Raw genomic sequence first — 89,522 nt, forward strand, 5'->3', positions numbered from 1 at the left:
CGGGAGCCCGCCGCCAGCTGTACCGGCTGCCGCCCCGGGTCGTCGTCGCGGTCGTCGAGTTCGTGACGGTGACCCTGGTCGAGAACCCGCTCCGGTTGACGAAGCCGCTCGTGGGGGAGCTCGACGGACTGCGGAGCGCTCGGCGCGGTGACTACCGCATCCTGGTCAGGGTGGACGAGGACGCGCACGTGGTGCTGGTGGTGCGGGTGGCGCACCGGTCCGAGGCGTACCGGCCCCCGGCGCCCTGAACGGGCGCCCGCCGAGCGCCAGCGAAACCCGACCCCGACGAGGTCAAGCGTCCGGGTCGTCGGTGGCCTCGCGGTAGTCGGTGGGGACGTCGAGCACCCGGGTCGAGGGGGTGTACCGCGGGTCCTGGCGCACGAGGTCCCACTCGTTGATCCAGGCCCGCACGTGCTGGCGCATCCGGGTGGTGCCCAGCCGCTCCAGCCCGGCCACGTCCGGCGGTGACCAGTCGTGGGCGAGGCCGTGCAGCTGCCGCAGGGTCGCGTAGGCGCGGTCCAGCTCGGCATCGTCCGGGGCGACGAGGCGCACCGCGCTGCGCTCGATGTGCCGCATGCCTGCCTCGGCCAGCGTGGCGAGCTCGTCGTGCTCGGGGGTCTGCTTGTCCCGCAGCTTCGTGGGCACGAGCTCGCGGTCGTGCTTGCCCGCGAGGACCGCGGCCTCGTAGTCGTCGGTGATCGCGGCCACGACGACCACCGGCTCGTCGGAGCCTGCGGTGTCGCCGTCGAGCCAGCGGGCCAGCTCGGCGTAGGAGCGGGCGCGCTGCAGCACGGAGTACCGCCCGATCAGCTCCACCTCGTCGAGCAGCACCACCCACCCGCTCCACCCGGCCGCGCGGAGCAGCCGGGGCAGGAACACCAGGCGCTGCCGGGCCAGCTCGCGGGCCTTGACGGGGGTGAAGGCGTACCGCTTGGCCGCGCCCACCGCCCGCAGTGCCCGCCGCAGCTCCGGCATGGGCAGGGGGTCACCGGCCCAGAACCGGACGAGGGTGTCGCCCAGCTCCTCGTCGACTCCGGCTGCGCCCTGGCGCAGCCGTTCCAGCAGGTACAGCGAGGCCGCGAACCGCTCGTCGAGCTCGTTGCTCGGGGCGTGCAGCCACCGGAGCAGCTCGGCGTAGGCGCTGCTGTCCGGGTCCAGGGCCGTGGCGGCCTCACCGAGAACCTCGTGGACCCCACCCGGCGCGACGGCGGACTCCACCGCGGCGCGCAGCACCTTGGCGGGGTCGTGCAACGGGGTCTCCTTGCTGACCACCACGGTGCTGACGACGAACCCCGCCTGCCCGGCGAGCTGGGCCAGGTGGGTCAGCAGGTGGCTCTTGCCCTCCCCGAACCCACCGCTGACCAGTATCGATCCACGCTGCCCGGACTCCGCCGCGTTCAGGAGGTCGGTGAAGGTGTCCTCCGCCGCGGACTGCCCGGAGCCCAGCGCGAGCACCGCGTCGGCGTTGGGCACCCCCGACCGCAGCGCCTCGACCGCGCGACGGTGCCGCAGCCGCTGCGCCGACCAGGCCGGACCCGACGCGCTCACAGTGCCTCCAGCCGGGTCTCGAGGCGCACCATCGCAGCGAACGGGTTGGGGCGGCGCCGGTCGCGCACCTCGTCGGCCACCCGCAGCTGCAGGGCGCTGTAGGCGGGTAGTCCCCGCACCTCGTCGGTGACCAGCTCGCCGGGCACCACGGCCACCACCAGCACCCCGGCGAGCTCGTCGGTGGCGTCGATCAGCTGGCGCACCAGCTCGTAGGCGTCGATCACCGCGGCCTTGCTGTAGTAGATGCCGCTGCGCTGCTCCAGCGGGGGTCGCCGGCCCTCCGCCAGGCGCTGCAGGTCCAGGTGCAGCACCAGCCCGCCGCGCCCGGTGCGCAGCAGCAGCCGGCCCAGCGAGCAGAGCATGGCCCGGGCGTTGTGCCGCGCGATGCGCCCGAAGATCAGCGCCTCCCTGAGCTCCCGCACCGGCACCTTCTCCCCGCGCAGCCAGCCGAGCACCGCCCGGGCCTGCGCCGGGCTGACGTCGCCGCCGGACATCTCCGCCTGCGCCAGGCGCAGCACCGCCCGGCGCATCTCCCGGGCCAGGGTGGAGTCGTCCAGGACGGCGCGCTCGAGCTCGCGGCGCACGCTCCGGTACAGCTCGCGCGCGTCGAGGTCGTGGTGCGCGGCCACCTCGGCCACGGTCAGGCGCCCGGGCTCGGCGGGCATCCCCGCGGAGTCGTAGGCCGCGGTCAGCACCCCGCGGGCGATCTCGCTCCAGCTGACCTGGGCGGAGGCGGCGAAGAACACCTGGTCGACCATGTGCACCCGGGCGTCCTGGGCGCGGACGTGGACGTGCACCACGTCGGCCTGCTCCGCGGTCGCGGCCATCGCGAGGTGGAAGCGCCGGGCCACGTCCTCGTCGCCGACCACGGTGATCTTGACCGAGCCGCCACCGGCGGGGAGGTAGCCGTCCAGGTACTCCGCGCGGAGGAACTCCGCGTAGTCCTGCACGTGCAGCGGCCCGCCGCCGAGCACCGAGGCGCCGGAGACGGCCGGCGCGCTCATGCGCCCTCGGTGAAGGAGATGCCCCAGTACAGCTTCTGGCGGCCGTCGCGGGCGACGGTGGTCAGCACCCCGGCGCCCTTGGTGCCGGTGCTCGCGTGGAACCGCAGCGTCGCGCCCGAGCGCGTGGTGGTGGTGGCACTCTGGTCGAGCAGGTACAGGTCGCGGGCGAGCTCGGGGCGGGTGTACTCCCGGGCCTGGCCCGGCAGCAGCGTGAGCACCGACCACAGGTCCACCAGCCGAAGGACCGTCCCCGGTGCCCGGTCGTCCTGGGCGAGCAGCAGCCGGTAGCCGGCGGCGAGGCTCTCCAGGAACGGCTCCGGGCGGAACCGCGGCGGGCGGGACTGCGCGGCAGCCAACCGGTCGATCAGCAGGCTGGGGCGCAGCCGCCTCTCGCGCGTGCGGTCGATCTCCACCGCGGCATCCCCGGCGACGACGCGGATCAGCGAGGGGTAGCAGAGCAGCCGGTCGTCGGACTCGACCATCACCACGTCACGGTCGGCGGCCAGGGCCAGCAGCTCGGCGGCGAACGCGCCGGAGGCGAGGTGGGCGGCCTCGTCCAGGGTGAACGACGTCGTCGCCGCGGCGGTGGCGACCGCGGACTGGTCGGCGAGGACGTCGGTGGCGGCCAGGGAGCGACGCAGGTCGCGCAGCGAGCCGGTAGTGGCGGCCGCGCGGGCCTTCTTCAGCTCCCGGGTGAGTGTCGCGGCTGCGCGCAGGGCGGCATCGAGCTGCTGCCCGGTCTCGACCAGGGCTGACTCGAGCGAGGGTGGCTCGAGTGCTCGGGGGTCGCTCACAGGTGGCCCTCTCCTCGGGTGCGGGTTGCCCGGGGGACGCTACCGGGGCGCACCGACAGCTCGGGTCGCGCGAGCAGATCTCGCGCGCCCCCAGGCACGCGACTCAGTCGACGAGCAGGGCGGCCCGGCCCAGCGAGGCGGCCCCGACCACCCCGGCGTCGTCACCGAGCGCGGAGACCACGATGCGCAGCTCCGGCGACGGCCGCAGCATCCACGGCCGGGCCGCCTCCCCGATGCGGTCGGCCAGGTCCTGGCCCAGCTTCTCGGCGAGCCCACCGCCCACGACCACCACGTCGAGGTCGAGCAGGTTGATCGTGGAGCCGACGGCGATGCCGAGGTGCTCGATGGCCCCGTCGAACAGCGTGGTGGCGAGCTCATCCCCGTCGTCGAGGGCCTGCGCCCACACCTTGGACGTGGGGGTCGGCTTGTCCTCGGCCTCCATGATGTCGAACAGCGCGGTCGTGCGGCCTGCCTCGACCATGGAGCCGGCCGTCCCCGCCATCGAGCGTCGCCCGGCGTAGGCCTCCGCGCAGCCGCGGCGCCCGCAGGAGCACAGCGCGCCCCCGGCCAGCACCACCACGTGGCCGATCTCGCCGGCCGCCCCGCGAGCGCCGGTGTAGGGCCGCCCGTCCAGGATCAGCCCGCCGCCGACCCCGGTGCCCATCCACAGCCCCAGCACGTGCCGCGAGCCCTTCGCCGCACCGTCGAGCCACTCACCGAGCAGCCCGACGTTGGCGTCGTTGCCCAGCGCGACGGGCAGGCCGTCCAGGCGGGAGCCGAGCCCGCCGACCAGGTCGACCTGCTCGTGCCAGCCGCCCAGGTTCGGCACGGTGAGCACCTCGCCCTCGTGCACCACCCCGGGGATGCCCACCCCGACGGCCACGGGGTCCTCGCCCAGGGAGCCGATGAGCTCGGCGATGGTGTCCAGCACCGCGTCCGGTCCTTCGCTGGGGGTGGGCGCCTTGGCGCGGCCGTGCACCTTGTGCTGGTCGTCGACCAGGCCGACCTCGATGTTGGTGCCGCCCACGTCGACCCCGGCCACCAGGAGCTGCTTGTTCTTCGCCATGGCCCACTCAAGCACGGGTGGCGGGAAGGGGCGGTGCGGACGGTTCGTGAGGGCAACGGTCCGTCGGGGGTAGGTGACGTGCTGGACGCTCTGGGATCGGGGCGCCCTGCGCATGCTGGGCGTGCAGAGTGCTCCCCGATCAACCGTTCTGATCCGCGAGGCGCTGCGGCAGGCCCAATCGCATGCCTCGACGTCCCAGGGCTCGAGTGCGTCAGCCGGAAAGTCCTTGATGTGGCTGATCGAGTCGGTGAGTGTTTCGTAGCCGACGACGAGACAGTCGCGCACCGCCGCGACCATCAGCTCCCGTGTCCGACGCACCTGCAGCCCGGTGATGTCGGGACGCGTGCGCCGTACGGCCCGGAACGTGTCGTCGAGGATCGACTCGGTCCACCTCGCTGGTGCTGGGGTAGAGCACGCAGGCGTCGTAGACCACCACGAACGCCATCAGGTCAGGCCCAGCTCCTGGGTCAAGGCCGTGAGCTCGTCAGCGTGACGCCGCCGCTGGGCGTCATCGACCGCCCGATAGCGGAGCAGCGACTCGGCGAGCACACGGCGGTGCGTTCCGACCATGCGGTGCTCGATCTCCCCGGCCGTGAGCAGCCCGATCAGGAACGGGCGCGAGACGTTGAGCAGGTCGGCCGCCTCCTGGGTTGTCAGCTCGGCGTTGGTGGGCACCACCGTGACGGACTGCCCGACGGCCATGTGCGCGAGCACCCGTGTCAGCAGGTCGGCGGCGGCACGGGGAAGGGTCAGACGCTCGCCGGAGTCCTCGACGGTGACGACCCACCGGGCCGGACGAGGTGGGGCGCACCGCCAGTGACGAGCGGACGTGGTCGAGGGCGTCCTGGGCGGCGGCGATGTCCGCCAGTGTGGGTGGGGTGCGTACGCGGATCGGGTCAGGTGTCCTCCTCTCCCACGTATCCGCAACAAACGCAGCATTCGAACGGGTGGTGCGCTGCGCTCCGGCGGTAACGGTCAGGTCTGGTGAGCCACGCCGAGCTCGGCAGCGGCGGCGCTGAGCCCCTTGTCGGCGCTCCACAGCACGGCGTCAGGGTCCAGGACGGTGGAGGCGAGGAGCTGGGCATCGACGTACCCGACTCCGCGCCCGTGCAGCGCCTGGGTCTGGATGAACCCCACGAGCTCCGAGTCTGAGACCAGGGGTGCTCGCGGCAGCGCCCCGAGCAGTGTCGACACCTCCGCGTTCCGGATGACCCCACCCAGTGCGAGCTCACCAAGCACCCAGGGGTGGATGAGGACCCGGGACTGCTCGAGCAGGGCCGCCAGGCGCGGGTTGCCGGTCCGGAGGTGGTCCACCCACACCGAGGTGTCGACGAGCACGCTCACGGGGCGGTGCGTCGACGGGGTGCGATCTGCAGCTCCGGCATGGTCCCCCCCAGACGGGCGAGCCGATGCGCACTCTCCCGCTCGATGAGGGCGGTCAGGGCCTCGCGCACGAGCGCCGCCTTCTCGGTGGTGCCGGTGAGTCGCTGAGCCTCCGCCACGAGATCGTCGTCCAGGGCGATTGTGGTGCGCATCGGAGTCCTCCAAGCACGACGAGAAGCATCAGGTGATGCTTGCAAGTATGCCCCTCGGCGCGGGACCTGATTGACGAGCAATCTCAGCTGGCGACGACGGCCGCGCTCTGTAGGACCTCCACCGGCATCGGCCGCTGCAGCTTCCACGTGATGGCGATCGGCTTCTCGCCCCGGTGCTCGACGTGGCCGGCGGCGCCGAGGCAGAGGAAGGGGGCAGCGCCCATTTCGTCGGTCGGGCGGTCACGGACGAAGAGCACCGTGTTCGCAGAGCCGTCGATGTAGCGCGCGCCCTGCGGAGTAGTTGTGGACGTCGCGTTCTGCGACTCCCAGTGGAACAGGTCCCGGGAGATGGGGTAGTCCCGGTACATCGTGGTCGGGCTGAACCCGGCGTCGTCCTTGTGCAGATTGATCATCAGGGCGTCCACCCGCTCGTCGTCCGACCATGCCACCCCGGTGATGTTGCCGCGGGCACTGCGCTCCCAGGTCGCCCAGTTGATCCCGGCCAGCAGCTCCTCGCGCCGGTAGGTGGCGTGGGACAGCACGGGCAGGTGAGCGAGCAGCGGGCTGAGCGCCTGCGGCACGTGGTGGATGCGGTCCAGGGCGACATCCATCAGCTGGCTCACCTCGTCCCCGATCGCGGGGTGCTCCCGCAGCGTGGCGAGCCCGGCATCGAAGGACGCGTGCCCGCCCCTGTTCGGCCAGAGGGTGAAGAACAGCATCCGGGCCAGGTGCTGCCAGCGCGGGTGGAGGCTCTCGTACGACGGCGCCCCCGGGCCGGTGAGCAGCCGGTACACCTCGGCCCGCTCGGGGTCGTCCACGTGGGCCAGGGCAGACATCCGCTTCAGCAGCGCGGTCTCCAACGGTCCCGGCGGCGTCGACACCAGCGAGGCGGCCCGGCGGAGGCCGGTCCAGCTGCCGTCCTTGCGGTAGACGTCGGCGAGCTCGTGCCCGGAGGCCCGCAGGTACTCGGCCAGGGTCGTCTCGCCGTGGGCGCGGACGTCGGAGACCATCTCCTTGCGCTGGTTCAGCGACAGGGCGGCGCGGACGTTGCCCAGCACGGTCTGCTGGGCCACCTGGTCGAGCACGATCCGGCAGCCGCTGGGCAGGAACGGGAAGCCCGCCTGGATGTCGCGCTCGAGCTCGCTGCGGGTGCCGCCGGTGAGCGCGCGGAAGCGGACGTCGAACCGGAATTCGCGGCGCTGCTGGCCGATGAAGTCCAGGACGGTGAGCAAGGCCTTGTCGTGGGTGCGGCGCAGCCCCCGACCGAGTTGTTGCAGGAACACCGTGGCGCTCTGGGTCGGGCGCAGCAGCAGCAGCGTGTCGACGTCAGGCAGGTCGAGGCCCTCGTTGAACAGGTCGACGGCGAACAGGCAGCGCACCTCGCCGGCCCGCAGCGCGGCGAACGCAGCGTCGCGGTCGTCGCGGGAGGTGGTGCCGGAGACCGCGAGCGCGGGCAGGCCGGCCTCGGTGAAGACCCGGGCCATGTACTCGGCGTGGGCGACGGAGACGCAGAACCCCAGGGCGCGGATCGACCCGGGGTCGTTGACGGTGTCCCGCAGGGCACTGATGACGAAACGGGCTCTGGCGTCGTTGCCGGTGTAGATCTTGGACAGGCCCGTCACGTCGTAGGCCCCGCGCGTCCACTCCACGTCCCGGAGGTCGGTGCCGTCGGCGATGCCGTAGTAGTGGAAGGGGCAGAGCAGGTCCTGCTCCAACGCGTCCCACAGACGCAGCTCGTGGGCCGTCCGGCCGTCGAAGAAGGACCGGACGTCGACGCCGTCAGTGCGTTCCGGGGTCGCGGTGAGGCCGAGCAGCTCCTGGGGTCGCAGGGTGTCCAGCAGTCGGCGGTAGGTGGGTGCTTCGGCGTGGTGGAACTCGTCGATGACCACGACAGCGAACTGGGTGGGATCCAGGTCGAGGCTGGCGAGGCCCTGGATGCTGGCGAACACGTGGCGCCACTGCGTGGGCCGGGCCCCGTCGACGAACTCTTCCCCGAACGAGGCGTCCCCGAGCACGTCGCGGTAGGTGCGCAGGCTCTGCTGCAGGATCTCCCGCCGGTGCGCCACGAACAGCAAGGTCGGACGCGTGCCGGTGCGCTCGCACAGGCGCAGGTAGTCCAGGGCGGCGACCACGGTCTTGCCGGTCCCGGTGGCGGCCACCAGCAGGTTGCGGTGACGGTCGTGGATGGTGCGCTCCACGTCCAGGGCCTCGAGCATCTGCTCCTGGTGCGGGTAGGGCCGCACCTGGGGCCCGCTCGGGGTGGGCACCACCGTGAGCCGCGGGACGAGGGCCAGGCCGGCGGGCGGCGCCTCGGCGGGGTCGTCCTGGGGGACCAGGGGGTAGGCGATGTCCACCGGCCGGCGCACTCCGGGCCCGTGCGCCTCGTCGAGCGCGGCCGCGAGACGGTCACCGTCGAGGTCGGGGTCGTAGGGGACGAACGCATCGTCGTTCCAGTAGGTGTCGAAGGCGGCGGAGAACTGCCGCACCAGGGTCGGGGTGGCGACGCCGGAGATGCGCACGTTCCACTCCAGCCCGTCGACCATCGCGGCGTGGCTGAGGTTGGAGCTGCCGACGAAGCCGGTGTCGAACCCGCTGCTGCGGTGAAACAGCCACGCCTTGGCGTGCAGCCGGGTGGAGCGGGCGTTGTAGCTGATCCGCACGTCGGCGCCGAGGTCGCGCACGAGCTGGTCGATGGCGCGGCGCTCGGTGGCCCCCATGTAGGTGGTGGTGAGCACGCGGAAGGGCACGGCGCGGTCGCGGAGCTGCCGGAGCTGGTCGCGGATGATGCGGATTCCGCTGTAGCGGATGAAGGCGCACAGCAGGTCCACCCGGTCGGCGCTGCCTAGCTCCGAGCCCAGCGCGGCCCCCAGGTTGGGCTGGTCCTTGGCGTTGGTGAGCAGGGCGACGTCGGAGAGCTTGATGGTCGGCTCGGGGATGAGCCGGTGGACCCCGGAGGACACCTGCTCGGTGAGCGTGACGAGCTGCTCCAGGGCGACGACCGGGTCCGGGGTGGCAGTGAGGCGCGTCAGCAGCTCGTTCACCGTCGCGATCTGCGCGGCGGGGTCGGCCATGCTGGACAGCGCCCTGGTCAGCGTCTCGGCGACGTGCCGGGCGAGGACCTCGGGCGCGGAGGCCCCGCTGACCGCGGCGTAGCGCGGCGTGAACGGGCTCGCCGAGAGTGCTGCTTCCAGTGCGGTCGTGTGCAGCGACTCGTACGCGCCGGCCTGCAAGTCATCCCCCATGGTGTGAGCTCACCACGCGGCGCCCGATTCGTGCAGGAAGGCGCGGACGTAGGCCAGTTGGAGATGGTGCAGAGCTCGCTTCATGTGGCGGGACTGTGATCCGGGCACCCGCAGCAGTCGAGGCAGAACCCCGTGACGTTGAAGCAGGCAATGACGTCCATCTCGGGCGTTGCACAATCGCGGCAGGGGACGAAGGTGAACGCCACGTCCGCCCAGCTGAAGGGTTTGGCGGTGTCTGACGTCCGAATTCTTGCGACGGAAACGCTGGTTGGATCACGATTCACTTGTCCGGCACCTCCTCGATCCTCATGGTGCTCTACCCCGCCCCGTTCGTCATTGAGCTCGAGTTCCCAGACGCCGCGCAACCAGACGCGCGGCTGCCCCGGATTGCGTGCGGAAGCCCGTCGGGCCGTGCTCGGTGGTTCGTGGTGCCGGATGGTCAGCGGGGGACCAGCTCGTGCAGTGCCTCCTGCGTCTCGAGGTCGGTCGAGAACAGGACGGTGCCGACCATCCCGCGGGTCAGCAGCACCTTGTAGACGTGGCGGACCAGGCGGTCGAACTGCGGCTCGGGCACCTTGGTCCGGCTGCGCATGTCCGGGTCGCGGTTGGCCTCGCGGATGGTGGTGAACGCGCCGTCCCGCCACACCAGGTCCGGCCCGAGGATGACCCCGCTCCAGTCGTACTCGAAGCCCTGCGCGGTGTAGACGCAGCCCACCTGGTCGAAGCCGCCGTCGTCGGTCGCCCACAGCGCCGAGGGGGGCGCGTTGCCGATCCGCCGGTCGCCCTTGAGGTTCCACGGCCGGGCCCAGCCACCCACCTGCACGTCCGGCACCAGGGTCCCGTCGGGCTGGGGGTCGCTCCACGGCCAGCAGTAGCCGGCGGACATCCGCGCCGAGCAGCCCGCGTCGAGCTGGGTGCGCAGCAGGTGCTCCAGCTCCTCGGGGCCGTCGGCCACGGTCACCGCGAACTGCGGGTCCGGGGCCCAGGCACTGGGCGCGTCGTCGGTGAGCCCGAGCAGGCGCTGCACCCACAGCAGGTACTCCTCGCTGCCGCCGCAGCGGAACTGCTCGCCCAGGTGCACGTGCTCGACGTCGATGCCGACGTGCTGGGCGTAGCGGGTGATCTGCTCCAGCGAGCCCATCTCGCCCGGGCGCACCACCTGGTGCTCGTCGAGCAGGAACACCGGCACCCGCGCGGCGGCGATGAGCTCGTCGACCTGCAGGCGGTCGGTGCGCAGCGCGGCCTTGGTGTAGCGGTCGACGGAGGTCTGCCGGATGCGGTGGGCCTCGTCGAGGATGAGCACGTCGAGGTCGTTCTCCTCGGCCGTCATGAACTGGTTGAAGTACTTGAACATGGCCTTGACCCGCGGGTTGCGGTGCCCGGCGACCTTGCGCAGCGTCTGGGTGAACGAGCGTGACCCGGTGGCGTGCAGGACGGTGCGACCCTTGCGAGCCAGGTCGCCCAGCAGGGACAGCGCCACCACGCTCTTGCCGCTGCCCGGCCCACCCGTCACGACGATGGCGCGCTTGGTGTTCGACCGACGGGACTGCTCGACGGCGTGCCGCACGAGGTCCACGGCCAGCTGCTGGTTGCCCACCAGGCGGAACTGCTCGCGCTCGCGCACCTCGTCCGCGGCCACCTTGAGCAGCTGCTTCGACGGGGCGACGGCCGAGCCGAGCAGCTGGTCGGCGGCATCGCGGCCGGGGCCGGGGGCCAGGCGGGTCTGCAGGAAGCTCACCAGCGCGCCCCGGTCGGCGCCGGTGAACAGCCGGCCGGTGGTGGAGACGGGGTAGCGGCGCAGGTCCGCGGTGGCGGCCGGATCGGTCGCGTTGTGCAGGTAGGCGAGGCCGGCCAGCGCGTCCGGCTGGTGCTCCAGCGTGCGGAGGAAGTCGGCCAGGTAGGCGCAGTAGCCCTCGACCTGGCGCACCGGGTGCTGCTTGGGGCCGCCCGGCATGCCCGGCACGTCCACCAGCTCGACCGAGCCCTCGAAGCTGCGCGCCGCCGACCACTGCTTCAGCTCGACCACGACGTAGGACACCGCACCGGTGCGCGGGTGGGTGCCGCACAGGACGACGTCGGCGCGCTGGGAGGTCAGCGGCAGCTGGTACTCCAGGAGCATCTCGACCTGACCCAGGCCGGCGTCGGCCAGGTCGGCGGCGAGCACGGGCAGGCTGCGGCCCCAGGAGGTCTGCTCGGCCGGGCTCACCCCGCGCAGCATCCCGGCCAGCAGTCGCTCGATGATCGAGTCGCTGGTCATGCCGAGCAGGATCGTCGGCGTGGTGCGCAGCAGTGTCACCAGTAGTTCCCCCGGGCAGCACGAACAGAGTCGTGCGGGTGGGGGCGTGTCCGGTGCTCACGTGCTCAGCGGGGGAAGCCAGTCGGGCCGCGGAGGTGAGGGTAGCGGGCGGGGTGTCTCGCGATACCTGGCGCGGTCCGGCAAGTGGGACACGCACTCTGCAGCGGCGTGCAGCGAAACCCTGGCTTCCACTCACTGCCCGGTGGGCTGGTCGAGCCTGTGAAGATGTCATCGACGCATGGCCTGGGCGCAACCTCGGGCATCGAACGAGTCTGACATAGCTAGTGTCGACGTGACGTCTGTGAAAGAGCTAGCCCAGGGGGTTTGTAGTGCGAACGCTCGTCTATCTGCACGGCATCGGCAAGGCAAATTCGGACTGGCTGAGCAGCTTGAATCGCAGTCTGGTGCAGCAGGGGATACCCGCCATCGAGCAGCCGGCGGTCGCGGCTCCGACGTACGCCGACATTCTGGGGGACAACGGCCATGAGGCTGACGTCCCGGCCATGACGTACCGCGTGGACGACGACGATGGCGCACGCCGTGATTTTGAGCGTCGCCAGGCGGCGTTGTACCGGCGGCTCAGTGCACAACCGGGAGTGCGGGGCTTCGGATTCAGACATCTCGCGGACGGCATGGTTGGCGCGGGAGCAGATGTCGCCCTCGGGGTCGACCTGGGTGTGCTCCGGCAAGTGAACAACTACGTCTGCAGCGAGGGCGTGCGAGGTGCGGTGCTGCGGCGGATCCTCTCGCACATTCCTACCAGGGGGGAGATTGTCCTGGTGGCGCACAGCCTGGGCTCGGTCATCGCGATCGACCTGCTGGATCACCTACCGCCCTCAATTCATGTCAGCCGTTTCATCACGATCGGCAGCCCCGCGAACGTCGACTCCCTGCACAAGAGCAGCGAGCGGCTGCTCAAGAAGTTCCCCTACGCCCGGGTGGACGACTGGACCAACTTCTTCGGGCCTCGCGACATTGTCCCTGCTGGGCGTGGGCTGGCGAGGCACTTTCCCGGTGCGCAGGACTTCGAGGTGGACATCGGCGTAGCCCACGGCGCCGCGAAGTACCTGGAGCAGCCAGTGATCGCCGAGCTCGTGGGCGAGATGTTCACTGAACGCCAAACGCTCGCCGCCGGCACGCCGTCCACGGAGCTGGCTCTCCCGGTCAGCTCGGATGACGAGAACGTTCTGCTCGGCCTTGCCCTGGGTCACGCGATCGCCGCACACACCGGGAACGCTGCGGCAGCGGAGCGTTACCGCTCAGCCCTCGGCCTCGTCCAGGACAACCTGCTGGCCCTGGCGACCGAGGTTGCGGCCTCGGCGCGCCGCGGCGTGCCCAGCGAGGTCCTGGCGTTGGCCTCTGGCCTGCCGCCGCAGGTCCCGCAGAACGTGGGGCAGAAAGATGCTGTTCTGCGGCTGACCACCCTGGCCGAGACCAACATCATCACCCCGTACGAGATCGACACCGGCAAGGCCATGGATGCCGCGCTGCTGGACATCGCGGGCCAGCTCGGTTTCGGTGCGAACCTCGGCAAGATGGTCGGTGAGGCGCTGGCGGAGGTGCGCGAGCACACCGGTCGCAAGGGTGTGCCGTGGGGGCGCGTGTTGAGTGGTGCCGCGGGGCTCGCGCTGATCGCGGCAGGCCCGGTGGGGCTAGCGGTAGCCATGCCCGCGGGGGTGTTCGGGGGTGCGGCCATCGCAGGAGGACTCGCCGCGTTTGGTCCGGGCGGGATGCTCGGTGGCGTGGCGATGTTCGGCGGACTCGCCGGCGCTGGTGCGGCTGCAGCTGCCGCCGCGGCCGTCAGCGGACACGGCGCCGTGTCGGCCGCGCAGCGGGCCGAGACCCTCCTAGTGCGGGTCGCCGCCCAGCGCGCGCTCCAGCTGCTCCAACTGCCCCGTGACCCCGACGTGTGGTTCGCCGTGACCAATCTCGAGACGGCGCTCTCGTCGGAGCTCGCGCGCCTGCGGCCATTCAGTGACTCCAAGGCAGCGGGCCTCGCCGAGCGGGAGCGCGCGCTGGCCCTCGTGACGTCGCTGCTCGGCTTCCTGACGTTGCACAAGTTGGGACCTGAAGCGCTGGAGCAGCCCGAACAAGGTGCCATCCCCGAAGGCCGACCGGCGCGAGCGGCGGTGGTCAGCCTGGTGCGGCGTCAAATCGGTCGACGGTGAGCCCCGACCGTCACGCCGACGAAGATCACCGCCTGGCTGGACTGCGCCCACTTCCTGACGCTGGCCCACCAGGTCGACGACGGCACGCGCGAGGCGCCGGGCGGGGGCATGGGGGCCTTCGCCCGGCTGCTGGTCGACAAGGGCCTGCAGCACGAGGCGGCGTGACTGGCCGAGTACGAGGCGCAGGGCCTGCGGGTGCTTCGGGTGCCGGACCGGGAGCGTCGGGAGTCGTTCCAAGCCTGGGCGACTCGGGTCAGGGGAACCTTCAGCGGTGACGACGACGTGAACTACCAGACGCCCCTGGTGCACACCGGGATCAGCGGCATCGCCAACTTCCTGGTCGGATGGTGCTCCAGCGTGCGGAGGAAGTCGGCCAGGTAGGCGCAGTAGCCCTCGACCTGGCGCACCGGGTGCTGCTTGGGCCCGCCCGGCGTGCCCGGCACGTCCACCAGCTCGACCGAGCACTCGAAGCTGCGCGCCGCCGACCACTGCTTGAGCTCGACCACGAGGTAGGACACCGCGCCGGTGCGCGGGTGGGTGCCGCACAGGACGACGTCGGCGCGCTGGGAGGTCAGGGGCAGCTGGTACTCGAGCAGCATCTCCACCTGGCCGAGGCCGGCGTCGGCCAGGTCGGCGGCGAGCACGGGCAGGCTGCGGCCCCAGGAGGTCTGCTCAGATGGGCTCACCCCGCGCAGCATCCCGGCCAGCAGTCGCTCGATGATCGAGTCGCTGGTCATGCCGAGCAGGATCGTCGGCGTGGTGCGCAGCAGTGTCACCACTGTGTCCCCCGGGCAGCACGAACAGAGTCGTGCGGGCGGGGGCTGATCTGCGCGGAGCGCGCCGACTCTTCAGCTCTAAACCCAACTTCGCCACTTCACCCCGTCAGGTGAAGAGCTCAGCGGTGAAGTAGTGGGCATGGACGGCAACGGACCTCGTCGAGCTCCTCGATCTCCTCGTCGTGAACTGGAAACTCATCGCGGGGCAGCACCGCCTTGGGGGCTTGATGACGGGAAAAACGGGCAATCGGTGACCGGATGGTCAGATGCCGGAAAAAACAGTCGCAGGGTGGCGGTGGGCGGCTGGCCACGACGGGGTAGAGGCGGTCGGCGGGGTACGTCCTACCTGGTTGATCGGGACGTCAGCCGCGGTGTCACTGGCCCTGTGCCGTCCGCCAGGCCTGGGTGATCTCCGGACGCAACCGCCCCCGGTCGGACACTGCGAGCCCTTGCTCGCGCGCCCAGGCCCGCACCTCGGACGTGCTGGGCAGCTCGACCGCCGCAGGGCCGATCCGCGCCACCGCGGCCTGCTCCTCCGACGCCCAGGCGTGCGCAGCGGCGAGCCAGCGGTAGGTCCACTCCTCGGCGGTCTTGCGGTTGTCGCAGAACACGATCGGGATGGTCGGCCAGCGCACCTGCAGCTCCGCCAACCCGTCGGCCACCGTCGCCGGCTGTGCCCACTCCTGCTTGAAGATCGCCGGGTAGCGGTCCTCCACGACTACCGCGGCCCGGCCGAGGGTGGCCAGCTCGGTGAGGGCGAAGCGCAACCGCCCGCTGGTGAGGCTGGAGACCAGGTCGGTCAACGACTTCCGCTCCACGGCGGCCACCACCTTCCCGTCGAGCTCCACGGCGTAGTCCCCGCAGGCGAGCGCGCGCTTCGTGGTGCGCACCTGCTGGCCGGGGAAGGAGTACGCGTAGCGCTCGTGGGCATCGACGACGACGTCCAGCTCCACGATGCCGGCGGCCCGCGCGGTGGGCAGCCGCACGTTCGGGCGCGCCTGCTTGCGGGTGCGGGGGGACTGCCAGAACACCATCTCCCGCCCGCGCGCCACGGTGAACACGACCTGGGAGCGGTGCTCGCGGGCCCGGTCGGCGACGACGTCGATCGCCGCACCCCGTCGGGCGCACGCGCGCAGCGGCACCCGCTCCACCACGTCCGGCTCCGCGGGCCACTCGTCGAGGGTGACCGGGTGGCAGTACAGCGCCGACGTCCGCGGCCAGGTCCCCTTGGTGCGGAACACCAACCCGTCGCCCAGCGGCAGGAGCAGGAGGTACGGCAGCGAGCTGTCCGGGTCCGGGTTGCGCGCGATCACCAGCTCCACGAGGGCATCCTGCCGCAGGGGGGTGCACCGGCCGGTGCACGTCATGACCCACGAGCACAGCTCGACGGGGATGGATCGCGCACAGGCGGGATGTCGAACGTGGGTGTTGACATCCCTCGCGGGGCGGACGGAGACTGAGCCATGGCCACCTCCCGAGACGCGCTGCCGCTGCGGTTCAAGAACCCGCGGACCAAGGAGGCGCTCCGGGAGCTGTCCGCGCAGACCGGCGCGTCGATGACCGACATCGCGGAGAAGGCTGTCGAGCACGAGCTCGCCCTGCTCGGCGCCGATCTCGAGCGGCGGCTCGTCGCGGCGTTGGACGTCGTGCAGTCCTACACGCCGGAGGTCGACCTCGAGGCGTACCTGGCCGAGGTGGCCGTGGGTGAGCGCTCGGGTCTGGAGCCCGTGCGGTCGGTGCGCGCGAGGCACCTGGACGACCGGTTCGGGGTGCTCGCGGCGTTCCGGCAGGGCTGACCGTGCCGGGTCCGCCCTGGGGCGAGGACAGCTCGGCCGACGAGATCCTGGTGGCGGCGCACGTGGTGACGCTGCTGCGCGAGCTCGTGGGGCGTGCGCCCGAACGCCTCGGGCCTACCGTGGGCATGGCCCACACCTGGCACCGGGCGATCTACCGCGGAGTGGGCTCCGTCCCGCTCGAGTCGTACCTGGGCGCGCCGCGCGGCAGCACGCCCGAGCTCGACGGGTACGAGGTGGGCCTGCTCGACCACCGCGGTCGCCTGACGGCCCAGGCAGTGCCGGCGGCCGATGTGCGTTCCGCCCTGAGTGGCTTCCAGCGTTCGGTCACCGCGGCCGTGGCGGTGCTCGACGACGTGATCCCCGTCGGGGCGCGACCCCGGGGTGGTGATGAGCTGATGGCGGTGCTGAGGCTCGCCGCGGAGGTGCACGGTGAGTGGGTGCGCATCCACCCGTACGCGAACGGCAACGGCCGGGTGGCACGCGTGTGGGCGAACTGGTTGGCCCTGCGCTACGGGCTGCCGCCGTTCGTCCGGATCAAGCCCCGCCCCGACGGGCTGTACTACGCCCAGGCTGCGCACCGCAGCATGCGGCTGGGCGACCACGCGCTGACGGCGCAGGTCTTCCTCGACCTGCTGCGGGCGGCGCCGGGCACGCGGTGAGGCAGGAGCTGTCAGCCCCTCCCGCACAGTGTCCCCATGACCCCCGCGCGCACCGTCACGCCGACGAAGATCACCGCCTGGCTGGACTGCGCCCACTTCCTGACGCTGGCCCACCAGGTCGACGACGGCACGCGCGAGGCGCCGGCCGGGGGCATGGGGGCCTTCGCCCGGCTGCTGGCCGACAAGGGCCTGCAGCACGAGGCGGCGTGCCTGGCCGCGTACGAGGCGCAGGGCCTGCGGGTGCTGCGCGTGCCGGACCGAGAGCGGCGGGAGTCGTTCGCGCAGCACGTGTCCCGGACCCGTGGGGTGTTCGACAGCAACGCCGACGTGCTCTACCAGCTGCCGCTGGAGCACGACGGGATCCGCGGCATCGCCGACTTCCTGCTCCGCACCGTCGACGCCGAGGGCCGGGTCAGCTGGGAGCCGGTGGACGCCAAGCTGGCCCGCGCGCAGGCCAAGCCCGGCCACGTCCTGCAGCTGTGCTTCTACGCCGAGGCCATCGCCGCGGCCACCGGTACCCGCCCGGCCTGGATGCACCTGTGGCTGGGCTCGGGGGTGGTGGAGACGTTGCGGGTGGGCGACTTCAGCGCGTACTGGCGGCGGCTGCGCAACCAGCTCGCCACGGTGCTGGCCGCCCCGGGGGACTTGCTGGCCACCACCCCGGAGCCGTGCGAGCACTGCGCGTTCTGCACCTTCGTCGACGTGTGCGACGCGCAGTGGCGGTCGGAGGACTCGCTGGTCTACGTCGCCGGTCTGCGCGCCCCGGAGCGGGACACCCTCGAGCTGGCGGGCGTCGACACCCTGGCCGCGCTGGCCGTGCGCACCACCGACGTCGACGGGCTGGGCCCGCAGCGGCGGCAGCGCCTGGTCACCCAAGCCGCCCTGCAGCGCCGGGCTCGGGAGACCGAGGGCGCCCACCCGCCGTACCTGCTCGTCGAGCCGGGGGAGGACCCGACGTGGGGGCACGGCTTCGCCCAGCTGCCCGAGCCCGACGACGGGGACGTGTTCCTCGACTTCGAGGGCCACCCGTTCTGGCGGGCCGACACGGGGCTGTTCTTCCTGCTCGGCCTCATCGAGCGCGACTCGGTGAGCACCTGGGCCTACCGCACCTGGTGGGCGCACACCCAGGAGCAGGAGCAGGCCGCGTCGCTCGCCCTCATCGAGCACCTGGCCGCCGGCCGCGCCGCCCACCCGGGCATGCACGTCTACCACTACAACCACACCGAGCGGTCGTCGCTGGAGCGGCTGGCGACCACCTACGGCGTGGGCGAGGTGACCCTGGCGCAGCTGGTCGACACCGGAGCGTTCGTCGACCTGTTCCTCGTGGCCCGCAACGCCGTGCAGGTGGGCACCGAGTCCTACGGGCTCAAGCACCTGGAGCGGCTCACCAGCTACGAGCGCGGCCACGACGTCGAGGCCGGTGCGGGGGCGGTGCTGGAGTACGAGGAGTACACGACGACGGGGAGCGCCACCGCGCTGGACCGCATCGCCGACTACAACGAGGACGACGTGCGGGCCACCCGGGCGTTGCGGGACTGGCTCGTCGACCACCGTCCCGCCGACCTGCCCTGGCGCGCCGCCGAGCTCGAGCCCGACAGCTTCCTACCCGAGCTGGACGAGATGGTCGCCGCGCTGCACGCCTCCGGGCCGGGCAGCACCGAGCACCTGCTGGGCGACGTGCTCGGCTACTGGCGCCGGGAGCACTCCGCGTACGTGACGCCGCTGCGGGCGCGGTGCGCGGCGGCACCGGAGGACCTGCTCGACGACCCGGAGGCCGTGGCCGGGCTGGTGTGCGTCGGGCTCGAGGAGCGGGTGGGCAAGACCGGCAAGCCCATCACCCCGGTCATGCGGTTCACCGTGCCGGAGCAGGACGTCAGCGGGTTCGCTGACGGGGACTCGCTGATCTACCTGACCCCCGAGGGGCAGACCGTCTACGGGTCCGTGGCCCGGCTCGAGGCCGGCGAACTGGACCTGGTCTGGAACGAGAAAAGCGCGGAGCTCGGCTGCCTGCCGGAACAGGTGGTGCGCTACGACTACGTGCAGCCCAAGCCGAAGCCGGAGGCGCTGAACGAGCTGGCCACCGAGGTGCTCGGCGGCAGCGCGCCCAACCCCGTCGCGATGGCCCTGCTGCGGCGCGACCTCCCGGCTTTCGTGGACGGCGGTGGCCCGCCCGGCGGGGTGTTCAGCGACAACCTCGACGAGATGCTCGCCTGGGCCACCCGGCTCGACGGGTCCCTGGTCGCGATCCAGGGCCCGCCCGGCACCGGCAAGACCTACCGCGGCGCCAAGCTCGTGAAGGCACTGGTGGGGGCCGGACTCCGGGTCGGCATCACCGCGTTCAGCCACAGCGCGATCGACAACCTGCTGGAGGCCGTGGTGCGGGAGGTGGACCCGGGGGTGCTGCGGGCGGTGAAGCGTGGGCCTCGGGCGCCGATGGGGGCGCTGAGCGGCGTCGCCCACGCCGCGAACGGGAAGGCGGCCGCGAACGCGAAGTACAACGTTGTCGCGGGCACGACGTGGCTGTTCGCCGGCAACGACATGGCCGACGCCCCGGTGGACGTGCTGCTGGTCGACGAGGCCGGGCAGCTGGCCCTGGCCGATGCCCTCGCCGCCTGCCGCTCGGCCCGCACCCTCATCCTGCTGGGCGACCCGCTGCAGCTGCCCCAGGTCGCGCAGGCCGTGCACCCCGGCGGCAGCGGGGCCAGCGTCCTGGAGCACCTGCTCGGCGAGGACGCGACGATGCCGCCCGAGCGCGGGGTGTTCCTGGCGCAGACCCGGCGCATGCACCCGGACGTGGCCACGTTCATCTCCACCGAGATCTACGAGGGCCGCCTTACCACCCACCCCAGCTGCGCGGCGCAGTCCACCGACCTGGGCACCGGGCTGCGCTGGCTGCGCGCCGAGCACGTCGGGCGGAGCACGCAGGCGCCCGAGGAGGCGGAGGTGGTGGCCGCGGAGATCGCCCGGCTGCTGCAGGTGGGGTGGACCGACGCGGCCGGGGTGCGCGGGCAGCTGGAGGCCGCCGACATCCTCGTGGTCGCGCCCTACAACGACCAGGTGCACCTGCTGCGCGAGCGGCTGGACGCCGACCCGGCGACGTCCGGGCTGGCCGTGGGCACCGTCGACAAGTTCCAGGGCCGGGAGGCGGCGGTGGTGTTCTTCACCATGACCAGCTCCTCCGCGGCGGACATCAGCCGCGGGGCGGACTTCCTGTTCTCCCGCAACCGGCTCAACGTGGCCGTCAGCCGCGCCCGGTGCCTGGCCTACCTGGTGTGCACCGAGGAGCTGCTGAACAGCCGGGGCCGCGACGTGGAGGAGATGCGGCTGATCTCCACCCTGTGCTCGTTCGTGGAGGGGTGCGGCTGAGCGGTCAGGGCAGGAGCGGGACGAGCTTGGCTGAGACGTCGGTGGCGATCGGGCACGGGTCGACCTTGCCGATGGAGACGAACTTCAGCGAGGCGTGCACCACCACGGCGGGGGATCCGCTGGCCTGGGACGCCACGGCTACGTATCAGCTGTTCGGGTCATTGGTGGCGAAGCTGACGGAGTCCCGGCCCTGCAGCGACGACGTGGTGATGTTGGCCATGTCTTCGCAACGACGCACTGCCTGCTCGGCCACCCCGGTCTCCATCCGCAGGTGCCCGGACTGCGCTGTCTACGACAGGGCTGACCACTGCGTCTGCGTCTGCTTGAGCTGCACGGCCTGTGCCGCCATCGGCTCCAACATCGTTGCGAACTCGGGTCAGCGTCGGCCGGGCTGGCGTGGGGATCACTGCCATGAGCACGGCGCGATCAACAATCTGCGGGAGGCGGAGGGGGGCAACGGGGGGGGGTGGGGAGACGCCTCAGCCCGGCGGTCGTCTGACGCGCAGGCCGGTGCGCGTGGAGTCCTCACTGACGCAGAGGATCGGGTGCCCGGGCCGCTCGGGGAGGGCGTGGGTACAGCAGTCGCCGAAGTTCGGCTGGGCCGGGTGGCGCCCCTTGCCGAAGCGCCGCCACGCGTCGACGGCCCGAGCGGCGAGGTGCGCGCCGAGCTGGGCGACCCGACCTTCGTCACCTGGTACGCGGTGGTGGAGCGGCCGGGTGAGCTCAGGGCCATGCCCGGAGCAGGTCGGCGGAGTCCCACACCTGCGCCAGCCCGTCTGCCCGGGATCCGGCGGGACACACCGCAACCAGCGCGGTACCCACGTCGACACCGGGCACGGCGGCCGCGTCACGTGCGAGGGCGGCCACCTCCGCCGCGGTCACCGGGCTGCGCTGGCGCCACTTGACCGTCCCGACCAGGGAGACCGTGTCCGCGCTGCGCGGCCGGTCAGCGCCCACGAGGTCGATCTCGGGGATGTTGTTCCGAGGCCACCAACCACCCACGGCACTGACCGCCGGCCACCGCTCGTCGGGCAGCAGGCGCTCGAGCGCATCGCGCACGACTGGCTCGACTGCGCGTCCCCGCCACGACGGGTAACCGGCGTCGAACCGGGCCACGGCCAGGTCTCCACGCCCGCGGTCGATCTCGGACAACGCCGGCTCGACGAAGGCCAGCCAGAACCGCAGGGCGGGATCGGCGATCCGGTACCGACGGTCGCGCCGGCCGGACCTGGTCGACAGTGGCTCGTCGGCCGTGACGATCCGCTTGTCCTGGAGCTGCCTCAGGCTGGTGGTCAGGCTGGCTGCGTTGAGCGGTGCGCCCCTCGACGCCTGTTGGATGCCGGTGAAGGTGCGCTCGCCCCGCCCGCCGATGGCTCTGAGCACCTGGTGCGCCAGGCTCGTCTCGCCCACCTCGCCGTCCAGCACCCGGGTCCCCGCGACGACCAGCGCGCTCGTGGAGCTGTCGACGCTGGTGGCGAAGAACTGCGCGGCGCTCTCGCCCGGCCGCCACTCCCGGGCGATGAGCGGCAGCCCCCCCGTGAGCAGGTAGGCGTCGATCGCGTCGAAGGGCTCCAGCTCGGTCATCCGCTGCACGTCGACCGGGTTCAGCGGGTGCAGCACCATCTCGGTGGCCCGTGCGTGGAACGGCTGGTCCGCTGCCGCCAGCTGTTCCATCAGCGAGAGGTCGCTGCCGAGCAGGAGCAGCAGCACGGGTTTGCGGGACAGCACGGTGTCCCAGGCCCTCTGCAGCTCCCCTGCTCCACCGGCGAATCCCTCGAGCAACCAGGGAACTTCGTCGATGACGACCACCGACGGGGTGTCCGGAAGTGCCGCTCCGAGCAACATCAGTGCAGCGGTGAGTGTGCTCGGGGTGTTCCCCGCCGCTACTGCGGCGAGCGGCAAGGACGAGACGGCGACGGCCTGGGCCAGCAGGTCGAGCTCCTGTCCAGGCGGTGCGCCGCGTGCGGCCTGGAAGTAGACAGACGGGAGACCGCTGCGGGCGATGAACTCGCTGACCAGCCGCGACTTGCCCACCCGGCGACGTCCTCGCAGCAGCAGGGCGACGCCCTGATCAGCTCTGCGTCCCTCCACGACGACGTGCAGGAGGCGGTCGAGGTCCTCGAGCTCCCGTGCTCGTCCGATGAAGCTCATGATCCTCCTGACTATGGTCGTCCATAGTATGGCTGACCATAGCAACCCGATGAGACCGCACGGCAGTCCTCCTTCGCCCACGGAATCGCACCGTCGACGGTGTCGTACTCATCCAACCGCCACAGCATTTCCGGGACGACGAACGGCCGGCCGCGACGGGTCGTGCAGGTCCGAAAGTGGACCTGTGGAGCGGAGCCCAGCTCGTGTCCTGTCGCGTCGAGCAGGCGTGTCGAGCGCTGGCGCCTTCCGGCCGTGCTCGTAGGCCGACAGCGTCGTCCGCGACGTGTGCGCCCGTCGCGCGAGCTGATCCTGGGTCAGGCCGTCGGCGAGGCGGGACTGCCGCAGGATCAGCTGGATCGCCGTCGGTTCCACGATCCCGGCCCGATCACGCCCAGAACGCCTCGACGACCTCGTCCGCGACCCGCTCCAGCAGCGGACGGTCCTCCAGCGCGGTGAGCCACTCCGTGGGCAGGGCGTCCACCCCGTGCGCGGCGCCCACGAGGTTGCCGCAGATCGCACCGACGGAGTCGCTGTCGCCGGAGTGGTTGACCGCCGCGAGCAGGGCCGACGGTGCGTCCGGGGCGCGCAGCGCGCAGAACACGGCCATGGCCAGCGCCTCCTCGCCGACCCAGCCGGCGCCCACCCGCTCGACGGCCTCCGGGGTGGGCGGGCCGTCCGCGGCGACGGCTGCCCGCAGCGCGCGCAGGGTCTCGCCCGCCCCACCACCGGCCGCGTCCAGTCGGTCGCACGCGCCCTCGACCGCGGTCTCCAGGGGTGCCCCGTTGACGAGCGCGTGCACCAGCACCGCCATCGCGGCCGCGGCGAACCGGGCGGTGGGGTGGCCGTGGGTGAGCACCGCCCCGTCGATCGCGAGCTCCCACGCCTGCTCCGCCGGCCCGCCGAGCCAGCCGAACGGGGCGCTGCGCATCACGGTGCCGCACCCCTTCGAGTCGGGGCTCGCCGGGCGCGACCGCGTGCCCATGGTGGGCTCCCGCAGCCCCGACAGGCACGCGTTGCCCGGCGCCCGGGAGGCCTGCAGCACGGGCTCGCGCAGCAGCCCGGAGCGGTCTCCCACGTCGCGCCCGGGGTCGAAGCCCTGGGTGGACAGCCACCGCGAGTACGCCCGCCACAGCTCGACGGTGACGTCGCCGCGCTGCCCGCGCAGCAGCCCCTCGGCGGTGAACAGCGTCATCTGCGTGTCGTCGGTGATGGCGCCGAGCACCCCGTAGGCGCGGGTCATCCCGGTGACGCCGTCCGGCCCGTGCTGCTGCCGGATCCGGGCCAGGTCGTCGAACTCGATGCCCGCTCCCAGCGCGTCGCCCACCGCCCCGCCGATCAGGCTGCCCCGCACCCGCTCCGCCCACGTCAGCTCCACGGGGTGCAGGTTACGGCTGCAGCGGCGTGCGCCAGCCGTCGATCGGATCTCCAGTCCATCCGGCGGCAGATGCGCACGAGTCACGCCGTGAGGCCGATTGAGTCGACGTGTGGTCTGTCCCGATGATCTCGAAGGTCCCTTCGTTGCCGCCCTCTGGTTCAGCGCTAGACCGGATCGTCGGTGCCCTGCATGGGAACGGCCGTGAGGATCGGCAAGGGCAGGCCGGTGTCCCACCCCGGCACGGTGAGCACCGGACCGGGACGGCGGCCCTCGGCGCGCAGCCCCTCGACGTGGGCGCGCAGGGCCGGGCCTGCCAGGGCCATCAGGCGGTGTCGGCCCACAACGTCCAGATGGGCAGCGCCCAGATCCGCTCGTCCAGCTCGAACGGTTGGCGGCCGGTGTGGAAGACGACGCCGCGCACGAACTCGTCGCCCAGCGTGTCGCGCAGCCTCGCGAGGTGCTTCGCATCGGTGCGGGTCGGCGCGGATCCGGCCTTGACCTCCATGCCGATGACCCGTCCCCGTCCGAGGTCGACGAGCAGGTCGACCTCCTGCTCGCCGGAGCTCGTCCGAAGGTGGTGCAGGCGTGCGGAGGGGTGCAGAGCGACCTCGGGGCGGAGCTGAGCTGCGACGAAGGTGTCCAGGGTGCGACCGAGCAGGTCGCCGTCGCCCAGGACGTCGTCGGCGTTGACCCGGGCGGCAGCCGCAGCGAGGCCCGGATCGAGGAAGTAGCGCTTCGCGCGCTTGATCAGACGGTTCAACCGGTTGCTGATCCACGGTGGCGTCCTCTCCACGAGGTACAGACCTTCGAGGAGGTCGTCGTACGCGTCGGCCGTGCGCTGGTTGATCCCGGCTGCATCCCTGAGGGTGGCCGTCGCCGGGAGACCCGCGGTGGACAGGCCCAACACCTCGAGGTAACGGCGCAGCCGCACGGGGTCGCGGACCTGACCGGCCGCCCGGGCGTCACGGGTGACCAGCTGATCGAGGTAGCCCTCGAGCCAGGCTGTCCGCGCGACCGGCCCTAGCCGCAGTGCGGGTTCGGGAAAGCCGCTGGCCAGCGCCGTCCGGACGTAGGAGTCGACGTCGGGCACGGCGGAGGGAGACACGATCGCGCCAAGACGGCCGGAGACCAGGGTCGGCAGGAGACGGCTCGCCGTGCTCCGGTGCACCTCCCGCTGGGTCAACCCGTGCAGCACCACCCGCACCACGCGGCCCGTGCTCGGCCACATCGTCGTGCTGACGTCCGCCTCCACGCTTCCGGTGAGCAGGAAGCGGCCGGGGCTCGGATCGTCGTCGACCGCGCGCTTGACGGCACCGAGGACGCTGGGAACCTCCTGCCACTCGTCGATGAGCACGGTCCCGCGCGAACGTCGCAGCGCCGCGTCGGGGTCGGCGCGGACCGCTGCCGCCACGGCCGGGTCGTCGAGGCGCAGGACCTCGCTGGCAAGACGTCGAGCTGACGTCGTCTTGCCCGCCGCCCGTGGCCCGGTCACCATCACGGCGGGAAGCTCCGCCATCAGGGTCGAGAGCGTGCCGTCGGCAAGGCGCGGCAGGTACTCACGGGCGGCCACCTCGTCAGAGTACAAGTTCTGCAGGCCTCTGAGTGCATGTTCTGCGGAGTCTTGAGTGCACGTTCTACGGAGCTTCCCGTGCTTGTTCCGCCGCCGTCGACAACCGCCGCGCAGGCGGACAGCGTCTCCAGGGCGGCGGGGTGGTTCGCGCCGAACCAGGCCACCCGGTCCCCGCGGCGCACGTCCGGGGCGTCCAGTGCCGCCGCGGCCCGACGGACCCGCAGCGCGAGCTCGCCGTGCGTGGTGGTGGCCCCCTCGAACCACAGGGCCGGGCGGTGCGGGGACATCCCCAGCCGGGGATCGGCCCGGTCCGCGGTCAGGGCGGGCCGCGAAGGCCTTCCCGGCAGAGCTCCAACAACCGACGCAGCTCCCCGGCCTCGTCGGGGGACAGCGACGTGAGCATGCGCAGCTGCACGGCCTCCACCCTCGGTCGCAGCCGTGCGAGCAGCCGGCGCCCGGACACGGTCAGCTCGATGACCAGGCGACGACGGTCGGTCGGGTCGCGCCGTCTCTCCACCCAGCCGCGGTCCAGCAGCACCGTCACCATGTCCGCCATACTCTGGGCGGTCACGAAGGAGTGCCGGGCCAGGTGCGCCGACGTCAGGTCCGGGTGCTGGTCCAGCACGGTCAGCGCGGTGTACTGCAGGGCCGTCAGCCCCGCCGGCCGGGTGATCTCGTCCAGGTCCGACCGCACCGCGAGCTCCACCTGCTTGAGGAGGTAGAGCAGGGTGGAACCCGTTGCCCCGGCATCCGCCCAGGCTGCCACCCGGTCCACGGTCGCGGCCCGGCGGCCCGGCGGTCACCGGCCCAGGTCGGCCCGGTCGGCGGCGGCACGGCCGGCGTTCCAGCCCTGCGCGTCCACCCGGGTGCGGCGCGGGGCCCGCAGCGCCGGGAACATCGTGGTGAACGCGGCGTCCACCGCCTCCGACCGCTCGGCGAGCACCGGGACCAGGGCTGCGCCGTAGGTGCGCTCGGCGTCGCCGCGGGCGTGGGCCCGTGCCTGCTCCAGCCGCTCGCCGATGCGGATGGCGTAGGCCAGCAGGAACGCCCGCCGGAAGCTCTTGGCGCTCTGGGTGCGGGCGGCGTCGGCCAGCGCCCGGGTGGCCTGCACCAGCAGCGAGGTGAACACCAGCTCGACGGTGTCCAGGTCGGTGGGGTGGCCCACCACCGTGGCCGTGCCGAACGCGTCGGTCCACACCACCCGCACCTCGTTCACCCGGCCCACCGCGTCGAGCAGCTGCACCTTGGCCGAGGCGTACGGGTTGCTCACGTGCACCCGCCGCGCCAGCACCCCACCGGCCGCGGGCTCGCCGGCGTGCAGCACCGCCTCGTCGATGGCGTGGCGGGTCATCAGGTCCTGGGCCTTGGCCGTGAGGGCGTCGGCCTCCTCCGGGAAGTCGGTGGACTCCGCCTTGGCCAGCAGGGCCCGCACCCGCGCCAGCACCTTGGGCTCGGGGGCGGCCGTCCGGATCACGGTCGGCCGGGCCGAGCGGCCCCACTCCGAGGGCGGGGGCAGCAGCGGATCCACCCGCGGCAGCTGGCTGAGCTGGCCCAGCAGGCGCAGCCCGTCGCGCCACGCGTCGCCGGGGTCGAGGTCCTCGCGGCGGTGCCAGGCGGACACCACGTCCGGTCCGTGGTCGGGGCCGAGGTCGGCGAGCTGGGCCACCCACGCCTCGGGGGCCCGCACGGCGGCGTGCGTGGTGACGGCCTCCTGGGCCAGCACCGCCGCAGCCAGGCGCTGCACCCGCTGCGTCCACGCCCGGCCCACCACGTGCAGCAGGTCCGCGGGCTGCCAGCCGTGCTCGTGCAGCCGGCCGACGGCCGCGAGCAGCCGGGCGGTGAGCAGCCGCTCGGAGTCCACCTCCGGGTCCGACACGGTGAGCGCCAGCACATGCCGCTCCAGCTCGGCGGCGTGGGCCAGGGGGCCGGATGCCGCGCGGGCGCCGCTGAGCAGCAGCTGGTCGACCAGCGGGGGTCCGGCGGAGGGACGTCGGAACAGGCGGGCCACGTCGTCGATGGTGGACCACGGGTCCGACAGCTCCGCAGGGGCGGTGCTCCCCGATCAGGAACCGAGCTGGGTCCAGGGCCGGTTCATCCGCTGCTGCTGGAACTTCCGCCGCTGGCTCGCGCTCATCTGCGACCACAACATCTCCGATGCCCACCGGGGCAGACCCTGGAAGTGCTCCCAGCGTGCCGTTCGGGTCGAAGCAGGGGCTGGGCACCGATCCGCGCTGCCCGTGGATCTGCTCGTTGGTCAGGTCGGGCGGACCGCCGGCGAACACCTGGGTGACCATCCCGCCGGTGGTGGTGTTGAGCGGGGCCTGCGGGGCCGGACCCCACTGCTGCTGGGGCGGCGGCGGAGACCCCCAGCGCCGCCCCTGCGGGCGACCCCGTGGCCCCCCGCCCGGCGATGGTAGGTCGGAACCGCGGGGCGACCTCCGGAAGGGCAGGATCGACGCCGTGCCCGCTGCCCTCCTGCCCGCGGACGACCACGTGCACTCCGAGTTCTCCTGGGACACCGGGCCGCACGCCTCCATGCGCGACGCCTGCGCCCGGGCCGTGGAGCTCGGGGTGCCGGCCGTCGCGTTCACCGAGCACGTCGACTTCACCCGGTGGTCGCCCGGCGACGTCCCGCTGGTGCACGACCAGCGCCCCCGTGACCCGGGCTGGTACCAGCCGGTGGACGTGCAGGCGTACCTGGAGAGCATCGAGGCCTGCCGCGACGAGTTCCGTGGGCTGACCGTGCGGGCCGGCATCGAGACCGGCGAGCCGCACCTGTTCGCGGGCAGCGTCGAGCGGGTGCTGGCCCAGGGGCCGTTCGAGCGCGTGCTGGGCTCGCTGCACTCGGTGGTGCGCCACGACGAGCTGGTGGGCGTGGGCCGGGTGCTGCGCGCCGAGCACCCGCACGAGGTGGTCCGCGAGTACTTCGGCGAGCTGCTGGAGATGGTGCGCGGCAGCGCCGTGTTCGAGGTGCTCGCGCACTGCGACTTCCCGCGCCGCTACTGGCCCGACAAGCGGAACCTGTACCGGGAGAACGACTTCGAGGACGAGTACCGGGCCGTGTTCGCCGCGCTGGCCGCGTCGGACCGGGTGCTGGAGGTCAACACCGCGAGCCCGCTGGCCTCGGTGCGCCTGGTCCGGTGGTGGCGGGAGTCCGGTGGTCGCCGGGTGAGCTTCGGCAGCGACGCGCACGTGCCGTGGAACGTCGGCCAGCACTTCGCCCAGGCTCGGGACGTGGTGGAGGCGGCGGGGTTCCGCGCGGGCCGCGACCCGGGGGACTTCTTCCGGGTGTGAGCCGTCCGGACCGGGGAGTGCGGTCCGGACCGGGTGCTGCCACCATCGACGCGCACCGGGCGTGGTCCACTGCACGCCCCACACCCGATCCGAGGGAGCACCCCGTGAGCCCCACCGTGTTCGCCGCGGTCACCCACGTCGGCCGCGTGCGCACCAACAACGAGGACGCCTGGGGCACCGGGGACGAGCTGTGGGTGGTGGCCGACGGCATGGGCGGGCACGCCGGGGGCGAGATCGCCAGCCGCCTGGCCGTGGAGACCCTGCTGGCCGCCGCGCCCACCGATTCCGACGCGTTCCGGGTGGCCTTCACCGCCGCGCACCAGGCCGTGGTCGACGCCTCCACCGACGAGCTCGCCGGGATGGGCACCACGCTGGTGGCCGCGGCGCGCGAGGCCGGTGGCGACGTGCTGCTGGGCAGCGTGGGGGACAGCCGCGGCTACCTGTGGGACGGGCGGTCGCTCAACCGGCTGACCACCGACGACAACGAGGCGGAGGTGCTGCTCTCGGAGGGGTCGATCACCGCCGAGGAGGCCCGCACGCACCCGGGCCAGTTCTACCTGACGGCCTCGCTGGGCAGCTGGCGCTCGCAGGCCCCCGAGCCCCACCTGCTGCGCGTGCCGGCCCACGCCGGGCGGCTGCTGCTGTGCTCGGACGGGCTCAACGGCGAGCTCGACGACGACCAGATCGCGGCCGGGCTCGCCGGGGGCAGCCCGGAGGAGGCCGCACAGCGTCTCGCCGGCGCCGCGGTGGACGCGGGTGGGCGGGACAACGTCACCGTGCTCGTGATCGACCTCTAGCTAGAGCAGCAGGACGAACGCCAGCACGACGAGCAGGAGCACGACCACCGCGACGACCGCCCCGCGCCGCCACGACGGAGCCGTCAGGCCCTCGCCCGCGAGCCCGTGGCCGTGCCCGTGGCCCTCGTCGTGGCCGTGGCCGTGGCCGTGGCCGTGGCTGTGCTCGGCCTCCGAGTCGCGGGGCGCGGGCTGGCTGCGGCGGGCCGTGACGGGCGCGTGGCCGCTGCGCAGCTGCTCGACCGCGGCGGCCAGCGCCTCGTCGTAGGCACCGATCTCGGCGAGCACGTCGACCACCGGACGATTCGTGGCGGTGGCCAGCGCGGGTGCCTGCAGCCGCAGGGCCGGCACCCCGGCGCGCTGCGCGACCGTGGCGTCGAGGGAGGCGGCGTCCGCGGCCGGGTCACCGCCGACGAACTGGAGCGCGGCGGGGTCGCGCAGCCGGGCCGTCTCCTCGCGGAGGTCGGCGAGCAGCTGGTGGGCCTCGTTGGCGTTCACGGGCGGGTGTTCACGGCGTGCGCAGGACCAGCAGGAACTGCCCGCCCCCGCCGTCCACCTGGGTGCTGACGGGAAGCTCGGGGGCCAGGCGCGAGAGCCGGTCCACGAGCCACGTGCCGGCCTGCTCGGCGTCAGCCTTCGACGGGCAGCGGGCGACCACCTCGCGTCCACCCTTGCGGCTGAGCCGGTCCACGGTGGCGACGATGGGCGCGGGGTCCACCACGAACAGCTCCGGGGACCACGCGACGACGGGCTTCACCGCGCCCTTGCGGGTGTTGCAGGCCCGGTGCGCCAGCCGTTCGGGGGCCGGGGTGCCCTTCTTCGGCTTGGCGCTGGTGACGCTGTCGATGCTGGGACCGCGGGCGTCGTTGACGGACATGTCGGGGTCCACGGGCTCGTCGCACAGCCAGCAGCGCCACGCCTCGCGCTCGCCGACCTCGGTGAGGGTGCTCATGGGCGTGGACGGTACGGGTCGGCCCCGACCGTTCCGTGCCAGGGTGAGCCCCATGAGCGACCACTGGCACCGTGACCTCGACCGCCCAGATCTCCGCCACGTCCGTCCCGAGGAGATGACCGGCGACACCGCGCAGACCGGGGGGATGACCCGCCGCGAGGCCATCTCCGGCGCCACCGTCGGGTCGTCGTCGATCTGGATGGGCCAGACGCACGTGGCCCCGTCGACGTCCTCGGGCGACCACCACCACGGGGCCACCGAGACGGCCATCTACGTCATCTCCGGGAACCCGGTGTTCGTCTTCGGCAAGGACGGCGCCGAGGTGCGGCTGGAGACCAGCCCCGGCGACTACGTGTTCGTCCCGCCCTGGACCCCGCACCGCGAGGAGAACCCCGGCACCGAGGAGGCCGTGGTCGTCATCGCGCGCGGCAGCCAGGAGGGCGTGGTGGTGAACCTGCCCAGCCTGTTCGACTGACCAGGCGGCCGGCCCCTGGTCGCCGACGCCCCCACCACCGGGGCGGACGTCGAGCGGGTGTCCCGGGTGTGGGAGTCCGCCGCCGCCCTGCCTCAGCGACCGGCCGAGACCAGCTCGTGCTTCTCCTGCTCGGTGGCCACGGCCGGGGCCGAGCCGGGCAGGGGCTTGTTGGCCGACTCCCGGATCAGCCACACCGAGACGAAGCCGATGACGCCGGCCAGCATGAGGTAGTACGGCGCCACCAGGTCGCTGTCGAAGTAGCTCTGCAGCGACTCGGTGACCAGCGGCGTGGTCCCGCCGAACAGCGAGACGGACACGTTGAACCCGATGGCGAGCGCGCCGTAGCGGACGCCGGTCGGGAACAGGGCCGGCAGCGTCGACGGCATGACCGCCAGCAGCACCATGAGCAGCGCGCCGAGGATGGCCAGGCCCAGGAACACCGCGACGAGGCTGCCCTGCTTGACCAGCAGGAACGCCGGGAGGGAGAGCACGACGAACCCGGCGCACGAGCCCAGCAGCAGGGGCTTGCGACCCACCCGGTCCGACAGCGAGCCCAGCCGGGTCAGCCCGAACATCATCAGCACCATCACGACGATGATGACGACCAGGCTGTGCACCTCGTCGTAGCCGAGGGTGGACGACAGGTAGGTGGGCATGTAGCTCAGCAGCATGTAGTCGGTGACGTTGAAGACGAGCACCAGGCCGATGCAGAGCAGCATCGGGCGCCACTGGCCCCGGACGGTGTCCCGCAGCCGCGCGGTGGCGGGCTCCCCGTCGCTCTCGGGCGCGGCGGCCTTGGTGGCCTCCATGGCCTGGAACGCCGGGGTCTCCTCCAGGCGCAGCCGCAGGTACAGCCCGACCATCCCGAGCGGACCGCCGATGAGGAACGGGATGCGCCACGCCCAGCTGTCGAGGCTGTCCTGGGTGACCGAGAGCTGGATGATCGTGACCAGGCCGGCCGCGGCGATGTAGCCGATCAGGGTGCCGAACTCCAGGAAGCTGCCGAAGTAGCCCCGCCGCTTGTCCGGGGCGTACTCGGCGATGAACGTGGTGGCGCCGCCGTACTCGCCGCCGGTGGAGAAGCCCTGCAGCATCCGCAGGGCGATGAGCAGCACCGGGGCGAAGACGCCGATGACGGTGTAGCTCGGGATCAGGCCCATGCCGAACGTGCTCAGCGACATCATGATCATGGTGGTGGCCAGCACCTTCTTGCGGCCGATGCGGTCGCCGAGGGGACCGAAGAACATCCCGCCGAGCGGCCGCACGAGGAACGCGGCGGCGAAGGTCCCGAAGGTGAAGATGAGCTGCGCGCTGGTGCTCGCACCGGGGAAGAATACCCGGCCGAGGGTGGCGGCCAGGTAGGCGAACACGCCGAAGTCGAACCACTCCATGGCGTTGCCGAGCATGGCCGCGCGCACGGCTCGCTTCACGGCGGACTCGTCGGTGACGGTGATCGAGGAGGGGTCGACGGACGTGGCGCTGCTCAAGTCTGGGGTCATGGTGCGTGCTCTCCAGCACGGGTCCGCGGCAGCCGGACGACGCACGCTGCGCCTGACCTGGTCTGCCCGCGGTGCACTCGGAAGCGGCGCGCGCCCACCTCGTCGAGGGCGGCCCGCTCCTGCGCACGGGGTCCCGGTCGGGGACCGGCGCGCTGGGTGCAAGGTCGTTGCACACGGTAACGAAAATTGCCGCGTCTTGGCCAATCGAAGGGGCGCACCTCCGCCGGGGCGGGGGCCGACCGTCCGGGGGCGCCGGCCGGCCGTCCGGAGCGTCGGACGGCCGTCCGGGGCGTCGGACGCGGGACGGACTAGTTTCCGGTGGTGTCCACCGCACCCGGGACCCCCCAGCAGGAGCGCGCGGCCGCCGGGCTCCCGGCGATCGCGGCCGCCTCGACCGGCTCGACCGGCTCGATCGCCGACCCGGTGCAGGGCCGGGCGCCGCTCTCGGGCATGAGCGTGGCGAGCCCCGACGCGGAGCCGGACGGGCGCACACGGCACTACGGGGGCTTCTACGGCCTGGACCCGGTGCCGGCGGACCGGCCGCTGTGGCTGGTGCACGGCAACTGCCAGGCCGAGGCCCTGCGGGTGCTGCTGGCCACCGCCACCGACGCGGGGTTCGCCACCGTGCGCATCCCCCCGGTGCACGAGCTCACCGCCGCCGATCTGCCGCACCTGGACGCGCTGCTCGCCCGCACGCAGGTGCTGCTGAGCCAGCCGGTGCGGGTGGACTACCGCGACCTCCCGCTGGGCACCGCGCAGCTGGCCGGCCGGCTGCCGCCCGGGTCGCGGGTGCTGCGCTGGCCGGTGATCCGCATCGGGACGCTGCACCCGTACCAGGTGATCGTGCGCCACCCCCGCGACCGCTCGCTGGGCCCGCCCGTGGTGGCCTACCACGACCTGCGCACCGTGGTCGCGGCCCGCGCCCCGGGCGAGCTGGGCCCGCTGCCCCCGGCCGACGCCCCGCCGCAGGCCTACCGCGCCGCCGCCGCGGCCTCGGTGGCCGAGCTCGCCCGCCGGGAGGCCGCGCAGTGCGACGTGGGGGTGTCCGACGCCCTCGTGGCCGCCGGGGCCGGGGCGGCGCACACCGTGAACCACCCGGGCAACCCCGTGCTGACGGCGCTGGCGCAGCGGGTGCAGGCGGCGCTGGGGGAGCCGGTGGACGTCGGCGATCCCGGCCGCGACCTGCTCGGCGGCGTGCGGGCCCCCCTGGAGCCGGCGGTGCTCGTGGCCCTGGGGCTGGGCACCGGTGCGGCGCGGGCCGGCTGGCTCGTCGGGGGTGAGCCCGTGGACGCCCAGCACGTCCACCGGGTGCAGGGTGCGTTCTACCGCGCCGACCCGGGGTGGCTGGACGCCGCGCAGGCCCGGCACGGTGAGCGGATGGCCCTGCTCGGGCTGACCACCGACCCCGGGTAGCGGGCCAGCTCAGAAGCCGCGGGAGCCGCCGCCGCCCCCGCCACCGAAGCCCTGGGAGCCGCCGCCACCGCCGAACGAGCGCGAGCCGCCGCCGCCACCGCCCCCGCCGCCACCGAAGCTCCCACCGCCGAAGCCGCCGAAGCCGCCGAAGCCGCCGAACCCGCCGAACCCGCCGCGCCGGGGCCGGCCGTACCCACCGCCGTACCCGCCCCCGCCGAAGCCCGACCCGCCCCAGCCGCCGGAGCGGGACTGGCGGTCGTGCTCGGCCTGCTGCGCCGCCGCCCGGGCCTGCTCGGCCTGCCGCGTCGAGGCCTGGTTCGCCGCGCGCCGCCCGGCCACGGCCTGCTCCTGCTGCTCCACCTCGTCCTCGACCGCCAGCAGCTGGGCCAGGCCCGCCGAGACCGGGGTGCGCCCGTCGCGGACCGCGGCCAGCAGCTGCGCGAGCTCGTCGTCCCGGTCGGCGGGGGAGGGCAGGTCGTCGCCCGGCACCTCGGACCGCAGGGCGGCTGCGTCCTCGGTCAGCCGCTGGGCCTCCGCGCGCACCCGGGCCACCTCGTCGTTCCACAGCTGCTCCCAGCCGCCGCCGGCCCGCAGCAGGGTCAGGTGGCGCTCGGTGCGGTCCAGGCCCGCGACCATCCGCTCGAGCTGGGCGGCCTCGCCGTGCGGGTCGGGACTGTCACCCTGGCGACCCTCGATCGCGCGCAGCGCCACGTCGACGTCGTTGAGCTCGGCGGAGAGCCGGGACTCGTCGGCGCCGCCGTCGGGCAGGGCCTGGACCAGGATCTGCAGGTTGTCCAGCCGCTCCCGGGTCTGCACCACCGTCAGCCCGTTGGCCGCGGACTGCTCCGCCCGGTCGGCGGTGGCCCGCTCGGCCAGCTTGCCTCCCTGCACCTTCCGGTAGCCGAGCCACCCGAGCACCGCCGCCACCACGGCGGCGAGGACCGCGACGGTCGACCACGGGAACCCGCCCCCGCCCCCTCCGGCGAGCTGGGAGCGGACCTCGGCCAGCCCGGCGAGCATCCCCTCGGTCCACCGCGCGGCGCCGAAGTCGGTCGTCATCGCGCTGGTGACGGCGCCGTCGTCGAGGGTGACGCCGGGGCCGTAGTACGTGCCGACCTGCTGGTCCTGGAGGCTGACGGCCAGGACCACGGTGCCCGCGCGCGGCTGCTTCCCGCTGAAGCCGGCGGCCGACCCGGCCCGGACGAGGGCGGTGTCGAGGTTGCCCCCGGAGCTGGCCAGGGTCACGAAGACGACGTCGACCGGCACGTCCGAGGCCGCCCCGGTCAGCCGTCCCGCGTCCAGCACCCCGGCGGCGTCGTCCACCGAACCCGCGGCCAGGGCCGGCGCCGTGCCCGCGAGCACCGCCAGCAGGGCCGTGACCAGCACCAGCAGCAGCCGTCGCACCATGGTGCGGACCCTACCGGCGGCACCGGTTCGACCCCGGCCGGTCGACCGGCCACGCTGGGGCCCATGAGCGCACCCGACCCGAGCCCCCTGGACCGCGCCGAGCGTGACACCGACGACTGGGGCGTCGCCCGCCACTGGCTCGACGACGCCGAGACCGAGTGCACGCCGAGCGCCGGCACCGTCGAGGCCCTGCGCGCGGTCATCGGGACCCCGCCGCAGGACCTGGTGCGGCGCGTCCCGATCGTGCTCGCTCCGGGTCGCGACGCCGTCCTCCCCGCCGGGGAGCTGGAGTGCGAGGACGGCACCCGGCGCCCCGTCGGCGGGCCCGCGCCCGAGGACCTGCCGCTGGGCTACCACCGGCTGCACCCCGCCGACGGGCCGAGCCGACGGGTGATCGTCTCGCCCGGCCGCTGCTACCGGCCCGACGGGCTGCGCACCTGGGGCTGGGCGGTGCAGCTGTACGCGGCGCGCTCGGCGGGCAGCTGGGCGACCGGCGACCTGGCCGACCTGCGGGCGCTGCGCGAGCTCGCCCGGGCCCAGGGTGCGGGCTTCCTGCTGGTCAACCCGCTGCACGGCGTCGCGCCCACCACCGAGCAGGAGGACAGCCCGTACCTGCCCGCCACCCGCCGCTTCCGCAACCCGCTGTACCTGCGGGTCGAGGAGGTGCCCGGGGTGGAGCTCACCGCGGCCGAGCGGGCGCAGGGAGCGCGCCTGGGGGCGGCCGACGTGCTGGACCGCGACGCCGGCTGGGCCCTGCACCAGGCGGTGCTGCGCCGGGCGTTCTCGACCTCGGCGGACTTCGAGCGCTGGCGCACCGAGCAGGGCGAGCCGCTCGAGCAGTGGGCCCGCTGGTGCTCGCTGGCCCAGACCCACGGCGACGACTTCCACGACTGGCCCGTGCCCCTGCAGGACCCGGCCGCGGCGCCGACCGACGCCGACGAGGTCACCTTCCACGCCTGGCTGCAGTGGTGCCTGGCCGTCCAGCTGGACGCGGCGTGCGACGGGCTGACCGTGCTGCAGGACCTGCCGATCGGGGTGTCCGGCGGCGGTGCGGACGCCTGGGCCTGGCAGGACGTGCTCGCCCACGGGGTGACGGTGGGCGCGCCGGCGGACGCGTTCAACTCCCTCGGCCAGGACTGGGGCTCGCCGCCACTGGTGCCGTGGCGGCTGCGCCTGGCCGACTACGAGCCGTTCGTGCAGTCGGTGCGGGCGACGCTCGCCGGCGGGGGCGGGCTGCGCATCGACCACGTGATGGGCCTGTTCCGGCTGTGGTGGGTGCCGGCGGGGATGAGCCCGGCCGACGGGGCGTACGTCCGCTACCCGTGGCGGGACATGCTCGCGATCGTCGCGCTGGAGAGCCACCGGGCCCGCGCGCTGGTGGTCGGCGAGGACCTCGGCGTGGTCGAGGACGGGGTGCGCGAGGCGCTCGCCGAGCACGACATCCTCAGCTACCGCGTCCTGTACTTCGAGGACGACGCCCCGGCCGACTACCCGGTGGACGCCATGGCCGCGGTGAGCACGCACGACCTGCCGACCGTCGCCGGGCTGCTCGACGGGTCCGACGTCGCGGAGATGGTGGGGCTGGGGCTGGGCAGTGCCGAGGAGCTCGCGCCGGGGCGTCAGGCCATGCTCGACGTGATCGGTGCCCAGCCGGGCGAGCGGGCCTCGCGCGCGGTGCTCGACGCCTACCGGGCGCTGGGCGGGGCCCCGAGCGCGATGCTGTGCGCGACGCTGGACGACGCCGTGCTCGCCGCGCGTCGTCCGAACATCCCGGGCACCACCGAGCGCGCGAACTGGTGCATCCCGCTGCCGGTGCGGGTGGAGGAGCTGGGCGGGCTGGAGTCGGTCCGGGCGGTGGCGGACGTCCTCACGGCGGCGACCACCGGGGACCGCTGACGGCCCGTCCCGTGTCGTGGCCGATCGGCCCGGTTCCGACCGCAGGGCCTGCCGGGGCCGCCGGGCCTGCCGGGCCTGCCGGGGCCGCCGGGGTCGCCGGGCCTGCCGGGCCTGCCGGGGCCGCCGGGCCTGCCGGGGCCGCCGGGCCTGCCGGGGCTGCCGGGCCTGCCGGGCCTGCCGCACCCCGGGCGGCAGAACGGCCGCCCGGTCCGAGGACCGAACGGCCGTTCCTACGGCTGACCCGTCGACCGCCTCTCGGCGAGTGGCCGCTCGTGGCGGCAGGGGTGAGGCCCGGGGGTTGATGCGGGCCAGCCGATGGGTTCAACGTACCCGGCGCCGCGGTGTTCCCGCCGTCGGTGCGCCCCTGCGGCCGGGCGACCGAAAGGTTCCACGTGGCCCGGTGCGGGCCCGGCCCGGCGACCACAAGGTTCCACGTGGCCCCGTGCGGGCCCGGCCCGGCGACCACAGGGTTCCACGTGGCCCCGTGCGGGCCCGGCCCGGCGACCACAGGGTTCCACGTGGCCCCGCGCGGGCCCGGCCCGGCGACCACAGGGTTCCACGTGGCCCGGTCAGGGGACGGCTGGACGACCGAAGGGTTCCACGTGGCCCGGTCAGGGGACGGCTGGACGACCGAAGGGTTCCACGTGGCCCCGCGCGGGCCCGGCCCGGCGACCGAAGGGTTCCACGTGGCCCCGGAAGGCGTTCGCGACCGCGCCGGGTGCCCCGGTCACGGCTGCACCCGCTCGAGGTGCGCGTGGGAGCCACGCAGCGGCTGCCTGCAGGTGACGCAGGTCCACTCGGCGCGGGCCTCGTGGTCGTCGGGGCCGTGGACCAGGCGCACCGGCGGCGCGGTCACCACGTTGTCGTCGCCCCACTGCCGCAGCGCGTGCAGCACCGGGAGCAGTCCCCCGCCCGCCGCGGTGAGGTGGTACCCCGCGCGGGGCGGATGGTCCTGGTACGGGCGGCGCTCCAGCACCCCCACCTCCACGAGCAGCTTCAGCCGCGCGGTGAGGCGGTCCCGGGGGGCGCCCGTGCCGGCGAGGATCTCGCTGAAGCGGTGGTGCCCGAAGCTCACCTCGCGGACGACGAGCAGCGACCACCGGTCACCCACGACGTCCAGCGCGGCGGCCACGGAGCACGCGCGACCGGGCAGGTCAGCGGGGTCGGTGCGGTGCATGCCAATAAGGTTTGCACATCAAACTCACTGGTGCTAGCTCTCCCGCGTCCGGTGCACACCGTGGATCCCCCGTCCAGCTCCGTCGTCGACCCGGGCGCGACACCCCGACCCGCCCGGACGTCCGAAGAGCCCCGCGGGCCGTGAGCGCCCGGGCCCGACCGAGATCAGCCCGCCAGCGCCCGGACCCGGTCGCGGTCCGCCGGGTCCACCAGGTCGAGGTAGTCCGGGTGCCGGGCGATCCACCCCGCGAGGAAGTCGCACTCCGGCACCACGAGGCCGCCCTGGGCGCGCACGTCGTCCAGCGCGCCCCGGGCCAGCTCACCGCCGATCCCCCGGCCGCCGAACGCGTCGTCGATCTCGGTGTGGGTGAACACGGTGCGCCCGTCGCGCAGCTCGCGGAAGGCGTGGCCGGCGTGCACCCCGTCCACGGTGATCTCGTAGGCGGAGCGCTCGGCGTCGTCGTGGACCTCGGTTCCCTGCACCCCGGCAACGGTAGTCCCGCAGACTTCCGTGGGAGCCTGGGCACGACACATCCCAGAACCTGAGGAGAGCACGTGAGCGAGCTGACCCGTCCGGACGTCGACCCGCCCGAGGGCCCTGCCCCCACCGAGCTGGTCATCGACGAGATCGTCGTGGGTGACGGCGCCGAGGCCGAGGCGGGCCAGCACGTCCGCGCGCACTACACCGGCGTCACGCACGCCGAGGGCGAGCAGTTCGACTCGTCCTGGGACCGTGGCGACCCGTTGGAGTTCCGCCTCGGCGTCGGCCAGGTCATCGCCGGCTGGGACCAGGGCATCGTCGGCATGAGGGTCGGTGGCCGCCGTCGCCTCACCATCCCGTCCGCCCTGGCCTACGGCGACCGGGGTGCCGGGGGTGTCATCAAGCCCGGTGCGGCGCTGGTCTTCGTCGTGGACCTCGTCGCCGTCCGCTGACGGGCTGACCCTCCACCCAGAACCGCCAAGTGCGGGCTTCTGGTCGTCATTCCGCCCCGGATGGCGACCAGAAGCCCGCACTTGGCGCCAGAGGCGGCAGTGGCGCCAGTGGCGCCGGCCGCGACGTCGGTGAGCAGCGCGCGCACCACCTCCTCGGCGTCCGCGCGGTTGTCGCCGATGCCGCCGCCGGTGCCGCGACGGGCCCAGCCGACGACGTACTGCCCCGGCACCACCGCGCCCGCGGCGTCCAGCACCCGGCCGCCGTCGTTGCGCACGGTGGCCGTGCTCGCGTCGAAGGGGACCCCGTCCAGCGCGGTGCCGCGGTAGCCGGTCGCGGTCACCACGAGCTGGGCGCGCACGGTCTCGCCCGTCGCCAGCTCCACCGAGGCGACCCGACCGTCCGTCCCGGCGGTGACCGCGGTGGGCGTCCGGCCGAACGCGAGGACCACCCGGGTTCCCGGCGCCGGGGGCGCGGTCCAGTCCACGGACTGCCGCCGCGCCCCGCGCACAGCGGAGGCCGACGCCGTGGCGGGCAGCGCGTCCAGCGTGGACCCGACCCCGGCGGTGTCGTCGACCACCACGTCCACCCCGGGCACCCGGGTCAGGGCCAGGGCCTCGGAGCGGGTGAAGGCGGCGTGCTCGGGGCCGCGGCGGGCCACCAGCACCACCTCGCGCACCCGGTGGCGGCGCAGGGCGGCCAGGGCGTGCGGGGCGATGTCGGTGCCGGCCAGCGCCTCGGGGTCCGCGGTGAGGATGCGGGCGACGTCCACGGCCACGTTGCCGTTGCCGACGAGCACCACGCGCGCCACCCCGGCCAGGTCCACCGCGTCGGCGGGCACCCCGGGGTGGCCGGTGTACCAGCCGACCAGGGTGCGGGCGCTGAGGCTGCCGGGCAGCTGCTCCCCGGGCACGCCGAGCTGTCGGTCCCCGTCCGCGCCCACGGCCCACAGCACCGCGTCGTGGTCGCGGGCGAGCTCGGCGGCGGAGACGTCGCGGCCGACCTCGGTGCCCAGGCGCAGGGTGACCCGGGGGTGGGTGAACACGGGGGCGAAGTGCTCGACGATGCGCCGGGTGGCGAGGTGGTCCGGCGCGACGCCGAAGCGGGCGAGGCCCCCCGGCCTGCTGAGGCGCTCCACCATCGTGACCCGCACGTCGGCGGTGCGCAGCAGCGACTGCACGGCGTAGCAGGCCGCCGGCCCGGTACCCACCACGGCGACCCGGACGCCGCGCACGCCCGAGAGCCCGGCCGGGGGGAAGCGGGGGGCGTCCCAGGCCGGGTCCACGGGCCGGTCGGCGTAGTAGTCGGCGTTGATGTCGGCGTACACCGCCTGCTCCGGCGCGAGCCGGGAGACGTGGGTGATGGCCCCCACCGGGCAGGCGTCTGCGCAGGCCCCGCAGTCGATGCACGCACGGGGGTCGACGTGCAGCAGGTCCGTCGTCCCGAAGTCCGGCTCGCCCGGGGTGGGGTGGATGCAGTTGACCGGGCACACCGACAGGCACGAGGCGTCCTTGCAGCAGGCCTGGGTGATGGCGAAGGCCACGGCTCAGGTCCCCGCGCTCACAGCATGTGCAGCTGGCGGTAGACGGCCTCCGCCGGCCTGGTGACCAGGCCGCAGTCGCGGAGGAAGGCCACCAGGTGCTGGCTCGAGGTGCGCATCATCGCGTGGTGGTGCTCGTTGCCGGCGGCTGCGGCCAGGGCGCGCCTGCGGTCCAGCCCGGCGGCCTCGTAGACGCCCGGGTTCACCATGTTGGACACGATGAAGTACGCCGAGCTGGCGATGACGACGGCGCTGACCTTGCGCTGCGCGGCGCTGGTGCCCTCGAGCCGCTCGCGCATCTGCTGGCGGGCGAAGGTCATGTGCCGCGACTCCTCGACCACGTGGATGCGGCTGGTGGTGCGGACCATCGGCAGCACGTCCTCCCCCCGCATCCAGTCGCGCTGCATGACGTCGAGGACCTCCTCGGCGACGAGGATGCCGCCGTAGGCCGCCTCGGAGCTGGCCAGGGCCTTGTAGCCGCGGCCCAGCTGGATGCTCAGGCGGTTGGGCAGGTAGGCCTTGATGCCCAGGGTCTGGCAGGCGCGGGCGAACATCATCGAGTGCCGGCACTCGTCGGCGATCTCGGTGAGCGCGAAGCGGAAGTCCGAGGACGAGGAGTCCTTGCAGTACTGGTCGCGCAGCACCATCTGCTGCAGGATCATCTCGAACCAGATGCCGGTCGACATGATCGAGCACACCTCGTGCCGGGTGAGCGTGACCCGCTGCTGCTCGGTCATCTCGTCCCACAGCGCCGTGCCGTACAGGGTGCACCACTGCGGGTTCACCCCGTGCAGGGCCGGGTCCAGCGGCTCGTCCCAGTCCACCTCGGTGGCCGGGTCGTAGGAGAGCTGGGCGACGGAGCTGAGCAGGCGGGCGGAGACGTCCTCGCGCTCCTGCTGGGCGGGAGCGTGGTCCATGGTGGCGGTCATGTCCGTCTGCCTCTCCGTGGAGCTGGAGCTGGGTGTTACCCGAGGTACGCGTGACGAACAGTACCTGTAACAAGAAGCAACACGCAAGAGGTTCGAGGCGTCAGCTCCGGGCGCGCTCGACATAGAACTCCCGGCCCAGGGCCAGCCGGAACAGCGGACCCGGCAGGCGCAGCAGCAGCGCGAGGGTGCGCACCCCGCCGCCGCCCCCGGCCTGGCTGGCGTGCGCGCGCATGGCCGCCCGCTTGGCCGCGCAGTGCGCCCGCACGTCCACCACCAGGGTGATGTCCTCGTGCGCGGTGTAGGCGTGGTCGAGATCGGCGACCCGCGCGTGCACCCCCGGGATCCAGCTGACCGCCCGGACCGCCCGCTGCAGCAGCCTGCGGTCGATCGTCGCCTCCAGCACGCGCGGGGTGCCGGCGAGCTCGGCGGCGCGCACCCCCACCCGGTGCACGGCCACGTGGTCGGGGTGGCCGTAGCCGCCGGCGGGGTCGTAGACGGTGAGCACGTCGGCGGACTCGGCCCGCAGCACGTCCACCAGCCCCGCCGCGGCCACGTCCGTCTCGACCTCGCTGAACCCGCCCGGCCGGGCGCTGTCGCCCCACCCGGAGTCGGCGTGGCCCAGCCACACCACCCGGGCGCAGCCCAGGGCCGTGGCCGAGGCCGCCAGCTCGCCCCGGCGCCGCGCCCCGAGCTCCGCGGTGTCCGCGGCGAGACCCGCCGCGCCGTCGGTGGCGACCACCAGCACCACCCGGTGCCCCTCCGCGGCGGCGCGGGCGAGGCTGCCCCCGGTGAGCAGCACCTCGTCGTCGGGGTGCGCGTGGAACGACACGATCGTCAGGGGCACCGGCCGAGCATGGCAGGGCGTCCAGCGGATGCTCAGCACGTTCACAGTGCTCTTTGGTTCAATGCTCAGCGTGACGTCCACCGCGCCGCTCCGTCGACTGCACCCCAGGTTGCTGGCGTCGGTCGCCGCGGTGGCCGGGGTGGTGGTGCTGCTGGCCGTGCTCCCGCGCGTCGTCGGCACCTCGTGGAACCCGGTCGGCGAGCTGCTCGGGTCGCTGCCCGTGCGCGGGCTGCTCCTGCTGCTCGCCCTCTGGTTCGCCGGCCTGGTCAGCTACTCCTGGGTGCTCACCAGCTCGCTGCCCGGGCTCAGCACCCGCCGCGCGCTGCTGCTGAACCTCTCCGGCAGCGCGGTGGCCAACGTCGCGCCGTTCGGTGGTGCCGCCGGGGTCGGCATGAACTTCGCGATGGTGCGCTCCTGGCGCTTCACCCGGTCGAGCTTCGCGACCTTCACCGTCGTGAGCAACCTGTGGGACTGGCTGGGCAAGCTGGTGGTCGCCGGGGTCGTGCTGACCTGGGTGCTGGCCACCGACGTGCTGCCCGACGGACCGCTGTCCACCGCCGTCGAGTCCGCGCTGGTCGTCCTCGCGCTGGTCCTGTCCGTCGTCGCCGTCGCGCTGACCAGCGCCCGGGCCGCACGAGCCACCGGCGCCCTGCTCGACCGCGCGGTGTGGTTCCGGCCCACGGCGTTCGGCACCAGCCTGCCGGAGCTGCGAGCGAGCACCGTCGCGGTGGCGCGGGAGCGCTGGGTTCCGCTGACCGGCGGGGTGGTCGGGTACCTCCTGCTGCAGGCCGTCCTCCTGGGGGCCTGCCTGCACCTGCTGGGCAGCGACCTCGCGCCGGCCGCGGTGCTGGCCGGGTTCGCGGTCGAGCGGCTGCTCACCCTCGTGCCCCTCACCCCGGGCGGGGCCGGTTTTGCCGACGCCGCCTGCGCCACCATGCTCGTCGCCCTGGGTGGGGACCCGGTCGTGGTGGCGGCGGCGGTGCTGCTCTACCGCGGGTTCACCTTCCTGCTGGAGATCCCCGTCGGCGGGCTCGGCATCCTGGGCTGGCTGCTCGCCCAGCGCCGCTCGGCCGCGGTGGCGGCGGCGTGAGGATCGCGCACGTCACCGACTGCTACCTGCCGCGCACCGGCGGCATCGAGCTCCAGGTGCGCGACCTCGCCGCCCACCAGCGGGCGGCCGGCCACGAGGTGGAGGTGCTCACCAGCACCGAGGCCGCGGCCGGGACGCCCGACGAGCCCGGGGTCCGCCGTCTCTCCCGCCGCCGGCTGCGCACCGAGCTGCGCGAGTTCGACGCGGTCCACGCCCACACCTCGCTCGTCTCGCCCTTCGCGTGGACCGGAGCCGCCACCGGCTCGGACCTGGGCCGGCCGACGGTGGTGACCATGCACTCGGTGCCGCCGCCCGGGCCGGTCCTGTGGGCCGCCGGGCTCGCGGCGGGCTGGCGCCGCTGGGACGTGCAGTGGTCCGCCGTCAGCGAGGTGGCGGCCCGGCCGCTGCGCACCATGCTGCCCGGGCGCGAGGTGCGGGTGCTGCACAACGGGATCGACGTCGACGCGTGGGTGCTGCCGCCGCGTCGCCAGCGGGTCGAGGAGCTCACCGTCGTCAGCGTCATGCGGCTGGCCCAGCGCAAGCGCCCGATCCCCCTGGTGAAGGTGCTGGCGCGGGTGCGGGCGCAGGTCCCGGAGCACGTCCGCCTGCGGGCCGTGCTCGTCGGGGACGGCCCGCGGCGCGCGGACGTCGAGCGCGCACTGGCCCGGCGGGGCATGGACGGCTGGGTGCACCTGGCGGGGCGGCTGGACCGCGAGCAGATCCGGGCGCTGTACCGGGAGTCGGACCTCTACCTGGCCCCGGCGACCCTGGAGTCGTTCGGGCTCGCTGCGCTGGAGGCGCGCTCGGCCGGGCTGCCCGTGGTGGCCATGCGCCGCGGCGGGGTGGGCGAGTTCGTCCGCGACGGGGTGGAGGGGTTCCTCGTCGACGGCGACGCCCAGATGGCGGCCGTGACCGCGCGCCTGCTCCGCGACCGGAACGAGCTCGAGACCCTGCGCGCGCACAACACCGCGACCGCGCCGTCGATGACCTGGGAGCGGGTGGTGGCCGCGAGCCTGGCGGCCTACGGCGCCGCTCCCGCCCGTCGCTGACGCCGGGGTCGGTCAGCGCCCCAGCAGCCCGCCGAGCCCGCCGCCGCCCACCCCGGCCTGCGAGCCGCCACCGGTGCCGCCGATGAGCCCGCCGGGGGGCTGCTCGGAGGGCTGCACGATGACGAAGCCCTGACCGGTGAACTCCAGGGTCATCCGCTCCCCGGTGCTGCGGCCCATCAGCGTGCCGAGGTTCATCTGGTCGTTGCGCTTGATGGAGGTACGCAGCCCGGCCGACCAGGCGACGGCGGCCTGCGGGTCGGCGAAGGTCGGCTGGTCCACGTGCAGCACCACCGGGTGGCCGTGGGTGGTGATGGCGATGCGGCCCTGGCCGGTGAAGACGCAGTTGAACAGCCCGGCGTTGGAGAGCATCCCGCTCAGGCCCTGCACCCGTTGGATGTCGTAGCGCAGCGAGGTCTCGAAGGCCAGCACGTTGGCGCCGTTGATGGTGAGCCCGTCGGTGCCGTCCAGCTCGACGACGTGCACGTCGGCGGCGGCGTCGGCCAGGAAGAGGTCACCCTGGCCGGAGACCTTCATCAGCGGCACGCCCTCGCCGGTGAGCTTCTGCTTGATGATGTTGCCGATCCCACCCGCGCCGAGCGCCTCGAACCTCAGGTTGCCCTGGTAGGCCACCATCGACCCCGAGCGGGCCATCACCTCGCCGTTGAGCGCGACCTTGAGCATCTTGCTGCCCTGGATCTGCATGCCCTGGCCGGAGGCCTCGGCGTGGGTGGGCGCGAACAGGTCACTACGCATCGGTGCGCTCCTCGTCGGGGGGTCCCGGCACGGCACGGTCGGGTCGCCCCCATCGTCCCGGCCCGGGCGGCGGTCGACAAGGTCGCACCCCGCGGTGGAGGGTTCGAGCAGGCTCCGCACCGACCGGGTGGTGGGCCGGACCACCCCCGCCACACCGCCCTCGCCACACCGCTCGCGCCCGGCGACGGTGCCGGACGCGCCGCCCCCTGTCCGGGGTCCGGCCCCCGCGTGGCAGGGTCGCAGCCCATGACGGACTGGACGACGCCCGGGGTGTACCCCGTCGCCCCCGGGGTGCACCGCATCCCGCTGCCCCTGCCCAACGACGGGCTGCGCGCGGTCAACGTCTACGTCATCGACGACGGGGACGGCCCGGTGCTCGTGGACTCCGGGTGGGCCATCCCCGAGTCGCTGGAGCTGCTGCGCGCCGGTCTCGCCGAGCTGGGGACGTCGGTGGCCGACGTGCGACGGGTGCTCGTCACCCACGTGCACCGCGACCACTACACGCAGGCGGTCAGCGTGCGGGCCGAGTCCGGGGCCGACGTGGCCCTCGGGGTCGGCGAGCGGCCGTCGCTGGAGGCCATCCTGGCGCCGGGCGACGTCGGCCTGGCGCGCAACGTGGCGCGGCTGCACCGCTGCGGCGCCGACGAGCTGGCCGGGAAGCTGCCCCGCACGGACGTCGACCCCGGTACCTGGGAGTCCCCGGACACCTGGCTCGAGCCCGGCACGGCCGTCGACCTCGGCGCCCGCACCCTGGACTCCGTGCCCACCCCCGGCCACACCCGGGGCCACGTCGTGTTCGTGGACGCCGCCGCGAGCCTGCTGTTCGCCGGCGACCACGTGCTGCCCTCGATCACCCCGTCCATCGGGGTGGAGCCCGAACCGTCGCGGCTGGTGCTGCGCGACTACATGGACTCGCTGCGGGTGGTGCGCGGCATGCCGGACCGGCAGCTGCTGCCCGCCCACGGCGCGGTGACCGCCAGCGCGCACGACCGCATCGACGAGCTGGTCGCCCACCACGACACGCGGCTGGACGACACCCTGGCTGCGGTGACGGCGGGGTGCACGGTCATGGACGTCGCCCGGGTCATCACGTGGACCCGGCACCAGCGCAGCTACGCCGAGCTGGACCTGTTCAACTCGGTGCTGGCCGTGGGGGAGACCTCGGCGCACCTGGACCTGCTGGTGCACCAGGGGCGCCTGACAAGCCGCGAGGTGGACGGGGTCACCCGGTTCGGCTGAGCCCGGAGCCCTCGGGCGGGGGTCCTAGGCTCGGGTCGTGGAGCAGCGGATCAGCCTCGTCACCCTCGGCGTGGACGACCTCGACCGGGCGCGAACGTTCTACGAGGCGTTGGGCTGGCGGGGCCAGGAGGTCGAGCGGACGGTGTTCTTCCAGGCCGGCGGCCTGGTGGTCGCGCTCTGGGGGCGGGCCGACCTCGCGGCCGAGTGCGGGCTGACCGATCGGTGGTCGGCCGGTGGCGGCGGGATCGCGCTGGCGCACAACGTGCACAGCCGGTCCGAGGTGGACCAGGTGGTCGCCGCCGCCGCGCAGGCCGGGGCCCGGGTGACGAGGCCGGCCGCCGAGACCTCCTACGGCGGCTACGCGGCGGTGTTCACCGATCCGGACGGCCACGCCTGGGAGGTCGCGCACAACCCCGGTTTCGCCCTGGCGGCCGACGGGACGCTGACGGTGCCGGACTTCGGCCTCAGCTGACGACGACGCCACCCACGAGGGCTACGCGCTGGTGTGGCGGAGATGGAGCCGGTCCTCGGGCCGCTGCGCGCCGAGCTCGAGCCCCTGCGCGGCGAGGTGGGCCGGTTGCGCGCCGAGCTGGTGGCGGCTCAGCGCAGGTAGCGCTCCACCAGCTCGTTGCGCAGCTTCCCGGCCGGGTCGTGCTCGTGGACCAGGGCGCGCGCGTCCTCGAGCCGGGGGAACAGCCCACGCACCACCTCGGGGTCCACGGTGTTGACCTTGCCCCAGTGCGGCCGGGCGTCGAGCTCGGCCAGCCGCTGCTCCAGCCGGGGCAGGAACGTCGTCACCCCGGGGGTGTCGGGGAACCACGTGAAGTGCAGGGCCAGGCTGTCGCGGCCCTGGGCGGGGCTGAGCCACAGGTCGTCGGCGGCCACCGTGCGGAGCTCGGAGATCATCAGCAGCGGGGCCATCTCCTCGGCCAGCTCCGCCAGCACCCCGAGGGCGGCGCGGCCGTGCTCGCGGGGCACGAAGTACTCGCTCTGCAGCTCCTCGCCGCTGCTGGGGGTGAAGTCCAGCCGGAAGTGCGGCAGCCGCTCGTGCCACGGGCCCGCGACCGCGCCCTGGGTGGTGCTCGCCGCGGGGTCCTCACCCGGCACCGGGTGGCGCGGTCCGTCGGCCGGGTGCGTGCCGAGCCACCCCTGCGGGGCGGTGGTCCCGGTGTGCTTCTGCCACACCGACGGGCTGGTGCCGGCGCGGTGGTCGGTGAACACGCTGACGCTGTAGGCGCTGTCCATCACCTCGTCGAGGTTCTCCTGCAGGCCGGCGCGGGTGAGGCCCTCCTGGACCACCTGGCGGACGTCGAAGGTCGGGACCAGGTCCAGCACGAGGTGGGTGACCACGCCCAGCGCACCCAGCGACAGCGCCGCACCCTCGAAGCCGGGCTCACCCCGTCGCAGCGTGACCAGCTCGCCGTCCGCCCGGACCAGCTCGACGGCGGCGACGTGGGTGGCGAGGACCTGGTTGCGCACGCCGGAGCCGTGCGTGCCGGTGGCGCAGGCCCCGGCCACGGAGATGTGCGGCAGCGAGCCGGTGTTGGGCAGCGCGAACCCGGCGGCGTGCAGCGGGTTCGCCAGCTCGCCGTAGCGCACCGCCCCCGCGACCCGGGCCTGCGCGCGGGTGGAGTCGATCTCCACCGTGGGCGCCATCCCCGCCAGCACGAGGAGGTCGCCCGGGGTGTCGGCGATCCGGTTGAACGAGTGACCGCTGCCCAGCACCCGCAGGTGGCTGCTGCCGGCCACGAGCGCCTGGACCTCGGCGACGGAGCCCGGTCGGTGCACGGCGGCCGGACGGAAGGCGATGTTGCCGGCCCAGTTGGTGAGGGCGGGAGCAGCGGTGGGCATGGGTCTCAGTGTCCTCCGCACCGCCCGCCCGCCCGCCGGAGCGGGGGTCTCCCGCGGCCCGGTGGACGGCAGCCTCACTCCGCCGGTCGTCCACGCAGCTTCTTGGTCCGCCCCCGCGCGACCTTCTCGTCCACCCGCCGTCGCTGCGAGCCCCGGGTGGGCCGGGTCGGCCGCCGGTTCGGGGCGTCCGGGGCCAGGGCGTCGCTCAGCAGCACCTGCAGCCGCCGCCGCGCGGCCTCGCGGTTGCGCAGCTGGGAGCGCGTCTCGGAGGCGGCGATGACCAGGACCCCGTCCACCAGGCGGGACCCGAGCCGGCGCTGCACCCGCTCGCGCTGCCAGTCGGTGAGCCCACCCACCGAGCGCAGGTCCACCACGAGCTCCACCCGGGAGTCGGTGGTGTTCACGCCCTGCCCACCGGGCCCACCCGAGCGGGAGAACCGCCACCCCAGCTCGGCGCCCGGCAGCACCACGTGCGGGGTCACCCGCAGGTCGGAGTCCACCCGGTCGGCCACGTGGGCCAGTGTCCCGCACGTCGCAACGGGGTTCTGGGCGTGACCTGGGCCACCGGCCCACCGCAACCTTGTGCCACGATGGCCCCAGACCACCGGTGTGACCCGGCGCACCCCACCAGGGTCGCGTCGGGCCGCGCCGCCGCACCCCCCGTCACGAGCGGGACCGCGGACGAGACGACAGGAGCAGACCGTGCCTGAGGACCCCCCGCTCGACCTCCCGAGCACCCCCGCCGCCGACACCCCCGCCGCGAGCACGTTCGCCCCGATGGGCGCCCCGCAGACGATCGCCGGCACGCCGGACGCCGAGCAGGTCATCGCCGGGCTGCGCGCCACCAGCGAGGGCGGCGCCGACCTGGTGCAGCTGCTCACCCCGGAGGGCGTGCGCGTCCCGGACGAGCGCTTCGACTCCTACGTCGCCGACGTGACGGTCGAGGACCTCAAGGGCTACTACCGCGACATGGTCCTGGTGCGCCGGGTGGACCGGGAGGCCAGCGCGCTGCAGCGGCAGGGCCAGCTCGGGATCTGGGTCCCCCTGCTGGGCCAGGAGGCCGCGCAGATCGGCGCGGGCCGGGCGATGGCGCCCCAGGACATGGCCTTCCCGTCCTACCGCGAGCACGGCGTGGCGTGGTGCCGGGGCATCGACCCCACCGAGCTCATGGGGATCTTCCGCGGCACCGACCACGGTTCCTGGGACCCCCGCGAGGTGGGGTTCCACCTCTACACGATCGTCATCGGCAACCAGTGCCTCAACGCGACCGGCTGGGCGATGGCCTCCCGGCTGCACGGCAAGGTGGGCGACGCTGGCCCGAACAGCACGTCCGAGGCCACCATGGTCTTCTTCGGCGACGGGGCCACCAGCCAGGGCGACGTGCACGAGGCCTTCGTCTGGTCGGCCGTCTACGACTCCCCGGTGGTGTTCTTCTGCCAGAACAACCAGTGGGCCATCTCGGAGCCGCTCGAGCGCCAGACCCGTGTCCCGCTGTACCAGCGCGCGCAGGGCTACGGCTTCCCCGGCATCCGGGTCGACGGCAACGACGTGCTCGCCACCCTGGCCGTCAGCCGCTGGGCGATGGAGCAGGCACGCACCGGCAACGGCCCGCTGCTCATCGAGGCGTTCACCTACCGCATGGACGCCCACACCAGCTCCGACGACCCCACGCGCTACCGCCTGGCCGACGAGCTGGAGACGTGGAAGCTCAAGGACCCCATCGAGCGGCTGCGGGTGAACCTCGTCCGCGAGCACGAGGTGGGTCACGAGTTCTTCGACGCCCTGCAGGAGGAGTCCGACGCCCTGGCCGCGCGGCTGCGCGAGTTCGTGACGTCGATGCCCACCCCGGGCCCGGAGCGGATCTTCTCCGAGGTCTACGACGACGTCCCCCCCGAGATCACCCGCCAGCGCGACGAGCACGTCGCCTTCCACGCCTCGTTCGCCGACGCCGAGACCGCAGGAGCCGGCGCATGAGCACCCAGACGCTGACCATCGCCAAGGCGCTCAACACCGCCCTGCGCACCTCCATGGAGGCCGACCCGTCGGTGATCGTGATGGGCGAGGACGTCGGCAAGCTCGGTGGGGTCTTCCGCATCACCGACGGCCTGCAGAAGGACTTCGGTGAGCACCGGGTGCTGGACACCCCGCTGGCGGAGTCCGGGATCATCGGCACCGCGATCGGCCTGGCCCTGCACGGCTTCCGGCCGGTGTGCGAGATCCAGTTCGACGGCTTCGTCTTCCCCGGCTACGACCAGATCGTCAGCCAGCTGGCCAAGATGCGCTACCGCAGCCAGGGCAAGCTGCCCATGCCCGTGGTGGTCCGCATCCCCTTCGGCGGCGGCATCGGCGCGGTCGAGCACCACTCCGAGAGCCCCGAGAGCCTCTTCGCGCACGTCGCGGGCCTCAAGGTCGTGGCCTGCGCGAACCCGGCCGACGCGCACTCCATGCTGCGCCAGGCCATCGCCTCCGACGACCCGGTCATCTTCTTCGAGCCCAAGCGCCGGTACTGGGAGAAGGGCGAGGTCGACCTCGAGGCCACCCCGCCCCCGCTGCACAGCGCCCAGGTGGTCCGCCCCGGCACCACCGCGACCGTGGTCACCTACGGGCCGTCGGTGAAGACGTGCCTGGACGCCGCGACCGCCGCCGCCGCGGACGGCATCGACCTCGAGGTCATCGACCTGCGCACGCTGTCCCCGCTGGACCTGCGGCCGGTGTTCGACTCCGTCCGGCGCACCGGTCACGTGGTGGTGGTCAGCGAGGCCCCGGGCGAGTCGTCCGTGTCGTCGGAGGTGGTGGCCCGGGTGCAGCAGGAGTGCTTCTACTCCCTGGAGGCACCCGTCCTGCGCGTCACCGGCTTCGACACCCCCTACCCGCCGAGCAAGATCGAGGAGGACTTCATCCCCGACCTCGACCGCGTCCTGGACGCCGTCGACCGCTCCCTGGCCCACCGAGACAGGGGCTGACCCGTGGCGATCCAGCAGTTCCTGCTCCCCGACGCCGGCGAGGGCCTCACCGAGGCCGAGATCCTCACCTGGCACGTCGCCCCCGGTGACACCGTCACCGTCAACCAGGTCATCGTCGAGATCGAGACGGCCAAGGCAGCCGTCGAGCTGCCCTGCCCGTACGCGGGCGTGGTCACCGAGCTGCTCGTCGAGCCCGGCGTGACCGTCGCGGTGGGGGTGCCCATCATCTCCATCGAGACCGGCTCGCCCGCGTCGGGCTCGCCGGCTCCAGCCGCACCCGCGGCGGCCGCGAGCACCGGGAAGATCGGCGAGGAGATGCCGGGTGGGCGCATCGCGACGCTCGTCGGCTACGGCCCCCGCTCCGGGGCCGCCGTGCGCCGGGCCCGGACCACCCCGGCTCCGGCCGTGCCCACCCCTGCGGCCGAGGTGCCCGACCTCCCGCCGACGCCGCAGCCCGTGGCCGCACCTGCCGCTGCCGCCCCGGCCGCACCCGTGGCCGCACCTGCCGCTGCCGCCCCGGCCGCACCCGCCCCGGACGCACCCGCCCGGGGCCAGGTGGCCGCCGCGGCGGCCGGGCCCCGCACGGTGCCGCTGGCCAAGCCACCGGTCCGCGCCCTGGCCCGCTCGCTCGGGGTGGACCTGGCGGCGCTCGCCGGCTCCGGGCCGGACGGGGTGATCACCCGGGACGACGTGCGCACCGCCTCCGCCGCGCCCGTGCCGGAGCCCGCCACGGCCGCGGTCGCCCCGGGCGCACCCGCGCTCGAGCGGCGGGTCCCGGTCAAGGGGGTCCGCAGGGCGACCGCGGCCGCGATGGTGGCCAGCGCGTTCACCGCGCCCCACGTCACGGAGTTCCTCACCGTGGACGTCACGCCGATGATGGAGCTCCGCGCACGGCTGAAGGCCCACCCGGACTTCGCGGGGCTGCGGCTCACTCCGCTCACGTTCGCCGCCAAGGCCGTGTGCCTGGCCGCGGCCCGCACGCCGGACGTGAACGCCCGCTACGACGCCGACACCCAGGAGATCGTCTACTTCTCCCAGGTGAACCTCGGTATCGCCGCGGCCACCCCGCGCGGGTTGATGGTGCCGAACGTCCGTGGTGCCCAAGCCCTCTCGCTCGCCGAGCTGGCCGCGGCGCTGGGGGAGCTCACCACCACCGCCCGCGAGGGTCGCACCCCACCCGCCGCCATGACCGGGGGCACGTTCACCATCACGAACGTCGGGGTGTTCGGGGTGGACACCGGCACGCCGATCATCAACCCGGGCGAGTCCGCGATCCTGGCGCTCGGCGCGATCAAGCCGGCGCCGTGGGTGGTGGACGGCGAGCTCGCGGTGCGCACCGTGTGCCAGCTGGCGCTGAGCTTCGACCACCGGGTCGTCGACGGTCAGCAGGGATCACGGTTCCTGGCCGACGTCGGGGCGCTGCTCGCCGATCCGGGTCTGGCCATGACCTACTGATCGTCGACCCCTTCCCGCCAAGTGCGGGCTATTGGCTGCCATCCGGGGGTGAATGGCGACCAATAGCCCGCACTTGGCGGAGCGGTGGGGTGGAGCAGTCCTCGAGTTGTCCACAATGGCGGAAGCTGTCCACAGGGGGCCGGCGGCGCCGCAGCAGCTGAATCTTCGCGACCAGGCTGATGGACATGCGACCACCTCGCCCCGTGCACGTGTCAGGACCGTTCCTCGGCACCGACGCGGTAGTCGCAGGTGTCCTGACCCGGGCCCAGCTCCGCGGCCCCCTCGTGCGGCGTCTGTACCGCGGTGTGTACCTGCACGCTGCGGAGCCGCTCACGGCTGAGGTGCGGGTGCGCGCCGCCACGCTCCTGCTGCCCGGTTCGGCGATCATCACCGGGCGTTCTGCGGCGGTGGTGCGCGGCGTGTCGCTGGGGTGGCCCGACGACCCGGTGGAGGTCGTCGTGCCCGAGGACGACCACTTCGGACCTGTGCGCGGCCTGCACGTGGTGCGCACGGTCGTCCACCCGACGGACTCCGAGCCCTGGGAGCACGGCCACCTGGCCACGCCCGAGCGCGCGGCCTTCGACCTCGTCCGTTGGCGGCCGCTGCCCGAGGCCGTGGGCGATCTCGACTCCGTGGTGCGGGCCGGCACGGTGACGCTGGACGGCGTGCAACGGTACCTCCGCGGCCGCCACGACCACGGGATCGTCAACGCCCGCGCAGCGCTGGAGCTGGCTGATCCCCGGGCGGAGTCCCCGCCGGAGTCGGCGCTGCGTGTGTACCTGGTGCTCGCCGGCTTGGACCCGGTGCCGCAGCACGAGGTGGTGGTTCCCGGCGGGCGCACGGTCCGCGTCGACCTCGCCTTTCCCGGTCGGCGTCTTGCCGTGGAGTACGACGGCGGGTGGCACGTGCTCCGTGAGCAGCTCGAGCGCGACCGCTGGCGGATGGCGGCACTGCGGGCGGCGGGGTGGACGATCGTGCACGTCACGGCGCAGATGATGCGGAGGCCCGCCGCAGTGGTTCGCCAGGTGCAGGCGGAGCTCGCCACGGGGGCCGCCTGATCCCCGCCGGCTCGGACGCCAAGTGCGGGCTATTCGCGATCATTCCGGGGTGGATGACAGCCAAAAGCCCGCACTTGGCGGAAAAAGCCGGGAGGGGGCGGTCAGCGGATGTGCACGCCCGAGATGGCCCGGGCGATGACCAGCTGCTGGATCTGCTCGGTGCCCTCGAAGATGTCGTAGATCTTGGCGTCGCGGTGCATGCGCTCCACCGGGTACTCCCGGGTGTAGCCGTTGCCGCCGAGGATCTGCATGGCCCGCTCCGTGGCGTGCACGGCCACCCGGCCCGCCTTGAGCTTGCTCATCGAACCCTCGCCACTCGTGAAGGGGACGCCGTTCTTGCCCATCCACGCCGCCCGCCACACCAGCAGCCGGGCCGCGTCGATCTCGGTCCTGATGTCGGCGAGCATGAACGCGATGGACTGGTTCTCGATGATCGGCCGCCCGAACACCACCCGGCCCTTGGCGTACTCCAGCGCGTACTCGTAGGCCGCCCGAGCGATGCCCAGCGCCTGGCTTCCGACGATCGGGCGGGTGAGCTCGAAGGTGGCCATGGCCGCCTGCCCACCCCCCTTCCTGCCCTCGCGGGCACGGGCGAGCTTGGCGTCCAGCTTCTCCTTGCCGCCCAGCAGGTTCGCCCCCGGCACCCGCACCTCGTCGAAGAAGATGTCCGCGGTGTTCGAGGCCCGCAGGCCGTGCTTCTTCAGCTTCTTGGAGCGGTCGATGCCGGGGAGGTCGGCCGGCATGACGAAGGCTGCCTGCCCGCGCGAGCCCAGCTCCTTGTCCACCACCGCCTGCACCACCAGCACGTCCGCGATGCCCCCGTTGGTGGCCCACGCCTTCTGCCCGGAGATCACCCACTCGTCGGTGGCCTGGTCGTGGACCGCGCGGGTGCGCATCGCGGAGACGTCGGAGCCGGCCTCGGGCTCCGAGGAGCAGAACGCCCCGGCCTTCACGTCGGCGGCGTCGCCGTAGCACTGCGGGATCCACTCGACCATCTGGTCGGGGGTGCCGGCGGAGAAGATCCCGGCCACGGCCAGGGACGTGCCGAAGATGGCCATCCCGATGCCACCGTCGCCCCAGAACATCTCCTCGTTGACGATCGGGAGGCTCAGGCCGGTCTCGTCGGCCTGCAGGTTCGCCATGGTCTCGAACCCGTAGAGGCCGATCTTGGCGGCCTCCTGCAGGATCGGCCAGGGGGTCTCCTCCCGCTCGTCCCACTCGTGGGCGTTCGGGCGGATGACGTCGGCGGCGAAGCCGTGCGCCCAGTCGCGGAGCTCGGTGTGCTCCTGCGAGAGCTCGAGGGAGAACATGGTGGGTCCTTCCGGGTCGGTCGGGGTCAGGACGTGCGGGGCTCAGGACCGGGGGATGTCGAACAGGTTCGTGAGGTTCGACGCGAAGCCGATGTCGCCGCCGAGCTTGAGCTTGCGGGTCATGAACAGCATCGGGGCGTTGGCGTTGCCGGAGGCGAGCTTGAGGAACTCCGGGAACGAGATCGTCATGGTGGCGCGGGGCTCGGAGTCGGAGGTTCCCTCGGTGACGGTGCAGCCGGTTGGGCTCAGCTCGGTCTCGTAGATCGACTCCGACTCGCCGCCGACGTGCCAGCGGACCAGCGAGGCGCGCGACGAGCTCAGCTTGTCCGGCCGGAAGGCCTCGCCCATCCGGCCGAAGATGGTCTCCAGCACGCGCTCGCGCATCGGGCTGGCGTCGAGGGCCTTGAGCTGGTCGCCGGAGGTCCGCTTCACCATGGTCGCGAACTCGGGCGGGGCCGCGGTGCGCAGCGCGCCACCCTCGACCGTCGCGGCGTCCATGGCGGCCAGGTACTCGGCCACGTCGAGCTTCTTCGGGTCCACGCTCAGGTCGGCCACGGCGCCTCCTCGGGTAGGTGTGTCGGCTGTTCTTACTCGTCGGTAAGTTACGCGACGGTAGGGTTATCGGCAAGAGCGGGGACGGAGGGGGTGCGACGGTGACGACGGCGAAGCGGCTGCCCCGGGCGCAGCGCGAGCAGCAGATGCTCGATGCCGCAGTGGAAGTGTTCTCCCGCAACGGTTTCCACGGATCCTCGATGGATGACATCGCCGAGGTCGCGGCGATCTCCAAGCCGATGCTCTACCTCTACCTCGGGTCGAAGGAGGAGCTGTTCGCCGCCTGCATCACCCGGGAGGCGCTGCGGTTCGTCGAGGCGGTGACGTCCAGCGCTGATCCGACCCTGCCGCCCCGGGAGCAGCTCGCCCGCGGCGCCGAGGCCTTCTTCACCTTCGTCGCAGAGCACCGCGACAGCTGGTTCGTGCTCTACCGCCAGGCCCGCGCCGAGCAGCCCTTCGCCCAGCAGGTGCTCTCCGGCCGCGCCCAGATCGCGCTCGTGGTGTCGGCCCTGCTGCAGCGCGCCAACCCGCACGGCCTGGACGCGGGGTACTTCGACTCCGTCGCGTTCGCGCTGGTGGGGGCGGGGGAGACCCTCGCCGACCGGATGCTCGACCAGGCCGAGCCCGACCCGACGGCCACCGCGACGCTGCTGGTCGGTCTCGCCTGGCACGGCCTCGCGGGAGCCCGCCCCGCGCCCTGAGCCCGCGCGCCCTCAGGAGGGGGTGACGGTGCCGGTCAGGTGCGGGGTGCCGGTCCGGGCGTCGCGGAGGTCGAGCGACCACCGGCCGTCGACCTCGCTCGCGGTGAACGCCACCGTGCCCGGCAGCAGCACCGGCCGTCGGAAGCCGACCTCCTGGACGTAGCCGGCGGGCAGGCGACCCTCGAGGTCGGCGAGGCACCGTGCCGCGGTCCACATGCCGTGGGCGATCGCCCGGGGGAAGCCGAGGGCCCGTGCGGTCCACGGGTGCAGGTGGATGGGGTTGCGGTCGCCGGAGACCGCTGCGTAGCGACGGCCGAGCCCACCGTCGAGACGCCACCGTGCGCCGGCGGTCGGGGCGTCGGGCTCGCCCCCGGAGCCGCCTCCCGCGGGCCCGGACCGGTGCAGGTAGGTCGACGTCGACTCCCACACGCGCTCCCCGGCCACGTCCACCTCGGTCACCAGGTCCACCTGTCGGCCGCGCTCGTGCGGACGGAGCTCGGCCGCCCGCACGGTGACCCCCAGGGCCTCCTCGGCGCGGACGGGCCGGTGCACGTGGATGCGGTTGGCCACGTGCACCAGCCCGAGCAGCGGGAACGGGAAGTCGCCGGCGCTCATGAGGTGCATCTGCAGCGGGAAGCCGAGGACGTGCGGGTAGGTGCCCGGAAGGGTGTCGCGGAGGCCGAACCCGCACACCCGGGTGTACTCGGCGAGGTGGCCCCGGTCGACCCGCACGCCCTCCAGCCGCAGCTCGCGGTCGGTCAGGGTGGAAGGCCGGTGGCCGGGCCGCGGCAGGGCCCCGAGCGCTGCGCGCAGGTACGACGCGGCCAGCCCCGGGGGGGAGGTCAGGGTGTGGGGCGCCATCACGCCCCCAGCAGGCTCTGGCCGCACACGCGCACCACCTGGCCGGTGACGGCGGCGGACCCGGGGCTCGCGAACCACGCCACGGTCTCGGCGACGTCCACCGACAGCCCGCCCTGGCCCAGCGAGCTCAGCCGCCGGCCGCCCTCGCGGGTGACCAGCGGGATGGCTGCGGTCATGGCCGTCTCGATGAACCCGGGGGCCACGGCGTTGATGGTGACGCGCCTCGTGGCCAGCTCGGGTGCGAGGGCCTGGACCAGCCCGATGACCCCGGCCTTGCTCGCGGCGTAGCTGGTCTGGCCGGCGTTGCCCGCGATCCCCGCCAGGGACGACACCCCGACCACCCGCCCGCCGTCCCGCAGCGCCCCGGCCGCGAGCAGGGCGGCCGTGATCCGCTGCGGAGCCAGCAGGTTCACCGCCATCACCGACGTCCACCGGTCGGCGTCCATGTTGACGAGCTTCTTGTCCCGGGTGATGCCGGCGTTGTGCACCACGACGTCGACGCCACCGTGCCGGGTGAGCAGGTGCTCGGCGAGCACGGCCCCGGCGTCGGGGCCGGTGACGTCCAGCGCGAGCGAGGTGCCGCCGACGGCGTTCGCGGTGGCCGACAGCGCCTCGCCCGCGGCGGGGACGTCCGCGCAGACCACGTGCGCACCGTCGCGGGCCAGCACCTCGGCGATGGCGGCCCCGATGCCCCGCGCTGCGCCGGTCACGACGGCGACCTTCCCGGCCAGCGGGCGGTCCCGGTCCGCGGGAGCGTCGGGGTGGTCGGTCGGTGAGGGCGAGCCGACCCGGACGACCTGGCCGTCGACGAACGCGGAGCGCCCGGAGAGCAGGAACCGCAGCGTGGACTCGAGCTGGTCGATGCCGGCACCGGGCGCGACGTGGACCAGCTGGGTGGTCGCGCCGCGCACCTGCTCCTTGGCGAGGGAGCGGGTGAAGCCCTCCAGCGCGCGCTGGGCGACGGACTCGTCGACGGTGGCGGTGTGCTCGGGTGCGGTGCCCAGGACCACCACCCGCCCGCTGGGGGCCAGCCGACGCAGCACCGGGTGGAAGAAGGTGTGCAGCTGCTGCAGCCCCTCCACGTCCGTGATCCCGGTGGCGTCGAGGACCAGCGCACCGAAGCGGGGGGCGTCCGGCTCGGCCAGGCCGTGCACCGCGAGCTGCTCGCGCAGCGCCTCGACCAGTCGGCCCACGCCGCCGACCAGCACCGGGCCGTCCAGGGCGGGCTGCCCGGGGACGAAGCGGCGCAGCGGCTCGGGCCGGGGGAGGCCGAGCCGGGCGGCGATCGCGGCCCCGGGTCCGGAGGCGACGAGCTGGGAGTAGCGGTCGGTGGTCTGCGCCATGGTGGGGCCTCCTCGAGTCCGGGTGTGGTCGACAACGAACTTACTCACGAGTAAGAATACTCATGAGTAACCACCTACGTCGAGGAGCAGCAGCCATGGCGCCGTCCGCACCGTCCGCCCGACCCGTCGCGATCCTCGGCGGCAACCGCATCCCCTTCTCCCGCTCCGACCGCGCGTACGCCCACGCGAGCAACCAGGACATGTTCACCGCCGCCCTCGACGGTCTGGTCAGCCGGTTCGGGCTGCAGGGCGAACGCCTGGGCGAGGTCGTCGGGGGCGCGGTGCTCAAGCACAGCCGGGACGTCAACCTCACCCGCGAGTGCGTGCTGGGCAGCGCCCTGGGTGCCGACACCCCGGCGCACGACGTCTCCCAGGCCTGCGGCACCGGCCTCCAGACGGCCCTCGCGGTGGGCAACGCGATCGCCCTCGGCCACATCGAGGCAGGTGTCGCCGGCGGGGTGGACACCACCTCGGACGCCCCGGTCGCGGTGAACGAGGACCTGCGCCGGGTGCTGCTGCAGCTCAACCGCACCCGGTCCACGGCCGGGCGGGTGAAGCTGCTTGGATCGCTGCGCCCCGGCCAGGTGGTGCCCGAGGTACCGCGCAACGGCGAGCCGCGCACCGGGCTGTCGATGGGGGAGCACGCCGCCCGCACCGCGCTGGAGTGGGGCATCACGCGGGCGGCGCAGGACGAGCTCGCCGCGGCCAGCCACCAGCACCTGGCCGCGGCCTACGAGCGGGGCTTCCTGGACGACCTCGTGACGCCGTTCCAGGGGCTGCGCCGCGACGACACCCTGCGCCCGGACAGCACCGTCGAGACGCTCGCGGCACTGCAGCCGGTGTTCGGCAGGGGGCCCGGCGCGACGATGACCGCGGGGAACTCCACGCCGCTGACCGACGGTGCCTCGACCGTGCTGCTGGCCAGCGAGGAGTGGGCGGCGACGCGCTCGCTGCCGGTGCTGGCCTACCTCACGCACTCCGAGACCGCGGCCGTGGACTACGTGCACGGGCGGGACGGGCTGCTCACCGCGCCGGTGTTCGCGGTGCCGCGGATGCTGGCCCGTGCTGGGCTGATCCTCGCGGACTTCGACTACGTGGAGATCCACGAGGCGTTCGCCTCCCAGGTGCTGGCCACCCTGGCCGCGTGGGAGGACGAGACGTTCTGCCGCGAGCGGCTCGGGCTCGACGGCGCGCTCGGGACGGTCGACCGCGCGAGGCTGAACGTGAACGGGTCGTCCCTGGCGGCCGGTCACCCGTTCGCGGCCACCGGCGGGCGCATCGTGGCGACCCTGGCGAAGCAGCTCGCGGAGAAGGGGTCCGGGCGCGGTCTCATCTCGATCTGTGCCGCCGGCGGCCAGGGCGTGACCGCGATCCTGGAGCGCTGAGGCCGTCGAGCGCTGAGGACGTCGAGCGCTGAGGCCGTCGAGAGGTTGCTAAGGCCTTCTACCACCGACGCTAGACGGGCGGAGACGACACGATGGACGCCATCCGCATCGCGCTCTCTGCGCGCCTATCGGGGCAGCACTAGAGAGCCGCATACGGTCACGTGGTGGATCCCGTGCGCAACCCCTTCGCCCCCGGGGCCGGCCAGCGCCCACCCGAGCTCGCCGGCCGTGACCGCGAGCTGGACGCCTTCGACGTGCTGCTCGAGCGCGTCTCCCGCGGTCGGCCCGAGCGCAGCCTCGTGCTCACCGGGCTGCGGGGGGTCGGCAAGACGGTGCTGCTCGGCGAGCTGCGCTCACGTGCCCTGCAGCGCGGCTGGGCCACCGGCAAGGTCGAGGCCCGTGCGGGGGCGGACCTGCGCCGCCCGCTCAGTGCCGCCCTGCACCGGGCCGTGCGCGACCTCGCGGTCCGCCACCGCGCACCCGACCGGGTCGAGGAGACGCTGGGCGTGCTGAAGGCCTTCGCGCTCAAGGCCAACCCCGAGGGCACCGGCATGCGGGACCGCTGGCAGCCGGGCATCGACGTGCCGGCCACCCGGGGCCGGGCGGACTCCGGTGACATCGAGATCGACCTGGTGGAGCTGTTCACCGCCGTGGCCGAGCTGGCCGCCGACGTCGGCACCGGCCTGGTGCTCCTGCTCGACGAGATGCAGGACCTGGGCCCCGACGACGTCTCCGCCCTCTGCGCCTCGTGCCACGAGCTCAGCCAGTCGGGGGCGCCGCTGGTGGTGGTCGGGGCGGGCCTGCCCCACGTGCCGAGCGTGCTCGCGGCGAGCAAGTCCTACTCCGAGCGGCTGTTCCGCTACCTGCGCATCGACCGGCTGGACGCGGTGGCGGCCGACCGCGCGGTGCGGACGCCGATCGAGCGGGAGGGCGCCACCATCGACGACGACGCGCTGCTCGCCCTGCACACCGCATCGGGGGGCTACCCCTACTTCGTGCAGGCCTACGGCAAGGCCGCCTGGGACGCCGCACCGGGGGACTCCGTCACCGCGGCGGACGTGGCGATCGCCGCTCCGGAGGCGGAGCTCGAGCTCGCGGTCGGCTTCTTCGGCAGCCGGCTGGAGCGGGCCACCCCCGCCGAGCGGGAGTACCTGCACGCCATGGCCGAGCTCGCGGGGGCCGATGACGAGGCGGTGCCCACCGCGCAGGTCGCGCTGCACCTGGGCCGCAAGGCGTCGTCGCTGAGCCCGGCGCGCGACAGCCTGCTCAAGAAGGGGCTGGTGTACGCGACCGAACGGGGATTCGTCGCGTTCACGGTGCCGCACTTCGGACGATTCCTGGCTGGTCGCGACCACAGTCGGGACGATCAGCGGTGAGTGTGCCGTATCACCACTGAATCGTTGGCATTGAGTGGTACGAGCGTGCACAATGAAGAAGTCAGCACATCAGCACCAGCTCAGGAGCCATGAGAGCCATGAAGGTCACGTCCCGCATCAAGGCCAACCGCACCGCCGCTCGGGCCCGTCGCGACTTCCAGCGCGCCGTGCACGGAGCGTCGACCCCGGCGCTGCGTGACGAGCTCATCACCATGGCCCAGATCCAGAGCGCCTCGCACATGCGCTGAGCGCCCTCCAGCGCTCGCCCCCGTCGACGTGTAACGCCCTTCCGGGCACCGTCGATACAGAGTCAGACCCCCGCTGCTGCCCGACCCCCGACCTGGCCGCAGCGGGGGTCTTTCCACGTGCCGAGCCGGGCGGAACAGGCCCGCCCCGCGCGGGCGTTCCCCTGGCGTGACCGCCACCGCCCCTCGCCGTCGTGCCCCCGGGGCCGGTCGTGCCCGGGTCCGCGCCCCCGAGCTCACCGGCTCCGGCGGCTGGATCCACACCGCGGAGCCGATCACCCTCGCCGGCCTGGGCGGCCGGGTGGTCCTGCTCGACTTCTGGACCTCCGGCTGCATCAACTGCCTGCACGTGCTGGAGGAGCTCCGCCCGCTCGAGGCGAGGTGGGCCCAGGAGCTGGTGGTCCTCGGCGTGCACTCCCCGAAGTTCGCCCACGAGGCCGACCACGACGCCCTCGCCGCGGCCGCCGCCCGGCACGGCGTGCACCACCCCGTGCTCGACGACCCCGAGCTGCGCACCTGGGACGCCTACAACGTCAAGGCGTGGCCGACCCTGGTCCTCGTGGACCCGGAGGGCTACGTCGTGCACGTGGCCGCGGGCGAGGGCCACGCGGGCATCGGCGGCGCGATCGACCGGGCGCTCACCGAGGTCGTGGCGGACGCCACCGCCCGGGGCACGCTGCGCACCGGGGACGGCCCGTACCGGGCGCCGGCCACCACCGGTACCCCCCGGCGCTTCCCGTCCGCGGCCCTGGCCACCCGCACCGGGACCGTGCTGGTCTCCGACGCCGGGCACCACCAGGTGGTCGAGCTGGAGGCCGACGGGGTCACCGAGCTGCGCCGCTGGGGGACCGGCACCCGGGGAGCGCCGTTCACCGAGCCCGCGGGCATGACGCTGCTGCCCGCCGCGGTGGCCGCCGCCGTCGGCTACGACGTGGTGCTCGCCGACACCGCGGGCCACCAGCTGCACGGGCTGTCGCTGGCCACGGGCACCTCGCGGGTGGTCGCGGGGACCGGGGACCAGTGGCGGCACGGCGCTAGCTCCGACGGACCAGCCGCCGCCACCGCGCTGACCAGCCCCTGGGACGTCGAGTGGTGGCCGGCGCTCGGCGAGGTGGTGGTGGCCATGGCCGGCAACCACACCCTCGGCGCCCTCGACCCCGCCGCGGGCACCGTGCGACGCCTCGCCGGGACCACGGTCGAGGGGCTGCTCGACGGCCCGCTCGCCGAGGCCTTCCTGGCCCAGCCCTCCGGCCTCGCCGCGGAGGGTGACCGGCTGTGGTTCGTCGACGCCGAGACCTCCGCGCTGCGCTGGCTGGAGGCGGGCCGGGCGCACACCGCCATCGGCACGGGGCTGTTCGACTTCGGTCACCGTGACGGCCCGGCCGAGCAGGCGCTGCTGCAGCACCCGCTGGGGGTGGCGGTGCTCGCCGACGGCTCGGTGGCCGTGGCCGACACCTACAACCGCGCCGTGCGCCGCTACGACCCCGCCACCGGTCTGCTGAGCACCCTCGCCCGGGACGTCGACGAGCCGCACGCCGTGCTCGTGCTCGGGGGTGAGCTGCTGGTGGTGGCCTCGGCCGGTCACGAGGTGCACGCCCTGCCGGCACGACGCGAGCTCGTGCACGGCTCGGCCCCGCCGGTGGTCCGCCCGCCCAGCCAGCTGTCCCCCGGACCGGTGCGGCTGGGCGTCGTGCTCACGCCACCGCCCGGGACGCACCTCGACGAGCGGGAGGGCCCGGCCACCCGGCTCGAGGTGAGCGCCACCCCGCCCGGGCTGCTGGTCGAGGGGGCGGGCACCGGCACGGGGCTGGTCCGCGAGCTCGTGCTGGCCGCCGGGACCGACGGTGTGCTGCACGTGAGCGCCCGGGCCGCGGCCTGCGACACCGGCGTCGAGAACCCCGTGTGCCAGGTGGTGCGGCAGGAGTGGGAGGTGCCGCTGCGGCTGGTCGAGGACGGCCCGCGCACCCTCGAGCTTTTGATGGGTGGCCCCGCCGGGCCGGAGCGGGTGTGAGCCCGCGGTCGATGGGTGCTTGACCGCGCCCTGACCCGTGTATGACCAGGCACGTATCGTGGCGCCGGCGGAGCGGGAACCCCCTTCCGGCAGCGTGACGGGGAGGTGCGGCCGAGGTGGACGAGCGCGAGCGTGCGGAGGACGGCACCGACCCCGGTTCGACCTCGGCCCTGCGGCCGCCGGACGAGCCCTTCGTGGTCCCGGACCTCGGTGAGCACCCGCCCGCCCGGCGCCGCCGCCGGCGGGTGCCCCGCACCGTCCTCGTGGGGCTCGGAGTCCTGCTGCTGTTCGCCCTCGTCTACGCAGGCGACCTGCTGACCTCCCGCGGCGACGTGCCGCGCGGCACCGTGGTGGCCGGGGTGGCGGTCGGTGGGCTCGACCCGGCCGCCGCCGAGGCCTCGTTGCGCTCGAGCCTCGAGGCACGGGCCACCGCCGCTGTCGTCGTGACCGCCGGTGACGTCACCACCGAGCTCGACCCGGTGTCCGCCGGGCTCGGCCTCGACTGGCCCACGACCCTGGCGCAGGCCGGGGCGCAGCCGCTCAACCCCTGGACGCGGCTCACCTCGTTGTACAGCGAGCGCGAGGTGCCCGTGGTGACCTCCACCGACACCGCGGCCCTCGCCACCGCCGTGGAGACGCTGCGCGCGAAGACCGACCGCGCCGCCGTCGAGGGCGCCCTCGGCTTCGACGGGGCGACCCCGGTTCCCGTGAGCCCCGCCCCGGGCCAGACCGTGGACGGGCCCGCCGCCACCGAGCTGCTCGCGGCGAGCTGGTTCGGCGGACAGCCGGTGGTGCTGGCGGTCACGGAGCTGCCGGTCACCGTGACGCCCGAGGGGGTGTCGGCCGCACTGGCCACCGTCGCGACCCCGGCCGTCTCCGCGCCGTTCACGGTCACGGGCACCGCCGACGCCGTCGCGGTCCTCGACCCGGCCGGGATCGCGGCCGTCCTGAGCTTCGCGCCGGACGGCGCGGGCGGGTTGACCCCCACCGTGGACGTCGCCGCCGCCACCGCGGCCCTGGCCCCGCAGCTGGCCGGCACCGAGACCACGGCCACCGACGCCACGGTCCGCCTCGCGGGGGGTGCGCCCCAGGTGGTCCCCGCCGTCGACGGCACCTCCATCGACTGGCCTGCGACGCTGACCGACCCGCTCGCCCTGCTCACCGGAGCCTCCCGGCGCGTAGCGGCGGTCTACGCCCACTCGCCCGCCAGGTTCACCACCGAGCAGGCGAAGGGTCTCGGCATCACCGAAGTCATCGGGGAGTTCACCACCGGCGGCTTCGGCGACGCGTCCGGGATCAACATCCGACGGGTGGCCGAGCAGGTGCAGGGCGCGGTGGTCAAGCCCGGCGAGACGTTCTCGCTCAACGGCTACACCGGCACCCGGGGCACCGCCCAGGGCTACGTGGAGTCGGGGATCATTTCCAACGGTCGCGCGGGCACGGCGGTCGGTGGCGGCATCAGCCAGTTCGCCACCACGCTCTACAACGCCGCCTACTTCGCCGGGATGACCGACGTGCAGCACAAGGAGCACAGCTACTACATCTCGCGCTACCCGGCGGCCCGCGAGGCCACGGTGTTCGAGGGGTCCATCGACCTGCGGTTCGCGGTGCCCACCAGCACGGGCATCCTCATCCAGACCATCGGGACGTCCTCGAACATCACGGTCCGCATCTGGGGCACCCGGACCGTCGAGGTCGAGTCCATCGGCGCCGCCCGGACCGACCCCACCTCCCCGAGCACGGTGACCCTGCCCGCGGGTCCGGACTGCTCCAGCTCCGGTGGGGCGCCCGGCTTCACCACCAGCGACACCCGCGTCATCCGCAGCGCGGCGACCGGCGCGGAGATCTCCCGGAGCACCCGCACGGTGCGGTACAACCCGCAGCCGATCGTGGTGTGCGAGGCCCCGGCCCCGGCCCCGGCCCCCGCGCCTCCCGGCTGACCCCCATAACGCGCCAAGTGCGGGCTTCTGGTCGTCATTCCGGGTGGAATGACAGCCAGAAGCCCGCACTTGGCGGGTGGCTCAGGTCAGAAGGCGGCCTCGTCGAGCTCCATGATGGCGTTGTCCTCGTTCTCGGTGACCACGCGGCGGGCGGACAGCTCCGGCAGCACCGTCCTCGCGAAGTACGACGCCACCGCGACCTTGCCCTCGTAGAACGCCGTGTCCCTGGGAGCGACCTCGCCGCCCAGGGCGGTCAGGGCCACCGTGGCCTGGCGCAGCAGCAGCCACCCGATGAGCAGGTCGCCCACGCTCAGCAGGGTGCGCACGCTGGACAGGCCCACCTTGTACAGGTTGGTGGCGTCCTCCTGGCTGGCCACCAGGTTCTGCGTCATCGACGCGAGCATCCCCTGGACGTCGGTCAGGGCGGTGGCGAGGTGCTCGCGCTCCACCTTGAGCCGGCCGTTGCCGCTGTCCGCGTCGAGGAAGGCCTGGATCTCGCCGTTGACGAAGCCCAGCGCCTGACCCTTGTCCCGGATGATCTTGCGGAAGTAGAAGTCCTGCGCCTGGATGGCCGTGGTGCCCTCGTAGAGGGTGTCGATCTTGGCGTCCCGGATGTACTGCTCGATGGGGTAGTCCTGCAGGTAGCCGGAGCCGCCCAGGGTCTGCAGGCTCTGCGCGAGCTGCTCGTAGGCCCGCTCGGAGCCGACGCCCTTGACGATGGGCAGCAGCAGGTCGTTGACCCGCTCGGCCATCGACACGTCGGTGTCGGTGCCCTCGGCGGCGGCGATCTCGTCCTGGAAGGTGGCGGTGTAGAGGTACACGGCACGCAGGCCCTCGGCGTAGGCCTTCTGCATCATGAGGCTGCGGCGCACGTCCGGGTGGTGGGTGATGGTGACCCGGGGGGCGGCCTTGTCCGTCATCTGCGTGAGGTCCGCGCCCTGCACGCGCTGCTTCGCGTAGTCCAGCGCGGTGAGGTAGCCGGTGGACAGCGTGCCGATGGCCTTGGTGCCCACCATCATCCGCGCGTGCTCGATGACCTTGAACATCTGCGCGATGCCCTCGTGCACCTCGCCGACGAGCCAGCCCTTGGCCGGGACGTCGGTGCCGCCGAAGGTGAGCTCGCACGTGGCGGAGGCCTTCAGGCCCATCTTGTGCTCGACGTTGGTCACGAACACGCCGTTGCGCTCGCCCAGCTCGCCGGTCCCGCCGTCGAAGTGGAACTTGGGGACGAAGAACAGCGACAGGCCCTTGGTGCCGGGCTTGTGCCCCTCCGGCCGCGCGAGCACCAGGTGGAAGATGTTCTCGGTCATGTCCTGGTCGGCGGAGGTGATGAAGCGCTTCACGCCGTCGATGTGCCAGGAGCCGTCGTCCTGCTGCACGGCCCTGGTGCGCCCGGCGCCCACGTCGGAGCCGGCGTCGGGCTCGGTGAGGACCATGGTGGCGCCCCAGCCACGGTCGACGCAGATCTTCGCCCAGCCCTTCTGCTCCTGGGTGCCGCAGTCGTGGAGCACCTGGGCGAAGCTGGGGCCGGCCATGTACATGAAGGCGGCCGGGTTGGAGCCGAGCAGCATCTCGTTGATGGCCCAGACCAGCGAGCGGGGCGCGGGCACGCCGCCGATCTCCTCGCGCAGGCCCATCCGGTACCACTCGCCGTCCATGAGGGCCGCGAAGCTCTTCTTGAACGGCTCCGGCAGGGACACGCTGCTGGTCGCGACGTCGAAGACGGGCGGAGTGCGGTCGGTCCCGACGAACGACTCGGCCAGCGGGCCCTCGGCGAGCAGCCGGACCTGGGCGAGCAGGTCGCGCGCGGTCTGCTCGTCGAGGTCCGCGAAGGGTCCGGTGCCGAGGCGTTCGCCGAGCCGCAGCACCTCGAACAGGGTGAACTCGATGTCGCGGAGGTTGCTCTTGTAGTGGCCCATCTCGATGCTCTTCTCCGGTGAGTCGTGCCGCAGCGCGGATGTGCTACTGGCCGGTAACTTAGATGGTACTACCGGCGGGTAACCGCGGCACGAGCACCGCCGGTGACCGGGTACCGACGGTGGTCAGTCCGGGGGCAGCGCAGCGAGCAGGTCGGCCTCGGCCCGGTGCAGGTAGTCGGTGAGCAGGTCCGCGGCGCCCGGGGGATCGCCGGCCTCGAGCCGGGCGCACACGGCCTCGTTGCCGGACAGGTAGGGCAGGTGGAAGTCCCCCGCCCCGCTCACGCGGTGGAACACCAGCCGCATCTCGGCCAGCAGCAGCGCCATCTGCTGGTCCAGGCGCGGGCTGCCGGCCAGGGCCACGACGGCCCGGTGGAAGTGCTGGTTGGCCGTGCCCACCCCGTCCCCGTCGTCGGCGGCGGCGGCGCGCTCGCCCTCGGTGACCGCGGCCCGCAGGGCGCCGGTGACGGCGGGGCCGGGGCCGGCCAGCCGCAGCGCACCGGGCTCGAGGACCCGGCGCGCCTGGTAGACGTCGCGCACGGTGCTCACGCCCGGGGTCGCGACGACGACCCCGCGGTGCGGCACGCGGGCGAGCACCCGCTCGGCGACCAGCTGGCCCAGCGCCTCGCGGACGGTGTTGCGGGAGACGGCGAGGGCGTCGCAGAGGGGCTGCTCCGGCAGCCGCGTGCCCGAGCGGAGCCGGCCCTCGGCCACCTCGCTGCGCAGGACGTCGGCCACCCGGTCCGCGGTGCTGGCCGCGGTGATGCGGCCCCGGGCCGCCGCGAGACCGACGAGCGGATCCGCGTCGACCGGGCCGGGGGACGTGTCCACCACGTCACCGTAGAGGACGTTCACGTGCCTGATCGTCAGATAGTTCTATTGACCCCTTGTCGGATTGTTGAACAATCTCTACCGTACGCAGTGGTCCCGGTCACACCCGGCGGGACCGCCCGCGACACCGACGAGAGGCACCCTCGTGTCCGACACCCCCGCTGCCGTCACCGCAGCCCCCGGCAAGGCGAGCCGCTCGGCCGTGGTGGGGGCGATGTTCCTGATGGCCACCAGCGCCATCGGCCCCGGCTTCATCACCCAGACCACGACGTTCACCGCGCGGCTCGGCGCTGCGTTCGCCTTCGCGATCCTGATCTCGATCCTGGTCGACGTCGCCGTGCAGCTGAACGTCTGGCGGGTCGTGGGGGTGTCCGGCAAGCGGGTCAACGAGCTCGGGAACTCGGTGGTGCCGGGGCTCGGCTGGGCGCTGGCCGCCCTCGTCGTGGCCGGCGGCGTCGTGTTCAACATCGGCAACATCGGGGGCTCGGGGCTGGGCACCGAGGCGATGTTCGGCCTCGACGCCAAGATCGGCGGTGCGATCTCCGCGCTCGTCGCGATCGGGATCTTCCTGAGCAAGAAGGCCGGGGTGGCGCTGGACCGGATCGTCGTGGTCCTCGGCGCGGCGATGATCCTGCTGACGGGCTACGTCGCCGTCGTCTCGGGCCCGCCCGTCCTCGACGCCCTGCGCAACACCATCGCCCCGGAGACCGTCGACCTGCTGGTCATCACCACCCTCATCGGCGGCACCGTCGGCGGGTACATCACCTACGCCGGGGCGCACCGGCTGCTCGACTCCGGGCTGACGGGCCCTTCCCACGCTCGCGCGATCGCGCGCAGCTCGGTGATCGGCATCCTGGTGACCGCGGTGATGCGGGTGCTGCTGTTCCTCGCCGTGCTCGGCGTCGTCGCCGGCGGGGTCACCCTGGCCAAGGACAACCCGTCGGCGAGCGCGTTCCAGGCCGCTGCCGGGCAGGTGGGTCTGCGCGTGTTCGGCATCATCCTGTGGGCGGCCAGCCTGACCTCGGTGATCGGCGCCGCTTACACCTCGGTCAGCTTCCTGACCACCCGCCGCACGCGGGAGCGCACCCGGAACCTGCTCACGGTCGGCTTCATCGCGGGCTGCGCCGTGCTCTACCTCGTCATCGGCGCGGCCCCGGTCAAGCTGCTCGTGTTCGCCGGGGCGTTCAACGGGCTGATCCTGCCCGTCGGGTTCACCCTGGTGCTGTGGGTGGCATGGCGCCGGCGCGACCTGCTGGAGGGCTACCGCTACCCGGCGTGGCTGCTGGGGGTGGGCGTGCTCGCGTGGCTGGTCACCCTCTACCTGGGCTACGCCGCGCTGACGAGCCTGGGCAACCTGTGACCGTCGCGGTGGACCTGAACAGCGACGTCGGCGAGTCGTTCGGCCGCTGGACCCTGGGCGACGACGAGGCCGTGCTGGCCAGCGTGACCAGCGCGAACGTGGCGTGCGGCTTCCACGCCGGGGACCCCACCACCCTGCGGCGCACCTGCGAGCTCGCGGTGGCCGGCGGGGTCGTGGTCGGGGCCCAGGTGGGCTACCGCGACCTCGCCGGGTTCGGCCGCCGCTTCCTCGACGTCAGCGCCCGCGAGCTGGCCGACGACGTGCTCTACCAGCTCGGGGCGCTGGAGGCCCTGTGCCGGGTGAGCGGGACCCGGGTGCGCTACGTCAAGCCGCACGGCGCGCTGTACAACGCGGTCGTGCACCACCAGGAGCAGGCTCGGGCGGTGGTCGACGCCGTGCACGCCTACGACCCCGGGCTGCCCGTCCTCGGCCTGCCCGGGTCGGTGTTCCTCGACGCCGCGCGGGCGAAGGGGCTGCGCGCCGTGCCGGAGGCGTTCGCCGACCGCGGGTACACCGCCGCCGGCACCCTGGTGCCGCGGACCGGGGCCGGCGCGCTGCTGAGCGACCCGGACCTGGTCGCCGCGCGGGTGCTGCGGCTGGTCACCGAGGGCGTCGTCACCGCCGTCGACGGCACCGACGTGCCGGTGCGGGCCGAGTCGGTGTGCCTGCACGGGGACTCGCCGGGGGCGGTCGCGATGGCGCGGGCCGTGCGGTCCACGCTCGACGGCGCGGGGGTCCCGGTCGTGGCGTTCGCGGGCGGGCCCGGTGCCTGAGGCCCGCGTGCTCCCGTGCGGGGACACGAGCCTGCTGCTGGAGGTCGTCGACCTCGACGCGGTGCTCGCCGTCGCCGCGGCGGTCGAGGAGGTCCGGGCGGAGCTCGCGCTGCTCGACGTCGTCCCCGGGGCGCGGACGGTGCTGGTGACGGTCGAGCCCGGCCGTGCGCTGGGTCCGCTGGGCCAGCGCCTGCAGGACCTCGCCCGCACGGCCCCCGACGCCGCGGCGGCGCGCCACGGGGACGAGACCAGGATCGAGGTGGTCTACGACGGGCCGGACCTCGACGAGGTGGCGGCGCTGACCGGGTTGAGCCGGCAGCAGGTGGTCCGCGCGCACACCGGCACCCCCTGGCGGATCGGGTTCGGTGGCTTCGCCCCCGGCTTCGTCTACCTCGTGGACGGCGACCCCCGGCTGGCCGTGCCGCGCCGCACGGAGTCCCGCACCAGCGTGCCCGCGGGATCGGTGGGCCTCGCGGGGGCGTTCAGCGGGATCTACCCCCGGGCCTCGCCCGGCGGCTGGCAGCTGCTGGGGCGCACCGGTGCCCCCCTGTTCGACCTCGACCGCGACCCGCCGGCCCTGCTCCGCACCGGCGGCTGGGTGCGCTTCGTCGCGGTGCTCTCGTGAACCCGGTGGGTCCGTGAGCGGGGTGCGCGCGGGCCTGACCGTGCTGGCCACCGGCCCGCTGGCCCTGGTGCAGGACCGCGGCCGACCCGGCCTCGGTGGCACGGGCGTGGGCTGCTCCGGCGCCGCCGACCGCCGCTCCCACGACCTCGCGAACCGGCTGGTGGCCAACGACCCCGGTGCCGCGAGCATCGAGGTCACCCTCGGCGGGCTGCAGGTCCGGGCAGAGGTCGACCTGACCGTGGCCGTGACCGGTGCGCCCGCGCCCGCCGACGTGGCCGGCACCCCGGTCGGGCACGCCGCGGTGCTGCGGCTGCGGGCCGGGCAGGTGCTGACCCTGGGGTGGGCGCCCAGCGGGCTGCGCAGCTACCTCGCAGTGCGGGGTGGGATCGACGTCGCCCCCGTGCTGGGCTCGCGCGCCACCGACGTGCTCTCCGGGCTCGGCCCGCCGCCGCTCGCCGTGGGCACCGTGCTGCCCGTCGGGCCCGCCCCGCACGGTGCCCCGGTGGTGGACCAGGCCCCCGTCGCCGTCCCCGCGGCCGGCCCCCTGGTGGTGCGGGCCCGCCGCGGACCGCGCGCTGACTGGGTCCGCGACGACCTGTTCGCGCGGCCCTGGACGATCTCCAGCCGCAGCGACCGCATCGGCGCCCGCCTCGACGGCGCGCCGCTGCACCCCGTCGAGGGGCGGGGCGAGCTGCCCAGCGAGGGCCTCGTGCGCGGCGCGGTTCAGGTGCCCCCCAGCGGCGAGCCCGTGCTGTTCCTCGCCGACCACCCCGTCACCGGCGGGTACCCCGTCGTCGCCGTCGTCCTCGACGCCGACGTCGACCTCGCCGCCCAGGCCCGCCCGGGCCAGCAGATCCGATTCCAGGAGGCCCGACCATGACCACGCCCGTGCTCGACCCCGCCGCCCTCACCCCGACCCAGGCGCGGCTGCGCTTCCGCGGCGGGCTGGCCGTGCCCACGGCGGGGTGGTCGGCCGGGTACGCCCAGGCCAACCTCGTCGCCGTTCCGCGCGAGATCGCCTACGACCTGCTGCTGTTCGCCCAGCGCAACCCCAAGCCGTGCCCGGTGCTCGACGTCCTCGACCCCGGCGCGGTGTCCGGGCCGATCCTCGACGGCGACGTCCGCACCGACCTGCCCCGCTACCGCGTCTTCGTCGACGGCGAGCTGGTGGACGAGCCGACCGACGTCACCGCGTGGTGGCGCGAGGACCTCGTCAGCCTGCTCGTGGGGTGCAGCTTCACCTTCGAGCACGCCCTGCTCGAGGCGGGCGTCCCCGTCCGCCACGTCGAGCAGGCCGTCAACGTGCCGATGTACCGGACGAGCCGGCGGTGCCGGTCCGCGGGGGCGGTGTCCGGACCGCTCGTCGTCTCGATGCGCCCCGTGCCGGCCGCACAGGTGGCCGACGCGGTGCGGATCACCTCCCGGTACCCGGCGGTGCACGGCGCCCCGGTGCACGTCGGCGACCCCGGACTGCTCGGGATCGCGGACCTGGCGCGCCCGGACTACGGGGATGCGGTGCGGCTGGAGCCCGGCGACGTGCCGGTGTTCTGGGCGTGCGGGGTGACTCCGCAGGCCGCGGTGGTCGAGTCGCGGCCCTCGCTGGCCATCACCCACGCCCCCGGCCACATGCTGGTCACCGACGCCCGGGACAGCGCCTACCTGGTCCCCTGAGGCGCCCGGTCCCCTGAGGCGCTCAGCCGGCCCGGACCGCCACCACCAGCGCGTCGATCGCCGGCCGGGGCGCGCCCTCGACCTCGCGCAGGGGCTTGGTGGCCACGGTCACCGTCATGTCCGCGGGCAGCTGCGCGGCCACGTCGTCGGGGGTGAACAGCACGCGGGGGTCCTGGGCGCCGCCCGTGCCGTGCTCGATGTTCGTGCTGTCGTGCGCGACGACGAGCAGCGTCCCGCCCGGCGCCAGCGCCGCGCACGCCTTGGCCAGCACGGTGGCGCGCTGCTCGGCCGGCAGGTGCAGGAAGCACTGCAGCACCAGGTCGTAGGGCCCACCGAGCTCGTCGGTCACCGCGTCGGCGTGGCGCCACGTCAACCGGGACACCACGGCCCGGGGGGACGGTGCGGCCATCTCGGCGGCCTTGGCCAGCGCCACCGCGGAGTAGTCGCTGCCGGTGACCTCCCAGCCCCGGGTGGCCAGCCACAGCGCGTTGCGACCCTCCCCGCAGGCGAGGTCCAGCGCCCGGCCCCGGGGCAGCGCGGTGGCGTGCTCCACGACGTAGCGGTTGGGCGGTGCGCCCCACACGAGCTCGCGGGCGGAGTAGCGGGCGTCCCAGGCGGCGGAGTCCATGCCCGTGACCGTAGGCGTGCACCGGTGCGCGACCCGTCCCGCCGTCCCTAGCGGTGCAGCAGGGCGCGGGCGAAGAAGGCGACGTTGGCGGGGCGCTCGGCGAGGCGGCGCACGAAGTAGGCGTACCAGTCCGCGCCGTAGGGCACGTAGACCCGCACCTGGTGGCCCAGCGCCCGCAGCCGGTCCTGCTCGTCGGAGCGGATCCCGTAGAGCATCTGCAGCTCCCAGGAGTCGGCGGTGCGGCCGTGCTCGGCGGCCAGGGCCACCGCCCGGTCCACCCGGTCGAGGTCGTGCGTGGCCACCTGCGGGTGACCGCTGCCGGCCATGAGCAGCGCCAGGCACCGGTCGTAGGCGGCGTCCACGTCGGCCTTGGCCGGGTGCGCGACCGCGGCGGGCTCGGCGTAGGCGCCCTTGACCAGCCGCACCCGCGATCCGGGGCCCACCAGGTCGGCGAGGTCGCCGGGGGTGCGCCGCAGCGCGGACTGCACCACCGCGGCCACCCACGGGAAGTCCACCCGCAGGGCGTGCACCGCGGCCAGGGTGCGGTCCACCGTCGTGTGGTCCTCCATGTCCACCGAGACCGTGGTCCCCACCCGGGCGGCGGCCTCGCACACCCGGCGCGCACCGTCGAGGGCGAGCGAGTCGTCCAGGCCCTGGCCCAGGGCGGACAGCTTCAGCGACACCTCGGCGGCCGGCACGGCACCGGCGTCGGCGAGCCGGTCGAGCAGCCCCGTGTAGGCCTGCGCGGTGGCCGTGGCCTGGGCGCGGGTGGTGACGTCCTCGCCGAGGCGGTCGACGGTCGCGGTGAGCCCGCGCCCGATCAGCGCCTGCACGGTGCGCACCGCGTCGGCCTCGGTCTCGCCGGCCACGAAACGGTCGACGACGGCCCGGGTGGCCGGCACCCGGGTGCTCAGCCGGCGGACCCGGTCGCTGCGGGAGAGCCGGAGCAGTGCTGCGTTCGCCATGACCCGAGCGTGCTCGCCGCCGCCGTGTCCCACCAGGGACGATCGTCCACTGTCGGAGGGTCCACGTCAGACTTATGCTCAGCGGCGTGCTGTCGGAGCTGCAGGGGATCGTCGACGAGGCGTCCCGGCTGCTGGGCGCCCCGACCACCCTCGAGGACACCGGGTTCACCCTCGTCGCGCACAGCGCCCAGGGGGTGACCCTGGACGCCGTCCGGCGGGGCACGGTCGCGCAGCGGGTCTCCACCCCGCAGGTCCGCGCCTGGTTCGAGGGCTTCGGCATCACCACCAGCGCCGGCCCCGTGCGCACCCCGGCCGACGCGGCGCTGGGGGTTCTGCCCCGGCTCTGCGTGCCCGCGCGCACCGGCGACCGCACCCACGGCTACCTGTGGGCGCTGGACGCGGGCGGTCCGCACCCCGCCGCCGGGCGCCTGGACGAGGTCGCGGCGCTGGCCGCGCGGGCCGCTGTCCTGCTCGCCCGGCAGGGCCGCCGCCGCGAGTCCACCACCACCGCCCTGGTCGACCTGCTCTCCCCGGACACCGAGGACGTCGCCCGGGGCGTGCGGGCGCTGAGCGAGCACGACCTGCTCGACCGGGCGCCCGCCGTGGCCGTCGCCCTGGTCGGCCACACCGGCGCGGCCGACCTCGCCCACACCCTGTGGCGGCTGCCGCGCGGGGTGGTCGGCGACACCGGCCCGGGCGGCACCGTCCTGCTCGTGGCGCTGCGCAGCGCCAGCGACCCGGGCCCCGCGCACCGGGTGGCCGCCGATGTCCTGGCCCGGCACGCCGAACGGCTCGGCGCGGCGGAGCGGGCGGGGCTGGTGGCGGCGGTCGGGGGCCCGCGCACCGACGTGCACGCGGCCCGGGCGTCGTGGCGGGAGGCCCGGTGGGCGCTGCGGGCAGCGCACCCGGGGGTGGTCGCGGACTGGGCGGCGCTCGGCGTCGCGCGCCTGCTCGCCGCGGAACCCGGGGCGGACCTGCTGCTGGACCTGGGCGCGCTGGACGACGAGCTCACCCGCACCGCGCGGGCCTACCTGGACCGGGCCGGGGCGATCGCCGCCACGGCCGCCGAGCTGGGGATCCACCGGCAGACGCTCTACCACCGGCTCGGTCGGGTGGAGGCGCTGACCGGGCGCTCGCTGCGCGACGGCCAGGACCGCCTCGCGCTGCACCTGGCCCTGACCCTGCGCCCGCTGCTCGACCCGGCCGCCGCCCACCCGCGCAGCTGGGACCGGGCGAGCGCGGCGTAGCTCGCAGTGGCCCGGGCCCGGGCCCGCGCGCCGCGCGCCGCGCGCCGCTCAGGCCAGCAGCTGCGACCGGGCCAGCTCGCCGTAGAGCGGGCTGGAGACCAGCAGCTCGGCGTGCGTGCCCGCCGCCACCACCCGGCCGTCGTCGAGGACCACGATCTGGTCGGAGTGGATGACCGTCGAGAGCCGGTGGGCCACCACGAGCAGCGTGCGCCCGTCGGCGGCAGCGGCGTCCACCGCCGCGCGCAGCGCCTGCTCGTTGCGGGCGTCCAGGCTGGCGGTCGGCTCGTCGAGCAGCATGAGCCGCGGCCGGGCGAGCAGCGTCCGCGCGATGGCCAGGCGCTGGCGCTCCCCGCCGGAGAGCAGCACCCCCTCCTCGCCCACCTGCGCGTCCAGGCCCAGCGGGCTCCGGCTGACCAGCGCGCGCAGGTTCACCTGGTCGAGCACCGCGAGCTGCTGGCCCTCGCTCGTGCCGGGCGCGGCCAGGGCGAGGTTCTCCCGCAGCGTCCCGGCCAGCACGGGGGAGTCCTGCTCCACGTAGCCCAGCCCGGCCCGGAGCTCGGCGCGCGTCCAGGCGCGCACGTCCACCCCGTCCACGAGCACGGCCCCGCCGGTCACGTCGTAGAAGCGCTCGACCAGGGCCAGCACGGTCGACTTCCCCGCCCCGGACGGCCCGACGAGCGCGGTGCGGGTGCCGGCCGGGATGCGCAGGCTGACCCCGCGCAGCACGGGGGTGCCGTCGTCGTGGTCGAAGTCCACGCCCCGCAGCTCCAGCGCCGGCGCCCCGAGGACGCGCGGGGTGGAGACGGCCACGTCCCCGTTGTCCTCCTCGGGCAGCAGCCGGATCTCCTCGATGCGGCCCAGGGCCCCGAGGCCGGTCTGCAGCTGGGTCCAGCTCTGCGCCAGGCGCGCCAGGGGCAGGACGAGCAGGAACAGGTACAGCACGAAGGAGACGAGCGCCCCGACGGTGAGCGCCCCGCTGGCCACCCGGGCCCCGCCGATGCCGAGCACGGCCAGGAACGAGCCCTGGGTGGCGATGGTCGCGGCCGGGGAGATCAGTGCCTGCAGCCGTGCCGTGCGCACCCCCACCGTGTACGCCTCGGTGGCGGCCCCGACCACCCCGTCGACCTCCCGGTCGGTGGCCCCGCTGGCCCGGATGGTGCGGACCGCCGAGAGCGAGCGCTCCACCGCCGCGGTCATGGCGCCGACCTTCGCCTGCGTCAGCCGCGACAGCGCCCGCACCCGGCGCGAGGCCAGGGCGATGACGAGCGCGCCGACGGCCACCGCGAGCAGCGTCACCCCGAGCAGGACCACGTCCACCAGGGCCATCGCGATCGCGGCCCCGACGACCACCACGAGGCTGCTCGCGATGTCCACCAGCCCGGAGGTCACCACGGCCCGCAGCAGCGTCGTGTCGGAGCCGATGCGGCTCATCAGGTCCCCGGTGCGCCGCTGGTCGTGCTCCACCACGGGCAGCCGCAGCAGGCGCTCGGCCAGGGTGCGCCGGGTGCTGAGCACCACGCCCTCGGCGGTGCGCTGCAGCAGGAAGCTCTGCACGGCACCGAGCACGGCCCCGGCCACCAGGATCACCACCAGCAGCAGCGACAGCGCCCCCGTCGGGCGGGCGTCCTGCACGGCGGAGATCACCCGGTTCACCAGCAGCGGCTGCGCCAGCGCGGTCCCGGCCGTGACGAGGGAGAGGACGGCGACGACGACGAGGGCGCCCCGGTGCTCGCGGACGTAGGGCCACAGCTGGCGCAGCCCCGCGTCGGTCGTGTTCTCCGGTGCCCGCACGTCGCTCACGGACCGAGCCTGCCAGCGATGCGGCCGGGGCGTTGACCTCGTCGCCGGACCGCCCGCGCCGGTTCGCCGTAGTCTCAGCCCTCGTGCTGAGCACCCTGCCGCTGCCCACCGTCCGCACCGAGCGGCCGCCCCTGCCCACCGTCGCCGCGCAGGCGCACGACGGGCCGCCGCCGCTGCTGGTGGTCGGCCACGGCACCCGGTGCCTGCCCGGCGAGGAGCAGTTCCGCTCGTTCATCGCCCGCGTCACCGCACGCCTGGCCACCGAGGGCGTCGACGTCGCCGGGGGGCTCATCGAGCTCGCACCGCCCCCGGTCACCGACGCCGCGGCCGATCTCGTCGCGCTCGGGCACCGGCACGTCGTCGCCGTCCCGCTCATGCTCGTCGCCGCCGGGCACGCCAAGGGCGACATCCCCGCCGCCCTGGCGCGCGAGGTGGGCCGCTACCCGGGGCTGACCTACCGCTACGGCGGCGTGCTCGGGCCGGACCCGCGGGTGCTCGCGGCGCTGACCGAGCGCCTCGACGAGGTCCTCGACCGTGCCGACCGCGCCGGGACCCACGTCGTCCTGGTCGGCCGCGGCTCCACCGACCCGGACGCGAACTCCGAGGTGGCCCGCGCCGCCCGGCTGCTGCTCGAGACCGCGGCCGCGGACGGTGCCCCGCTGGCCGGGGTGGAGACCAGCTTCATCAGCCTGGCCGCGCCCGGGGTGCCCGCCGCGCTCGAGCGGTGCCGCCGGCTCGGGGCCACCCGCGTGGTGGTGCTGCCGCTGTTCATGTTCGCCGGGGTGCTGCCCAACCGGATCGTCGAGCAGACGGTCGCCTGGGCCGAGGTGCACGACGTCGAGGTGCGCTCGGCGGGCGTGATCGGTGACTGCGACCTGCTGGCCGAGGCCGTGGTGGAGCGCTACGCGGAGGCGGCCGCGACCGCCGTCCGCTCGCACTGCGACACCTGCATGTACCGGGTGGCGATCCGCGGGTTCGAGAAGCGCGTGGGCCAGCCGCAGACCCCGCACGACCACCCGAACGACCCCGTCACGGGCCACGGCCACGGCCATTCGCCCCGTGCGTGATTTCTGGACCCAGGACGCGAGCTTTCCTGCACACCCGGGCAGCCTCGGGTCGTGACGACACCGGGGACGTTCGAGCTCGGCAACGACGGGCCGAAGGTGATCCTCGTCGGCCTCGACGACACGGTGACCGGCATGCGCGCCGGGGCCTACGCGGCGGGCCTGGCGCGGCGGCAGGGTGCGCGGCTCGTCGTGGTGCACGTGGTGAACCCCGGCGGCAGCTGGGCCGGGGCGTCGGCGATGGCCCCCGGGTTGCAGCCGGCCATGCGGGAGGCCGCGGAGGAGGCGGCCGTGGAGCTGGTCGCCCAGATCTCCACGGCCGCCGTCACCGCCGGGATCGAGCCCGAGGTCGTCATCGTGCGGGGTGACGCCTACACCGAGCTCGTCCGGATCGCCGACCGCGAGCGCGCCGACACGGTGGTCGTCGGCGCGTCCGGGCAGGTCGGGCACCGCATCGTGGGCAGCGTGGCGGGGCGGCTGGTCCGCGCCGGGGGCTGGCCCGTGGTCGTGGTGCCCTGAGCGGGCTCAGTCACCCGTGACGTTGAGCACCTGGCGGAGGGTGTGCACCACCTCGACAAGGTCCGACGCGTCGACCATCACCTGGTCAATGTCCTTGTACGCCTGAGGGATCTCGTCACGGAACGCGTCGGTGTCCCGGTAGGAGCTGCCGACCATGGCCTGGTGCAGCTCGGCGCGGGTGAAGGCTTTGCTCGCCGCCGACCGGGAGTGCGTCCAGCCCCGTGCGGCGACGACTGCAGCGACACGGCGTTCCCCTTGCCGGACACCACGTAGCTGCGGGTGCCCATTGGAGCCGGGGATGTGGCCGAGCTGGCCCTGCCGCGCCTCGATGGCGCCCTTGGGGGAGACCCACTCGCCCAGGTGGGCGTCCGGCATGAGGGCGACGTGCGGGAAGACGAAGTGCAGACGGCTCGTGGTCAGGGCCTGGTCCCGGGTGTTCTCCTCGAGGATCGACGCCCAGCTCACCAGGCGGTCGTGATGTGCTCCATGGCCCCAGGTTTCCTGCCGTCCAACGGTTTACGACAGCGACCTCCACCGCGTGGCGGCGGGACGGGCTCACCTGGAGGGCGAGGCCGGTCGTGGGTCATCCTGGTCGCCGCGGCTCCGCAGATCGGGGCACCCAGCGCTCGCAGCGCTCCCCGATCGGGGCCTCGTCCGGTGGGACGTTGTGCGCTCCTGGGGCGCGTTGTGCGCGCACAACGTCCCAAGAACGGCCCCGGAACGGCGTTGTGCGCGCCCAACGCCCCCGCCCCCGCCCACTCGCCCCGGCGGCGCCCCGGTCACCGGCCTGGGACCATGGGCGCATGCCCTCCGAAGCCCCCCGGTTCAGCGGCTTCGGCCCCGGCCTGGTCGAGCTGTACCGCGGCCTGCACGAGCAGAACAGCCGTGAGTACTGGCTCGCGAACAAGCAGGTCTACGAGGACGACGTGCGCACCCCGCTCGAGCTGCTGGCCGGCGAGCTCACCCCGGAGTTCGGCGAGCCCAAGGTGTTCCGCCCGAACCGGGACCTGCGGTTCAGCAAGGACAAGCGGCCCTACAAGGAGCAGGCCAGCCTGGTGGTCGGCGACGGCTCGTCCGCGCTCTACGCGCAGGTCTCCGCCGACGGGCTCCGGGTGGCCGGCGGGTGGTGGCAGCCCAGCCGCGAGCAGCTGGCCGCGTTCCGTCAGGCGGTGGACGACGGGGAGCGTGGTGACGGCCTCGACCAGCTGCTGGCTGAGCTGGACGCCGTCGGCCTGGAGCTCGGCACGGGGTCGTCGCTGAAGACGGCGCCGCGGGGCTGGGCCAAGGACCACCCGCGCATCGAGCTCCTCCGCCTGACCACGCTGACCGTGGGCGCGGTGCACCCGCCCCGGGCGTGGCTCCAGACCCGGGAGTGCCTCACCCGGATCGTCGACCACTGGCACGGGGTGCAGCGCTGGAACGCCTACCTGTCCGCGCTGCCCGTGGAGCCCGCGGCCTGAGCGGGACGCTCGTGGGGGACACCGGCGTCCAGCGGGAGCACCGCGGACCAGGAGGGCCGGTCGGGCTCCGGTGTCAGAGTCCGGCGGCGGCGGTGAGCACGTTGCTGGCTTCGCCGAGGGAGCCGAGCGCCACCACCGTGGGTGGCAGGCGGGTGGGGTTCCAGCCCGGTCCCCCGACGTAGCAGCGGGTGCGTGGGCGGATGCGGGGGAGCTGGCCGACCAGGTCGGGATCGGCGTTGCGATCGTCCTGTGACCAGAGGAACAGCGCTGCGGGTGCGGTGCGGGCGACGGCGGCGGCGAGGGCTCCGATCGGGAGGTCCGCCCCGAGCAGGCTCGTCTGCACGCCGCGCTCGGCGAGGGTGGCGCGCAGCACGCGCAGGGGCAGGGCGTGGAGCTCACCGGACATCGACCCCAGCAGGATCGGGCGGGCCGAGACCGGTGGTGGTGCGGACATGGTGACCTGGGCCATCACGGTGGTGATGGCCTCGGTGAGCAGGTGTTCGAGCTCGATGCCGGCCCCGGTGCGCGACCAGCGTTCGGCCAGGGCGCGGAGCACGGGCCGCGCGACGTCGTCCCAGGTCGTGATGACCCCGGTGGCCTCGATGCTGTCCCGGAGCTGGCGGGTGGTGCTGTCACCGTCGAGGGCGAGCACCGCACGAGCGAGGCCGTGCGCTCGGCGCCCGGCCCCGCGCATCGGCAGCGAGGAGCGGTGCCCGGTGGAGACAGTGGTGTCGTGGTCCACGACGAGAGGCCCCGGCGCTGCTGCTCGCGGGCCGGGCGGTTCGGGGGTGGTCTCGCCGGCGAGTGCGGCCAGGGCCAGACGCGCCGCCTCGGCGGGGGAGGCGCCGTGGGCCAGGGCGTCCTGCATGAGCTCGAGGCGTCGCATGTCGAGGGGTGCGTAGCGGCGGTGGCTGCCCGGGCGGTGCTCGCTGGGCCCCACCCCGTAGCGCCGGTCCCAGGTGCGCAGGGTTGCCGGCGCCACCCCGAGGCGCCGCGCGACCGCTGCGACGGACAGCCGCAGGCCCTCCACGGCCGTCGCCTCGAATCCGGGAGCGCCAGCTCCGGGAGCGCCGGTTCCGGGTGTGTCGTCGGGGGCGCGCAGGGCACTCATGGACGTCGCACCTCCTGGCGGGGCGAGGGGGTGGCGATCTGCGGTGGCAGCGAGTGAAGTTTTACCCAGCTGAGGGTTCTGCACAACTTGTGACCGCATCGTGAACAACCCTCGCACCGTCGTGCCACTCCTCGATGACTCCGCGTCGTGGGAGAATTCACCCCTAATATCCTGGATCGTCTCGCGACAGAGCCCGTGTGCCAGCGCCTCCCCGAAGGCCTCCGTTGAAACGGTTCAGGCATGAAAGATAAAATTTAGCGAACAAGGTTTGACTCGATTGACCGCAAGGCCTACGTTCTCGTCAACGGCTCGTCAGGGCCGCTGGATCGCACGACGCGACGAGCAGGAGACGACATGGCTGACGTACGACGGCTGCCGGGACCCAACGCAGACATCTGGGACTGGCAGATGCAGGGGCTGTGCCGCGGCGTGGACTCGTCGTTCTTCTTCCACCCGGACGGGGAGCGGGGCCCGGCCCGGGCGCAGCGCGAGTCCCGGGCGAAGGCGATGTGTGCTCGCTGCCCGGTGCTGGAGCAGTGCCGGGCCCACGCCCTGGCCGTCCAGGAGCCCTACGGCATCTGGGGTGGCATGTCGGAGTCCGAGCGCGAGAGCGCGGTCCGCACCAAGAACCGCAAGATCGCCGTCTAGGCACGACGCTCGTCGTGCGGGCGGTGCTGCGGACCCGCCAGGAGCGCTGCCGCGTCCCGGTAACCGGACGACCCCCGTCGCCCCGGCCGCACCGTCGCAGCGCCCCCGCGCTGCAACACCGCCCACGTCGCGCGGCTGCCCCTGGCGGGCCCGCACCCCGGAGACGGTCGGCGAGGCCGTTCGGTTGGCTCGGGCGGTCGAGCGGGGTCAGGACACGTCGAGGGTCTGCCAGCTCGTCCCGCCGTCACGGGTGATCCGGAGGTCGGCGACCCCGGGGGTGGCGGGCAGGGCCACCCCCTGGCTGCTGCTGGTCAAGCCGACGAAGGAGAACCCGGAGCCGGCCAGGACGGTGCCGAAGCTCGCCCCGCCGTCGGTGCTGCGCTGCACCCCGCCGGCGTCGTCGGAGAGCAGCACCGTTCCAGGAGCGGCCGCGACCGCGGTGAGCGCCCCGGGCAGCGTTGCGCTTCCCGTGCGGGCCCAGCTCCCGCCGGCGTCCTTCGACGCGAAGACCTGCACGTCCGTGCTTCCGGTGGTGGTGCAGGCGAGCACCAGGTCGGTGCGGGTGGACGCGGCCATCCGGGCCCGGTCGGCGTTCTGGGTGCACGGCGTGGGCAGGGCGGCGACGTCGGACGAGCCGTCGGCGGCGCCCCGGACGAGCCGGGTGGTGCCGCCGTCTACCGACAACGCCCACACCGTGCTCCCGGAGAGCGTGACCGCGGCGCGGCCGGGCACCGTGCTGGCCCCGGGCAGGGGGGTGAAGGCGTCACCTCCCGAGGCCGCGGAGCGCAGGACGGTCTGCGTGCACGCGCCGGAGGTGCCGCACCCGACACCGAGACCGGCGACCACGCGGGTGCTGTTGGCGGCCAGGGACACCGCGGCCTGCCCGGCGGGCAGCGGGACCGCGTCCCAGTGGTCGCCGTCGTGGGTGGACCACAGCTCGCCGCCGAACGCCCAGCCGTCGGTGGGACTGCCGAAGCGGAGCTGGTCGACGCCGGAGGTGACGGCGCTGCCGAGCACGTCACCGGTGCGGGGTGCGGCGGTGCCCACCCAGCTGGCGCCGCCGTCGGAGGTGCGGGCCACGGACGTGCAGGGCTGCTTGGTGCAGGGTGCCTGGCCCAGGGTCCAGCCGTCCCGGGTGGAGATGAAGGTGACCGACTGCGGCGCGAAGCCCCGTGGCACCGGGCCGGTGGGGCGGCCGTCGTCGGAGGGTGGGGGGGCGGTGGTGACCGGGGGAACCGTCGCGGTGGGCGCGGCAGGGGCGGGGACGACGGTGGTCGGTGCTGGGGTGAGCAGGGGCGACGTCGGGGGAGCGGGCTGGGCGACCTGCTCGTCGGTGCCCCCGGCCACGACCACCAGCGGCACCGCGACCACGAGCGCGACGACGGCGGCACCCGACGCCACGATCGACGCGGTGCGCACCCGGCGGCGGGCCGCACGGCGAAGGACCTCCTGGTGCGCACCGTCGGGCGCCGCGAGGGGGGTGATCTCCGGGCGCAGCCGGGCCAGCGGGTCGTGCGGGCTGGTCATGGCCGGTCCTGGGGGTGGTGGAGGCTGGGTCCGTCGACCGCCGGGTCCTCGAGGGCCGTCCGCAGCACGGCGCGGGCGTCGAACAGCTGGCTCTTCACGGTGCCGGCCTTGCGACCGAGCATGCGGGCGACGTCGTCGATGCTGAAGTCGCCGAAGTAGTGCAGCAGGACGGGCCCGCGGAGCTTGTCGGGCAGCGTCTCCACGAGCAGGCGCAGCTCGCTGTCCGGGCCGGGTGGGCGGATGCTCTGCTCGGGGCGCCCGGCGATGATCTGGCGCAGGCCGCGGCGCTCGCGCTGGGTGCGGCGCCAGTGGTCGCGGACGAGGTTCACGGCGATCGTGTAGAGGTAGCTGCGCGGGTCGTCGAGCTGACGGCGCTTGGCCACCAGCCGGGTGAACGCCTCGGAGGCGATCTCGTGCGCGGTGTCGTCGTCGTCCACGAGCCTGCGGCACCAGCCGGCCAGGCGTGGGTAGTGCGCGCGGAAGAACGCGGCGGAGGTGACGTCGTCGACGGCCGGCTCGATGTAGCCGTCCACCCCGCTCTGCACGCGCTCCCCGCCCCCCCGACTGCTCGACCCGGCAAGCCTCTCACCCCGGCGGGGACGGTCGAGCAGGGACACGGGCAGCGCGGTCGTGGTCACGGTCGACCTCCCTGCTCGCGGGCGCGACCGAGCGGTCGTGTGCTGTCGCAGGCTGAGACGAGCGGGGGCGGACTCCGGTTGGAACGGGTTGCGGGTGCCAGAACGACGGGCGATCCGGAACCTCGCGCCGAGCTCGGCCGCACCGGGCCGCGCCCACCCCCACCCGCCCTGGAGAGGAAACCTCGCCTCCTGGGTCCAGAAATCACGCACGGGGCAGAATGCCGGTGGTGTTCGTGGTGGTGCTGCCGGGGTCCTCCGGCCCGGGGTCCGCCCGCCTCGTGGCCGCCGATGACGAGGGCACCCCGACGGCCTCCCCCCGCGACGTGGACGACCTGCCGGCCGCCGTGGCCGAGGTCGAGGCGGCGCAGCACCCGCGCTGGGTGTGGCCGGACTCCGCCGACACCTACGGCGCCCTGCTCCGGGCCGGGGTGCGTGTCCAGCGGGTGCACGACCTCGCCCGCACCGCCGCCCTGCTCGACGCGCGCGCCGGCCGCCGGCCCGCCCCCGAGCGGCGTCCGGCCGACGAGCGGCCGGGCCTGTTCGAGACCGCCCCGGCGGAGCCCGCTCCGGACCCGGTGGCCGTGCTCGCCGCCCAGCTCGCCGAGATCGGGGGTGACCGGCGGCTGCGGCTGCTGGTGGCGGCCGAGTCGGCCGGGGCGCTGGCTGCCGCCGAGCTCGGCCACGACGGTCTGCCCTTCTCCGCGGCCCGCCACGGCGACCTGCTGGTCCGCCAGCTCGGGGCCCGGCCGCCGGAGGGGCTGCTCCCGCCGCGCCTGGTCGAGCTGAACGCCGCCATCGAGGAGGCTTTCGGCAAGCGGGTGAACCCGGAGTCGGCCGCCGAGGTGCTGGCCGCGTTCGCCCGCGAGGGGCTGGACGTGCCCAACACCCAGGCCCGCACCCTGCGCGGGGTGCACCACCGGGCGGTCCCGCTGCTGCTGCGGCACAAGGAGCTCGGCCGCCTGCACGGAACCAACGGGTGGCTGTGGCTGGACACCTGGGTGCACGGCGACCGCTTCCGCCCCGTCTACGTCCCCGGTGGCACCCCCAGCGGGCGGTGGGCGAGCCGGGGCGGGGGCGCCCTGCAGATCCCGAAGCTGTTGCGGCGCAGCGTGGTCGCCGAGCCGGGGCGCACGTTCGTGATCGCTGACGCCGGTCAGCTGGAGCCCCGGGTGCTCGCCGCGATGTCGGGGGACGCCGGGATGGTGGCGGCCGCCGGGGAGGCCGACCTCTACGCGCCGGTGGCGGCCGCGGCCTTCGGCGGCGACCGGGCGCGGGCCAAGGTCGCCGTGCTGGGGGTGCTCTACGGGGCCACGGCCGGTGAGTCCCGGGCCCTGCTCGCGCGCCTGCGCCGGCAGTTCCCGGTGGCCGTGGGCTTCGTCGAGGAGGCGGCGCGGGCGGGCGAGCGGGGGGAGGTGGTGCACTCGCTGCTCGGCCGGGCGAGCCCGCCGCCCCCGGACCACGAGTGGGACCCGGCCGCGCGCGGGCGGTTCACCCGCAACTTCGTGGTGCAGGCGACGGCCGCGGAGTGGGCCCTGTGCCTCGTGGCGGAGCTGCGTCGGCGGCTGGCCGACGAGCCGGAGGCCGAGCTGGTGTTCTTCCAGCACGACGAGGTGGTGGTGCACTGTGCCGATCCCGACCGGGTCAGCGCCCACGTGCTCGCCGCGACGGAGGTGGCACGGCGGCTCGTGTTCGGCGACACGGCGGTGCGGTTCCCGATGGACGTCGCCGTCCGCCGCGTCTACGCCGAGCCCGACGAGACCGACCCGACCGGAGCTGAGCCGGACAAGACCGACCCGATCGGACTCGGCGCGACCTGACCTGACCTGACCTGACCCGACCGGTCAGCCGGCCACGGCGCGGACGGTCGGCGCGGGCGAGGGAGGGCTGTACCCGGGCGCGTCCTCGAGGGCAAGCAGCGCGGGGACGTGCGCGGCGGGCACGGCGGCCGACCACAGGTAGCCCTGCCCGACAGTGCACCCGAGCGCGCGCGCCCGGCACGCCGCGTCCGCGGACTCCACGCCCTCGATCACCGTGGTCAGGCCCATGTCGCGGCTCATGCCGGTGACGGCGCGGACCACGGCGTCGGCGTTGCGCTGGCCCAGCGACGCGGTCAGCCCGCGGTCGATCTTGAGCCCGTCCACGGGCAGGCGCAGCAGGTGCTCCAGGGAGGACCAGCCGGTGCCGAAGTCGTCGAGGACCACGCGGAAGCCGTGCTCGCGCAGCTGGGCGAGCACGTCCACGCTGCGGCTGCTGGCGGCCACGGCCGCGGTCTCGGTGATCTCCAGGTCCACCTGGTGGGGCGGCACGCCCGCGACCGCCGCGGCCTCGCGCAGCCGCACGACGCTCTCCTGGGCGGTCAGGTGCTTGGCGGAGAGGTTGACGCTGAGCCGGAGCTCCGGGCGGGTGCGGCGCCAGCCGGCCAGGTCGTGCATGGCCCGGCGCAGCACCGCGAGGTCGAGGTCGATGACGAGGTCGCTGTCCTCTGCCACCGGGATGAAGGAGGCGGGCGACACCGTCCCCAGTCGCGGGTGCTGCCAGCGCGCGAGGGCCTCGAACCCCAGGATGGCGCCGGTGTGCAGGTCCACCAGCGGCTGGTACCAGGGGAGCACCTCGCCACCGTCCACGGCCGCCGCCAGGACGGCGGGGTCCACGCCCACGAGCGCACCGTCGTGGCGGCGCCGGGCCAGGTCCAGCTGGTCCTCGACGATGGACGCGAACTCGGCGAGCTGCTCGACCATGGTGGGGGTGATCTCGCGGGGTCGGGAGTCGATGAGGCACAGCCCGCCCACGGTGAGGCCCTCCCGTCCCTGCACCGGCACCCCGACGTAGCTGCGGAACCCGCTGGTCGCCGTGGGGTGGTCGGGGTGCTCGGCCACCACGTCGCGGACCACGCGGGGCACCCCGGTGCGCACCACCCCGTCGCACAGGCCCTCGCCGCGGCCGTCGGACCGGGGCGCCACCCGGTCGGTGCCCAGCTCCACCAGCGTGTGCATGCGGAAGGCGTCGAGGATGTTCAGCTGGGCCACCGGGAAGCCGAGCATGCGCCGGGCGAGCTCCACGGTGGTGCGCAGGGCACCGAGGGCCGCGAGGTCCAGGTCGACGTAGTGCGTGGCCGACGTGTGCCGGCGGTCGGGGTGCCGGGTCGCACCGGATGCGGGGGTGGGGCGTCTGTCCGTGAACTGCACCGGGCACCCGCTCTCCTGGTCGGTCGAGCCTGGTGACGCCGTGGACGTTCCTGCTGGTGGTTCGGTCGTCGGCCGCCGGCGGTTCGTCAGATCTCCGTCCGAGCTCCACAGCGGTCGATGACGCGTCCGTCACCCGCACACCACGACCGAGCTACCCCGACGTGGGAGCGGGCACGCACACTGCGTCAACGACCGGTGACGCCAGGTGGGTACGTCCACCCGGGTGGGGCGTCTCGATCGCTGCGTACGACATCACGCCCGCGCGGTCCTGCCGGGGGAGCTCGCGCCTCGACATCACGCCCGCGCGTCGTCGGGGAGGGGGAGCAGGCGCGCAGGGCGCCGGCGGAACCAGTGAGCGAATGACGGGAATCGAACCCGCATATTCAGCTTGGGAAGCTGATGTTCTACCACTGAACTACATTCGCGTGCCCCATCCTGCGGGCCCGGTGATGGTAGCCGATCAGCTGAGGTGGTCGCGCCCTGGAGGCCGGACGAGGCCGATACGCTGCCGCCCATGCTGCTCTCGGACCGCGACCTCAAGGCCGAGCTCGCCTCGGGACGTCTGGGCCTCGAGCCCTACGACCCGGCCATGGTGCAGCCCTCCAGCATCGACGTGCGCCTGGACCGGTTCTTCCGCGTGTTCAACAACACCCGCTACACCCACATCGACCCCGCCCAGCAGCAGGACGAGCTGACCAGCCTCGTGGAGCCCGAGGGCGACGAGCCGTTCGTGCTGCACCCGGGGGAGTTCGTGCTCGGCTCCACCCTCGAGGCGTGCACGCTGCCCGACGACCTGGCCGGCCGGCTGGAGGGCAAGAGCTCGCTGGGGCGCCTGGGCCTGCTCACGCACTCCACGGCCGGGTTCATCGACCCCGGGTTCAGCGGTCACATCACCCTGGAGCTCTCCAACGTGGCCAACCTGCCCATCACGCTGTGGCCGGGCATGAAGATCGGCCAGCTGTGCCTGCTGCGGCTCTCCTCGGCCGCCGAGCACCCGTACGGCTCGGTCGAGGCCGGTTCGCGCTACCAGGGCCAGCGCGGCCCCACGCCGTCCAAGGCACACCTGCGCTTCGACCGGGCGCCCACCGTCCGCTGACCGGGGCCCGTCGTCCGCTGAGCGGTCCAGCTCAGTCCGCGACGACCTCGAAGCGGGTCCCCAAGGTCCGGTAGGTCGAGACCGCCCGGGCGTCGCGGGTGAGCAGGACGGTGCCGGCGGACGACGCGGCCAGGGCGACCAGCCCGTCGTAGGTGGCGCCGCCGCTGACCCCACGGTCGGCCAGGTGGCGGGGCAGGCTCGCGGCGAGCTCGGGGGTGGGGCTGACCGGGGTGCCGAACTCCCGCTCCAGCACGGAGGCGGCGTCCTCGGGGGCGAGCCGCAGGGCGGCCGGTGCACGGGTCAGCACGGAGTACGTCTCGGCGAGGGAGTGTGTCGTCAGCACCGGGGTCCGGTCGCCGACCGCGGCACGGACGGCCCGGTGCGCCCGGTGGGTGACGTGCAGCCAGGGAATCGCCGCGCTCGTGTCCAGCGCGACCACGGTCACCGGCGACCGTCGTCGATCAGGCCGAACAGCACGTCGTCGGTGAACTCGACGGCCGCTTCCACCACGAGGTGGCCGTCCACCCGACGGAGGGTGGCGGTGCGGGCCGTCGGCGTCACCTGCAGCCCGCCGCCGTAGACGCTGACGTCCACCGAGGACCCCCCGGTGAGCCCCACGGCGTCCCGCAGGGCCTTGGGGATGACGATGCGGCCGGCGGCGTCGATCGTGGTGTGCATGGCAGGACGATACCAGCGCTCTGCCACCGGTCCGCGTCGCTCCGCCCGCCCGTCGTGGGACATGATCGGCACCGTCGTGGTCAGTCGCCGAGGGGGTTGAAC

At 74.1% G+C, this 89,522-nt stretch carries 84 protein-coding genes, 1 tRNA gene and 1 pseudogene (1 of these 86 only partly in view); 37 read left to right on the forward strand and 49 right to left on the reverse strand.

The features are described 5' to 3' along the window. On the forward strand, nt 1-248 hold the 3' portion of the coding sequence (locus tag RHODO2019_RS17495) for a type II toxin-antitoxin system RelE family toxin (protein WP_265382974.1). Its footprint begins 31 nt before the window's first position; the window shows 248 of its 279 coding nt (coding positions 32-279); its start codon lies beyond the left edge, outside the window; it ends in the stop codon at nt 246-248. A 43-nt stretch (nt 249-291) separates the two neighbouring features. Here RHODO2019_RS17495 and RHODO2019_RS17500 read toward each other — a convergent pair whose 3' ends face one another. The 9 genes from RHODO2019_RS17500 to RHODO2019_RS17540 form a co-directional block, all read right to left on the reverse strand. Next, entirely contained in the window at nt 292-1,548 is a 1,257-nt protein-coding gene (locus RHODO2019_RS17500) for a BREX system ATP-binding domain-containing protein (RefSeq protein WP_265382975.1), read from the reverse strand. Further along, entirely contained in the window at nt 1,545-2,552 is a 1,008-nt protein-coding gene (locus tag RHODO2019_RS17505) for a BREX system ATP-binding domain-containing protein (RefSeq protein ID WP_265382976.1), read from the reverse strand. The genes RHODO2019_RS17500 and RHODO2019_RS17505 overlap by 4 nt, the downstream gene beginning before the upstream one ends. Beyond that, the gene (locus tag RHODO2019_RS17510) at nt 2,549-3,346 is read right to left on the reverse strand and encodes a hypothetical protein (RefSeq protein ID WP_265382977.1); all 798 of its coding nucleotides are present in this window, start codon (nt 3,344-3,346) and stop codon (nt 2,549-2,551) included. Before RHODO2019_RS17510 ends, RHODO2019_RS17505 begins: the two co-directional genes overlap by 4 nt. Before the next feature lie 103 nt (nt 3,347-3,449). Further along, nucleotides 3,450-4,412: an ROK family protein gene (locus RHODO2019_RS17515; protein WP_265382978.1), complete on the reverse strand. Its 963-nt coding sequence runs from the start codon at nt 4,410-4,412 to the stop codon at nt 3,450-3,452. Nucleotides 4,413-4,856: 444 nt separating this feature from the next. Beyond that, entirely contained in the window at nt 4,857-5,126 is a 270-nt protein-coding gene (locus tag RHODO2019_RS17520) for a helix-turn-helix domain-containing protein (RefSeq protein WP_265382979.1), read from the reverse strand. A gap of 261 nt (nt 5,127-5,387) precedes the next feature. Next, a complete protein-coding gene (locus tag RHODO2019_RS17525) occupies nt 5,388-5,756 on the reverse strand; it encodes a type II toxin-antitoxin system VapC family toxin (RefSeq protein ID WP_265382980.1) in 369 nt (122 codons plus the stop codon). Next, nucleotides 5,753-5,947 (reverse strand): type II toxin-antitoxin system VapB family antitoxin, encoded by a 195-nt coding sequence (locus tag RHODO2019_RS17530; protein WP_265382981.1) that lies wholly within the window; start codon nt 5,945-5,947, stop codon nt 5,753-5,755. Before RHODO2019_RS17530 ends, RHODO2019_RS17525 begins: the two co-directional genes overlap by 4 nt. 83 nt (nt 5,948-6,030) lie before the next feature. Further along, nucleotides 6,031-9,189, reverse strand: coding sequence for a DEAD/DEAH box helicase (locus RHODO2019_RS17535; RefSeq protein WP_265382982.1), 3,159 nt, complete (start codon nt 9,187-9,189; stop codon nt 6,031-6,033). Between the two features lie 439 nt (nt 9,190-9,628). Further along, nucleotides 9,629-11,485: a DNA/RNA helicase domain-containing protein gene (locus RHODO2019_RS17540; RefSeq protein ID WP_354005550.1), complete on the reverse strand. Its 1,857-nt coding sequence runs from the start codon at nt 11,483-11,485 to the stop codon at nt 9,629-9,631. A gap of 329 nt (nt 11,486-11,814) precedes the next feature. On the opposite strand from RHODO2019_RS17540, the gene RHODO2019_RS17545 reads away from it, so the two are divergent. After that, nucleotides 11,815-13,653: a lipase family protein gene (locus RHODO2019_RS17545; protein WP_265382983.1), complete on the forward strand. Its 1,839-nt coding sequence runs from the start codon at nt 11,815-11,817 to the stop codon at nt 13,651-13,653. 287 nt (nt 13,654-13,940) lie between these two features. On the opposite strand, the gene RHODO2019_RS17550 is transcribed toward RHODO2019_RS17545, so the two are convergent. Beyond that, entirely contained in the window at nt 13,941-14,429 is a 489-nt protein-coding gene (locus RHODO2019_RS17550; RefSeq protein ID WP_354005551.1) for a hypothetical protein, read from the reverse strand. Nucleotides 14,430-14,803: 374 nt separating this feature from the next. Continuing rightward, nucleotides 14,804-15,751 carry an ERCC4 domain-containing protein gene (locus RHODO2019_RS17555; protein WP_265382984.1) on the reverse strand — a complete coding sequence of 316 codons (948 nt, stop codon included), beginning with the start codon at nt 15,749-15,751 and terminating at the stop codon, nt 14,804-14,806. A gap of 141 nt (nt 15,752-15,892) precedes the next feature. Here RHODO2019_RS17555 and RHODO2019_RS17560 point away from each other — a divergent pair, with 141 nt between their 5' ends. Genes RHODO2019_RS17560 through RHODO2019_RS17570 form a run of 3 tightly spaced genes read left to right on the forward strand, consistent with a single transcriptional unit; the run spans nt 15,893 to nt 20,250 of the window. Next, on the forward strand, nt 15,893-16,225 hold the full coding sequence (locus RHODO2019_RS17560) for a type II toxin-antitoxin system VapB family antitoxin (RefSeq protein WP_265382985.1): 333 nt from the start codon (nt 15,893-15,895) through the stop codon (nt 16,223-16,225). A 2-nt stretch (nt 16,226-16,227) separates the two neighbouring features. After that, nucleotides 16,228-16,884, forward strand: coding sequence for a Fic family protein (locus RHODO2019_RS17565; RefSeq protein ID WP_265382986.1), 657 nt, complete (start codon nt 16,228-16,230; stop codon nt 16,882-16,884). A 36-nt stretch (nt 16,885-16,920) separates the two neighbouring features. After that, on the forward strand, nt 16,921-20,250 hold the full coding sequence (locus tag RHODO2019_RS17570; RefSeq protein WP_265382987.1) for a TM0106 family RecB-like putative nuclease: 3,330 nt from the start codon (nt 16,921-16,923) through the stop codon (nt 20,248-20,250). 4 nt (nt 20,251-20,254) lie between these two features. Here the strand turns inward: RHODO2019_RS17570 and RHODO2019_RS17575 are convergent, their stop codons facing one another. The 9 genes from RHODO2019_RS17575 to RHODO2019_RS17605 form a co-directional block, all read right to left on the reverse strand. Then, on the reverse strand, nt 20,255-20,386 hold the full coding sequence (locus RHODO2019_RS17575; protein WP_265382988.1) for a hypothetical protein: 132 nt from the start codon (nt 20,384-20,386) through the stop codon (nt 20,255-20,257). Nucleotides 20,387-20,973: 587 nt separating this feature from the next. Further along, nucleotides 20,974-22,401 carry an ATP-binding protein gene (locus RHODO2019_RS17580; RefSeq protein ID WP_265382989.1) on the reverse strand — a complete coding sequence of 476 codons (1,428 nt, stop codon included), beginning with the start codon at nt 22,399-22,401 and terminating at the stop codon, nt 20,974-20,976. 108 nt (nt 22,402-22,509) lie between these two features. After that, on the reverse strand, nt 22,510-22,773 hold the full coding sequence (locus tag RHODO2019_RS19405; RefSeq protein ID WP_354005552.1) for a helix-turn-helix transcriptional regulator: 264 nt from the start codon (nt 22,771-22,773) through the stop codon (nt 22,510-22,512). Nucleotides 22,774-22,786: 13 nt separating this feature from the next. After that, complete coding sequence (locus tag RHODO2019_RS17585; protein ID WP_265382990.1) at nt 22,787-23,776, reverse strand: ADP-ribosylglycohydrolase family protein; 990 nt, start codon at nt 23,774-23,776, stop codon at nt 22,787-22,789. A 164-nt stretch (nt 23,777-23,940) separates the two neighbouring features. Next, nucleotides 23,941-24,099 (reverse strand): hypothetical protein, encoded by a 159-nt coding sequence (locus RHODO2019_RS17590; protein WP_265382991.1) that lies wholly within the window; start codon nt 24,097-24,099, stop codon nt 23,941-23,943. Then, nucleotides 24,099-25,346, reverse strand: coding sequence for an ATP-binding protein (locus RHODO2019_RS17595; RefSeq protein ID WP_265382992.1), 1,248 nt, complete (start codon nt 25,344-25,346; stop codon nt 24,099-24,101). The genes RHODO2019_RS17590 and RHODO2019_RS17595 overlap by 1 nt, the downstream gene beginning before the upstream one ends. Then, the gene (locus RHODO2019_RS19410) at nt 25,292-25,633 is read right to left on the reverse strand and encodes an AMP-binding protein (RefSeq protein ID WP_354005554.1); all 342 of its coding nucleotides are present in this window, start codon (nt 25,631-25,633) and stop codon (nt 25,292-25,294) included. The genes RHODO2019_RS17595 and RHODO2019_RS19410 overlap by 55 nt, the downstream gene beginning before the upstream one ends. A gap of 29 nt (nt 25,634-25,662) precedes the next feature. Then, nucleotides 25,663-26,112 (reverse strand): MarR family winged helix-turn-helix transcriptional regulator, encoded by a 450-nt coding sequence (locus tag RHODO2019_RS17600; protein WP_265382993.1) that lies wholly within the window; start codon nt 26,110-26,112, stop codon nt 25,663-25,665. A gap of 33 nt (nt 26,113-26,145) precedes the next feature. Next, a complete protein-coding gene (locus tag RHODO2019_RS17605) occupies nt 26,146-27,354 on the reverse strand; it encodes a DUF2786 domain-containing protein (protein ID WP_265382994.1) in 1,209 nt (402 codons plus the stop codon). A 452-nt stretch (nt 27,355-27,806) separates the two neighbouring features. On the opposite strand from RHODO2019_RS17605, the gene RHODO2019_RS17610 reads away from it, so the two are divergent. Then, nucleotides 27,807-28,640, forward strand: a complete 834-nt coding sequence (locus RHODO2019_RS17610) for a PHP domain-containing protein (protein WP_265382995.1) — start codon at nt 27,807-27,809, stop codon at nt 28,638-28,640. Nucleotides 28,641-28,744: 104 nt separating this feature from the next. Beyond that, nucleotides 28,745-29,437 carry a PP2C family protein-serine/threonine phosphatase gene (locus tag RHODO2019_RS17615; RefSeq protein ID WP_265382996.1) on the forward strand — a complete coding sequence of 231 codons (693 nt, stop codon included), beginning with the start codon at nt 28,745-28,747 and terminating at the stop codon, nt 29,435-29,437. Here the strand turns inward: RHODO2019_RS17615 and RHODO2019_RS17620 are convergent, their stop codons facing one another. Further along, entirely contained in the window at nt 29,438-29,932 is a 495-nt protein-coding gene (locus tag RHODO2019_RS17620) for a hypothetical protein (protein ID WP_265382997.1), read from the reverse strand. A 10-nt stretch (nt 29,933-29,942) separates the two neighbouring features. Next, complete coding sequence (locus RHODO2019_RS17625) at nt 29,943-30,386, reverse strand: hypothetical protein (RefSeq protein ID WP_265382998.1); 444 nt, start codon at nt 30,384-30,386, stop codon at nt 29,943-29,945. A gap of 52 nt (nt 30,387-30,438) precedes the next feature. On the opposite strand from RHODO2019_RS17625, the gene RHODO2019_RS17630 reads away from it, so the two are divergent. Continuing rightward, nucleotides 30,439-30,861, forward strand: coding sequence for a cupin domain-containing protein (locus RHODO2019_RS17630; protein ID WP_265382999.1), 423 nt, complete (start codon nt 30,439-30,441; stop codon nt 30,859-30,861). A 92-nt stretch (nt 30,862-30,953) separates the two neighbouring features. Here RHODO2019_RS17630 and RHODO2019_RS17635 read toward each other — a convergent pair whose 3' ends face one another. Further along, entirely contained in the window at nt 30,954-32,360 is a 1,407-nt protein-coding gene (locus RHODO2019_RS17635) for an MFS transporter (protein WP_435532145.1), read from the reverse strand. Between the two features lie 321 nt (nt 32,361-32,681). Between RHODO2019_RS17635 and RHODO2019_RS17640 the strand changes: the two genes are divergently transcribed. After that, nucleotides 32,682-33,773 carry a WcbI family polysaccharide biosynthesis putative acetyltransferase gene (locus RHODO2019_RS17640; RefSeq protein ID WP_265383001.1) on the forward strand — a complete coding sequence of 364 codons (1,092 nt, stop codon included), beginning with the start codon at nt 32,682-32,684 and terminating at the stop codon, nt 33,771-33,773. Nucleotides 33,774-33,782: 9 nt separating this feature from the next. Here RHODO2019_RS17640 and RHODO2019_RS17645 read toward each other — a convergent pair whose 3' ends face one another. Next, on the reverse strand, nt 33,783-35,180 hold the full coding sequence (locus tag RHODO2019_RS17645; RefSeq protein WP_265383002.1) for a hypothetical protein: 1,398 nt from the start codon (nt 35,178-35,180) through the stop codon (nt 33,783-33,785). Nucleotides 35,181-35,243: 63 nt separating this feature from the next. On the opposite strand from RHODO2019_RS17645, the gene malQ reads away from it, so the two are divergent. Beyond that, a complete protein-coding gene (malQ, locus tag RHODO2019_RS17650; protein WP_265383003.1) occupies nt 35,244-37,076 on the forward strand; it encodes a 4-alpha-glucanotransferase in 1,833 nt (610 codons plus the stop codon). 727 nt (nt 37,077-37,803) lie between these two features. Here malQ and RHODO2019_RS17655 read toward each other — a convergent pair. Both RHODO2019_RS17655 and RHODO2019_RS17660 read right to left on the reverse strand, forming a co-directional pair. Beyond that, on the reverse strand, nt 37,804-38,253 hold the full coding sequence (locus RHODO2019_RS17655; RefSeq protein WP_265383004.1) for a winged helix-turn-helix transcriptional regulator: 450 nt from the start codon (nt 38,251-38,253) through the stop codon (nt 37,804-37,806). 164 nt (nt 38,254-38,417) lie between these two features. Then, nucleotides 38,418-38,735, reverse strand: coding sequence for a GNAT family N-acetyltransferase (locus tag RHODO2019_RS17660; protein ID WP_265383005.1), 318 nt, complete (start codon nt 38,733-38,735; stop codon nt 38,418-38,420). A gap of 81 nt (nt 38,736-38,816) precedes the next feature. Here RHODO2019_RS17660 and RHODO2019_RS17665 point away from each other — a divergent pair, with 81 nt between their 5' ends. Further along, entirely contained in the window at nt 38,817-39,185 is a 369-nt protein-coding gene (locus RHODO2019_RS17665) for an FKBP-type peptidyl-prolyl cis-trans isomerase (protein ID WP_265384853.1), read from the forward strand. Here RHODO2019_RS17665 and RHODO2019_RS17670 read toward each other — a convergent pair. The 3 genes from RHODO2019_RS17670 to RHODO2019_RS17680 all read right to left on the reverse strand — a co-directional run bounded on the left by RHODO2019_RS17670 (nt 39,104) and on the right by RHODO2019_RS17680 (nt 42,496). After that, on the reverse strand, nt 39,104-40,726 hold the full coding sequence (locus RHODO2019_RS17670; protein WP_265383006.1) for an FAD-dependent oxidoreductase: 1,623 nt from the start codon (nt 40,724-40,726) through the stop codon (nt 39,104-39,106). The two genes, RHODO2019_RS17665 and RHODO2019_RS17670, sit on opposite strands and share 82 nt — an antisense overlap. Nucleotides 40,727-40,743: 17 nt before the next feature. Next, on the reverse strand, nt 40,744-41,652 hold the full coding sequence (locus RHODO2019_RS17675) for an AurF N-oxygenase family protein (RefSeq protein WP_265383007.1): 909 nt from the start codon (nt 41,650-41,652) through the stop codon (nt 40,744-40,746). Between the two features lie 100 nt (nt 41,653-41,752). Beyond that, nucleotides 41,753-42,496, reverse strand: coding sequence for a PIG-L family deacetylase (locus RHODO2019_RS17680; protein WP_265383008.1), 744 nt, complete (start codon nt 42,494-42,496; stop codon nt 41,753-41,755). Nucleotides 42,497-42,566: 70 nt separating this feature from the next. Here RHODO2019_RS17680 and RHODO2019_RS17685 point away from each other — a divergent pair, with 70 nt between their 5' ends. Together RHODO2019_RS17685 and RHODO2019_RS17690 are read left to right on the forward strand one after the other, a co-directional pair. Continuing rightward, nucleotides 42,567-43,586 (forward strand): lysylphosphatidylglycerol synthase transmembrane domain-containing protein, encoded by a 1,020-nt coding sequence (locus tag RHODO2019_RS17685; RefSeq protein ID WP_265383009.1) that lies wholly within the window; start codon nt 42,567-42,569, stop codon nt 43,584-43,586. Further along, the gene (locus tag RHODO2019_RS17690; RefSeq protein WP_265383010.1) at nt 43,583-44,635 is read left to right on the forward strand and encodes a glycosyltransferase family 4 protein; all 1,053 of its coding nucleotides are present in this window, start codon (nt 43,583-43,585) and stop codon (nt 44,633-44,635) included. Before RHODO2019_RS17685 ends, RHODO2019_RS17690 begins: the two co-directional genes overlap by 4 nt. 12 nt (nt 44,636-44,647) lie before the next feature. On the opposite strand, the pseudogene RHODO2019_RS17695 reads toward RHODO2019_RS17690, so the two are convergent. Beyond that, nucleotides 44,648-45,391 (reverse strand): annotated as a pseudogene (locus RHODO2019_RS17695) (AIM24 family protein); the annotation flags it as partial. A 243-nt stretch (nt 45,392-45,634) separates the two neighbouring features. Here RHODO2019_RS17695 and RHODO2019_RS17700 point away from each other — a divergent pair. Then, complete coding sequence (locus tag RHODO2019_RS17700; RefSeq protein WP_265383011.1) at nt 45,635-46,627, forward strand: MBL fold metallo-hydrolase; 993 nt, start codon at nt 45,635-45,637, stop codon at nt 46,625-46,627. Between the two features lie 37 nt (nt 46,628-46,664). Beyond that, nucleotides 46,665-47,099: a VOC family protein gene (locus tag RHODO2019_RS17705; RefSeq protein ID WP_265383012.1), complete on the forward strand. Its 435-nt coding sequence runs from the start codon at nt 46,665-46,667 to the stop codon at nt 47,097-47,099. A gap of 128 nt (nt 47,100-47,227) precedes the next feature. Here the strand turns inward: RHODO2019_RS17705 and RHODO2019_RS17710 are convergent, their stop codons facing one another. Together RHODO2019_RS17710 and arfB are read right to left on the reverse strand one after the other, a co-directional pair. Next, the gene (locus RHODO2019_RS17710; protein WP_265383013.1) at nt 47,228-48,478 is read right to left on the reverse strand and encodes an FAD-binding protein; all 1,251 of its coding nucleotides are present in this window, start codon (nt 48,476-48,478) and stop codon (nt 47,228-47,230) included. Nucleotides 48,479-48,552: 74 nt separating this feature from the next. Beyond that, nucleotides 48,553-48,990, reverse strand: coding sequence for an alternative ribosome rescue aminoacyl-tRNA hydrolase ArfB (arfB, locus tag RHODO2019_RS17715; protein ID WP_265383014.1), 438 nt, complete (start codon nt 48,988-48,990; stop codon nt 48,553-48,555). Between the two features lie 190 nt (nt 48,991-49,180). Here arfB and pdhA point away from each other — a divergent pair, with 190 nt between their 5' ends. The 4 genes from pdhA to RHODO2019_RS17735 all read left to right on the forward strand — a co-directional run bounded on the left by pdhA (nt 49,181) and on the right by RHODO2019_RS17735 (nt 53,954). Beyond that, nucleotides 49,181-50,452: a pyruvate dehydrogenase (acetyl-transferring) E1 component subunit alpha gene (pdhA, locus tag RHODO2019_RS17720; protein ID WP_265383015.1), complete on the forward strand. Its 1,272-nt coding sequence runs from the start codon at nt 49,181-49,183 to the stop codon at nt 50,450-50,452. Then, complete coding sequence (locus RHODO2019_RS17725) at nt 50,449-51,441, forward strand: alpha-ketoacid dehydrogenase subunit beta (protein WP_265383016.1); 993 nt, start codon at nt 50,449-50,451, stop codon at nt 51,439-51,441. The genes pdhA and RHODO2019_RS17725 overlap by 4 nt, the downstream gene beginning before the upstream one ends. Nucleotides 51,442-51,444: 3 nt before the next feature. After that, entirely contained in the window at nt 51,445-52,896 is a 1,452-nt protein-coding gene (locus RHODO2019_RS17730; RefSeq protein ID WP_265383017.1) for a dihydrolipoamide acetyltransferase family protein, read from the forward strand. 185 nt (nt 52,897-53,081) lie between these two features. After that, nucleotides 53,082-53,954 carry an endonuclease domain-containing protein gene (locus RHODO2019_RS17735; RefSeq protein WP_265383018.1) on the forward strand — a complete coding sequence of 291 codons (873 nt, stop codon included), beginning with the start codon at nt 53,082-53,084 and terminating at the stop codon, nt 53,952-53,954. Nucleotides 53,955-54,055: 101 nt separating this feature from the next. On the opposite strand, the gene RHODO2019_RS17740 is transcribed toward RHODO2019_RS17735, so the two are convergent. Further along, nucleotides 54,056-55,264: an acyl-CoA dehydrogenase family protein gene (locus tag RHODO2019_RS17740; protein WP_265383019.1), complete on the reverse strand. Its 1,209-nt coding sequence runs from the start codon at nt 55,262-55,264 to the stop codon at nt 54,056-54,058. A 42-nt stretch (nt 55,265-55,306) separates the two neighbouring features. After that, a complete protein-coding gene (locus RHODO2019_RS17745; protein WP_265383020.1) occupies nt 55,307-55,819 on the reverse strand; it encodes an SCP2 sterol-binding domain-containing protein in 513 nt (170 codons plus the stop codon). Between the two features lie 143 nt (nt 55,820-55,962). Here RHODO2019_RS17745 and RHODO2019_RS17750 point away from each other — a divergent pair, with 143 nt between their 5' ends. After that, entirely contained in the window at nt 55,963-56,517 is a 555-nt protein-coding gene (locus RHODO2019_RS17750) for a TetR/AcrR family transcriptional regulator (protein ID WP_265384854.1), read from the forward strand. Nucleotides 56,518-56,529: 12 nt separating this feature from the next. Here the strand turns inward: RHODO2019_RS17750 and RHODO2019_RS17755 are convergent, their stop codons facing one another. Continuing rightward, entirely contained in the window at nt 56,530-57,378 is an 849-nt protein-coding gene (locus tag RHODO2019_RS17755) for a MaoC family dehydratase (RefSeq protein ID WP_265384855.1), read from the reverse strand. Then, on the reverse strand, nt 57,378-58,721 hold the full coding sequence (locus RHODO2019_RS17760; RefSeq protein ID WP_265383021.1) for a 3-oxoacyl-ACP reductase: 1,344 nt from the start codon (nt 58,719-58,721) through the stop codon (nt 57,378-57,380). The genes RHODO2019_RS17755 and RHODO2019_RS17760 overlap by 1 nt, the downstream gene beginning before the upstream one ends. A gap of 62 nt (nt 58,722-58,783) precedes the next feature. On the opposite strand from RHODO2019_RS17760, the gene RHODO2019_RS17765 reads away from it, so the two are divergent. From RHODO2019_RS17765 to RHODO2019_RS17785, 5 genes are all read left to right on the forward strand, one after another. Further along, on the forward strand, nt 58,784-60,106 hold the full coding sequence (locus RHODO2019_RS17765) for an acetyl-CoA C-acetyltransferase (protein ID WP_265383022.1): 1,323 nt from the start codon (nt 58,784-58,786) through the stop codon (nt 60,104-60,106). A 164-nt stretch (nt 60,107-60,270) separates the two neighbouring features. Beyond that, nucleotides 60,271-61,482: an ATP-binding protein gene (locus RHODO2019_RS17770; RefSeq protein WP_265383023.1), complete on the forward strand. Its 1,212-nt coding sequence runs from the start codon at nt 60,271-60,273 to the stop codon at nt 61,480-61,482. Between the two features lie 98 nt (nt 61,483-61,580). Beyond that, the gene (locus tag RHODO2019_RS17775; RefSeq protein ID WP_265383024.1) at nt 61,581-61,730 is read left to right on the forward strand and encodes a hypothetical protein; all 150 of its coding nucleotides are present in this window, start codon (nt 61,581-61,583) and stop codon (nt 61,728-61,730) included. 166 nt (nt 61,731-61,896) lie between these two features. Further along, nucleotides 61,897-63,738 (forward strand): thioredoxin-like domain-containing protein, encoded by a 1,842-nt coding sequence (locus RHODO2019_RS17780; RefSeq protein ID WP_265383025.1) that lies wholly within the window; start codon nt 61,897-61,899, stop codon nt 63,736-63,738. Nucleotides 63,739-63,854: 116 nt separating this feature from the next. Continuing rightward, entirely contained in the window at nt 63,855-65,678 is a 1,824-nt protein-coding gene (locus tag RHODO2019_RS17785; RefSeq protein WP_265383026.1) for a VanW family protein, read from the forward strand. Between the two features lie 86 nt (nt 65,679-65,764). Here RHODO2019_RS17785 and RHODO2019_RS17790 read toward each other — a convergent pair whose 3' ends face one another. Together RHODO2019_RS17790 and RHODO2019_RS17795 are read right to left on the reverse strand one after the other, a co-directional pair. After that, the gene (locus tag RHODO2019_RS17790) at nt 65,765-67,597 is read right to left on the reverse strand and encodes an acyl-CoA dehydrogenase (RefSeq protein ID WP_265383027.1); all 1,833 of its coding nucleotides are present in this window, start codon (nt 67,595-67,597) and stop codon (nt 65,765-65,767) included. Nucleotides 67,598-67,720: 123 nt separating this feature from the next. Then, nucleotides 67,721-68,449, reverse strand: coding sequence for a GntR family transcriptional regulator (locus tag RHODO2019_RS17795; protein ID WP_265383028.1), 729 nt, complete (start codon nt 68,447-68,449; stop codon nt 67,721-67,723). A gap of 190 nt (nt 68,450-68,639) precedes the next feature. Here RHODO2019_RS17795 and RHODO2019_RS17800 point away from each other — a divergent pair, with 190 nt between their 5' ends. The 5 genes from RHODO2019_RS17800 to RHODO2019_RS17820 are packed head-to-tail and all read left to right on the forward strand — an operon-like array spanning nt 68,640 to nt 72,854. Beyond that, entirely contained in the window at nt 68,640-69,785 is a 1,146-nt protein-coding gene (locus RHODO2019_RS17800) for an NRAMP family divalent metal transporter (RefSeq protein ID WP_435532241.1), read from the forward strand. Continuing rightward, a complete protein-coding gene (locus tag RHODO2019_RS17805) occupies nt 69,782-70,558 on the forward strand; it encodes a LamB/YcsF family protein (RefSeq protein WP_265383030.1) in 777 nt (258 codons plus the stop codon). Before RHODO2019_RS17800 ends, RHODO2019_RS17805 begins: the two co-directional genes overlap by 4 nt. Continuing rightward, entirely contained in the window at nt 70,551-71,183 is a 633-nt protein-coding gene (locus tag RHODO2019_RS17810; protein ID WP_265383031.1) for a 5-oxoprolinase subunit B family protein, read from the forward strand. The genes RHODO2019_RS17805 and RHODO2019_RS17810 overlap by 8 nt, the downstream gene beginning before the upstream one ends. A 22-nt stretch (nt 71,184-71,205) precedes the next feature. Next, a complete protein-coding gene (locus RHODO2019_RS17815) occupies nt 71,206-72,063 on the forward strand; it encodes a 5-oxoprolinase subunit C family protein (protein WP_265384856.1) in 858 nt (285 codons plus the stop codon). Then, nucleotides 72,060-72,854 (forward strand): putative hydro-lyase, encoded by a 795-nt coding sequence (locus tag RHODO2019_RS17820; protein WP_265383032.1) that lies wholly within the window; start codon nt 72,060-72,062, stop codon nt 72,852-72,854. Before RHODO2019_RS17815 ends, RHODO2019_RS17820 begins: the two co-directional genes overlap by 4 nt. Nucleotides 72,855-72,876: 22 nt before the next feature. On the opposite strand, the gene RHODO2019_RS17825 is transcribed toward RHODO2019_RS17820, so the two are convergent. After that, nucleotides 72,877-73,482, reverse strand: coding sequence for a class I SAM-dependent methyltransferase (locus RHODO2019_RS17825; protein WP_265383033.1), 606 nt, complete (start codon nt 73,480-73,482; stop codon nt 72,877-72,879). A gap of 47 nt (nt 73,483-73,529) precedes the next feature. Next, nucleotides 73,530-74,447, reverse strand: a complete 918-nt coding sequence (locus tag RHODO2019_RS17830; protein ID WP_265383034.1) for a proline dehydrogenase family protein — start codon at nt 74,445-74,447, stop codon at nt 73,530-73,532. 86 nt (nt 74,448-74,533) lie between these two features. Between RHODO2019_RS17830 and RHODO2019_RS17835 the strand changes: the two genes are divergently transcribed. After that, the gene (locus RHODO2019_RS17835; RefSeq protein ID WP_265383035.1) at nt 74,534-75,694 is read left to right on the forward strand and encodes a PucR family transcriptional regulator; all 1,161 of its coding nucleotides are present in this window, start codon (nt 74,534-74,536) and stop codon (nt 75,692-75,694) included. Nucleotides 75,695-75,742: 48 nt separating this feature from the next. Here RHODO2019_RS17835 and RHODO2019_RS17840 read toward each other — a convergent pair whose 3' ends face one another. Continuing rightward, on the reverse strand, nt 75,743-77,494 hold the full coding sequence (locus RHODO2019_RS17840; protein WP_265383036.1) for an ABC transporter ATP-binding protein: 1,752 nt from the start codon (nt 77,492-77,494) through the stop codon (nt 75,743-75,745). 83 nt (nt 77,495-77,577) lie between these two features. Here RHODO2019_RS17840 and RHODO2019_RS17845 point away from each other — a divergent pair, with 83 nt between their 5' ends. Both RHODO2019_RS17845 and RHODO2019_RS17850 read left to right on the forward strand, forming a co-directional pair. Next, entirely contained in the window at nt 77,578-78,561 is a 984-nt protein-coding gene (locus RHODO2019_RS17845; protein ID WP_265383037.1) for a sirohydrochlorin chelatase, read from the forward strand. Between the two features lie 51 nt (nt 78,562-78,612). Further along, complete coding sequence (locus tag RHODO2019_RS17850; protein ID WP_265383038.1) at nt 78,613-79,077, forward strand: universal stress protein; 465 nt, start codon at nt 78,613-78,615, stop codon at nt 79,075-79,077. 6 nt (nt 79,078-79,083) lie between these two features. On the opposite strand, the gene RHODO2019_RS17855 is transcribed toward RHODO2019_RS17850, so the two are convergent. Further along, a complete protein-coding gene (locus RHODO2019_RS17855) occupies nt 79,084-79,542 on the reverse strand; it encodes an RtcB family protein (RefSeq protein ID WP_435532146.1) in 459 nt (152 codons plus the stop codon). Nucleotides 79,543-79,880: 338 nt separating this feature from the next. Between RHODO2019_RS17855 and RHODO2019_RS17860 the strand changes: the two genes are divergently transcribed. Continuing rightward, the gene (locus tag RHODO2019_RS17860) at nt 79,881-80,537 is read left to right on the forward strand and encodes a DUF2461 domain-containing protein (protein ID WP_265383039.1); all 657 of its coding nucleotides are present in this window, start codon (nt 79,881-79,883) and stop codon (nt 80,535-80,537) included. 73 nt (nt 80,538-80,610) lie between these two features. On the opposite strand, the gene RHODO2019_RS17865 is transcribed toward RHODO2019_RS17860, so the two are convergent. Further along, complete coding sequence (locus RHODO2019_RS17865) at nt 80,611-81,648, reverse strand: MerR family transcriptional regulator (protein WP_265383040.1); 1,038 nt, start codon at nt 81,646-81,648, stop codon at nt 80,611-80,613. A gap of 354 nt (nt 81,649-82,002) precedes the next feature. On the opposite strand from RHODO2019_RS17865, the gene RHODO2019_RS17870 reads away from it, so the two are divergent. Next, nucleotides 82,003-82,296: a WhiB family transcriptional regulator gene (locus tag RHODO2019_RS17870; RefSeq protein WP_265383041.1), complete on the forward strand. Its 294-nt coding sequence runs from the start codon at nt 82,003-82,005 to the stop codon at nt 82,294-82,296. 207 nt (nt 82,297-82,503) lie between these two features. On the opposite strand, the gene RHODO2019_RS17875 is transcribed toward RHODO2019_RS17870, so the two are convergent. Together RHODO2019_RS17875 and RHODO2019_RS17880 are read right to left on the reverse strand one after the other, a co-directional pair. Continuing rightward, complete coding sequence (locus RHODO2019_RS17875; RefSeq protein WP_265383042.1) at nt 82,504-83,823, reverse strand: sialidase family protein; 1,320 nt, start codon at nt 83,821-83,823, stop codon at nt 82,504-82,506. Beyond that, nucleotides 83,820-84,461 (reverse strand): RNA polymerase sigma factor, encoded by a 642-nt coding sequence (locus tag RHODO2019_RS17880; protein WP_265383043.1) that lies wholly within the window; start codon nt 84,459-84,461, stop codon nt 83,820-83,822. Before RHODO2019_RS17880 ends, RHODO2019_RS17875 begins: the two co-directional genes overlap by 4 nt. A 218-nt stretch (nt 84,462-84,679) precedes the next feature. On the opposite strand from RHODO2019_RS17880, the gene RHODO2019_RS17885 reads away from it, so the two are divergent. Continuing rightward, complete coding sequence (locus RHODO2019_RS17885) at nt 84,680-86,278, forward strand: bifunctional 3'-5' exonuclease/DNA polymerase (protein WP_265383044.1); 1,599 nt, start codon at nt 84,680-84,682, stop codon at nt 86,276-86,278. A 24-nt stretch (nt 86,279-86,302) separates the two neighbouring features. Here RHODO2019_RS17885 and RHODO2019_RS17890 read toward each other — a convergent pair whose 3' ends face one another. Next, nucleotides 86,303-87,646 (reverse strand): sensor domain-containing phosphodiesterase, encoded by a 1,344-nt coding sequence (locus tag RHODO2019_RS17890; protein WP_265383045.1) that lies wholly within the window; start codon nt 87,644-87,646, stop codon nt 86,303-86,305. A 354-nt stretch (nt 87,647-88,000) separates the two neighbouring features. After that, nucleotides 88,001-88,071, reverse strand: a tRNA-Gly gene (locus RHODO2019_RS17895). Nucleotides 88,072-88,160: 89 nt separating this feature from the next. Between RHODO2019_RS17895 and dcd the strand changes: the two genes are divergently transcribed. Next, nucleotides 88,161-88,742, forward strand: coding sequence for a dCTP deaminase (dcd, locus tag RHODO2019_RS17900; RefSeq protein WP_265383046.1), 582 nt, complete (start codon nt 88,161-88,163; stop codon nt 88,740-88,742). A gap of 31 nt (nt 88,743-88,773) precedes the next feature. Here dcd and RHODO2019_RS17905 read toward each other — a convergent pair whose 3' ends face one another. Both RHODO2019_RS17905 and RHODO2019_RS17910 read right to left on the reverse strand, forming a co-directional pair. Further along, a complete protein-coding gene (locus RHODO2019_RS17905; RefSeq protein ID WP_265383047.1) occupies nt 88,774-89,187 on the reverse strand; it encodes a PIN domain-containing protein in 414 nt (137 codons plus the stop codon). Next, nucleotides 89,184-89,420, reverse strand: a complete 237-nt coding sequence (locus RHODO2019_RS17910; protein ID WP_265383048.1) for an AbrB/MazE/SpoVT family DNA-binding domain-containing protein — start codon at nt 89,418-89,420, stop codon at nt 89,184-89,186. Before RHODO2019_RS17910 ends, RHODO2019_RS17905 begins: the two co-directional genes overlap by 4 nt. Nucleotides 89,421-89,522 lie beyond the last annotated feature (102 nt).

The organism is Rhodococcus antarcticus (assembly GCF_026153295.1).
Lineage (GTDB): Bacteria > Actinomycetota > Actinomycetes > Mycobacteriales > Mycobacteriaceae > Rhodococcus_D > Rhodococcus_D antarcticus.

Coding starts and splice junctions, on each gene's coding strand:
- RHODO2019_RS17735 (WP_265383018.1), top strand. CDS start 53,082: ATGCGACCACCTCGCCCCGTGCACGTGTCAGGACCGTTCCTCGGCACC.
- RHODO2019_RS17625 (WP_265382998.1), bottom strand. CDS start 30,386: ATGAGCACCCTCACCGAGGTCGGCGAGCGCGAGGCGTGGCGCTGCTGG.
- RHODO2019_RS17710 (WP_265383013.1), bottom strand. CDS start 48,478: ATGCCCACCGCTGCTCCCGCCCTCACCAACTGGGCCGGCAACATCGCC.
- RHODO2019_RS17865 (WP_265383040.1), bottom strand. CDS start 81,648: ATGAGTGCCCTGCGCGCCCCCGACGACACACCCGGAACCGGCGCTCCC.
- RHODO2019_RS17505 (WP_265382976.1), bottom strand. CDS start 2,552: ATGAGCGCGCCGGCCGTCTCCGGCGCCTCGGTGCTCGGCGGCGGGCCG.
- RHODO2019_RS17750 (WP_265384854.1), top strand. CDS start 55,963: ATGCTCGATGCCGCAGTGGAAGTGTTCTCCCGCAACGGTTTCCACGGA.
- RHODO2019_RS17860 (WP_265383039.1), top strand. CDS start 79,881: ATGCCCTCCGAAGCCCCCCGGTTCAGCGGCTTCGGCCCCGGCCTGGTC.
- RHODO2019_RS17740 (WP_265383019.1), bottom strand. CDS start 55,264: ATGTTCTCCCTCGAGCTCTCGCAGGAGCACACCGAGCTCCGCGACTGG.
- RHODO2019_RS17870 (WP_265383041.1), top strand. CDS start 82,003: ATGGCTGACGTACGACGGCTGCCGGGACCCAACGCAGACATCTGGGAC.
- RHODO2019_RS17535 (WP_265382982.1), bottom strand. CDS start 9,189: ATGGGGGATGACTTGCAGGCCGGCGCGTACGAGTCGCTGCACACGACC.
- RHODO2019_RS17725 (WP_265383016.1), top strand. CDS start 50,449: ATGAGCACCCAGACGCTGACCATCGCCAAGGCGCTCAACACCGCCCTG.
- dcd (WP_265383046.1), top strand. CDS start 88,161: ATGCTGCTCTCGGACCGCGACCTCAAGGCCGAGCTCGCCTCGGGACGT.
- RHODO2019_RS17630 (WP_265382999.1), top strand. CDS start 30,439: ATGAGCGACCACTGGCACCGTGACCTCGACCGCCCAGATCTCCGCCAC.
- RHODO2019_RS17530 (WP_265382981.1), bottom strand. CDS start 5,947: ATGCGCACCACAATCGCCCTGGACGACGATCTCGTGGCGGAGGCTCAG.
- malQ (WP_265383003.1), top strand. CDS start 35,244: ATGAGCGCACCCGACCCGAGCCCCCTGGACCGCGCCGAGCGTGACACC.
- RHODO2019_RS17820 (WP_265383032.1), top strand. CDS start 72,060: ATGACCACGCCCGTGCTCGACCCCGCCGCCCTCACCCCGACCCAGGCG.
- RHODO2019_RS17515 (WP_265382978.1), bottom strand. CDS start 4,412: ATGGCGAAGAACAAGCAGCTCCTGGTGGCCGGGGTCGACGTGGGCGGC.
- RHODO2019_RS17910 (WP_265383048.1), bottom strand. CDS start 89,420: ATGCACACCACGATCGACGCCGCCGGCCGCATCGTCATCCCCAAGGCC.
- RHODO2019_RS17655 (WP_265383004.1), bottom strand. CDS start 38,253: ATGCACCGCACCGACCCCGCTGACCTGCCCGGTCGCGCGTGCTCCGTG.
- RHODO2019_RS17570 (WP_265382987.1), top strand. CDS start 16,921: ATGACCCCCGCGCGCACCGTCACGCCGACGAAGATCACCGCCTGGCTG.
- RHODO2019_RS17800 (WP_435532241.1), top strand. CDS start 68,640: ATGTTCCTGATGGCCACCAGCGCCATCGGCCCCGGCTTCATCACCCAG.
- RHODO2019_RS17885 (WP_265383044.1), top strand. CDS start 84,680: ATGCCGGTGGTGTTCGTGGTGGTGCTGCCGGGGTCCTCCGGCCCGGGG.
- RHODO2019_RS17560 (WP_265382985.1), top strand. CDS start 15,893: ATGGCCACCTCCCGAGACGCGCTGCCGCTGCGGTTCAAGAACCCGCGG.
- RHODO2019_RS17635 (WP_435532145.1), bottom strand. CDS start 32,360: ATGACCCCAGACTTGAGCAGCGCCACGTCCGTCGACCCCTCCTCGATC.
- RHODO2019_RS17825 (WP_265383033.1), bottom strand. CDS start 73,482: ATGGACTCCGCCGCCTGGGACGCCCGCTACTCCGCCCGCGAGCTCGTG.
- RHODO2019_RS17675 (WP_265383007.1), bottom strand. CDS start 41,652: ATGACCGCCACCATGGACCACGCTCCCGCCCAGCAGGAGCGCGAGGAC.
- RHODO2019_RS17700 (WP_265383011.1), top strand. CDS start 45,635: ATGACGGACTGGACGACGCCCGGGGTGTACCCCGTCGCCCCCGGGGTG.
- RHODO2019_RS17760 (WP_265383021.1), bottom strand. CDS start 58,721: ATGGCGCAGACCACCGACCGCTACTCCCAGCTCGTCGCCTCCGGACCC.
- RHODO2019_RS17580 (WP_265382989.1), bottom strand. CDS start 22,401: ATGAGCTTCATCGGACGAGCACGGGAGCTCGAGGACCTCGACCGCCTC.
- RHODO2019_RS19410 (WP_354005554.1), bottom strand. CDS start 25,633: ATGTCCCCGCACCGCCCGGCCCTGTGGTTCGAGGGGGCCACCACCACG.
- RHODO2019_RS17790 (WP_265383027.1), bottom strand. CDS start 67,597: ATGGGCCACTACAAGAGCAACCTCCGCGACATCGAGTTCACCCTGTTC.
- RHODO2019_RS17765 (WP_265383022.1), top strand. CDS start 58,784: ATGAGTAACCACCTACGTCGAGGAGCAGCAGCCATGGCGCCGTCCGCA.
- RHODO2019_RS17755 (WP_265384855.1), bottom strand. CDS start 57,378: ATGGCGCCCCACACCCTGACCTCCCCCCCGGGGCTGGCCGCGTCGTAC.
- RHODO2019_RS17875 (WP_265383042.1), bottom strand. CDS start 83,823: ATGACCAGCCCGCACGACCCGCTGGCCCGGCTGCGCCCGGAGATCACC.
- RHODO2019_RS17775 (WP_265383024.1), top strand. CDS start 61,581: ATGAAGGTCACGTCCCGCATCAAGGCCAACCGCACCGCCGCTCGGGCC.
- RHODO2019_RS17590 (WP_265382991.1), bottom strand. CDS start 24,099: ATGGCCCTGGCAGGCCCGGCCCTGCGCGCCCACGTCGAGGGGCTGCGC.
- RHODO2019_RS17645 (WP_265383002.1), bottom strand. CDS start 35,180: ATGGTGCGACGGCTGCTGCTGGTGCTGGTCACGGCCCTGCTGGCGGTG.
- RHODO2019_RS17830 (WP_265383034.1), bottom strand. CDS start 74,447: ATGGCGAACGCAGCACTGCTCCGGCTCTCCCGCAGCGACCGGGTCCGC.